The organism is Kitasatospora sp. NPDC023120 (assembly GCF_055560835.1).
The window spans coordinates 57,672-144,607 of record NZ_JBVHHY010000024.1; the positions used below are offsets into that span (position 1 = coordinate 57,672).

Here is an 86,936-nt window from a genome sequence, read left to right on the forward strand (position 1 = left end):
TGCGGTCACCGCGATCCGGGACGCCTCCCGCCAGGTGATCACCTCGCTGGGGGAGACCAGGGACAAGGGGCTCAGCGACGAGGACGCCGTCCGCAAGCAGGCGATGGCCTCCGTCGAGACGCTGCACGAGACCGCCGAGCGGCTGCTGGAGGACTCCGAGTACGACGTGGTCTGGATCGAGCGCAGCGACCGCTACGGGTTGGGCACCGCCTCGGTGCGGGTCGCCCCGCTGAGCGTCTCCGGGCTGCTGCGCGAGGGGCTGTACAAGGAGCGCTCGGTCGTCCTCACCTCGGCCACGCTGAAGCTCGGCGGGGACTTCAAGGGGGTCGCCGCCTCGGTCGGCCTGCCCGCCGAGACACGGCTGCCGGACATCCGCACGGCCGGGGACAACCCGGAGGGCGGTGCCGGGTTCGGCGAGGACGCCGTCCCGTTCTGGCGCGGGATCGACGTCGGCTCGCCGTTCAAGTACCCCAAGCAGGGGATCCTGTACGTCGCCAAGCACCTGGCCGATCCCGGGCGCGACCCCGAACGTCCTGACATGCTCGACGAGTTGGCCGAGCTGATCGACGCGGCGGGTGGGCGGACGCTGGGCCTGTTCTCCTCGATGCGCGGCGCCCAGACGGCGGCCGAGGCGATGCGCGAGCGGCTGGACCACCGGATCCTGCTCCAAGGGGAGGACACCCTGGGCGAGTTGATCCGGGAGTTCGCCTCGGACGCGTCCACCTGCCTGTTCGGCACGCTCTCGCTCTGGCAGGGCGTGGACGTGCCCGGATCGGCCTGCCAGCTGGTCGTGATGGACCGGATCCCGTTCCCGCGTCCGGACGACCCGCTGATGAGCGCCCGCCAGAAGGACGTCGAACAGCGCGGCGGGAACGGCTTCATGGCGGTCGCGGCGACGCACGCGGCACTGCTGATGGCGCAGGGGGCGGGCCGGCTGGTGCGCGCTGCGGACGACCGGGGCGTGGTGGCGGTGCTCGACCCGCGGGTGGAGACCAAGCGGTACGGGGGCTTCTTCCGCTCCTCGATGCCCGAGTTCTGGTACACCACCGACCGCAACCAGGTGCGCCGCTCGCTGGCGGCGATCGACGCCTCGGCGGCGCCGGTGCGTCCGGTGGTGAAGCGGGGCTGAGGCCCGGGCCCCGGGGGGTGACGGAACGCCGGAGGGGCTCCCCCGCGGATGCGGTGGAGCCCCTTCCCGGTGTCTGCGGTCCCCGTGTGCGGCCCCGCGGGGTGTCCCGCGGGGGTGGGGGCGGTCAGAGGCGGCGCAGGACCGCGACGACCTTGCCCAGGATGGTCGCGTTGTCGCCGTTGATCGGCTCGTACGCCGGGTTGTGCGGCATCAGCCAGATCCGGCCGTCCTCGCGCTTGAGCCGCTTGACGGTGGCCTCGCCGTCGATCATCGCGGCCACGATGTCGCCGTTCTCGGCGACCGGCTGGCGGCGCACGGTGACCCAGTCGCCGTCGCAGATCGCCGCCTCGATCATCGAGTCGCCGCGCACGGTGAGCGCGAACAGCTCGCCCTCGCCGACCAGTTGCCGGGGCAGCGGGAAGACGTCCTCGACCGTCTGCTCGGCCAGGATCGGCCCGCCGGCGGCGATCCGGCCCACCAGCGGCACGTAGGAGGTGGACGGGCGGCCGGCCGTCTCGGCGGTGTTGGGGCGGGCCACCTCGACGCCGCGGACCTCGTAGGCGCGGGGGCGGTGCGGGTCCCGGCGCAGGAAGCCCTTGCGCTCCAGGGCCATCAGCTGGTGGGCCACCGAGGAGGTGCTGGACAGGCCGACGGCCTGGCCGATCTCGCGCATGGACGGCGGGTAGCCCCGGCGCTGGACGGAGTCCCGGATGACCTCGATCACCCGGCGCTGGCGCTCGGTGAGGCCGGCCTCGTCGGTCCGGATGCCGGGGGGGCGGCCGGGCATCGCGCGGGCGGGCGAGGGGTGGGTGTCATCCATGGCGGGGGAGTGTTCGATCGGCTGGTCGGGCACCCGGTTCGAGCCGGAAAGGGCCGTACCGGAGAGATGGTGGTCTTCGCTGCGGTCCATGCTGATATCCACACTCTGCTGATTCGTGGTGCGCTGCCCCACCTTGAACTGGGAGTGTTCCTGCACCGGGATGGTGTTGGTTTCGATCGTGTTCACGGCGGCCCCTCTCGACGGCTGTCCTCTCCCTTTCCAGCCCAACGCACCTCCTATCGAAAGGTTGCGCCAAACACACGTTCGAGTGAATTATTCGGGAGTTGGCTGACTCGATCAAGGCTTTGTTGTACATCGAGTAAATGTTCGACCGGAATCCGACCCGGGCAGTCTAATCGGCGCCCCGATCCACACCGACACGCCAGGGGTGCCGCGTCCCCCTGGGACCTAGATGTAGTGGCTACAGTCCTCTCCGTGCCCAAGTGGTAGTGGTCACGGCGCATGATCAGCTTGCCGAGGCCGGGGGCGCATCGCATAGACTCAACTGGTCCGCACGATCTGCCAGGGAGGGATCCCGAGGTGCACTGCCCCTTCTGCCGGCACTCCGACAGCCGCGTTGTCGACAGCCGGACCACCGAGGACGGCAGCTGCATCCGCCGCCGTCGGCAGTGCCCGGACTGCGGCCGCCGCTTCACCACCGTGGAGACGGCCGCGCTGATGGTCATCAAGCGCAGCGGCGTCACCGAGCCGTTCTCCCGGCAGAAGGTCATCACCGGCGTCCGCAAGGCCTGCCAGGGCAGACCGGTCACCGAGGATGCGCTGGCCCAGCTCGGGCAGCGGGTCGAGGAGTGCGTGCGGGCCAGCGGCAACGCCGAGCTGACCACCCACGACGTGGGCCTGGCCATACTCGGCCCGCTCAAGGAACTCGACGTGGTCGCCTACCTGCGCTTCGCCAGCGTGTACCAGGCGTACGACGGACTGGAAGACTTCGAGGCCGCCATCGCGGAACTCCGCGCCGAGCAGCCCCTCACCCCGGAGACGGACGACGCCTGCGTGTCCGTCTCCGCCGCCGCGCCCTAGGAGGCGTCGGCCACCGGCCCCCAGGCGGGGGCCTAGCCGCACCACAAGGCCCCGCGGGGCCCCGGCGTGCCCGGAAACGGGGCGCAGAACACTACAAACCGTGCGAACACAGGCAGGGTCTCCGCCTGCCCGCACACCGGAAGAACGAACCAGCGGTGCCCGGACTTTTCAGGGCACTACGGGCGTTTGCCCAGGAGGAGGAGCGAGAAGTGACAGACACCACGAGCGGTTCCGCACGCGGGTCGAAGTCCGAGAAGGCCGCGGCCAAGGGCGCCAAGGCCCCGAAGGGCGGTCTGCGGATGGAGCGCATCCACACCACTCCTGGCGTGCACCCGTACGACGCGGTCCGCTGGGAGCGGCGCGACGTCGTGATGACCAACTGGCGTGACGGGTCGATCAACTTCGAGCAGCGCGGCGTCGAGTTCCCCGACTTCTGGTCGGTCAACGCCGTCAACATCGTCACGTCCAAGTACTTCCGCGGCGCCGTCGGCAGCCCGCAGCGCGAGTGGAGCCTCAAGCAGATCATCGACCGCGTGGTGCTCACCTACCGCGCCGCCGGCGAGAAGCACGGCTACTTCGCCACCAAGGACGACGCCGAGATCTTCGAGCACGAGCTGACCCACGCCCTCCTCCACCAGGTGTTCAGCTTCAACTCGCCGGTCTGGTTCAACGTCGGCACCAAGCAGCCCCAGCAGGTCAGCGCCTGCTTCATCCTGTCCGTCGACGACTCCATGGAGTCGATCCTCGACTGGTACAAGGAAGAGGGCATGATCTTCAAGGGCGGCTCCGGCGCCGGCCTCAACCTCTCCCGGATCCGCTCCTCCAAGGAGCTGCTCTCCTCCGGCGGCAACGCCTCCGGCCCGGTCTCCTTCATGCGCGGCGCCGACGCCTCGGCCGGCACCATCAAGTCGGGCGGCGCCACCCGCCGCGCGGCCAAGATGGTCGTGCTCGACGTCGACCACCCGGACGTCGAGGCCTTCATCGAGACCAAGGTGAAGGAGGAGGAGAAGATCCGCGCCCTGCGCGACGCGGGCTTCGACATGGACCTCGGCGGGGACGACATCACCTCCGTCCAGTACCAGAACGCCAACAACTCGGTCCGCGTCTCCGACGAATTCATGACCGCCGTCGAGAACGGCACCGAATTCGGCCTGCGCGCCCGGATGACCGGCGAGGTCATCGAGACCGTCGACGCGAAGAAGCTGTTCCGCAAGATGGCCGAGGCCGCCTGGGCCTGCGCCGACCCCGGCATCCAGTACGACTCCACCATCAACCACTGGCACACCTGCCCGGAGTCCGGCCGCATCAACGCGTCCAACCCCTGCTCCGAGTACATGCACCTGGACAACTCCAGCTGCAACCTCGCCTCGCTCAACCTGATGAAGTTCCTCCGCGACGACGACTCGTTCGACGCCGAGCGCTTCGCCAAGGTCGTCGAGCTGGTCATCACCGCGATGGACATCTCCATCTGCTTCGCCGACTTCCCGACCGAGAAGATCGGCGAGACCACCCGCGCCTACCGCCAGCTCGGCATCGGCTACGCCAACCTCGGCGCCCTGCTGATGGCCACCGGCCACGCCTACGACAGCGAGGGCGGCCGCGCCCTGGCCGGCGCCATCACCTCGCTGATGACCGGCACCGCCTACCGCCGCGGCGCCGAACTCGCCGGCGTGGTGGGCCCGTACGACGGCTACGCCCGCAACGCGGCCGCGCACCAGCAGGTCATGAAGCAGCACGCGGACGCCTCGCTGGACGCCGTCTCGGTCGACGAGCTGGACGCCCCGGTCTGGCTGGCGGCCAACAAGACCTGGCAGGACGTCGTGCGCATCGGTGCGCAGAACGGCTTCCGCAACGCCCAGGCCTCGGTGCTCGCCCCGACCGGCACCATCGGCCTGATGATGGACTGCGACACCACCGGCGTCGAGCCCGACCTGGCCCTGGTCAAGTTCAAGAAGCTCGTCGGCGGCGGCTCGATGCAGATCGTCAACGGCACCGTCCCGCGCGCCCTCAAGCGCCTCGGCTACCAGGACGAGCAGATCGAGGCGGTCGTCGCCCACATCGCCGAGCACGGCAACGTGGTGGACGCGCCGGGTCTGAAGCCCGAGCACTACGAGGTGTTCGACTGCGCGATGGGCGAGCGCTCCATCTCGCCGATGGGGCACGTGCGGATGATGGCCGCGATCCAGCCGTGGATCTCCGGCGCCATCTCCAAGACCGTCAACATGCCGGCCGCCGCGACCGTCGAGGACGTCGAGGAGATCTACTTCGAGGCGTGGAAGATGGGCGTCAAGGCGCTCGCCATCTACCGCGAAAACTCGAAGGTCGGCCAGCCGCTCTCGGCCAAGAAGAAGGACGAGAAGGCCGAGGAGGCCGAGGCCCCCGCCGCGGTCGAGAAGGTCGTCGAGTACCGCCCGGTCCGCAAGCGCCTGCCCAAGGGCCGCCCGGGCATCACCACCTCCTTCACGGTCGGTGGCGCCGAGGGCTACATGACCGCCAACTCCTACCCGGACGACGGCCTCGGCGAGGTCTTCCTGAAGATGTCCAAGCAGGGCTCGACCCTCGCGGGCATGATGGACGCCTTCTCCATCGCCGTCTCGGTCGGCTTGCAGTACGGCGTGCCGCTGGAGACCTACGTCTCGAAGTTCACCAACATGCGCTTCGAGCCGGCCGGTCTGACCGACGACCCGGACGTGCGGATGGCGCAGTCGATCGTCGACTACATCTTCCGCCGCCTGGCGCTGGACTTCCTGCCCTTCGAGACCCGCTCGGCGCTCGGCATCCACTCCGTCGAGGAGCGCCAGCGCCACCTGGAGACCGGCTCGTACGAGCCGCTGGAGGCCGAGGAGCTCGACACCGAGTCGCTCGCCCAGTCGGCCCCGGTGGTCTCCAAGCCCGCCCCGGCCGCCGAGACGCCCAAGGCGGCCCCGAAGCAGGCCCACAACTCCACGGAGCTGATGGAGATCCAGCTCGGCCTCAACGCCGACGCCCCGCTCTGCTTCTCCTGCGGCACCAAGATGCGCCGCGCCGGCAGCTGCTACCTCTGCGAGGGCTGCGGCTCCACCAGCGGCTGCAGCTGACCGTGTTCGACCCCGGTTTCACCCGATGAGGTGAATACCTGAGGCGGGGCGAGGACTTCACGTCCTCGCCCCGCCTTTCTGCGTTTCCGGATGCCGATGTCACGGATCGGGGCGGTGGTCGGTCCGTAGGGGTGAGAGGTACTCGACGGAAGGAATTGGCGTGGTGAACGGGACGGTGCTGGTGACCGGGGCGACGGGGACGTTGGGGCGGGAGGTGGTGCGGCTGCTGGTGGCGCGCGGGGTGGCGGTGCGGGGGTTGAGCCGGCGGGTGCGGGACGGGGGTGACGGGGTCGAGTGGGTGGTCGGGGACCTGGTGAGCGGAGCCGGGATCGCGGAGGCGATGGCCGGGGTCGAGGTGGTGGTGGATTGCGCGACCACGCAGAAGAAGGCGGACGTGTCGGGGGTGCGGACGCTGGTGGAGCGGGCGCGGGAGGCCGGGGTGCGGCACCTCGTGTACGTGTCGATCGTGGGGATCGACCGGGTGCCGCTCGCGTACTACCGGGCGAAGCTCGCCTGTGAACGGGTGGTGCGGGAGTCGGGTCTGGGGTGGACGGTGCTGCGGGCGACGCAGTTCCACGACCTGCTGCTGAAGATCTTCGACGCCTCGGCGAAGCTGCCGGTGTTCCCGGCGCCCGGTGGGGTCCGGTTCCAGCCGGTGGACGTCCGGGAGGTGGCCGCGGCGGTGGCCGGGCTGGTGGGGGAGGAGCCCGCCGGGTTCGCGCCGGAGGTGGCCGGGCCGCAGGTGCGGTCGTACCGGGAGCTGGCCGAGGCGTACCTGCGGGCGGCGGGCAAGCGGCGGTTGCTGCTGCCGCTGCGGATCCCGGGTGCGGTCGGCCGGGGGCTGCGCGAGGGCGGGAACCTGGCGCCGGAACGGGCGGTGGGCACGGGGACCTTCGAGGAGGCGCTGGACCGGCGGTTCGGGGGCCGCTGAGGGCGCCCCCCAAGATGTCAACTCTGGTTGACATCCGCGCGGGTGTCAACCAGAGTTGACAGCATGAGCGAGAGCGGAGAACTCGCGGCCGCGGCGAGCAGTCGTGACCCCGCCGTGGGGCTCCGGGCGGTCCGCGCCCTGCGTGATCTGGCGGACCGGCTGGAGGCCCTGCAGGTGGGCAGCGCCCGGTCGCAGGGCTGGTCCTGGCAGGACATCGCGGTCTGCCTCGGGGTGACCAGGCAAGCGGTGCACAAGAAGTACGCGAAGCGCGGTATCCGCGGTGACGAGGACGGAGGCTGAGCGATGTTCGAGCGTTTCACCCCTGTGGCGCGGCAGGTGGTGGTCGATGCGCAGCGGGAGGCGAGGGAGCTGCGGCACGGCTACCTCGGGACGGAGCACCTCCTGCTGGCGATCCTGAGGCGGCCGGAGGACCCGGCCGTCGGGGTGCTGACGGAGGCGGGGCTGGACCACGGAACGGCGCGGCAGGCGGTTCGCCGGCTGCTGGGGGAGGGGGGCCAGGCGCAGGCGCTGGCCTCGATCGGGGTCGACCTGGACGCGGTGCGGGAGGCGGTCGAATCGGTCTTCGGTGAGGGGGCGCTGGACGCCCCGCCCGAGGAGGAGCCGAAGCGCCGGGGCTGGTTCCGCTCCGGCGGCGGGTTCGGTGGGCACATCCCGTTCACGGCCCGGGCCAAGAAGGTGCTGGAGCTGTCGCTGCGGGAGTCGCTGCGGCTGAAGTCGGGGGAGATCGCGGTCGGGCACCTGCTGCTCGGGGTGCTGCGCGAGGGGGAGGGCCTCGGGGCGCGGGTGATCGCCGAGCACGGGCTGGATCCGAAGGCCGTCCGGGAGACGGTCGAGCGGAAGCTGGGCTGAGCCCCGGCGGTGAACCGGGCCACCCGGTGGTGCGGCGGTTGCGTCGCCAATCGGTGTACGGGACGTGGATGAAGGAGACTGCCCGTCAACTGGCCGCTTGAGGCCAATGTCTGAATCGATATGATCGGCCCAAAGCGTGAACCGATCAGCCGCCCGGAGACGTTTCGCGACGTCGCCGGGCGGTCTGGTATGCGCCCGACCAGCTGTCGGCGGTCGCGACCGTCGCCGACCCGCCGCCGCGCCGCCGCCCGCCGACGTTGCCGAGGACCGCACCGATGAGAGAAGCCACCAGCCCCGACGGCTGGCCGCGCCGACGGCCCGCGCCGCGCACCGTCGCCCTGACGGCGGCCGCCGTCCTGCTGGCGCTGGTCGCCGCACCGGTCGGGGTCGCCCGGGCCCTGGACGCGCACCAGCCGCTCACCGCCCTCGCCGTGGGCGCCGTCACCGTCCTGTGGCTGATCGCCGTCGGCCTCGCGGCCATCGGCGCCGAGCGCTCCCACAAGCTCGCCGAGGACGTGGAGGAGCAGCACCGGGAGGCGACGACGGCACTGGTCGTCGCCGGCTCCGCCCGGCAGGCCGAGGCGGCGGCCAAGGGCCGCGCCACCGCCGCCGAGGCCGAGCGGGACGCCGCCCGCGCCGAGAAGGCCCGGGCCGAGGCGGACGTCGCCGCCGCGCACGCCGAGCTGGCCCGGGTGCGGGCCGAGCTGGACGCCGAGCGGGCCGGCGCGGAGGCGGAGCGGGTACGGGTCGAGGCCGAGCGCGCCGAGTTGGACCGGATCGCCGAGGGTGTCCTGCCCGAGGTGGTGAAGAAGTTGCGTGGGGGCGCGGCGGTGGACAGCGCGCTGGCCGCCCATCGCAAGCACCCCCAGTACGCGCTGCTGCGCGCGGTCGGTGAGGAGATCGGCCGGGGCGAGCGGCTGCGGGCCGCCGCGCTCGCGGTCTGCGCGACCGCGGCCGGGCGGGTGCAGGCGCTGGCCACGAGCATGCACGCCGAGCTGCGCGAGATGCAGCACCGGCATGACGAGGAGGTCCTCGGGGACCTGCTGAGCCTGGACCACTCGACCGCCCAGGCGGGCCGGATGGCCGACAGCATCGCGGTGCTCACCGGCGCCCGCTCGGGGCGGCGCTGGGCCAAGCCGATCGCGGTGGAGTCGGTGCTGCGCGGCGCGCTCGGCCGGATCGGCGCCTACCAGCGGGTGCGGCTGCACAACGCCAGCACCGCCGCGGTCGCCGGGTACGCCGCCGAGGGTGTCATGCACGCGCTGGCCGAGCTGCTGGACAACGCCACCAACTTCTCCGCCCCGCCGTCCGAGGTGCACGTCTACGTCGAGGAGGTGCCGGCCGGGCTGGCGGTCACCGTCGAGGACAGTGGCCTGGGCCTGGGCGAGAGCTGGCTGCGCCGGGCCGAGCGGGCCGTCTCCGCCGAGCCGCTGGACCTCGCCACGCTCTCCGCCGGTACCCGGCTGGGGCTCGCGGTGGTCGGCGTGCTGGCGCGCAAGCACGGGCTGCAGATCTCCTTCCGGCCGTCGGCCCGCGGCGGTACGGGGGTGGTGATGCTGATCCCGCAGCAGCTGGTCACGCATCAGGCTCCGGCGCCCGCCCCGGTGTCGGCCCCGACGCAGGCGCCCGCCGCAGAGTCCGCGCGCCCCGCGCTCACCCCCGCCCGCCCAGCGCCCGCGCCCCTGCCTCCGGCGCCTGCCGCTCCGGCCACGCTCGCCACCCCCGTCTCTCCCACGCCCGTCGCCGCCGCCCCCCTGGCGCCCGCGCCCGCCTGGATGACCGACAGCGGCCTGCCGCAGCGGCGTCGCGGGCAGACCCTGACCACCGCCCCGGCGACCGACCGGCCCGCGAAGCCCGTACGCGCCGACGCGGCGAGCGCGGCCGCCCGGTTCGGCGCGTTCCGCCGGGCCGCGGCCCGTCCGGTGGAGGGCGAGCAGCACTCCACCGGGAACCCGACGCCGACGCCGGCCCCGACGGCGCTCCCGGCAGCGACGCCGGCTCCGGTGCTGATGCCGACGCCGGCCAAGGACCCCGACACCACGCCCGACGCTTCCCCCGTCACCGAGTAAGGACACCTGATGAGCAGCGCCCCCGATCGCGACCTCGACTGGCTGTTGGAAAACCTGCTGGCGGCAACCCCCGGCACCCGGCACGCCCTGGTTCTCTCCGCCGACGGCCTCAAGCTCTGCCACACCGCCGGGCTGAGCACCGACCAGGCCGACCAGCTGGCCGCGATCGCCTCCGGCCTGCAGAGCCTGGCGCACGGCGCCTCGATCGAGTTCGGCGACGGCAGCGGCGGCGTGCGGCAGTCGATGACCGAGTTCCACGGCGGCATCCTGTGCATCGTGGCGGCCGGCGAGGGCGCGCACCTCGCGGTGGTCACCGACGACGAGGCGGACGTCGGCGTGGTCGGCCACAACATGCACGGCCTGATCGAGCAGATCGGCGTCCACCTCAGCGCGCCGGCCCGCGACGCGGAGGCCGCCGAGGAGGCCGGAGCCGCAGCCGCGGCCGTGGACGGGAGCGCCACCACACAAGAGGGCGCGGGGATATGACCGACGGGCCGGTGCTGCCGGGCCGCGACGACGACCCGGACCGCCTCTACACCATCACCAAGGGCCGCAGCCGCGCCCCGGAGAACGCCTTCGACCTGGTCACCCTGATCGTCGCCGAACGGCAGCCGGCGCCCGGGATGCAGTCGGAGCACGTCCGGATCCTGCGGATGTGCGAGGCCCCGACCGCCGTCGTGGAGGTGGCGGCGGAGCTGGGGCTGCCCGTCTCGGTGGTGAAGATCCTGCTCGGCGACCTGCTGGAGTCCGGGGCGGTCACCGCCCGTCACCCCCGGTTCGCGCCGAACAAGGCCCGGCTGCCCGACCTCGACACGCTGAAGCAGGTGCTGCATGGCCTCCAACGGCTCTGACGTCCGGCCCGCCGCCCCGCGCACCCCGCTGCGGGCGACCGCCGACAACGCGCTGAAGATCGTCGTGGTCGGCGGCTTCGGCGTGGGCAAGACCACGCTGGTCGGCTCGGTCAGCGAGATCCGCCCGCTGAACACCGAGGAGGTGATGACCCGGGCGGGGGAGGGCATCGACCCGGACGGCGCCTGGGGCAAGCGCTCCACCACGGTCGCCTTCGACTTCGGCCGGATCACCCTCTCCGCGCGCCAGGTGCTGTACCTGTTCGGCGCGCCCGGGCAGGAGCGCTTCTGGTTCCTCTGGGACCGGCTGTTCAGCGGGGCCCTGGGCGCGGTCGTCCTGGTGGACACCCGGCGGCTGGAGGACTCCTGGTACGCGATCGACCGGCTGGAGCACCACGGCACCCCGTTCATCGTGGCCCGCAACAACTTCGGCGAGCAGACCCACACCCTGGAGCAGGTCCGCGAGGCGCTGGACCTGCCGGCCGAGGTGCCGCTGGTGGACTGTGACGCGCGCGACCGCGAGTCAGGCAAGCGGGTGCTGATCGAACTGGTCCACCACCTGGCCGCCCTGGCCGGGGCCGATCTCGCCGGGCTCGACGAGGCCGATCCGGTCGGGACCGACGAGGCCGATCCGGCCGGAGCCGACGAGGCCGCCCCGGCTGCGGCCCCCACCGCGATGTACGAGGAGAGCACCCCGTGACCGAGCCCGCCGTCACCCCGCCCCCGGGCTGCCCGGCGCACGCCGGCGCCACGCCGCTGTACGGGCCGCGCTTCCAGACCGACCCGGCCCAGCTCTACCGCGAGCTGCGCGCCGCGCACGGCCCGGTCGCCCCGGTCGAGCTGGCCGGCGGCGTGCCCGCCTGGCTGGTCATCGGCTACCGCGAGCTGCAGCTGGTGACCGGTCAGCCGCAGCTGTTCGGCCGCGACTCCAGCCGCTGGCACGCCTGGGAGACGCTGCCCGCCGACTGGCCGCTGAAGCCGATGATGGCGCCGGTGCCCTCGATCCTGTACGCCGAGGGGGAGGAGCACGGCCGGCGTTCGCGCGCGGTCACCGACGCGCTGGCCGGGATCGACCCGTACGAGCTGCGCAAGCACTCCGAGGAGATCGCCGACCGGCTGATCGACGAGTTCGCCGGGCGCGGCGAGGCCGACCTGGTCGCCGAGTACGCGCACCGGATGCCGCTGCTGGTGCTGTGCCGGGTGCTCGGCCTGGACGAGGAGCAGGCGCCGCAGCTGATCACGGCGCTGCTGGCGATGCTGGACGGCGGCCCTGACGCGCCGGCCGGCGCCCAGCGGCTGCTGGAGCTGATGCTCGCCCTGGTGGAGGAGAAGGCCGAGCACCCGGGTGCCGACGTGGCCTCGCGGATGCTGGAGCACGAGGTCGGGCTGACCCACGACGAGGTGATGCGCGACCTGCGGGTGCTGCTGATCGCCGGCCACCAGCCGTGCTCGTACTGGATCTCCAACGCGCTGCGGCTGATGCTCACCGACGAGCGGTTCGCCGCCTCGCTGGCGGGCGGTCGGCGCAGCATCAGCCAGGCGCTCAACGAGGCGCTCTGGGAGGACACCCCGACGCAGATCTTCGCCGGGCGCTGGGCCGTCCGGGACACCCAGCTGGGCGGCCAGCGGATCGGCGCGGGCGACATGGTGCTGCTGGGCTTCGCCGGGGCCAACGCGGACCCGTCGGTCCGGCAGGCCGACGGTCGCCCGGCCGAGGGCAACCGGGCGCACATGAGCTACTCGTACGGCGAGCACGGCTGCCCGTTCCCGGCGCAGGAGGCGGCCGAGGTGATCGCGACCACCGCGATCGAGGTGCTGCTGGACCGACTGCCGGACCTGCGGCTGGCGGTGGCCGAGCACGCGCTGGTGTGGCGGCCGTCGGCCTGGGTGCGCGGGCTGGTGGCGCTGCCGGTCTCGTTCACCCCGGGCCACGCGGCCTGATCCGTCCGTGTCCCTCGGTGCCCGCGCCGCCGGTACCCGTCGCCGCCGGTACCCGTCGCCGTCGTCCCGGGCGCCCGTCGTTCCGGTATGCCCGTCGCCGTCCGATTCCCGTCGTCCGAAAGAGAGTTGCCGATGACCGCCGCTCCGGCCCCGATCGTCCTCGACCCGCTGGCCCGTGACAACGCGGCCGAGGGCGCCCTGCTGCGGGCGGCCGGCCCGGTGGTGCCGGTCGAGCTGCCCGGCGGCGTGGCCGCCTGGGCGGTGACGCAGCACGCGGCGGCCCGCGAGCTGCTGACGGACGCCCGGCTGGTGAAGGACGCCGCGCACTGGGGCGCCTACCAGCGCGGCGAGGTGTCGAAGACCTGGCCGCTGATCGGTCTGGCGGTGCCCGGTCCGAGCATGGTGACCACGGACGGTGCCGAGCACCGCCGGCTGCGGGCGCTGGTCGCGCAGGCCTTCACCCCGCGCCGGGTGGAGCTGATGCGCCCGCGCGTCGAGGAGATCACCCACGCGCTGCTGGACGCCCTGGCGGCGGGGGAGCCGGAGGTCGACCTGAAGACGGCCTTCGCCTTCCCGCTGCCGATGACGGTGATCTGCTCGCTGCTGGGCGTGCCGGAGTCGGACCACGGCGTGCTGCGTGACCTGTACGAGCGGTTCTTCGGCATCAAGCCGGACCCGGCGGGCATCCAGGCGACCATCGCCGGGCTGAACGCCTTCGTCAACGAGCTGGTGGCGCAGCGCCGTTCGGCCCCGGGCGAGGACCTGGCGAGCGTGCTGCTGGCGGCGGACACCGAGGGCGGGGCGCTGACCGACGCGGAGGCGGCGGCCACCCTGCGGGTGATCATCGCGGCCGGCCACGAGACCACGGTGAACCTGATCGGCAACGCGGTGCGGGCGCTGCTGGCCCACCCGGACCAGCTGGAGCTGGTGCGCTCGGGCCAGGTGTCCTGGGACGCGGTGGTGGAGGAGTCGCTCCGCTGGACGCCGCCGACCAGCAACTTCCTGTTCCGCTTCACCGCCGCGCCAATACCGGTCGGCGACGTGGTGATCCCGGCGGGCGAGCCGGTGCTGGTCTCGTACAACGCGATCGGCCGTGACCCGCTGCAGCACGGGGTGACGGCTGAGCTGTTCGACATCACCCGGGACCCGAGCCGCCACCTGTCCTTCGGCCACGGCCCGCACGTGTGCCCGGGCTCGCCGCTGGCCCGGCTGGAGGCGGGGATCGCGCTGCCGGCGCTGTTCGACCGTTTCCCGGAGCTGTCGCTCGCGGTGCCGGACGCCGAGCTGCGGCCGAGCGGGTCGCTGGTGGTGAACAGTCTGCTGGAGCTGCCGATCCGGCTGTTCCGAGCCGGCGCGATCAGTGTCTGACGTATCGTCATGTGGTGGGCCCCGTCCGGATTCCGGTCGGGGCCTTCGACTTCTGGTGGTGGCGATCCGGGAATCGCCTGGTCGCGGAGCACGGTCGGGACACCGGCTTGTGAAAGTCGAACGCGGACCTTGGCGAAGGGCGGCTGCTGCGTTAACGTCTTCGATCAGTTCGGCCGCCGCCCGCTCGCGATCCCTGTAGGCCCATCTCCGGTACAGCGCAATGTCGTTCAGCCACCATCGGCAGCATGCCCTGGCGAGGAGGACCGCATTGACCCCCACCCCGACCGCGCCGCAACCGAGTCACCGCCGGCGACTGGCCGCCGTACCCGCCCTGCTGGCGGCACTGGCGCTGACCGCGGCCTGCTCCAACAGTTCCGGCGGTTCGGGTGACGGCGGAGGCGCCGCCGCCCAGTCGCTGTCCGGCGACTGCGCCAAGTACCAGCCGTACGCCGGGCATTCGGGCACGACCGTGACGGTGTTCGCCTCCATCCTGAGCCCGGAGTCGGACAACCTGGAGAAGTCCTGGTCCGAGTTCGCCAAGTGCACCGGGATCAAGATCAGTTACGAGGGATCGAACGACTTCGAGTCGCAGCTGCCGGTCCGGGTGGCCGGCGGCAACGCCCCGGACTTCGCGATCGTCCCGCAACCGGGCCTGCTGGCGCAGATGGTGAAGAGCGGCAAGGTGGTGAAACCACCCGCCCAGACCGTCGCCAACCAGGACAAGTGGAGCCCGATCTGGAAGACCTACGGCTCGGTCAACGGCACCTTCTACGCGGCTCCGATGAGCGCCAACATGAAGTCGCTGGTCTGGTACTCGCCGAAGGCCTTCAAGGCGGCCGGCTACGAGGCGCCGAAGACCTGGGCGGAGCTGATGGCGCTCAGTGACCGGATCGCCAAGGCCGGCGGCGCCAAGCCGTGGTGCGGCGGAATCGCCTCCGGTACGGCCACCGGCTGGCCGGCCACCGACTGGCTGGAGGAGGTGGTGCTGGGCAGCTACGGCGGCGACGTGTACGACCAGTGGGTCGGCCACCGGGTGAAGTTCTCCGACGAGAAGATCACCACGGCGATGAAGACGGTCGCCGACTGGATGCAGAACCCGGCCTGGGTCAACGCGGGCTTCGGCGACGTGAAGTCGATCGCCACCACCACCTTCCAGGACGCGGGCACGCCGGTCCTGAGCGGCAAGTGCATGATGCTGCAGCAGGCCTCCTTCTACGAGGCGCAGTGGCCCAAGGGCACCAAGGTCGGCCCGGACGGCGACGTCTTCGCCTTCCACCTGCCCGCGGTGAACCCGTCCGTCGCCAACCCGGTCGAGGGCGGTGGTGAGTTCCTGGCCGCCTTCGCGAGCCGGCCCGAGGTGCAGGCGGTGCAGAACTACCTGTCCAGCTCGGACTGGGCGAGCAGCCGGGTGAAGACCGCGAGCGGCTGGGTCTCGGCCAATCAGGGCGTGGACAAGAGCCTGTACACCGACCCGATCGACAAGCTGTCGGCCGAGGCGCTGACCGACCCCGCGGCCACCTTCCGCTTCGACGGCTCCGACCTGATGCCGGCCGCGGTCGGCGCCGGGCAGGAGTGGAAGTCGCTCACCGCCTGGTTCGCCGAGGGGCAGTCGATCCAGAAGACCGCCGCCGACATCGACGCCGCCTGGCCGCAGTAGCCGGGCGGCAGCGGCCGGACCGCGGCAGCCGGGTCGTCGACACCGGCACCGTCCGGCCGCTGCGGCCGGGTCGCGGCAGTCCGGCTCCGACGCGCTCCGGCGCGTCACCGGGACCACCTGTCGAGGGTGGTGCGGGGCCACCCACCCGCACCGCCCGCCCCCTTCCCACCGCACCCCAAGGCACCCGAAGGGACGTACAGTCATGTCCGTATCCGGATCCACGTCGCCCGCTGCGCTGGCCGCCGAGAGACTGGCGGCCGGCTCCTGGGGCGACGCGGCGGTCAAGTTCGGCAACACCTTCGGTGCCGTCGCGGGCTTCCTCGGCATCCTGCTGGTGGTCTTCCTGGTCGCCGGCCGGGCCCGCGGCAGGCTGGCCCGCCCGCTCGCCGTCGCGGTGTTCCTCGGGCCGGCGGTGCTGCTGCTGGCGGTGGGCCTGGTGGTGCCGCTGATCCGCACCGTCTACCTGAGCCTGCAGAACGACGACGGCAGCCGGTTCGTCGGCGGCGAGAACTTCGGCTGGGCGCTGACCACCGACTCGGTGCAGGACGTGCTGTTCAACACCCTGCTGTGGCTGGTGGTCGCACCGCTGGTGGCGACCGGGCTGGGGCTGGTGCTGGCGCTCCTGGTGGACCGGATGCGCGGCCAGTCCGTGTACAAGTCGCTGATCTTCATGCCGATGGCGATCTCGCTGGTCGGCGCCTCGATCATCTTCAAGTTCGTCTACGAGTCGCGCGGCCCCGGGCAGCCGCAGATCGGCCTGCTGAGCCGACTCGCCGTCGCGGTGGGCTGGGAGGACCCGCCGAACTGGATGCTCTCGCAGCCGCTGAACACCTTCCTGCTGATGGCGGTGCTGGTCTGGGTGCAGACCGGCTTCGCGATGGTGGTGCTCTCGGCGGCGATCAAGGCGATCCCGGACGAGGTCGTGGAGGCGGCCCGGCTGGACGGCGCGAGCGGGGTGCGGCTGTTCTGGTACGTCACCGTGCCGATGATCCGCACCACGGTGATGGTGGTGCTGACCACCGTCATGATCATCACGCTGAAGGCCTTCGACATCGTCCGCACCATGACCGGCGGCAACTTCGGCACCCAGGTGCTGGCCAACGAGATGTACTCGCAGTCCTTCGTGCAGTTCAACGCCGGGCGGGGCAGCGCCCTCGCGGTGATCCTCTTCCTCGCGGTGCTGCCGCTGGTGGCCTACAACATCGTCCAGCTGCGGAAGGAGCGTGAGGTGCGGTGACCTCGCTTCGGAAGACCTCCGTCCCGAAGGCGCTGACCGGAACAGCCGGAGGCCCGGGCAGGCCCGCGAGGGCTGCCGGCGGCCCCGGCGGTCCGGTCCGCAAGGCCTTCAGCAGCCCGCTGGCCTCGGTGTTCGTGATCGCGATGACGGTGCTCTGGACGATCCCGACACTGGGCCTGCTGGTGACCTCGCTGCGCCCCAAGCAGGACGTGACCTCCAGCGGCTGGTGGAGCGCCCTGCTCCACCCGGACTTCGGCCTCGGCAACTACCACTCGGTGCTGTTCGAGGGCGGCTCCGGCGCCTCCACCGGTCTGATGCCGTTCCTGGTGAACTCGCTGGCGATCAGCGTCCCGGCGACCGTCTTCCCACTGGTGCTCGCGGCGATGGCGGCCTACGCGCTGGCCTGGGTGCGGTTCCGGGGGAGCGACGCGGTCTTCTTCACGGTGTTCGCGCTGCAGGTGGTGCCGCTCCAGATGGCGCTGATCCCGCTGCTGCGGCTGTTCGCCGGCGGCGCGCACCTGGGATCGCTGACGCTGGTCCCGGCGGTGGACCTGAAGGGCAGCTACGCGCCGGTCTGGCTGGCGCACACCATGTTCGCGATGCCGCTGGCGGTGTTCCTGCTGCACAACTTCATCGCCCAGCTGCCGCGCGACCTGATGGAGGCGGCGGTGGTGGACGGCGCCTCGCACTTCAAGATCTTCCGCTCGATCGTGCTGCCGCTGAGCGCCCCGGCGCTGGCCTCGTTCGCGATCTTCCAGTTCCTGTGGGTCTGGAACGACCTGCTGGTCGCGCTGACATTCGCGGGCGGCACGCCGGAGGTGGCGCCGATGACGGTACGGCTGGCGCAGCTGTCGGGCTCCCTCGGCGGGCGCTGGGAGCTGCTGACGGCGGGGGCGTTCCTGTCGATCATCGTGCCGCTGGCCGTCTTCTTCAGCCTGCAGCGGTACTTCGTGCGGGGGCTGCTGGCCGGCTCGGTGAAGGGGTAACCGGCGGGATGACCGGAGGAGCACCGAGGGCACGGCCGGTGGTGGCTGGTGGCTGGCGGCGAGGGCGGTGGCGAGGCTGGCGGCGAGGGTGGTTCTGAACGCGTTCAGAATCAACTTTTGAACCTGTTCAGAATGGTCTACAGTCGGCAGTGACGGCGGCGCCGAGCGCGCCCGCCGGCGGACTGCCCCGAGGGCGGCTTCCGCATGCCCGTCGACCACTGAGGGGGACCCATGTCCGGTCTGTCCACGCCCGCCTCGGCCGATCCGCCGCCCCCGCCGGTGCGGCCGCGCTACGAGCCCTTCGGCGCGGGCGGTCCGTACGGTCCGTCCGGCCCCTACCGGGCAGCCGGCACACGCGCGCCCAGGAGCTGGTTGCGACAGAGCGAACCCGAACGCCGGGCGGCGGCCACGCCCCGGGTGCTCCTGGCAGCCCTGGTCACCGGCCTGCTGACGGCCTGGCTGCTGTACGACGGCCTAGGGGCGAACCTGCTGGTCTGTGGTGTCGCCGCCGCCGTCGGGGCCGGGTTCGCCGCCCGCGCGGCGGGCCGCCGGATCCGGCCCTGGACCGTCGTCTGGAGCCTGCTCGCCCTGGCCCTGCTCGCCGTCCCGGCGCTCTGGGAGGCCGGCTGGCCGACGCTGCTGGCCGTTCTCTGTGCGCTCGGCCTGGCGTCGCTCGCCCTGCACGGAGGGCGCCGGTGGTCCGGCGTCCTGCTCGCCCTCCCCGGCCTCCTGTGGCAGCTGGTGCCCGCCCTGGGGTGGGCCTGGACCAGCACCGAGGGGCGCCCGCTGCCCGGTCGCGGCCGGATCGTCCCGGTGCTCAAGGCGGTCGTGGTCGCCGCCGTCCTGCTGACCGTCTTCGGCCTGCTGTTCGCCAGCGCCGACGCCGCCATGGCGGACCTGCTGAGCAACCTCCGCCCGGACTTCGACCTCGACCAGTTCCCGGGGCGCGGTCTGCTGTTCGTGATCGGGACGCTCACCGCGCTGGGCTTCGCCCACATCGCGGCCGGCCCGCGCCGCTGGGACCGGACGGCGATCCGGCCGGGCCGGGAACGGCGGCGGCTGGAGTGGGCGCTGCCGCTGGTCGCGCTGAACCTGATGTTCGGCGTCTTCGCGGTGATCCAGGCCGTGGTGGTGCTCGGCGGCGCGGACGCCGTGCTCAGCAGCACCGGGATGAGCCGCTCCGCGTACGCCCGGCAGGGCTTCTGGCAGCTGAGCGTGATCACCGTGCTGACCCTGGTCGTGGTGGCGGTCGCCAAGCGCTGGGCGCCGCGCACCACCGCCGCCGACCGCCGGGTGGCGAGGATCCTGCTCGGGCTGCTCTGCGTGCTCGCACTGGCCGTGGTCGCCTCGGCTCTCGGCCGGATGTGGTTCTACGTGGACGCCTCCGGGCTCACCCAGCTGCGCCTCTGGGTGCTCGTGGTCGAGGTCTGGCTCGGCGTCGTCTTCCTGCTGCTGATCGCCTCCGGGCTGACCGGCCGCACCGGCTGGCTCCCGCGCACCGTCGTCCTCAGCGGGATGCTCACCGTCGCCGTGTACGGGCTGATGGGCCCCGACGCGATCATCGCCGAGCAGAACGTCGCCCGGTACGAGCAGGCGCTGCGGACCGACCCGCACACCGCGAGCATCGACCTGCGCAACGTCCGCACGCTCTCGGCGGACGCGGTGCCCGCCCTGGACCGGCTCCCCGAGCCGCAGCGGAGCTGTGCGCTGGAGCTGATCCGGGAGGACCTGGGCCAGGGGTCGACGCCCTGGTACGCGACCGCCGCCACCGTGGCACGGGCCCGGCAGATCCTGGCGGAGCGGCCGCCGGTCGACTCCTCGACGATCGGCCGCCGGGCCTGCGACCGCGCGGGGCTGGGGTACGAGGTCTGGTAGCCCCACCGGGGGTGGGGGTGTCCGGGACAGCGGCAGGGCCGGCCGGGAGCGTGCTGCTCCCGGCCGGCCCTGGGTGTCGTTGCGGCGTGCCCGCCGGTGCCGGTCGGTGTTCCGTCGGCGCCCGTAAGCGACCGTAAGCGACCGTAAGCGCCGGTCGGTGCCGGTCGGTGTCAGTGCAACGTCGGGGCGGCGTCAGTGCAACGTCAGTGCATCGCGACGGGAGCGGAGTCGCCGCTCGGCAGGTCGCTCGCCTTGGCCTTGATCACGACGACCGCGACCACCAGGGCGACCGCCGCGAGCGCGGCGCCCACGATGAAGCCGTGCGAAATGCCCTGGGTGAGCACGGTGTTGGCGGCGTCCGTCCCCGCCGGGAACTCGTGGTGCTGCTGGAGGTAGGCCAGCTGCTCCGGATTCGCGGTCTGCATGAACTTCGGCAGCTGCACGGTGGCCTCGGCCGTGGCGTAGTGCGCGAAGACCGTGGTCAGGATCGACAGGCCGAGCGAACCGCCGATCTGCTGCATCGAGTTGAGCAGACCGGAGGCGGCCCCGGTCTCCTCGCCCGGGACGCCCGCGACGGAGAGCAGCATCACCGGGACGAAGATCAGACCCATGCCGAAGCCGAAGACCACCGTGGGGCCGAGCACCCCGTCCAGGTAGCTGCTGTCCTTGTCCATCAGGGTCAGCCAGCTCAGGCCGACGGTGACCAGCAGCGCGCCGCCCGCCATGAACGGCTTCGGGCCGTACTTGGCCTGGAGGGTGGACGCGATCTGCGCGGCGATGATGATCGAGACGCTGATCGGCAGGAAGGACACGCCGGCCATGAGCGGGCTGTAGCCGAGCGGGCCCTGCACGAACAGCACCACGTAGAAGAAGATGCCGAACATGGCCGCGGCCAGGCAGAGCATCATCACCAGGCCGCCGGTGCGGTTGCGGTCTGCGAACAGGTGCATCGGGGTGATCGGCTGGTCGGTGCGGTTCTCGATCACGAGGAAGGCGGCCAGCAGGACCGCGCCGGCCGCGAACGACCCGAGCGTGATGCTGTCCGACCAGCCGTCCGAGGCGGCCCGGATGAACCCGTAGACCAGCCCGACCAGGCCGAGAGTCGAGGTGAGCGCGCCGGGCAGGTCGAAGCGGCCCGGGTGGCGCTCGGACTCGGCGATGTAGCGCGGCGCGGCGATCGCGATCAGCACCGCGATCGGCACGTTGACGAAGAACACCCAGCGCCAGTTCAGGTACTCGGTGAGCAGACCGCCGGCCAGCAGGCCGATCGCGGCGCCCGAGCCGGCCACCGCCGAGAACACGCCGAACGCCTTGTTGCGTTCCGGTCCCTCGTCGAAGTTGGTGGCGATCAGCGCGAAGGCCGTCGGGGAACAGATCGCGCCACCGATGCCCTGGAGCGCGCGGGCGGCCAGCAGCAGGGTGCTGTCCTGCGCGAAACCGCCGAGCAGCGAGGCCAGGCCGAACAGCAGGGTGCCGAAGATGAACACCCGGCGGCGGCCGAGGATGTCACCCGCGCGACCACCGAGCAGCAGCAGCCCGCCGAAGGTCAGCGTATAGGCGTTGATGACCCAGGACAGGTCGGTGGTGGAGAAGTTCAGGGCGTCCTTGATGTGCGGCAGCGCGATGTTCACGATGGTCGCGTCGAGCACCACCATGAGCTGGGTCGCCGCGATGACGGTCAGGGTGATGCCCTTGCCCCGCCCTTGCGAGGACGGCGGTGGTGAGTTCTTGCTGAGCGTGTCGGAGATAGCCACGAATGTGCCCCCTGCTGGCTACGTGCTCGGTGCTGTGGACCCGGCGGACCGCCGGTGTCCGGGTGTGGCGCTGCGCCCTTGCGCAGAGCGGGAAGGAACGGGATCGTTCACTAATCCGGACGATATCCTGGGCTTGATTGTGAACGCAAGCGTTCCTTAAGGGTGGTGGCGATGGAGCGGTTGGTGCGGCGCCTGGTGGCGGAGCGGTCCAGTCGGTCGTCGGGGCGGTCGTCGGGTCGATCGACCGGCAGGTCGGCGGAGGTCCCGGCGGTCTCCGGTGCCTCGGGTGCTTCCGGCCCTTCGGGTGCCTCGGGTCCTTCGGCTGCCTCGGAGGGCGTGGTCCCGGTCGGCGAGCCGGGTGCCTCGAGTGCCCGGTCGACTGCCGAGCCGGCCCTCTGTCCGGTGCGGGCCGCCCATCAGGCCCTGGCGCGGCCCGGGAGGCGTCGGGGGAAGGAGTTGGAGAACGCGATCTTCGAGGCCACGCTCGACCAGCTCACCTCCGGCGGATACGCGCGGCTGACGATGGAAGGGGTCGCCGGTGCGGCACGGACCGGGAAGGCCGCGCTCTACCGGCGCTGGGCATCCAAGGACGAACTCGTCATCGACGCCCTGGACGCCACTCTTCCACGCCCTTACGACACCCCCGACCTCGGGTCCGCCCGTGACGAACTCCTGCAGCTCATCGGGGCGTTCACGGCCGCGGTGACCTCCCGGGTCGGCGCCGCCCTCCAAGCGCTGATGGCCGAGATCGACCAGGAGCAGGCCGAGGTCTTCAAGGCCTTCATCGACGACCGGGTCATCGGCCCGACCACGGCCACCATCCTGGAGATCCTCCGCCGCGGCACCGAGCGCGGGGACGTACGGCCCGGCGCGGCCACCCCGCTGGTGGCCGATGTCATTCCGGCGATGCTGCTCTACCAGGCCAAGATCCGCGGATTCCAGGACCTGGGGCCGGACTTCGCCACCAGGCTGGTGGACGAGGTCCTGCAGCCGATGATCCGCGCCTGAAGACCTGAGGCGGGCTCGCGCGCGAACCCGGCGCGGCCTGACGGCGGTGGGCCCGGTACGGACCGGTGCGGACCCGGTACGGGCCTGGTGCGGACCCACTGCGGTCCCGGTGCGGCCCCGAGGGCGGCGGATCCGGCGGGTGTGGGGCGGGCTTAGGCTGGAGGCTGCCCCAGTTGAACGGAAGCCACACCATGCCCATCGTCCCGCCGACGCACTCCGTCGAACGCTCGCTCCGCCGGGCTGGCGCCAGGATCGTCGTCGGACTGGACGAGGTCGGGCGCGGCGCCTGGGCCGGACCGGTCACCGTCGGCGCTGCCGTCACCGGCCTGCGCAGGGCGCCGGAGGGGCTGACCGACTCCAAGCTGCTCACCGAACTGCGCCGCCGCGCGCTCGCCCCGGTCCTCGCCGACTGGGTCGCCGCGTACGCCCTCGGGCAGGCCTCGCCGCAGGAGTGCGACGAACTCGGCATGACGGCGGCGCTGCGACTTGCCGCGGTCCGCGCGCTGGAGGCGCTGCCGGTCGAGCCCGACGCGGTGATCCTGGACGGCAAGCACGACTACCTGGGCGGCCCCTGGCGGGTGCGCACGGTGATCAAGGGCGACCAGTCCTGCATCTGCGTCTCGGCGGCCTCGGTGCTCGCCAAGGTCCACCGTGACGGCCTGATGTCCGAACTGGGCGAGGGGTGCCCGGAGTACGGCTTCGCCGACAACGCCGGCTACCCGTCCCCGGTGCACCGCGCCGCGCTGGAGGAACTCGGTCCCACCGAGCACCACCGGATCTCCTGGGCGTACATGGACGGACTGCCGAAGTGGCGTCATCTGAAGCGCGTCCGGGAGGGTGTGGGCGACGGTCAGGGATCCGCCGACGAACAGTTGACGCTCGGTTTCTGACGGTCCGTCGCGAATTGCCCCGAGTGGGGGTGCAGGGAGTTCGGTGCCCAATGGGTGGGGCGCCCGTGCGCGTTCGACCGGCATTTGATAGATATCCGGGTATGCCTGTCTTCCCCGAGGAGCCGGAGATTCACGAGAGCCTCCCGGGCCCCGGCGTTCCCTTCCCCCGAGAGTCGGACGCACAAGCCCTCCGCGCGCCTGCCACCGGCGGCGCGCCCGCCACCGCACCCACCACCGTCGCCACTCCGGCCGCCGTGCCCGGCCCCCGCCCGGCGCCTCCGCGCCCGGCAGCGCCGCGCGCCGCCCGGCCCGGCCCGCCGCGGCTGATCCCCAAGCCCGGTCCGGCACCGCGCCGGCCGGCCGCCGCCCCGCCGCAGGTGGAGGTCCAGCGGATCGCCGCCACCCCGGCCGAGGCGGTGGAGCGTGCCGACGACGCCGTCGACCTGCTGCTGGACTCCGGCCGCAACCCGGGCGACATCCTGGTGCTGACGGTCGGCGAGACGCACCCCTGGCAGCAGCACGAGCTGTCCTTCGGCGAGGAGCGCTACTGGGCGCAACTCGCCGACGGCGGTGACGTGTTCTACGCGGACGCCGCGCTGACCCGCCCGGCCCGCCGCGAGGTGGTCGTCCTGGTGGTCAACGGCGGAACGCCCGCCCGGGCCGCCGAGGCGTACACCGAGGCACTCGGCCGCGCGACCGCCCTGCTGGTGGTCTGCGGCGACGCCGGCCCGGCGACCGCGGGGGTGGCCGGCGCCGCGCCCGGACGCCCGGTCAACGCCTGACCGCAGCCGTTCCCTCCGGGCCCGGTGCCGTACGGCGCCGGGCCCGAACTCCGTCCCGCCCCGGGCGGTCGGGGCGATGGCGGGGATTGCCGGGCCCGGGTGCTCGGTGCCCATGCCTGCGTCCGGAGGCTTCGGTGAGTTCGGCGACTCGGCAGGTTCTGCGGCTTCGGCGGTTCAGCCGGTGCCGGTACGGCGGGTCGGCTCGGCCGTCGCGATCCGCGCCGGGACCCACGGGGGCTCGGACTGCGGGGAGCGCTGCACCTCGCGGACGGGCTCGCCCTGCTCCACCGACTGCCGAAGGCCGCGCTGGCCGCGCGGCGCGTCGAGGGCCGAGCGCGGAGGCAGCTCCGTCACGGTGTGCACCGGACCGTCCGCCCACGAACCCGCGTGCGGATTGCGTCCGCTCCGGCCGTCCCCGAGCACCTGCCAGCCCGCCGGCGTCAGCCCGATGTACGCGCCGCAGCGCAGCCCGTGCAGCGCGGCCGCGTCCCGCAGCGCCCACATCCAGGCGCCGTCTTGCTCCGTCCAGCCGGGTGCGCCGTCGCGGCAGCGCAGCAGCACGGCCGTGCGGGTCGGCTCGGGCAGCCGCAGGTCGTGTGGGACGACCCGGCGCAGGTGTGCCAGCAGGGCGTTCCGGTGCTGCCAGCCGTCGGTGTCGTGCGGCCAGGGGGTGAAGGAGGCCGAGGCGGCGAGGCGGTGGAGCGCGTCCAGGACGCCGACCACGACCGTGCCCGGCTGGGGCAGGTGGCGCGGGTGCAGTTCCAGGACGAACTCGCGCGGGTCGCGCAGCAACGGGATCCCCGAGTCGGCCCAGGTCTCCTCGTCCAGCACCCGTCTGGGCGTCGAACTCCGGGAGAGGGGATTCTGACCTCGGTCGATACCGTTGACCACGATCCTCCTTCCTGGCCCGCGGGCAGGCGGGTGCCTGGGTACGCCGAAGGACGGGTCCGGCGGACCGAGTTTCGGGTACCTCCCAATTCTCGGGGCATCGGGGGCGGGGCGGCAATGATGAAATGACGAATGCCATCCGATAGCCCATGGTCTGCCGCATATGTTCCATCGCGGCCCGGGCGCCGCCGGAGCACCGCCGGTCCTTGATCCGCAACGGTCGAACCGCGAGGTGAACCGTCCTCGACACGGTGACCACTCCTTTCTCCGGACCGGATGACCGGTGTGATCCAAATCGCTCGGCCTGCTCCTCTCTGTTAGGCCATTCGAGTGACGGCCGGTGCTCTCTCGCCGACCGTCTCCCCATCCGTCACCCCTGGACCGCCAGCACCAGCGGCAACACCGCGCTCGCCCCGGCCCGGCGCAGCAGCCGGGCGGCCACGGTGACCGTCCAGCCCGAGTCCACCAGGTCGTCCACCAGCAGCACCGGCCCGCCGGCGGCCGCCACCGCCTGCTCCACCTCCGGCGGCAGGACCAGCGCCCCGGCCAGCGAGTGCAGCCGCTGGGCGCTGTTGCTTCGGGCCCCGTGCGGCGGAAGCCCGCCCGCGTACTCGATCCGGCCGAGCAGCGGCAGCCGTCCGACCTCGGCGATCCGTGCGCCGAGGCTGCCGACCAGCTGGGGGCGGGTCGAGGAGGCCATGGTCACCACGCCGACCGGCCGCTCCAGCCGGGCGCCCTCGGTCGTCGCGGGCCCTGCCCAGCCGCCCGGCCCGCGCGCCCAGTCGGCGAGCACCGCTACCAGCGCGTCCACCGCCTCGCCGGGCACCGGCACGTCCGGGGCCTGCTCGGCCAGCAGGGTGCGCAGCCGGTTGCCCCAGCCGATGTCGGACAGTCGGCCGAGCGCCCGGCCGGTCTCGGCCTGCTCGCCCGCCGGGATCCGGCCCTTGAGCGGCACCCCGAGCGCGTCCATCCCGGTCGGCCAGAGGCGGCGCGGCTCGAAGCTCACGCCCGGGCGGCCGAGCGCGGCCCGGGCGGCGGCCAGCGTCTCGGCGGAGACGTCCGGGGTGTGCAGCGGCCCCGCGCAGTTGTCGCACCGCCCGCACGGCGCGGCCTGCTCGTCGTCCAGCTGGCGGCGCAGGAACTCCATCCGGCAGCCGGTGCCCGCCGCATACTCGCGCATCGCCCGCTGTTCCGCCTCCCGGGAGGCGGCGACCTTGGCGTAGCGGGCGGTGTCGTACTCCCAGCTCTGCCCGGTGGCCGTCCAGCCGCCCTTGACCCGGCGGACGGCGCCGTCCACGTCGAGCACCTTGAGCATGGTCTCCAGCCGGGCCCGGCGCAGGTCTACCCGGGGCTCCAGGGCGGCGGTGGAGAGCGGGCGGCCTGCCTCGGCCAGCGCGTCGATCGTGCGGCGCACCTGCTCCTCCGGCGGGAAGGCCAGCGAGGCGAAGTAGCGCCAGATCGCCTCGTCCTCGCGGCCGGGCAGCAGCAGCACCTCGGCGCGGTCCACGCCGCGTCCGGCGCGGCCGACCTGCTGGTAGTAGGCGATCGGCGAGCTGGGCGAGCCGAGGTGCACGACGAAGCCGAGGTCGGGCTTGTCGAAGCCCATGCCGAGCGCGGAGGTGGCGACCAGTGCCTTGACCCGGTTGGCCAGCAGGTCGGCCTCGGCGGTGCGGCGCTCGGCGTCCTCGGTGCGGCCGGAGTAGGAGGCCACCGGGAAGCCCCGCTCGCGCAGGAAGGCCGTCACCTCCTCGGCCGCGGCCACCGTCAGGGTGTAGACGATGCCCGAGCCGGGGAGCCGGTCGAGGTGGTCGGCCAGCCAGGCGAGCCGGTGTGCCGGGTCGGGCAGGGCCAGCACGCCCAGGGTGAGGCTCTCCCGGTCGAGCGGCCCGCGCAGCACCAGCGCGTGCTCGTCGGAGGTGCCGGTGCCGAGCTGCTCGGCGACGTCCGCGGTGACCCGGGCGTTGGCGGTGGCGGTGGTGGCCAGCACCGGGACGCCGGGCGGCAGGTCCGACAGCATGGTGCGCAGCCGGCGGTAGTCGGGCCGGAAGTCGTGCCCCCAATCCGAGATGCAGTGGGCCTCGTCGACCACCAGCAGGCCGGTGGATGCGGCGAGCTTGGGCAGTACCTGGTCGCGGAAGTCCGGGTTGTTCAGCCGCTCGGGGCTGACCAGCAGGATGTCGACCTTCCCGGCGGCGACCTCGGCCTGGATCTCGTCCCACTCGTCGGTGTTGGCCGAGTTGATGGTGCGGGCGTGGATGCCGGCCCGGGCCGCCGACTCGACCTGGTTGCGCATCAGGGCGAGCAGCGGCGAGACGATCACCGTCGGCCCGGCGCCGCGGGCCCGGAGCAGGGCGGTGGAGATGAAGTAGACCGCGGACTTCCCCCAGCCGGTGCGTTGGACGACCAGGGCGCGGCGGTGGTCGACCACGAGGGCTTCGATGGCCGTCCACTGGTCCTCGCGCAGGACGGCGCCGGGGCCGGCGAGCTCGCGCAGGACGGCCTCGGCCCGCGCCCGGACCTCGGCGCGGTCGGCGGTGGCGGTGGTGTGGGTGTCGGGCTGCTGCATGGCGTCCATGTAACCCCGTGCCGCCGACAAGCGGCGAATGCCGGGGAGGCGGGGGAGGGGAAGACGGGGTGTATTTCATCCGCTGATCCGCTGAACGGAAGTCAAAAATCACTCTGTGGAGGGCGTGTCGCTTACGCCGAATGAGCTAAGGAAAATTCGGAGGCCGAGTTATCCACAGAAAAAAGTCGGTTTCGGCGCTGTTCGCGGATTGCGTCCACTCTTGCGGCCATGAACGCGATGAACAACGAACACGTCATTCTGTCCCTCGGCCCGGCCTCCGAGCACCGGCCGGTCGTCATGCGCGGTCCGGCCGACATGGCCGAGCTGCTGCCCTACCTCCTGGGGTTCCACCCCGACGACAGCATCGTCGCGGTCGGCCTGCAGGGCCCCGACCTGCGCCAGGGCGGGGTGATCCGGGCGGATCTGCCGGACTCGCCCGCGCAGTGGCCGGCCGCCGCGGAGGAGACGGCCGCCCTGCTGGTCGCCCTCTCCGAGCGGCACGGCGCCCGGCCGCTCCAGGTGCTCCTCTACCTCTGCCAGGATCCCGGCGCGCCGCACGCCCCGCCGGTGGTGGACGGCCTGCGGCCGCTCGCCGACGACCTCCGGGCCGCCTTCGGGCGCCGGGGCGTCGCGGTCAAGGAGTCGCTGTGCGTCTCGGACGGCCGCTGGTGGTCTTTCCTCTGTCGAGGCACCGGGTGCTGCGATCCGGCGGGAAACGCCGTGCGGCGGGGCCCCGATCCGGGCCCGGCGGCCGCCGCCGCGACGGTCGCCGGCCTGGTGCCGCGCGGCAGCCGGAAGGCGATCATCGGCGGGCTGACCCCGATCGGGCCGCCGGAGGATGCCGTCCAGGGCGAGGCGCTCGTCCGGGCCGAGGCGGCCGCGGGCTCCCTCTCCCGGGAGCAGGGCATCGGGCTGCTCGACCAGGCCGTCGCCGAGTTCGCCGCCGGCGCCCGGGAGCTCGACCCGGAGCGGACGGCCCGGCTGCTGCTCGCCCTGCGGGACCGGACCGTCCGGGACCGCGGCGTCGAGTACGTGCGGCCCGCCGAGCTGGCCCCGGCCGAGCGGCTCTGGCGCTTCCTCGCCCGGCGCGCCGTGCCGCCGTACGAGGGCTGCGCGGTGGCCCCGCTCACCCTGCTCGCCTGGGCCTCCTGGGTCGCGGGGGACACCGCGACGGCCCGGGTCGTGCTCGGGCACGTCCTGCGGCTCGCCCCGGACTACCTGCTGGCCGAGCTGCTCTACGAGTCCCTCAACGACGGCATGACGCCCGGGGCGCTGATGGCCGCCGTCGAGGCCCAGCGGCAGCGGCGCGAACAGCACGCGCCCGCGTCCACCCCGGCCGACGACCCGCCGCCTCCCGGCGACGGAGCGGCGCCCGCGGCCCCGGCGCCTGCGGGGCCGGCGGGCGAGGCCCCCACCGAGGTGACCGACCGGGCCTCCGGCGGCCGCCGACGCCGCCGGGGCAGCCGGCGGAAGGGCGCGACCGCGGCGCCGGCCCCGGCCGATCCGAACCCGGGCCGTAGCGGGCGTGCCGGCCGCGCCGGGGGCACCGGCGGGCCGGCGCCGGACGGGAGCGCCCCCGGTCCGGTCGCCCTGCTGCCCGCGCCGGGACGGGCCGCGGCGCCCGGGTGCGCCCGGCCGGCCGGGGAGCGGTCCGCCCGGGGCCTGCGGCTCGGCCGCGCGGCGGCGTGCGCTTCCGCCGCCGCCCGCTCCGGGAGCGGTCTGCACCGGTGCCGCGGGGTACGGCGCGCGGCGAGGGGAGGCCGCCGTGCCCACTGAGCCACCCGTCGCCGCACCGGCCCGCCGGTCGCTACGCCTCGCCGTGCGCCATCTTGATCAGGCGGTCCAGCACCTTGCCGCCGCTCACCCGCAGGCCGTCGTGCTCCCACTCGTTGGTGATCCAGGTCCGCAGGCCGCGCACCGCACGGGCGGTCTCCAACGAGTCGGCGGTGTCCACGTACATGTCATCGTGGTACACCGCCGCCACGACCGGCACGCTGTTGGTGGCCAGCCGCGCCCGGTCGTACAGGTCGGGCCAGTCGGTGCGGGAGGCGAGCAGCTCCGCGGTCTCCTTCAGCGGTCGCAGCGCCGGGTCGGTGTCGAACATCCAGGGGTAGATCATCTCCCCGGTGAACAGCACCGGCGCGTCGGACTCCAGCGCGGCCCGGGCGTCGAACTGCGGGAACTCCTTGCGGAGCCGCTCGGCCGACCAGGCGGTGCCGCCCTGGTCCACCGACCGCTGGCCGTAGATCGACTCGTGCAGCACCGCGTACAGCGGGCCGCCCGCGAAGGAGAGCTGGGACTGGGCGCCGGCCAGGAAGGTGTCGGAGAGCTCGGGCCCGGCCGAGCCCTCCACCCAGGCCTCCTCCAGCAGGTAGTGCAGGGTGCCGGAGCCGCTGCCGCCGCCGAGCAGCAGCCCGAGGGCCTGGAACGCCTCGACGGTGAGCACCCCGCCGTCCGGCAGGGTGGCGGGGGAGTCCGCGAGGTGGGCGGCGATCCGCCGCACCGCCTCGACGTCCTGCGGGAACCGGGCGTAGTGGTCCTCGTTCTTGCGGACCACGCGCGGGTAGGCGGCGCGGTAGACGTCGTCGGCCGAGCTGCCGAGGCCGGCCAGGCCGCCGGTGATGAAGGCCTCGGTCAGGCCTTCGGGAGCGATGGAGAGGTAGGTGAGGGTGCAGAAGCCGCCGAAGCTCTGGCCGAGCACGCTCCAGCGCCGGTCGGCACCGACCAGCCGGGTGCGGATCAGCTCGGAGTCCCGGACGATCGAGTCCGCGCGGAAGTGGGCCAGGTAGTCCGCCTGCTCCTGCGGGGTGCCGCGTCGGGCGAGGGTCTGCCGGGTCGCAGGCGTGGACCGCCCGGTGCCGCGCTGGTCGAGCAGGAGCACCCGGTAGTCGTCCAGGGCGCGTTCGAGCCAGGCGTCCCGGCCGAGCGGGCGGGCGGCCTTGCCGCCGGGCCCGCCCTGGAGGAAGAGCAGCCAGGGCAGGTCGTCCCGCTCGCGGCCGGCCGCCACCACCTCGCGGGCGTACACCTCGATCTGCTCGCCCTGCGGGGCGGCGTGGTCGAGGGGGACCTGGAAGACGTGGTCGGTCGTGACAATCCCGGGCAGCCGGCTGATGGTGGACATGCAACTCCTCGGTCTCTGCTGGTCACAGCGCTGGCGTCGCGGTTCACGGGGTCACCGGGTGCGGGCGCCGCGACCCCCGCACCGTATCCTGGCGGCGGTCGAGCGCCGGTTCGACCGTCCCCCCTCCGTCCGACCGGGCGGACGACCCAGGCCGGCGCCCGCTCCGAGCAGCTCGGACGACAGCCCGGCAAGCCCGCAACCGGGCCCCGGCCCCGGACGGCGACGGGCAGGTGGCGAGGCCCCGGCGACGCCCCGACGGCAGCGGCACCACCGCCCGGCGGGGGTCCCGACCGGCGGCCGTCGCGGCGGGGCGTGACCTGGCGGCGGTGCGCGGCGTTCACCCCGGGGGCCCTGTGCCCGGACGGAGACCGACCGGCGCCCGGCCCGGGCGGCCGACCCGGCGGGCACGGGCCAAGGGGGCGGGGCGGCACGGCAGTCCGGACTCCGGACCCGACGGCTTGCCGGGCACGGCGGCGGCCCGACGCGACGGCGCGGCGGCGTCGGCACCGGCCCGGTACCGGCACCGCATGGCACGACCCGGCACCGGGTACGGCCAGACACGGCACACCCGCCGACGGGGAGATCCCGCCGGCCCGGCACCATCAGCACGCGATCGAGCATGCTCGCGGCCCACCGGCCTGACCCGGCCACCGGACCGCCGAGGGGAGGAGAGTCCGGTGACCGCCATGAGGCCACCACAGGCCATGCCGGCCGAGAGCGTGCTCGGCGCGCCGAGATCGGTCGGTCGCCCCGACCAGGTCCCGCCGGCCGGCCCCGGGGGCGCCCCCGTCGGCCCGGGCCGCCCCGCCGCCTCACCGCGCCCGCAGCCCCCCGCTGTCCACCACGCGGTCATCTGCGTCAACGCCCCGGCGATGGCCGCCTCCGGCCCCGACGGCCAGCTGCGCGGCCACGGCCTGCACGGCTTCTACCGCAACGGCGTCCGGGCGCTCGCCCGGATGGAGCTGCGGCTGGGTGGCATGGAACCGCTGCCGCTCCAGGGCGCGCTGACCAGCACCGCCCAGGCCCGCTTCCTCGGTGCCGTCCGCCTGCCCGGCGACCTCGACCCGGACCCGGCGCTCACCGTCGAGCGGCTGCGCCACGCGGACGGCGTGGAGACCGTCGTCGTGCGCAACACCGGTCCGCGCCCCGCCCGGCTGCCGCTGGAGATCGCCGTCGGCACGGACCTCGGCCCGGTCGCCGAGATCGCCGCCGGGCACCGCCCGCCCGACCTGCCGGGCCAGGTGCAGTCCGCCGGCCTGCGCTGGACGGGCCCCGGGCACAGCGCCGTGGTCAGCGCCAAGCCCTCCCCGCACGCCGTCCTGGCCGGCGCCGGGGTGCTCCGCTGGGACCTGGAGGTGCAGCCCGGCGCCCGCTGGTCGGTCGAGCTGCGCACCGAACTGGAGAGCGCCGCCACCGGTCCCCGCCCGCCCGGCGGACGCGGCACCGGCGTCCCGCTGCCCTGGTCCGAGCCGGAGGTCCGCAGCGACGACTCCCGGGCCGCCGCGCTGGTCTCCCGCTCCCTGGACGCCCTCGGCGGGCTGCTGTTCGCCGACCCGGACCGCCCGACCGACCTCTACCCGGCCTCCGGCGCGCCCTGGCGCTTCGGCCTCGCCCCGGCCGACGCGCTCTGGGCCGCCCGGCTGACCCTGCCGCTCGGCACCCGGCTCGCCGCCGGCACCCTCCGCGCGCTGGCCCGCCGTCAGCAGCTCGCCCCGGCCCCGGGGCGCACCGAGGGCCTGCTGCCCGGCGGCCTGCGGCACGGCGGCCCGGAACTGCCGCCCACCTGCACCGCCACCGAGGCCACCCTGCTGTTCGTCACCGTGCTGGCCGAGGCCTGGCGCTGGGGCCTGCCCAGGGCGGAGGTCGCCGAGCTGCTCCCGGCCGCCGAGCGGGCCCTGGCCGCCCTGCGCGAGGGCCTGGTGGACGGCTTCGTCACCGACCTGAGCCGCCCCGTCGAGGAGCGCTCCGCCCACCCGGCCGCCGCCCGCGCCGAGGTCCAGGCGCAGGCCCACCGCGCCGCCCTGCACGGCGCCGAGCTGCTGGAGGCCTTCGGGCGCCCCGGCGCCGAGGGCTGGCGGAGCTGGGCCGCCGAGCTGCGCGGGCGGTTCCGCGAGCGGTTCTGGGTCGACGACCTCTCGGGCGGCCGCCCCGCTGCCGGGCTGGCCCCGAGCGGCCGGCCGCTGCCCGCCGTCGCCTCCTCCCTGGTGCACCTGCTGGACACCGGGCTCGCCGTCGACGGCGGCCGGCACGAGAGCCTGCTGGACCGCGAGCAGACCCGGCTGCTCGCCCAGCGCCTGGTCGCGCCGGAGCTGGACAGCGGCTGGGGCCTGCGCACCCTCAGTGCCAAGTCCCCCCGCTTCAACCCGCTGGGCCACCGCGGCGGGGCGGTGCGGGTCCACGAGACCGCCCTGGCGATCGCCGGGCTGGCCGAGGCCGGCCACGAGAACGAGGCCGGCACCCTGCTGGAGGGCCTGCTCGCCGCGGCCGCCCACTTCGAGGGGCGGCTGCCGGAGATGTACGCGGGGGAGCAGCGCGCCCCCGGCTGCCCGCCCGTGCCGCACCCGGCCGCCTGCCGACCGGCGGCGGTCTCCGCGGCCGGTGCCGTGCACGCGGTGTTCGCCCTCGCCGGGGTCCGGCCCGATGTCCCGGGCGGACGGGTCCTGGTCCGTCCCGCCAGTACCGCGCCGCTCGGCGAGCTGGAGCTGACCGGATTGCGGGTGGCGGGCGAGCCCTTCTCGGTCCGGGTGAGCCGGATCGGAGTGGCGATGGTCGAGGAGGCGTCCACGGACCTGCAGCTCGTCGCCCGCTGAGGCGGTCACTCCACCGGCACCGGGCCCGGCGGTTCCCGCCCGCCCGTGCGCGAACCGGCCGGGCGGGCGGGGCCACCGGCCGCGCGCGGGCTGGGTTGCAAGGCCTGTGCTTATCGTCAGAGAGACGACTATGATCGTCGCCATGTCGCGTTACGATCCGTCGGCCTTCCCCCCGTTCGCTGTCACGGTTGACCTGGTGGTGCTGACGGTGCGCGACCACGCGCTCTGCGCCCTGCTGGTCAGACGAGGCGAGCCGCCGTTCCAGGGGTACTGGGCGCTGCCCGGCGGCTTCGTCCGCCCGGACGAGGGCCTGGCCGAGGCCGCCTCCCGGGAGCTGGCCGAGGAGACCGGTCTGCGCGCGCACTCGGCCCCGGGCCACGAGGCGGTCGGCCCCGGTGCGGCCGGAGCCCACCTGGAGCAGCTCGCCACGTACGGGCACCCGCAGCGCGACCCCCGGATGCGGGTGGTCAGCGTCGCCTACCTGGTGCTCGCCCCCGACCTGCCGACGCCCCGGGCCGGCGGCGACGCCAGCAGCGCCCGCTGGGCCCCGGTCGGCGAACTCCTCGGCGACAACCCGGCCGACGGCGTCCCGCTCGCCTTCGACCACGGTCTGATCCTCGCCGACGGCGTGGAGCGCGCCCGTTCCAAGATCGAGTACTCCTCCCTCGCGACGGCCTTCTGCCCGACCGAGTTCACCGTCGGCGAGCTGCGCCGGGTCTACGAGGCGGTCTGGGGCGTGGTGCTGGACCCGCGGAACTTCCACCGCAAGGTCACCGGCACCCCCGGCTTCCTGCTGCCCTCCGGCGGCACGACGACCCGTCAGGGCGGCCGCCCGGCCCAGCTGTTCACCGCCGGCGGGGCGACCGTCCTCAACCCGCCCATGCTCCGCCCGGAGTCCTGAGCCCCGCCGGACGAGCTCGGACGGCGCACCGCCCGGCGTGCCCGGGCTCGGCCGGGCCGTGCGGCGGCCGTGCCCCCGGAGAGCCGAATGGCCCGGCCTGGCTGCGGCCGCGGAGGCCCCGGCGCAGAGTGTCGGTGGACGCTTCGGCCGCCGGGCCGGAGGCCTTCCGGACCCCAGGAGCCCCGTGATGGCCCTCAAGGACTGCGCGCACCAGCGATTCCTCATCGAGGGGTTGGCGTCCGACTACGAGAGCCTGGACGCGACCACCACCGCCACCGAGAAGGAGTTGGCCGCGCTGCGGGCCGGGCAGGCGGCGCCCGAGACGATCGCCGCCGTGCAGGAGCGGCTGGCCGCCGAGCGCGAGCAGCTGGGCCAGCTGGCCGTCGAGGGCCAGGCCGCCGTCGACGAGTTCCGGACGGTCTGCGGCGGCGAGAAGCTCCCGCCGCTGCCCTGGCCGCCCGCCTAGCCCCGGAGCGCCGCGACCGACCGCGGCCCGCACCCCCGACCGGCCCCGGCCCCCGACCGGCCCCGGCCCCCGACCGGCCCCGGCCCCCGACCGGCCCCGGCCCCCGACCGGCCCCGGCCCCCGGCCCGCACCCCGGCCGGCAGCCCCGTCCACGTCCCCGAGCGGTCGGTCCCGTGAATCGCAGGATCGGATTTTCCCCTGATCGGGTGAGGTGGGCAGTCGGCGGGCCCGTGCCGTTCCCGTAATGCCCGGAATAGCCGTCGCCGCCCCCTAGTGTGCTGGCGCGGAGCCGTGCGGGCGTATGCCGGCCCATCAGGGGGCGCTCCGCGCCGAGCAGGTCGGCCGACGGCATGGGAGCAGCCAGCGATGATCCAGATCACCGGACTGACCAAGGTCTACCGCAAGGGCGCCCCGCCCGCCGTGCTCGACCTGACCTTTGACGCCCGGCCCGGCATGGTGACCGCGCTGCTGGGCACCGAGGGCTCCGGCAAGTCCACCGCGCTGCGGCTGATGCTCGAGCTCGAACGGGGCCAGGGCGTCACGCTCTTCGACGGCCGCCCCTACCGTCGGCTGCGCCGGCCCGAGCGCGAGGTCGGCGTGCTGCTGCCCGGAGCGGGCGAGGGCGCGCCGGCCGGGCACCCGGGCCGCCGGGCGCACGGGCACCTGCGGATGCTCGCCGCGGCCGTCGGCGTCCCCGCCCGGCGGGTCGACGAACTGCTGGAGCAGACCCGGCTGGCCACCGTCGCCGGGCAGCGGCTGCGCACCTTCTCGCCCGGCATGCACCGTCGGCTGGCCCTCGCCGCGGCGCTGCTCGGCGACCCCGGCACGCTGCTGCTGGACGCGCCGACCGAGGGACTGTCGCCGCGCAACGCCGAGTGGTTCCACTCCTTCCTGCGCTCGTTCGCCGTCGCCGGCGGGACGGTCCTGGTGACCACCCGCACCCCGCAGGAGGCCTCGCAGCTCGCGGACCGGGTCGTCACCCTGGACCGTGGCCGCCTGGTGGCCGACCAGCCGGTCACGGAGTTCCGCCGCACCAGGCTCAGCCCCGAAGTGGCCGTCCGCGGGCCGCAGATGGCGCGACTGGCGGACCTGCTGATCAGTCAGGGCGCCGAGGTCCGCCGGGACGGCAGCGTGGGCCTCGCGGTGGCCGGCATCGACCGTACCGAGATCGGCGAACTCGCCTACCGCCACGGGATCCTGCTGCACGAGCTGGCCGACCGGGTGGTCGAGCAGCCCGCACCTCGGGTCGTACTGCCGGTCGCCTCGGGCCGCTCCGGCCACCTCCGGGTCCGCCCGGCACCGGCCACCGACCCGACCGCCGAACAGACCGACGACCCGACCGCCCGACCCACCTCCGACGCCCCGGCCGAGGCAGCCGTCACCGGGCCTCCCGCCGTCCGGGCCGGCGATCCCGACGCCGAGCCCACCATCCCGCAGCGCCGGGCGCAGCGCCCGCAGGACGAGGCATCCCTGCCCACCCGCGCCCTGCCCGTCGCGGTGGTGAGTGCCGCCCTCCCCGTCCTCGGCGCGCCCGCACCCCGGGCCGCGTCCGCCGAGCGGACCGCGTGCGGTGAGTCGGCTCCCACCGTCGCCGTCGGCCGGCTCTTCCGCGACGACCCCGTCCCGGCCGAGGAGACACCCCGGGCCAAGCCCCCGGCCCGCCGCGAGAACGCCGACCTGCTCACCGACGACACCGTCCGGCTCCGCCGCCTCACCTCGGGCGCCACCGCCGCCTCCGCCCCCGCCACCCCCGACGACCACCGGAGCGAGTGAACCGTGCGTGTCCTGGCCTACGAGCTGCGCCGTCTGCGCGGCCTGCGTTCCACCTGGCTGCTGCTCGCCGCCGTGCTGATCGGCGACACCGCCGTGGCCGCCGTCCTGGCGAGCCAGACCTCGGACGGTGCGCTGGCCGCCCCCGCCGGGGTGCGGCTGCTGACCGCCGCCGTCCCGCTGATCCCGCTCCCGTTCGCCGCCCTCGGCGCTGGCGTGCTGGGCGCGCTCTCGTACGGGCACGAGGTGCGCCACCCGGGGCTGCAGGCCTCGCTGGTGTCGTACCCGCGCCGGGTGCGGCTGCTGCTGGCGAAGCTGCTGGTGATCGGCCCGGTGGCGGCGCTGCTGGCGCTGGCCACCCTGCTGCTGGACACGGTGGCCGTGCACCTCGCGCTGCCGGACGGGGTGGCGGTGGCGGCCTGGTCGGAGCCCGCCGCGCTGTCGGCCCGGGTGTCGGAGGCGGTGAGTGGCGCCGGCCTGTCCGGGCTGTCCGATCTGCCGGGGGCCTTCGCCCCGCTGGCGCTGATGGCCGGTCACGGGATGCCCGCCGCGCTGCTGGCGTTCGTCCTGCTGACCGTCGTCGCCGCCTGGACCGGGGTGCTGACCGCGTCGCTGACCCGCAGCGCCGCCGCCGGGGTGGCGCTGCTGTGCGCGCTGCCGCCGCTGCTGGAGTCCGGTGTCGCCCTGCTGCTGCGCCGGACCGGCCGGCCGTGGCCGGCCCGCGCGGCCGAGCTGCTCCCGTTCCAGTCCGGCATCGAGTGGGCCTACGGCTGGGTCTACGGCGGGGCGCACGAGGCGGTGGTCGGGAGCGCGTCGCTGACCGACCCGGCGCTGCTCGCGGCGGTCGCGGCCCCCGCGGCCGTCCTGCTGCTCGCCGCCCTGCTCGTCCAGGCCCGCCGCCGCGCGCTGTAGCCGCCCGCTACCGCAAGCGCTGCCGCCCGTCATCGCAAGCGATCCGGTCTCGCCGGCCCCGAGTTACCAAGATCGACCAGCAGTGACCGTAATGAGCGGTTCTTCCTGATAAGAAGTCAATTATCCAGTCACGGTCGATCACCCTTTCGTGTGCTTTTCACGAGAATTCTCAAGCCGCGCCTGCCGATCGCCGACAAAGGAGGCGTGAGTACCCTTGCGCACCCCACCATGACCCCCGCCCGTTCCGCCGAAGGGCCCATCCATGGCTCCGGCGACCTGGACCGCTTCTCGTACGCCGACCGGCCGACCCCGCCGGCGCCCCGCTGGGAGGGCGCCGAGTCCGACATCGGCCGGGTCGGCCGCAAGACCACCAGCAGCCGCGGCCGCGGTCTGCACGGCCAGCTGGTCCAGCAGCTCGGCCAGATGATCGTCTCCGGCGACCTTGGCGCCGACCGCCCGCTGGTGCCCGAGGAGATCGGCCAGCGCTTCGAGGTCTCCCGGACCGTCGTCCGCGAGTCGCTGCGCGTGCTGGAGGCCAAGGGCCTGGTCAGCGCCCGGCCGAACGTGGGCACCCGGGTCCGCCCGGTCACCGACTGGAACCTGCTGGACCCGGACATCATCGAGTGGCGCGCCTTCGGCCCGCAGCGAGACGAGCAGCGCCGGGAGCTGTTCGAGCTCCGCTGGGCGATCGAGCCGCTGGCCGCCCGGCTGGCGGCCGGCCACGGCCGGGAGGACGTCCAGCAGCGGCTGGTCGAGCTGGTCGAGATCATGGGCCACGCCGCCGCCCAGGCCGACCTCTCCACCTACACCCGGGCGGACGCCGAGCTGCACGGCCTGGTCCTGCAGATGGCCGGCAACCGGATGCTGGAGCACCTGTCCGGGATCGTCGCCTGCGCCCTGCAGGTCTCGGGCGGCCCGGCGATCTCCTGCGAGCGGCCCTCCGAGTCCTCGGTGAGCCTGCACGCCCGGCTGGTGGACGCGCTGGGGGCTGGCGACGGCGCCGCGGGCGAGGTCGCGATGCGGGCGCTGCTCACCGTCCACCCCGAGGTCGAGCCGTCCGTCCCCGCGCCCCGGGAGCACTGAGCGGGCTGTTCTCCGACGAGCGGAGGCGCCGGGTTCCGGCGGTCCGCTACGCCCGGGCCCTCCGGCCGCACCGCGTGGCGCAGCCGGAGGGCCTGCCATGCCGACGGCCCGCAGGGGGGGCTGGCCGCCCGAGCCTCGCGATACGCCTTGTCCATGACAAAGGCTTGGGCGCGAGTGCGCGATGATGGAATCCGGCCCGGTGGCCGCGGACGCCAAGTGGTGTGACCCGCGACACGAAGGCCATGCGTAACACTTGACGAGTAGCAGCGATGTGTCCTGAGCGGAAGCAGCTCCGGAATACTCCAACATGTCAGAATGCTGTGTTGGTCCGCGGCGCTGCTGCCGTCCTGCAAACCCAGTCCTCAAGCCCGAGTCGGTCGGAATCGACACCGCGCGTCCGACGCGCGATCTCCTTCCCCGCCCGCTCGGGCGGCCGGTACGGGTTCGAGTCCACTCATCGTCCGAGAGGTTGTTCGTGTCGGCCAGCACATCCCGTTCGCTTCCCCCCGAGATCGCCGAGTCCGCGGCTCTGCTGGCGCTCATCGAGCGGGGCAAGGCCCAGGGGCAGATCGCCGGTGACGACGTGCGCCAGGCGTTCGAGGCGGACCAGATCCCGGTCACCAAGTGGAAGAACGTCATGCGCAGCCTCAACCAGGTGCTGATTGAGGAGGGGGTGGACCTCATGGTCAGCGCGGCCGAACCGGCCGGCGCCAAGCGCAAGAGCGTTGCTGCCAAGAGCCCCACCAAGCGCACCGCCACCAAGGCTGTCACCACCCGGACCCCGGCCGCTCCGTCGGCCCCGACCAAGCCCCCCGTGCGGATCGCCCCCGGCGCCCCCGTCGCGGCTCCGGCCGTCGCGGCCGCCGCCGCGGCCCCGGCCCCCACCGTCTCCGCCGAGATCACCGTGGAGGAGGCGACCACCGTCGTCACCGAGGTGAAGGCGGTCGCGGCGAAGAAGGCTGCGCCGGCCAAGAAGGCCGCGGCCAAGAAGACCGCCGCGCCGGCCAAGAAGGCTGCCGCCAAGAAGACCGCCGCCGGCAAGGCCGGCAAGGGTGACGAGGAGCTGCTCGGCGAAGAGGAGCTGCTCGAGGACGTCGCCCTGCCGGGCGACAAGGCCGAGGCCGAGGGCCCGGAGGAGGAGTCGGAGGGCTTCGTCCTCTCCGACGACGACGAGGACGACGCGCCGGCCCAGCAGGTCGCCGTCGCCGGTGCCACCGCCGACCCGGTCAAGGACTACCTGAAGCAGATCGGCAAGGTCCCGCTGCTCAACGCCGAGCAGGAGGTCGAGCTCGCCAAGCGCATCGAGGCCGGTCTGTTCGCCGAGGACAAGCTCTCGGCCGCCGACAAGCTCGCCCCCAAGCTCAAGCGCGAGCTGGAGATCATCGCCGAGGATGGCCGCCGGGCCAAGAACCACCTGCTGGAGGCCAACCTCCGCCTGGTGGTCTCGCTGGCCAAGCGCTACACCGGTCGCGGCATGCTCTTCCTGGACCTGATCCAGGAGGGCAACCTCGGTCTGATCCGTGCGGTCGAGAAGTTCGACTACACCAAGGGCTACAAGTTCTCGACCTACGCCACCTGGTGGATCCGCCAGGCGATCACCCGCGCCATGGCCGACCAGGCCCGCACCATCCGCATCCCGGTGCACATGGTCGAGGTCATCAACAAGCTGGCCCGCGTCCAGCGCCAGATGCTCCAGGACCTGGGCCGCGAGCCCACCCCGGAGGAGCTGGCCAAGGAGCTCGACATGACCCCCGAGAAGGTCATCGAGGTCCAGAAGTACGGCCGCGAGCCGATCTCGCTGCACACCCCGCTGGGCGAGGACGGCGACAGCGAGTTCGGTGACCTGATCGAGGACTCCGAGGCGGTCGTCCCGGCCGACGCGGTCTCCTTCACCCTGCTCCAGGAGCAGCTGCACTCGGTGCTGGACACCCTGTCCGAGCGCGAGGCGGGCGTGGTCTCGATGCGCTTCGGCCTGACCGACGGCCAGCCGAAGACCCTCGACGAGATCGGCAAGGTGTACGGGGTCACCCGTGAGCGCATCCGCCAGATCGAGTCGAAGACCATGTCGAAGCTGCGCCACCCGTCGCGTTCCCAGGTGCTGCGCGACTACCTGGACTGATCGGCGGCGATCGTCGAAGCGAAGGCCCGGAGCCGTAAGGCTCCGGGCCTTCGCGGCTGTTCGGACCCGCGTGCGTCAGCGTCCGGGTGGCGGTTGTCGCTCGTCCGGGTGGCGGCGCGGGAGGAAGCGGTCGCCCACCGTAGTCGGTCACCTACGCTGTGCCGGTTGCCTGCTGCCGACCTCCTGGAGTCACGGTGCCGACCGAGCCGGACCGCACTGACCTGCCGACGCCCGCCCAGCCCCGGACGGACCCGGCCGCCGCCCGGGCGAACCGCCGCCGCCGGACCGCCGCACTGGTGCTGCTCGCCGCCGTACCCGTCCCGCTGGTCGCCCTCGGGGCGGCGGCGCCGGCCGCGGCGCAGCGCCGGGTGGTCGGCGGCAACACCGCGAGCACCGCCGACCACCCGTGGATCGTGGCGCTGTCCAGCCGCCAGCAGTTCGGCAGCGGCCGCTCGGGCCAGTTCTGCGGGGGCGCGCTGGTCAGCCCGACCAAGGTGGTGACGGCCGCGCACTGCTTCTACGACGAGGGCAGGGGCCGGGTGGAGCGGCCGGGCCTCAAGGCGATCGTCGGCCGGGACGACATGCGCGGCACCTCCGGTCGCGAGGTCTCGGTGCGGTCGGTCTGGATCCATCCCGACTACAGCTTCACCGCCAACATGAACGACGTCGCGGTGCTCACCCTCGCCGAGTCCCAGGGCTCCCGGCCGGTGGTCGAGCTGGTCGGCCAGGGCGAGACCGAGCCGTACGCGGCCGGGACCAGGGCGCGGGTGTACGGCTGGGGCGACACCACCGGGCGCGGCGACTACTCGCCCATGCTGCGCGGGGTGGACGTGCCGATCGTCCCCGACCAGACCTGTGCGCACGCCTACCCGGGCGGGCAGGACGGCAAGTTCGACGCCCGGGGGATGGTCTGCGCGGGCGAGGAGAAGGGTGGCAAGGACGCCTGCCAGGGCGACAGCGGCGGTCCGCTGATCGTCGGCGGGCGGCTGGTCGGCCTGGTGTCCTGGGGGACGGGCTGTGCCGAGGCCGCCCACCCGGGCGTCTACACGCGGGTGTCGTCGGTCGTGGACGCGGTGCGCTCGGTGCTGTGACCGCCCGGGCACCCGCCGTGGCAATCGCGGCGCGTGATGCGGCGGTCACGTTCTGATGCCGCGTCGGGTCGCGGAGCCCGTGGCGGGTGGACGCGGGGAGGCCGCCTGAACGCGGAAGAGCCGTCCGGAGAACAGCAGAGCCGGGCGACCGGCCCCCGAGGGGATCGGTCGCCCGGCTCACCGGTCGCGCGTGGTGCGCGGCCGGACACAGCTCGACGCTGGCTGCTGGTGGCGCCCGGGATCAGCGCTCGTCGTCGGCGGCCGTTGCCGTCGTGGTGGTGGTGGTGAGACGGCCGCTCTCGTCCTGTATCTCCACGGCGATCTTCTTGAGCTCGGGCTCGAACTTCCGGCCGTGGTGGGCGCAGAAGAGCAGCTCTCCGCCGCTGGCGAGTACGACGCGCAGGTAGGCCTGGGCGCCGCAGCGGTCGCAGCGGTCAGCCGCGGTGAGCGGGCTCGCAGGTGTCAGAACAGTAGTCACGTCGCCTCTTCTCTAGCTCGACGAGCTGTCGTACCAGGGTCAACATCCAACCAGGCCGAAAACGTTCCCGCTCGTGGCTTTTCTTCTCTGAGGATTCTGCATGTGTTGATGAGGACGTGCCCCGGGCGCCGGTGGTTCATGCGTGCCGAATCCCGGGAGCCGCCCATGGCTCGAACGTCCGATCGGGATCGGGTTCGAGGTCCGCGTAGCATAATCCTCTGCCGGGTTGGAGCATAAGCCCCGTCCCGGGCCCCGGTAGCCTGCATAACGGCAGTTCCGGAGCCTGCGCCGGGCCCCACGATCCGCCAGGACCGGTGCTACCGGGAGGAGATGGCACCCCCGGGCCCGCACCCGGGTGCGGTCCTTGTTCGCGCAGCGCGTACAAGCTGCGCGGGGCCGGCCCGTCGTGCTGTGCACCCGGCGGAGGGGTGCGGGCACGCAGAGCGACGAATGTCGGTGCGGCGTGCTGCACTGGCGTTTGGTCCGGATCCGTCCGGATGTGACCGATGAGACAGAACTTCACCGAGGAGAGTGCCGCGTGAGTGCCGAAACGACCGTGCCGTCCGCGCTGCTGGCCGGCGACGACGGTTCCAACTACACCGCGCGGCACCTGCTCGTCCTGGAGGGGCTGGAGGCGGTCCGCAAGCGCCCCGGCATGTACATCGGCTCGACCGACAGCCGCGGCCTGATGCACTGCCTCTGGGAGATCATCGACAACTCCGTCGACGAGGCACTGGGCGGCTACTGTGACCGCATCGACGTCGTGCTGCACCCGGACTCCTCGGTCGAGGTCCGCGACAACGGGCGCGGCATCCCGGTGGACGTCGAGCCCAAGACCGGGCTGTCCGGCGTCGAGGTCGTGATGACCAAGCTGCACGCCGGCGGCAAGTTCGGCGGCGGCTCGTACGCGGCCTCCGGCGGTCTGCACGGTGTCGGCGCCTCGGTCGTCAACGCGCTGTCCGCCCGGCTGGACGTCGAGGTCGACCGCGGCGGCCACACCCACGCGATCAGCTTCCGCCGCGGCACCCCCGGCATCTTCACCGAGACCAGCCCGGACGCGCCCTTCGAGCCCGCCAACGGCCTGACCAAGGCCCGCAAGGTGCCGAAGACCCGCACCGGCACCCGGATCCGCTACTGGGCCGACCGGCAGATCTTCCTCAAGGACGCCAAGCTCTCCCTGGAGACGCTGCACAGCCGCGCCCGGCAGACCGCCTTCCTCGTCCCCGGTCTGACCATCGTCGTGCGTGACGAACGCCTCACCGAGAGCGAGCAGATCGAGGAGTCGGTCTTCCGCTACGACGGCGGCATCGCCGAGTTCTGCGAGTTCCTGGCCCCGGACAAGCCGGTCTGCGACGTGCTGCGGCTGCGCGGCGAGGGCACCTTCAAGGAGACCGTGCCGGTCCTGGACGAGCTCGGCCACATGACCCCGACCGAGGTCACCCGCACCCTCGGCGTGGACATCGCGCTGCGCTGGGGCGCCGGCTACGACACCACCCTGCGCTCGTTCGTCAACATCATCGCCACCCCCAAGGGCGGCACCCACGTCACCGGCTTCGAGCGCTCGCTGGCCAAGACCGTCAACGAGGCGCTGCGCGCGAGCAAGCTGCTGCGCGTCGCCGAGGACGACATCACCAAGGACGACGCCACCGAGGGCCTCACCGCTGTGGTCACCGTCCGGCTCGCCGAGCCGCAGTTCGAGGGGCAGACCAAGGAGGTGCTCGGCACCTCGGCGGCCAACCGGATCGTCGCCGCCGTCGTCGCCAAGGAGCTCAAGGCCTTCCTCACCTCGGCCAAGAAGGACCAGAAGCTCCAGGCCCGGGCCGTGCTGGACAAGATCGTCGCGGCCGCCCGCACCCGGGTCGCCGCCCGCCAGCACAAGGAGGCCCAGCGCCGCAAGACCGCGCTGGAGACAAGCTCGCTGCCCGCCAAGCTGGCCGACTGCCGCAGCGACGACGTCGACCGCAGCGAACTGTTCATCGTCGAGGGGGACTCCGCGCTCGGCACCGCCAAGCTCGCCCGCAACTCCGAGTTCCAGGCGCTGCTGCCGATCCGCGGCAAGATCCTCAACGTGCAGAAGGCCTCGGTGAGCGACATGCTCAAGAACGCCGAGTGCGCCGCGATCATCCAGGTGATAGGGGCCGGTTCGGGCCGCACCTTCGACATCGACCAGGCCCGCTACGGCCGGGTCATCTTCATGGCCGACGCCGACGTCGACGGCTCGCACATCCGCACCCTGCTGCTCACCCTCTTCCACCGCTACATGCGGCCGATGGTCGAGCAGGGCCGGGTCTTCGCCGCCGTGCCGCCGCTGCACCGGATCGAGCTGACCAGCCCCAAGCGCGGCCAGGAGAAGTACCACTACACCTACTCCGACGCCGAACTGCGCTCCACCCTGCTGGAGTTCCAGCGCAAGGGGCAGCGCTGGAAGGAGCCGGTGCAGCGCTACAAGGGTCTGGGCGAGATGGACGCCGACCAGCTGGCCGAGACCACCATGGACCCGCGCCACCGGACGCTGCGCCGGATCAACCTGGGCGACCTGGAGCAGGCCGAGCGGATCTTCGACCTGCTGATGGGCAACGACGTCGCCCCGCGCAAGGAGTTCATCGTGGACTCGGCGGCCACCCTGGACCGCTCCCGCATCGACGCCTGACGGCAGCCGTCCGCGCGGGCCCTCCACCCACGGGTGGAGGGCCCGCGCGTTCTGCGTTCCACCCGAGGTCCACCCCGGCTCCGATCAGCGGGAACGGCCCGGTCCGTAGCGTCGGAGAGGTCAGCAGAAGCCCTCCCGTCGGGACGGAGAAACTCCGATGCTTTCCCTCGCCAACCTCCTCGTGATCGTCGCGGTGGTGGTCCTGGTGGTCCAGCGCCAGATGCGCGTCCAGCGGCTGGACACCGGGCGCCGGTTCTGGCTGCTGCCGCTGATCCTGGGCGTGCTCGCGCTGCGCGACCCGCAGATCATCGACCATCAGCACACCGGGCTCTCGACCGCCCTGCTGGCCGCCGGCCTCGTCACGGTGCTCGCGATGGGTTCCGTCTGGGGCTGGACCGTCCGGCTCTGGCGGGACGCCGACGGCACCGTCCTGGCCAAGGGCACCAAGGCCACGCTGGCCGCCTGGGGTGGGATGATCGCCGTCCGGGTCGGCCTGTACGGGATCGGGTCGGCGCTGCACGTCCACCAGTCGGGCAGCTCGCTGATGCTCGGCCTGGCGGTCATGCTGCTGGTCCGCTCGCTCGTGGTGAACTGGCGCGCCCGGATGCTGGAGCCCGTGCGGACGACCGCCGGGCAGCAGCACTGACCGCCGTCGTGAGCACCGAGGAGGAAGCCGTGGCCGGGTGGTACTGGACCCGCTGGCCGTCCCGCGAGGGGCTGGAACGCGAGGCCGAGAGCCGGCCGCGGCGGATCCTCACGGTGCTCGGGCGGACCGTCCTGCTGGCGGTCGTCGGCTGGGGGACCTTCTCCGACGGGAAGTACACCGGCTGGGCGGCGGCTGCCGCCGCCGCCGGACTGGCCGCGGCCGTCGCACTCTGCGCGGTCTACCTGTGGGCCGGCCGGGAGCAGCGCCCGGTGGTGTCGTACCCGGTGACCGCCGCCCTGATCGGAGCCGCCTGGCTGGCGAACTGGGGGCTGGCCTTCACGCTGGCCGACTTCCTCTGGATCGGGCTGGCCGTGACGGCCGTGGTCCGGCTGCCGCCCGCGCCCGCGCTGCTCGCGGCGGCGGCCGCGCTGGGCTCGTACGCGGCGGCGTCCCCGACGAGCTGGCTCAGCATCGCCGCCACCGTCGGCGGTACCACCCTGCTCGGCTACCTGCTGCGGCTGGACGTGGAGGCGCGCGGCACCGCCCGTCGGCTGCTGGAACAGGAGCGCGCCGCCCGGGCCGCCGAGGCGGAGAGCGCGGCGCTCGCCGAACGGGCCAGGATCGCGCGGGAGATCCACGACGTGCTCGCCCACAGCCTCTCCGCGCAGCTCGTCCATCTGGAGGCGGCCCGGCTGATGCTGGAGGGCGACACCGCCCGCGAGCAGATCCGCGAACGGGTCGTCGCCGCCCGGCGGATGGCGCAGGACGGACTGGTCGAGACCCGGCAGGCGCTGTCCGCGCTGCGCGGCGAGTTCACCCCGGTCGGGGCCTTCCTGGTCGAACTGACGGACCGGGAGCGGGCCGCCCTCGTCGTCACCGGCACGCCCCGGCCGCTCGCCGCCGAGTCCGCCCTGGCGGTGCGGCGCACCGCGCAGGAGGCGCTGACCAACGTCCGCAAGCACGCCCCCGGCGCCCGCTGCTCCGTCGAACTGCGCTACCTGGAGGGGGCGGTGGAGCTCGAGGTGCGCAACGCCCGCCCGCCGCGCGGCCAAGCCGAGGGGGAGCCGTCGCCGCGGGAGCTGGCCGGCAGCGGCAGCGGGTACGGTCTGCTGGGAATGCGCGAACGCGCGGAACTGCTCGACGGCACCCTGCTGGCGGGCCCGGAGGACGGAGGGTGGCGCGTGCTGCTGCGGGTGCCGGCATGACGGCGGCGGTCATCAGGGTGCTGGTGGCGGACGACCAGACGGTGGTGCGCGAGGGCATCGTGATGCTGCTGGGGCTGCTGCCCGGCATCGAGGTGGTCGGCGCCGCGGGGGACGGGGAGGAGGCCGTCGCCCTGGTGGAGCGGCATCACCCGGACGTGGTGCTGATGGACCTGCGGATGCCGCGCTGCGACGGCGTCGAGGCGACCCGGCGGATCCGGGCGGCGCACCCGGAGACCGAGGTGGTGGTGCTCACCACCTACGCCGACGACGACTCGCTGTTCCCGGCGCTGCAGGCCGGGGCGCGCGGCTACCTCACCAAGGACGCCGGCGCCGATGAGATCGCCCGGGCCGTTACGGACGTCCGCTCGGGCGCGGCCGGACTCTCCCCGCAGGTCCAACTCCGGCTGCTGGAGCGGCTGTCTGAGCAGCGCGGCGGGTCCGCGCCGAGCGCCGAGGGGCCCGCCACCCGGCCGGGGGAGCTGCCCGACGGGCTGACCTCCCGGGAGGCCGAGGTGCTGGCGCTGATCGCGGAGGGGCTCTCCAACGCGGAGATCGCCCAGCGGCTGTTCGTCAGCCAGGCCACCGTGAAGACCCACATCAACAACCTGTTCGCCAAGACCGCGGTGCGGGACCGGGCGCAGGCGGTCGCATACGCGTTCCGACACGGAATCACCGGTATGCAGCAGTAGTCGGATGAGCGTCTGTCGGATGATCGCTCACCTCATCGAGTGAACGTATCTGCGATGGTCGGAGGCGCTGTCCGGAGGCCCCCATCATGGTTCGGGTCAGCACGTCCGGCCGTCCAGGAGCAGCAGTGCCACAACAGCAGACGAGCAGTCCCGGTCAGGGACAGCGATTCGACTGGTGGGCCGCTCCGGCTGCCGCCACCGCCTCCGACGCCCTCCCGGCCGGCCCGTCGTCCGGTGTTCCGGCGTCCGAGCCGCCGGCCGCGCGCCGCCGAACGGCCGTACCGGCGCAGCCCGCGCCTGCCGGTCCGGCTCCCGCTGAGGCTCCCGCTCGTACGGCTCCCGCTCATGCGGAGCTGCCGGCACCGGTCGAGCCCGTGGCCGTCGCCGTGCCGGTCCGTCAGGCCGCCCAGGCCGCACCGGCGGTCGAGGCCGCTCCCGGGGGTGCCGACAGCACCGAGGTCTACCGGGCCGTCCAGGCCGGCGCGGCCTTCCAGGACATCCGCCGCAGCTACCGGTTGTTCGTCTTCCCGGCCACTGGCGTCTTCTTCGGCTGGTACCTGATGTACGTCGCCGCCCAGGCCGCCGCCCCCGACCTGATGCGCACCCCGGTGGCCGGCCCGTTCAACGTGGCCTGGCTGCTCGGCCTGCTGCAGTTCGCCTCCACCTTCCTGCTCACCTGGCTCTACGCCCGCAACGCCCGGACCGAGCGCGACCGCGCCGCCCTCGGCCTGCGCTGGGACACCCAGGACCAACTGCGATGACGAGCGTGATGACCACTCTGATGACCGGCACGGTGAGGGACACGGTGACGACCGTGCTGACCACCGCCACCCCGCCCCCCGTCGCTCCCACCGGCGACCACCACTCGCTCGCGATCGTGCTGTTCGCCGTCGTCGTGCTGGTCACCCTGGGCATCACCCTCTGGGTCGGCCGGCAGGGCAACGCCGCCGAGGACTTCTACGCCGGCGGCCGCGACTTCACCCCGCTGCAGAACGGCTTCGCCCTCTCCGGCGACTACCTCTCCGCCGCCTCCTTCCTCGGCGTCGCCGGACTGATCGCCCTGTACGGCTACGACGGAGTGCTCTACAGCATCGGCTTCCTGGTCGCCTGGCTGGTGGTGCTGATGCTGGTCGCCGAACTCGTCCGCAACGCCGGCCGGTACACCCTCGCCGACGTGCTCGCGCTGCGCCTGCGCCGCCGCAAGGTGCGTGCCGCGGCCGGCGGTGCCAGCGTCGTCGTCACCCTGCTCTACCTGGTCGCCCAGATGGTCGGCGCCGGTTCGCTGGTCGCCCTGCTCCTCGGCACCGACAGCGCGCAGGCCCGGACCTGGACGATCATCGCGGTCGGCGCCCTGATGATCGTCTACGTGACGATCGGCGGGATGCGGGCCACCACCTGGATCCAGATCATCAAGGCCTTCCTGCTGGTCACCGGCTCGGTGCTGCTCACCGTGCTGCTGGTGGTCCGCTTCCACGGCGACCTCGGCGAGCTGATGCGCCAGGCCGCGCAGCACAGCGGCGCCGGGCACCGCTACCTGGAACCCGGGCTCAAGTACGGACACAGCTTCACCAGCCGGCTGGACTTCATCAGCCTCGGCCTCGCCCTGGTGCTCGGCACCGCGGGCCTGCCGCACATCCTGTCCCGCTTCTACACCGTGCCCACCGCGCGGGCCGCCCGCCGCTCCACGATGTGGGCGATCGGCCTGGTCGGCGGCTTCTACCTGATGGCCATCGTGCTCGGCCTCGGTGCCACCGCGCTCGTCGGCTCGGCCGAGGTGCGGCACGCCAACTCGGCCGGGAACACCGCCGTCCCGCTGCTCGCCCTGGTGCTCGGCGGCGGCAACGGCAGCACCGGCGGGGTGGTGCTGTTCGCGCTGATCTCGGCGATCGCCTTCGCCACCATTCTTGCCGTGGTCGCCGGGTTGACCCTGGCCTCCTCGGCGGCCTTCGCCCACGACATCTGGGCCGGCGCGTGGCGCAACCGGCCGCGGCGGGAAGGGACGCGGGCCCGGCGCGGCCTGGGACTTCTCGGGAGCCGGCGCCCGGCCGAGGGGGTCCCCGCCTCCCGGTCGGCGGAGGGCTCCGGCTCCGGAGCGGGCGAGCAGCAGGAGGTCGTCGTCGCCCGGTTCGCGGCCGGCGGGATCGGCGCGGCGGCGATCGTGATCAGCCTCTACGCCCAGCAGCTGAACGTGGCCTTCCTGGTCGGCCTGGCCTTCGCCGTCGCCGCCTCCGCCAATCTGCCCGTCCTGCTGTACACCCTGTTCTGGTCGCGGTTCACCGCCCGCGGCGCGGTCTGGTCGGTGTACGGCGGGCTGGTCCCCGCGATCGTGCTGGTGTTCTTCTCCCCGGTGGTCTCCGGCACCAAGGTGGCGCTGTTCCCCGGCGTCGACTTCCACTGGTTCCCGCTGGAGAACCCCGGCATCGTCTCCATCCCGCTCGGGTTCCTGGCGGGCTGGATCGGGACGCTCACCTCGCCCGAGCCGGCCGACGCGGACCGCTTCGCCGAGCTGGAGGTGCGTGCCCTCACCGGTGCGGGCGCGGCCTGAGCCGTCGCGCCCGGGGAACCCCGGCGGGCCTGGGGCCGCCGGGGTTCCCCCGTGTTCGCGGGCCCGGGTGTGGATGTGGACGCGGGCGCGAGGACTACGCCCGGGCCGCGAGTCCGTAGCGGTGCTCCGGGCGGCCGGTGTCGCCGTACCGCAGGGTCAGCCGCAGCCGGCTGTCCCGTTCGAGCTGCTTGAGGTAGCGCTGCGCCGTGGAGCGGCTCAGCCCCGTGGCATCGGCGACCTCCTGGGCGGACAGCGGCCGGCCCTCCCGGCGCAGCACGCCCAGCACCAGGTCGGTGGTCGGCGCCGAGTGCCCCTTGGGCAGCGGCCCGGCCGGGGCGGCGGCGCTGCGCAGGGTCGCGAACAGTCGGTCCACCTCGTCCTGGCCGGCCTCACGGGCGGGGGCGGCCAGCGCGTGCCGCAGCTGCGCGTAGGCCACCAGCTTCTCCCGCAGTCCGGCGAAGGTGAACGGCTTGACCAGGTACTGCAGCGCGCCGTGCTGCATGGCGGCGTGCACCGTCGACACGTCGCGGGCGGCGGTCACCATCATCACGTCGCAGGCCACCTGGCGGTCCCGGAGCCGGCGCACCAGGGCCAGGCCGGTCTCGTCGGGCAGGTGGTGGTCGAGCAGGAGCAGGTCCACCGGGCGGCGCTCCAGGAAGGCCAGTGCCTCCCCGGCCGAGTGCGCGGTGCCGGTCACCCGGAAGCCCGGCACCTTGGCCACGTACGCGGCGTGCACGTCGGCGACCCGGAAGTCGTCGTCCACCACGAGTACGTCGATCATCACGCCTCCACGAGCCGATCGGTGAGCAGGGCCTCGGGCAGCTCGACCGTGAACCGGGCGCCGCCCAGCGTCCCGGTGTCGAGCACGATCCGGCCGCCGCTCCGCTCGACCAGCCGCCGCACCATCGCCAGCCCCAGCCCGCGCGGACGGTGCGCGGGTGCGTCCTTGCTGCTCCACCCCTCCTCGAAGACCTGCTCGCGCAGCTCCTCCGGCACGCCCGGGCCGCTGTCCGCGACCTGCAGCAGGAGGGTGGAGCCGGACGCCGCCAGGCTCACCTCCACCCGGCCGTCCCCACTCGGCGCGACCGCGTCCACCGCGTTGTCGATCAGATTGCCCAGCACCGTGACCAGCGCCCGGGCGTCCACCACCGCGTCCGGCAGGTGCGCCGCCGGGGACAGCGCCAGCCGGACCCCGCGCTCGCCCGCCACCGCCGTCTTGCCCGCCAGCAGCGCCGCGACGTGCGGGTCCTGCACCTGCTCGGCGATCCGCGCGGTGACCACGGCGTGCGAGCCGGACTGCTCCGAGATGAACGCCACCGCCTGCTCGTGCCGGCCCAGCTCCAGCAGGCCCAGCAGGGTGTGCATGCGGTTGGCGTGCTCGTGGTCCTGGGCGCGCAGCGCCTCGGTCAGGCTGCGGGTGGTGTCCAGCTCGCGGACCAGCGACTCCAGCTCCGTGCGGTCGCGCAGCGTCACCACCGCTCCGCCGTCGGCGGTCGCCATCCGGTTCACCACCAGCACCCGTTCGTCCCGGACGGCGGGCAGGTCGGCGCCGGTGATCCGCCCGGTCAGCACGTCGGCCAGCCGGCCCGGCGGCAGCACCTCGGCGATCGGGCGGCCGGTGCAGTCCTCGGGCAGGCCGAGCAGCCGCACCGCCTCGTCGTTGGCCAGCCGGATCCGGCCGCGCTCGTCCAGCGCCACCATGCCCTCGCGGATCCCGTGCAGCATCGCCTCCCGCTCCACCAGCAGCGCGGAGATGTCGGCCAGCGCGATGTTGTGGGTGCGGCGCTTGAGCCGACGGGCCAGGGCCAGCGTGGCGACCGTACCGGCGGCCAGGCCCGCGCCCGCGCACAGCAGGATCCCGGTGAGCATCTTCAGCAGCCGGCGGCGGATCGAGTCGTCGCTGATGCCCACCGACACCTCGCCGACGATCCGGCCGTCCGCCATCCGCAGCGGCACCTTGCCGCGCGCGGTGCGGCCCAGGGTGCCCTGCTGGATCGCGGTGACGCTGCGGCCGCCCAGCGCCGGCTCCGGGTCGGTGCTGACTCGGTAGCCGATCCGGCCCGGGTCGGTGTGCGAGAGCCGGATCCCGTCCAGGTCGGTGACCACCACGAAGCTGGCGCCGGTGGCCAGGCGGATCTGCTCGGCGTTGCGCTGCGCGGCCACCACGTCGCGGGTGTCGGCGGCCCGGGCGATCGCCTCGTCGGTGGCGGTGGCCTGGGCGATCGACAGCGCCCGCTGCATCGCGTCGTGGTCCAGCTCGCTGCTGACCGGGGCGAGGAACAGCCCGGCGGTCACGGCGGTGACACCGACGGTGACGACGGTCTGGCTCAGCAGCAGCTGTGCGAAGACCCGGCGGGGCCAGTGGGGGAGCTTCATCCGGGCCTCCTCTCGGCGGCTTCGGGCGGTTCTGCGGGGGGGGGGGGGGAGTGTTCTCGGGTGGGCTTCGGGCCGCGGGGGTCGGGGTCGGGACACGGGGGTCGGGACACCCTACGTTTCCGGCGTGTTTCTGTCAGCCGCGTCCCCGCAGTTGTAGCGCAAGCAAAACGAGCAGAACACCCCTCAACGCGGAGAAGTCGCACTACGCGAAGAAGGCTCCCGCCGGGGCCGGGACCGCTCCTACCTTTCCGGGGCAAGCACTGACCCGGGAGGATCGAATGAGCAAAACCCCGGCGATCGAGCTGTCCGGCGCGACCAAACGGTTCCGCACCCCGTCCGGGGCCCTGCACACCGCCGTCCGTGATCTCGATCTGACCGTCGCCCAGGGCGAGTTCGTCGCCGTCGTCGGCCCCACCGGCTGCGGCAAGTCCACCACGCTGACCCTGGTCAGCGGCCTGGAGGAGCCCACCGAGGGCGAGGTCAAGGTGTACGGCGAGCCCGTCACCGGGATCGACCCGAAGGTCGGGTTCGTCTTCCAGCAGGACGCCGTCTTCCCCTGGCGCACGGTCCTGTCCAACGTCATGGCCGGCCCGCGCTTCCGCGGGGTGCCCGCCGCCGAGGCCAAGGAGCGGGCCCGGGACTGGCTGGGCCGGGTCGGCCTCGCCGCCTTCGAGGACCGCTACCCGCACCAGCTGTCCGGCGGCATGCGCAAGCGCGTCGCGCTCGCCCAGACCTTCGTCAACGACCCGACGATCCTGCTGATGGACGAGCCGTTCTCGGCGCTGGACGTGCAGACCCGCGCCCTCATGTCGGACCAGCTGCTGGAGCTGTGGGCCGGCACGGGCTCGTCGGTCGTCTTCGTCACCCACGACCTGGACGAGGCCATCGCGCTCGCCGACCGGGTCGTCGTGATGACCGCCGGACCGGCCACCGTCAAGGAGATCTTCACCGTCGACCTGCCACGACCGCGCACCGTGGAGGCCGTCCGGCTGGAACCGAGGTTCGTCGAGCTGTACCGCGAGATCTGGGCCTCGCTCGGCGAAGAGGTGCGCATCACCCGGGAGAGAGGAGCGGGTCGTGCCGCTTGAGACCGAGTCCGACACCGCGTCCGGTGCCGCAGCCGGCACCGCGTCGCCCGCCGCCGGGAAGCCCCCGGCCGTCACGACGAGAACCGAGGCCCGCGAACGGGCCGCCCGCAACCGGAAGTTGACCGTCTACGGAGCCCGGGTCGCGGTCCTGGTCGCCTTCCTCGGGCTGTGGGAGGTCTGCGCCCGGACGGACGTCATCGACCCGTTCAACTTCTCGCAGCCGTCGAAGATCTGGGACCAGATCTGGCAGTGGATCACCCACGGCACCGCGCAGGGCTCGCTCGGCGAGCAGATCGGCTACACCCTGTACGAGGCACTCACCGGCTGGGTGATCGGCGTCATCGGCGGCGTGCTGCTGGGCATCGCGCTCGGCCGGATCCGCTTCCTGGCCGACGTGTTCGGGCCGTACATCAAGGTGCTCAACGCGATCCCGCGGATCGTGCTCGCCCCGATCTTCCTGATCTGGTTCGGCCTCGGCCCGGCCTCCAAGGTCGCCTCCGCCGTGGTGCTGGTGTTCTTCCCGGTGTTCTTCAACGCCTTCCAGGGCGCCCGCGAGGTGGACCGCAACCTCGTCGCCAACGCCCGCATCCTGGGCGCCGACAACCGCAGGGTCACCCTCCAGGTGGTCATCCCCGCCGCCACCACCTGGATCTTCACCAGCCTGCACGTCAGCTTCGGCTTCGCGCTGATCGGCGCCATCGTCGGCGAGTACATCGGCGCCACCAAGGGCCTCGGCCTGCTCGTCGCGGCCGCCCAGGGCACCTTCAACGCGGCCGGCGTGTACGCCGCCATGACCATCCTCGCCGTCGTCGCGCTGCTCACCGAGGGGCTGCTGACCTTCGCCGAGAAGAAGCTGTTCCGCTGGAAGCCCGCCGACGCGGGCGACGGCCGCTGACTCCCCCTGCCGGAAAGAAGAGAGAGGCACCCCCACCCATGCGCCCCCACCCGACTGGCAGAGTCCTTGCCGCCGCCCTCGCCGCCGGCCTGCTCCTCCCGCTCTCCGCCTGCGCCAACGACGCCGCCACCGCCGGCCACGGCGCGGTCGCCGCCCCCGCCGGGCAGCAGGTCGACGGGCCCAAGGTCAAGATCATGGTCGGTGGCCTGGACAAGGTCATCTACCTGCCCGCGATGCTCACCCAGCGGCTCGGCTACTTCGCCGAGGCCGGCGTCAACGTCGAGCTGATGACCGAGCCCGCCGGCGTCAACGCCACCACCGCCCTGCTCGCCGGGGACGTCCAGGGCGCCGTCGGCTTCTACGACCACACCATCGACCTGCAGGCCAAGGGCAAGCACGTCGAGTCCGTGGTGCAGTTCTCCCAGGCCCCGGGCGAGGTGGAGATCGTCTCCACCAAGCAGGCCGACGCCGTCAAGTCCGGTGCCGACTTCAAGGGCAAGAAGCTCGGCGTCACCAGCATCGGCTCCTCGACCGACTTCCTCACCAAGTACCTCGCGGTCAAGAACGGCACCGCCGTCAGCGAGTTCAGCCCGATCGCGGTCGGCGCCGGCCAGACCTTCATCGCCGCGCTCCAGCAGGGCAGCATCGACGCCGGGATGACCACCGACCCGACCGTCGCCAACATCCTGGACAAGGGCCTCGGCAAGGTCCTCTACGACATGCGCACCCCCGAGGGCTCGCGCCAGGCGCTCGGCGGGCTGTACCCGTCGTCCTCGCTGTACATGAACGTCGACTGGGTGGAGAAGAACAAGGACACCACCCAGAAGCTCGCCAACGCCTTCGTGAAGACCCTCAAGTGGATGTCCACCCACACCCCCGAGGAGATCGCCGCGAAGATGCCCGCCGACTACGCGCAGGGCGGCGCCGAGCAGTACGCGGCGGCGATCAAGGCGACGCTGCCGATGTTCACCACGGACGGCGTGATGCCGGCCGACGGTCCGAAGACGGTGCTCGCGGTGCTCGCGGCCTTCCACCCGGACGTCAAGGGCAAGGAGGGGTCGATCGACCTGTCCAAGACCTACACCACGGAGTTCGTGGGCAAGGCCACCAGCTGATCCCCCTCCGCCGCGGTCCCGCGCTCACCCCCACGGGCGCGGGGCCGCCGTGCTGTTCAGGCCCCCCGACCCCCGGCCGCTCAGGCCCCGCGGGCGCCGCGGACCTCGCGGACCTCGCGGACCTCGCGTACTGGGGCCCGGACTCAGACCCCCCGGACGCTGAGCACGTCCATCCGCGACGGCGTCCCCGCCGCCTTGCCGCAGCTCTCCGGACGCGCCGGCTCGCTCGCGCCCTCGATCACGTCCACCTCCCAGGCCCGGCCGTCCTCGTGCAGCACCGCCACCAGCCAGCGGCCCTCGCCGTCCACCCGCTGGGTGAGCGTCAGCGCGTCCACCCTGGTCTCCCCGGTCGCCAGCCGCACCGCGTGCTCGGCCGCCTGGCCCGGACGCTCCCAGCCCGAGCAGCCCCGCGACCACTCCGGCACCATGTGCCCCGAGGCCGTCGCCGCCAGCACCTCCTTGGCCGTCTCCGCCGTCAGCCGCCCGTACGCGTAGCCGTACGGCAGCACCAGCATCGTGGGGGAGAAGCGGTGCCCGCCCAGGTGGGTGACCTCCCACACCTCGCTGTGCCCGGCCGCCGCCAGCTCCGCCGCGAGCGGACGCCCCAGCAACGCGCAGCACCGGTCCCGCCGCCCATTGGTGCACACCAGCGCCACCGGGCCGCCGACGTGCTCCGCACCGAAACCCGTGTGGTCGCCCACGCCCAGCGCCGCGAAGTCCAACCCCAGCAGCTCCGCCGGATCCGCCACCTGCGCCCGGCGCACCCAGCCGCGGCCCGGCACCGTGTGCGCCACGATCACCTCGTGCCGCGCCGTCGGCAGGCAGTCCGCGTGCCGCCCCGGCCGCCGGACCAGCGCCACCCGCACACCCGTCCCCGCGGTGGCCTCCTCCAGCGCCCGCCCGACCGCCGCGTCCAGATGGCTCTCGCGCAGCGCCTTCGCACCCCACGGCCCGTTCTGCTCCACCAGCAGCCAGGTGCTCGCCACCGCCGCCGTCGCGGCCAGCGGCTCCGAAAGTTCACGCGACAAGGTCGTACAGGTGCTCACCCGGGAAAGGCTACCCTCACCGGATCATCCGGCCGTCGAGCCTCGGAGACGACGGGGGAGGGACACCCGCGGGTGTCCCTCCCCCGTCCTCCACTCGGTACGGCCGTCGGTGCAAGCGGCTGCGCCCGGTCGTTACGCCGGGCCGTTACGCCGGACCGGCGACCACCGCGATCGGGGTGGTGACCGGGGTGCCGGAGCCGTCGCGGCGCGGGTCGCGCTCGGGGAGGTCGACCGGGGCGCCCTTGGCGGTGGCGGCGTGGGCCGGAGCGGCGCCGGCCCACGCGAAGGCGAGGGCGTCCTCGCCGCGCAGGAAGCGCTGGCAGCGGACACCGCCGGTGGCGCGGCCCTTGCGCGGGTACTGCTCGAACGGGGTGACCTTCCAGGTGGTCTGCTCGCCGCCGGCCAGCGTGCCCGAGGCCGTGGCCACCGAGACCACCACGGCGTCCGCGGCCGGGTCGACCGCGGTGAAGGAGAGCACCCGCGCGCCGTCGGACAGCTTGATGCCCGCCATGCCGCCGGCCGGACGGCCCTGCGGACGGACCTGGCCCGCCGGGTAGCGCAACAGCTGGGCGTCCGAGGTGATGAAGACCAAGTCCTCCTCACCGGTGCGCAGTTCGACCGCGCCGACCAGCTCGTCACCGTCCTTGAGGGCGATCACCTCGAACTCGTCCTTGTTCGCCGGCCACTCCGGCACCACCCGCTTCACCACGCCCTGCACGGTGCCGAGCGCCAGCCCCGGCGAGGACTCGTCCAGCGTGGTCAGCGCCAGCACCCGCTCGTCAGCCTCCAACCGCAGGAACTCGCCCACCGCGGCGCCGCCCGCCAGGTTCGGCGACGGGGTCGGCGGCAGCGCGGGCAGATCGATCACCGGCAGCCGCAGCACCCGGCCTGCGGACGTCACCACGCCCACGTCCGCGCGCGCCGTCGCGTGCACCGCCGACACGATCACGTCGTGCTTCGACCGCTTCTCCGACAGCTCGAACGGCTCGCCGTCCGACGTGCGCGCCAGCAGGCCCGTCGAGGACAGCAGCACCCGGCACGGGTCGTCCGCGACCTCCAGCGGAACCGCCAGCGCCGCCGACGGCGCCGCGCCCGCCTCCAGCAGGACCGTCCGCCGCTCCGTGCCGAACTGCTTCGCCACCGCGCCGAGTTCGGACGACACCACGCTGCGCAGCTTGGTGTCCGACTCCAGGATCTCGGTCAGGTCCGCGATCTCCGCGGTGAGCTTCGCCTTCTCCTGCTCCAGCTCCACCCGGTCGAACCGGGTCAGCCGGCGCAGCGGGGTGTCCAGGATGTACGCGGTCTGCGTCTCCGACAGCGAGAAGCGCTCCATCAGGCGCTCCTTCGCCTGCTGCGCGTTGTCACTCGACCGGATGATCGCGATGACCTCGTCGATGTCGACCAGCGCCACCAGCAGGCCCTCGACCAGGTGCAGCCGCTCCTCGCGCTTGCGGCGGCGGAAGTCGCTGCGCCGGCGCACCACGTTGAAGCGGTGGTCGACGTAGACCTCCAGCAGCTCCTTGAGGCCCAGCGTCAGCGGCTGCCCGTCCACCAGCGCGACGTTGTTGATGCCGAAGGTCTCCTCCATCGGCGTCAGCTTGTAGAGCTGCTCCAGCAGCGCCTCCGGCACGAAGCCGTTCTTCACCTCGATGACCAGCCGCAGCCCGTGCTCGCGGTCGGTCAGGTCCTTGACGTCCGCGATGCCCTGCAGCTTCTTCGCGTTGACCAGGTCCTTGATCTTCGAGATGACCTTCTCCGGGCCGACGTTGAACGGCAGCTCGGTGACCACGATGCCCTTGCGGCGGGCCGTCACCGCCTCCACCGTCGTCGTCGCCCGGATCTTGAAGGTGCCGCGGCCCGACTCGTACGCGTCCCGGATCCCCGACAGGCCCACGATCCGCCCGCCGGTCGGCAGGTCCGGACCGGGGACGAACCGCATCAGCGTGTCCAGGTCCGCGTTCGGGTGCTTGATCAGGTGCCGGGCGGCCGCGACCACCTCGGACAGGTTGTGCGGCGGCATGTTCGTGGCCATGCCCACCGCGATGCCCGTCGCGCCGTTCACCAGCAGGTTCGGGAACGCGGCCGGCAGCGCCAGCGGCTCCTGCTCGCTGCCGTCGTAGTTCGGGCCGAAGTCGACGGTGTCCTCGTGGATCGACTCCACCATCGCCATCGACGCCGCGGTGAGCCGCGACTCGGTGTAGCGCATCGCCGCCGGCGGATCGTCGTTGCCCAGCGAACCGAAGTTGCCGTGCCCGTCGATCAGCGGCAAGCGCATCGAGAACGGCTGCGCCATGCGCACCACGGAGTCGTAGATCGACTGGTCGCCGTGCGGGTGCAGCCGGCCCATCACCTCGCCCACCACGCGGGCGCACTTCACGTGCGCGCGGTCCGGGCGCAGGCCCATCTCGTTGGCCTGGTACAGGATCCGGCGGTGCACCGGCTTCAGGCCGTCCCGCGCGTCGGGCAGCGCACGCGAGTAGATCACCGAGTAGGCGTACTCCAGGAAGGAGCCCTGCATCTCGTCCACGACGTCGACGTCGAGGATCCGCTCCTCGAAGTCTCCGGGCGGCGGGGTCTGCGAACTGCGGCGGGCCATCGCGGCGGGGCTCCCTTACGTGTCGCTGGCTGTGTGTCTCGGTCGGCCGGTGCCGTCCTGTCGCCGGACCCGTCAACCGGGCGACGGTCGACAGGGCGCGGCGCCCCCATTGTGGACCCTCGCGCCGACACTCCCGCTCAGCGGCCCTCTTCCGCCCCTGGCGAACGACCCGGTCCGCGCGGACACGATTACGGCTCCCACGCGTTGCACCACAATGGGGGACGCCACACGAACCCCCGACATCGACGACGGGAAGGACCCGAGCGCATGGCCAACCCGGCCCCCGCCTCCAGCCGAGGCATCGCCATCACCGAGCACCGCCTGGCCAACGGCCTGCGCGTCGTCCTCTCAGAGGACCACCTCACCCCGGTCGCCGCCGTCTGCCTCTGGTACGACGTGGGCTCCCGCCACGAGGTCAAGGGCCGCACCGGCCTCGCCCACCTCTTCGAGCACCTGATGTTCCAGGGCTCCGCCAACGTCTCCAACAACGGCCACTTCGAGCTCGTCCAGGGCGCCGGCGGCTCGCTCAACGGCACCACCAGCTTCGAGCGCACCAACTACTTCGAGACCATGCCCGCCCACCAGCTGGAGCTCGCCCTCTGGCTGGAGGCCGACCGCATGGGCTCGCTGCTCGTCGCGCTCGACGAGACGTCCATGGAGAACCAGCGCGACGTCGTCAAGAACGAGCGCCGCCAGCGCTACGACAACGTCCCGTACGGCACCGCGTTCGAGAAGCTCACCGCGCTCTCCTTCCCCGACGGCCACCCGTACCACCACACGCCGATCGGCTCCATGGCCGACCTCGACGCGGCCACGCTGGAGGACGCCCGGACGTTCTTCCGCACCTACTACGCGCCCAACAACGCCGTCCTGTCCGTCGTCGGCGACATCGACCCCGAGCAGACCATCGCCTGGGTCGAGAAGTACTTCGGCTCCATCCCCGCCCACGACGGCAAGCAGCCGCCGCGCTCCGGCGAACTCCCGGACACCATCGGCCGGGAGATCCGCGAGGAGGTCCACGAGGACGTCCCCTCCCGCTCCCTGATGGCCGCCTACCGCCTCCCGCACGACGGCACCCGCGAGGCCGACGCCGCCGACCTCGCCCTCACCATCCTCGGCAGCGGCGAGTCCAGCCGCCTCTACAACCGGCTCGTCCGCCGCGACCGCACCGCCGTCGCCGCCGGGTTCGGCCTGCTGCGCCTGGCCGGCGCCCCCAGCCTCGGCTGGCTCGACGTCAAGACCTCCGGCGACGCCACCCTCGCGCAGATCGACGCAGCCGTCGACGAGGAGCTCGCCCGCTTCGCCGCCGAGGGCCCCACGCCCGAGGAGCTCGAGCGCGCCCAGGCCCAGATCGAGCGCGAATGGCTCGACCGGCTCACCACCGTCGCCGGCCGCGCCGACGAACTCTGCCGCTACGCCGTCCTGTTCGGCGACCCCAAGCTGCTGAACGACGCCCTCCCCAAGGTCCTCGACGTCACCGCCGAGGAGGTCCAGGCCGTCGCCAAGGCCCGGCTCCACCCCGACAACCGGGCCGTCCTCGCCTACGAGCCGACCGCCGCCGAGACCGACGCCGACTCCGCCGCCGCTTCCGAAGAGGAGGGTGCCGCCGCATGAGCACCGACTACGTCCCCGCCATGACCTTCCACCCCCAGCCGCAGCCCGGCACCCCCAGCCCGTGGGCCTTCCCCGCCCCCGAGCGGGCCGCGCTCGGCAACGGCATCACCGTCCTGCACTGCCACCGGCCCGGGCAGCAGCTGGTCGCCGTCGACGTCCTCCTCGACGCCCCGCTCGTCGCCGAGCCCGAGGGCCTCGACGGCGTCGCCGCCATCCTGGCCCGCGCCTTCAACGAGGGCACCGACACGCTCAGCGCCGAGGAGTTCGCCGGCGAGCTGGAGCGCGCCGGCGCCACCCTGGACGCGCATGCCGACCACCCGTGCATCCGGGTCGGCCTGGAGGTCCCCGCCTCCCGGCTGCAGCGCGGCCTCTCCCTGCTCGCCGACGCCCTGCGCGCCCCCGCGCTGCCCGAGGCCGAGATCGAGCGCCTGGTCGCCAACCGCCTGGACGAGATCGTCCACGAGCAGGCCAACCCCGCCCGGCGCGCCGCCAAGGCCCTCTACGCCGAGCTCTTCGACGCCGCCGACCGGCTCTCCCGGCCCCGCTCCGGCAGCGCCGACACCGTCAAGTCGATCGACCGCGCCGCCGTCAAGGCCTTCTACGACGCCCACGTGCGCCCCGCGACCACCACCGTCGTCGTGGTCGGCGACCTCACCGGCGTCGACCTGCCCGCCCTGCTGGAGAGCACCCTCGGCACCTGGACCGGCACGGCCGCCGAGGCCTCCGTGCACGCCCCGGTCACCGGCGACGACCGGGGCCGCGTGGTCATCGTGGACCGCCCCGGCTCCGTCCAGACCCAGCTGCTGATCGGCCGGATCGGCCCCGACCGCCACGACCCGGCCTGGGCCGCCCAGAGCCTCGGCACCTACTGCCTGGGCGGCACCCTCACCTCCCGCCTGGACCGCGTCCTGCGCGAGGAGAAGGGCTACACCTACGGCGTCCGCGCCTTCGCCCAGCCGCTGCGCTCCGCCGCCGACGGCAGCGGGCGCGCGCTGCTCGCCATCAGCGGCTCGGTGGACACCGCCTCCACCGCCCCGGCGCTCGCCGACACCTGGACCATCCTGCGCACCCTCGCCGCCGAGGGCCTCACCGACGCCGAGCGCGACGAGGCCGTGCAGTTCCTGGTCGGCGTCGCCCCGCTGAAGTACGAGACCGCGGGCTCGGTGGCCGGTACCCTGGCTGACCAGGTCGAGCAGAACCTGCCCGACGACTACCAGGCCGAGGTCTACCGGCAGCTCGCCGAACTGCCCACCGCCGCCGCCACCGAGGCGGTCGTCGCGGCCTTCCCGCCGGACCGCCTGGTCACCGTCCTGGTCGGCGACGCAGCCGCGATCGCCGACGACGTGCGGGCGCTCGGCATCGGCGAGGTCACCGTCGTCAGCTGACGCACCCCACGTCCGCGCGCGGCCCGGTGGAGCACCCGCTCCGCCGGGCCGTCGCCGTTTTTTAATCCCTTGCGGGCCGCTGACGTCCCGTGGATAGATATCCCCCGGCACGGCACACACGTACGAGATCGGACGAACGAAGGGAGGCGGTCACCATGCGGGTCGAGCGAGCCATACGACGACGCTCCCCAAGGCCGTACTCCCCCTGTGCCGCCCTGGGCCTCTGAGCCCCACCCCTGAACTTCCCCGAGCCGCACCGGGATCGCATGCGCGCGGCACCCCATTTCACCGAACCACCCGACCACTGGAGGTCGTTCACCCATGTCGTTCACCGAAGTACCCGGCGTCCGGGTCCCGATCCGGATGTGGACCGACCCGGCGACGGTCGAGAGTCAGGCCCTGCAGCAGCTGCGCAACATCAGCTCCCTGCCCTGGCTGCACGGCCTCGCCGTGATGCCCGACGTCCACCTGGGCAAGGGCGCGACGGTCGGCTCCGTCATCGCGATGAAGGACGCCGTCTGCCCGGCGGCGGTCGGGGTCGACATCGGCTGCGGGATGAGCGCGGTGAAGACCTCGCTCACCGCCGACGACCTCCCGGACGACCTCTCCGGTCTGCGCAACAAGATCGAGCAGGCCATCCCGGTCGGCCGCGGCCTGCACACCGACCCGGTCGACCCGGCCAAGCTGCGGGGCTTCCGCGCCACCGGCTGGGACGACTTCTGGCAGCGCTTCGACGGCATCGCGGAGGACGTCAAGTGGCGCCGCGAGCGGGCGATGCAGCAGATGGCGACGCTCGGCGGCGGAAATCACTTCATCGAACTGTGTGTCGATACGACTGGCGCGGTCTGGCTCATGCTGCACTCCGGCTCCCGCAACATCGGCAAGGAGCTGGCCGAGCACCACATGGGCGTTGCCCGCTCGCTGCCGCACAACCAGGGCCTGATCGACCAGGACCTCGCGGTCTTCCTCGCGAAGACCCCGGAGATGGCGGCCTACCGCCAGGACCTCTTCTGGGCGCAGGAGTACGCGAAGCACAACCGCGCAGTCATGATGGCGCTCTTCCAGGACGTCGTCCGGCGCGAGTTCGCCAAGGCCGAGGTGACCTTCGACGAGGTGATCAGCTGCCACCACAACTACGTGGCGGAGGAGCGGTACGACGGCGTCGACCTGCTGGTGACCCGCAAGGGCGCGATCCGGGCCGGCTCCGGCGACCTCGGGATCATCCCGGGGTCGATGGGGACGGGCTCCTACATCGTCCGCGGCCTGGGCAACGAGGCGGCGTTCAACTCCGCCTCGCACGGCGCCGGCCGCAAGATGAGCCGCAACGCCGCGAAGAAGCGGTTCACCACGCGGGACCTCGCCGAGCAGACCAAGGGCGTCGAGTGCCGCAAGGACAGCGGCGTGGTGGACGAGATCCCGGGCGCGTACAAGAACATCGAGAAGGTCATCGAGCAGCAGAAGGACCTCGTCGAGGTGGTCGCGCACCTCAAGCAGGTCGTCTGCGTCAAGGGCTGACCGTCAAGAGCCGACCGTCGACGGCTGACCGCCAGGGGCTGACCGTCAACAGCAGATCGGGGTGCCGCCGGAATCCGGCGGCACCTCGATCGGGCGTTCGCGAGGGCTCAGGCCGCGGTGGGGAGCTCGTCGAGGCCCTCCTGGACGAGCTTGGCGAGGCGGTCGAGCGCGTCGTCGGCGTTCTCGGCGTCGGAGGCCAGGATGACCTCGTCGCCGCCCTGGGCGCCCAGGGCGAGGAGGCCGAGCATGGAGGCGGCGTTGACCGGGTTGCCGCCGGGCTTGGCGATGGTGATCGGCACGCCGGTGGCCGTGACGGCCCGGACGAAGACGGAGGCGGGACGGGCGTGCAGGCCCTCGGCCCAACCGATGGTGACGCGGCGCTCAGCCATGAGACGTGCCTTTCCGGTGAAGCTGGTCACGGCCGTGCTCGGTGGGAGCGGGGGAACGGCCATGTTGTCTAGACCAGTGTTGCACGCGGGTGACCCTGCGAGCCGCCGCGTTCAGGAGTTGTGATTGTTTCTTTCGGGGCATAAACCCCGCCCGTGGCCCGGGCCGAAGGTCCCGTCCACCCTGCCGTGGGCACGACCCCGGCGCCATTCGGCTCGCCGCCGGATAACCTGACGAATGTGGACGACTCCGCGGCAGCGAACCCCGAGCAGCAACCGGACTATCCGCAGCACTGGGAGGCCGACATCCTGCTGCGCGACGGCGGTACGGCCCGGATCCGGCCGATCACGCCCGCCGACGCCGGACGCCTCGTGGAGTTCTACGAGCAGGTCTCGGAGCAGTCCAAGTACTTCCGTTTCTTCGCCCCTTATCCCCGGCTCTCCGACAAGGACGTCCGCCGCTTCACCCACCACGATTTCGTGAACCGGGTCGGCCTCGCGGTCGTCATCCGGGACCACTTCATCGCCACGGTCCGGTACGACCGGATCGACGCCGAGGGCCGCCCCTCCGACACCGGGACCGACGCCGAGGTGGCGTTCCTGGTACAGGACGCCCACCAGGGCCGCGGCGTGGCCTCCGCGCTGCTGGAGCACATTGCGGCCGTCGCCCAGGAGCGCGGCATCCGCCGCTTCCAGGCCGAGGTGCTGCCGGAGAACCGGAAGATGGTGAAGGTCTTCACCGACGCCGGCTACACCCAGCACCGCAGCTTCGCCGACGGTGTGGTGCACCTGGAGTTCGACCTCGAACAGACCGACCGCTCGCTCGCCGTGATGCGCGCCCGCGAGCACCGAGCCGAGGCGCGCTCGGTGCAGCGGCTGCTCACCCCGCGCTCGGTCGCGGTGATCGGTGCGTCCCGCACCCCGCAGACCGTCGGCCGGGCGATCCTGCGCGACCTGCTGGCCGGCGCCCCGGCCGGGTTCCCCGTCCACGCGGTGAACCGCAACGCCCGGCCCGGCACCGAACTGGACGGTGTCCCGGTCCACCGTTCGATTCTGGACATTCCCGGACCGGTGGACCTCGCGGTGATCGCCGTCCCCGAGGGCGCCGTCCCGGCCGCCGTCGCCGAGTGCGGCGCCCACGGCGTGCAGGGCCTGGTGGTGGTCACCGCCGGCTACGCGGAGACCGGTTCGGAAGGCCGGGACCGGCAACGCGCCCTGGTCCGCCAGGCCCGTGCGGCGGGGATGCGGGTGATCGGCCCGAACGCCTTCGGCCTGATCAACACCGACCCGGCGAACCCGCTGAACGCCTCGCTCGCACCGCGCCTGCCCGACCGCGGCGGCTTCGGGATCTTCTGCCAGTCCGGCGCGATCGGCGTGGCCCTGCTGGAGGCCGCCCACAAGCGCGGCCTCGGCGTCTCCTCCTTCGCCTCGGTGGGCAACCGCGCCGACGTCTCCGGCAACGACTTCCTGCAGTACTGGGCCGAGGACGAGGCCACCCAGGTCGTCCTGCTCTACCTGGAGTCCTTCGGCAACCCGCGCAAGTTCACCCGGATCGCCCGCCGGCTGGCCGCCGCCAAGCCGATCGTGGTGGTCAAGGGCGCCCGGCATACCGGCAGCCTGCCCCCCGGCCACGCCGTCCCCGCCACCGCCAGCGGCCTGCGCGACGCGACCGTCGACGCGCTGTTCGAACAGGCGGGCGTCATCAGGGTCTCGACCATCACCGAGCTGTACGACACCGGCGAGCTGCTGGCCCTGCAGCCGCTGCCCGCGGGGGAACGGGTCGCAGTGGTCGGCAACTCCGACTCGCTCGGCCTGCTCACCTACGACGCCCTGCTGAGCGCCGGGCTGCGCCCGCGCACGCCCGTCGACCTGACCACCGCCGCCACCGGCGAGAACTTCCGGATCGCGCTGGACGTCGCCCTCGCCGACCCCGCCGTGGACGCGGTGATCGCCGTCGCCATCCCGCCGATCGGCACCTCCGCGCACGCCTTCATGGGCGGCCGGCTGACCGGCGAGGACGACCCCGAGATGGGCTCCGACGACCCGGAGATCGCCGCCGCCCTGCTCGAGGCCGGTCAGCGCGCCCGGGAGCTGGGCAAGCCGCTGCTGCTCGCCCACCTGGCGCTCACCGACCTCCCGGCCCGGCTGCGCCCTGGCGGCATCCCCGCCTACCCGGCGCCCGAGCGGGCCGTGCACGCCCTCGCCCACGCCGTGCACTACGCGCAGTGGCGCCGCCGGACGGCCGAGGCGGAGGAGACGGCGCGCGTCCCCGAGCTGGACCGGATCGACGAGCCCGGCGCCCGCACCCTGGTGGCGGCGGCGCTGAGCGCCCGGACCGCGATCTCCCGCCCGTCGCCCACCACCACCCTTGACCGAGACGCTACGCGCCGCGCCTCCTGGTCGCGCACCCAGCCCGGCGGCGCCCGGATCACCCTGTCCGACGCCGAGGCCCGCGAGCTGCTGGCCCGCTACGGCATCGACGTCTCGCCGACGCTCCCGGCCCCGGACGAGGCGACGGCCGTCGCGGCGGCGGCCTCGCTCGGCTACCCGGTGGCCCTGAAGGCGACCGCCCCGCACCTGCGCCACCGCCCCGACCTGGGCAGCGTCCGGCTGGACCTGACCGGCGAGCCGGGCCTGCGCCGTGCCCACCGCGAGCTGGACGCGCTGCTCGGGGGCGCCGAGCAGGCCGAGCTGGTGGTGCAGCGGCTGGCGCCGCGCGGCGTGGACACCGTGATCGGCGCCACGGTCGATCCGGCGGTCGGCGCGATCCTCTCCTTCGGCCTGGCCGGCGCTCCGGCCGAACTGCTGGGCGACACCGCGCACCGACTGGTTCCGGCCACCGACCAGGACGTGGCAGGGCTGATCCGGGAGGTACGGGCGGCGCCGCTGCTGTTCGGCTGGCGCGGCGCCGAGGCGGTGGACACCGCAGCCCTGGAGGAACTGCTGCTCAGGGTGTCGCAGCTGGTGGACGACGTTCCGGAGATCGCCTCGGTGGACCTCGAACCCGTGGTCGTGGCCCCGCACGGGCTGGCGATCCTGGGGGCGCGGGTGCGGGTCGCACCCCTGCCGGTCCGCAGCGATCTGGGCCCGCGCGCGATGAGCACGCTGTAACCTTCCTTGGTTGCGCCCTGCCCGGGCGCTGTTGTCCGAAGCTCGGCGCCGCGCCGCCCGCTTCGTCGGCGGACCATGCCAGGATGGAGATATGGCGAAGACCGGTACCACCACCACTCAGGACCTGCGCTCGGCGATCGAGCGCAGCGGCTACTACCCGGCCCTGGTGTCCGAGGCGGTGGAGTCCGCGGTGGGTCCGGAGCCGATCAGCTCCTACCTGGTGCACCAGGAGACGACCTTCGACGCCAACGAGGTCCGCCGGCACGTGACGGTGCTGGTGCTGACCCCGACCAGGTTCGTGGTGAGCCACACCGACGAGCAGTCGGGGGCCGAGGGCAGCCCCTCGGTGCCGTTCGCGACGACCTCGACGGAGAGCGTCCGGCTGGACCGGATCGGCTCGGTCGTGCTGAGCCGGATGGTGGCGAACCCGGAGACGTACACGCCGGGGACGCTCCCGCGCGAGGTGGTGCTGACCATCGGCTGGGGCGCGGTGCAGCGCCTGGACCTGGAGCCGGCCGGCTGCTCGGACCCGAACTGCGAGGCCGACCACGGCTACACCGGCTCGGCGACGGCTGACGACCTCTCACTGCGGGTGAGCGAGGCCGGCGACGGCCCGGAGACGGTGGCCCAGGCCCTGCTGTTCGCCCGGGCGCTGTCCGACGCGACGATCGACAACGGCCCGCGCGCCTGATCGCCGCCGCCACCGACCGCTACGAATCCGGTTCCATGTCCTTCGTTCCTGCCGACGGCTACGACGCCTTCGAGATCCTTGACCCGGCCGCGGCCCCCGCGCCCCCGTACGGCAGCGGTTCGCTGTGCGACCTGCTGCCCTCCGTGGCGGCGGGGCTCGGCGTCCCCGGCTTCACCGCGACGCTGCCGATCGCCCCGGCGGACCGGGTGGTGGTGTTCCTGGTGGACGGCCTGGGCTGGGAGCTGCTGCTGCGCCACCCCGAGTACGCGCCGTTCCTGTCCTCGCTGGCCGGGAGCTCGCTGGGCGGCAGCGGCCGCCCGCTGACCGCGGGCTTCCCGTCCACCACGGCGACCTCGCTGGCCTCGGTCGGCACCGGGACGCCGCCGGGCCTGCACGGCCTGGCCGGGTACACGGTGGCGGTGCCGGGCGCCGGCTACCTGATGAACCAGCTGCGCTGGCAGCCGCCGACCGAGCCGCACGCCTGGCAGCCGTACCCGACGGTCTTCGAGCGGACCCACCAGGCCGGGGTGGCGACCGCGCAGATCTCCTCCCCGCTGTTCGCCCAGACCCCGCTGACCAGGGTGGCGCTGTCGGGCGGCACCTTCCTCGGCCGCACCACCGGCGAGGAGCGGATGGACCAGGCGGCCGCCTGGCTGGCGGAGCACGACCGGGCGCTGGTGTACACCTACGTCAGCGAGCTGGACGGTGCCGGCCACCGCTTCGGCGTGGACTCCGACGAGTGGCGGATGACCCTGGACGCGGTGGACCGGCTGGCCCGCAGGCTCGCCGAGCAGTTGCCGCCGCGCTCGGCGATGTACGTGACGGCCGACCACGGCATGATCGACATCGCGCCGGAGGACCGGATCGACTTCGACGAGGACTGGGAGCTGGGCGCCGGCGTGGCCCTGCTCGGCGGCGAGGGCCGGGCCCGGCACGTGTACGCGGTGCCGGGGGCCGCGGCCGACGTGCACACGGTCTGGAGCGAGGTGCTGGGCGACCGGATGTGGGTCGCCACCCGGGACCAGGCGATCGAGGCGGGCTGGTTCGGTCCGACCGTGGACGAGCGGGTGTACGGCCGGATCGGCGACGTGGTCGCCGCGGCGCGCGACGACATCGCGATCGTCGCCTCCCGCAACGAGCCCGGGGAATCCGCGATGATCGGCCTGCACGGCTCGATGACCCCGGTCGAGCAGTTCGTGCCGCTGCTCGAAGTCCGCGGCTGAGCCGCTCCCTTGACTCTTCTGTGCCCGAACTCCCTTGATTTGAAAGGCCTCCGCTCCACCCATGGCTGAACTGGTGTTCTTCTCGGGCACGATGGACTGCGGCAAGTCGACGCTGGCGCTGCAGATGGACCACAACCACTCCGCGCGCGGCCGGCAGGGAATCATCCTCACCCGCAACGACCGGGCGGGCGCCGCGACGATCTCCAGCCGACTGGGCCTGCAGGCCGAGGCGGTCGAGGTGACGGACGACTTCGACTTCCACGCGCACGTGGTGCACCGGCTCTCCGCGGGCGGCCGGGTGGACTACCTGATCTGCGACGAGGCGCAGTTCTTCTCCGCCGAGCAGGTCGACCAGCTCGCCCGGGTGGTGGACGAGCTGGACATCGACGTCTACACCTTCGGCATCACCACCGACTTCCGCACCCGGCTGTTCCCCGGCTCGCAGCGGCTGATCGAACTCGCCGACCGGGTGGAGGTGCTGCAGGTCGAGGCGCTCTGCTGGTGCGGGGCGCGGGCGACCCACAACGCCCGTACGGTCGGCGGGGTGATGGTGGTCGAGGGCGCCCAGGTGGTGATCGGCGACATCTCGGTGAGCGACGACGAGGTCGGCTACGAGGTGCTGTGCCGCCGCCACCACCGCCGCCGACTGACCTCGGCGACGGCCCGCGTCTCGGTGCTCTCCCCGGACGTGCTGCCCTTCGAGGAGCAGCAGGCGTAGGTCCTACGAGACCTGCAGGACCGAGAAGTGCCCGCCCTGCGGGTCGGCCAGCCTCGCGGCGCGGCCGTGGGCGGTCTCGTGCGGCTCGACCAGGATCCGGCCGCCGAGTTCCACCGCGTGACGGGCGGTCAGGGCGGCGTCCCGGACGGCGAAGTGGGTGCGCCAGCGCGGCGGGTGGTCGCGCAGGTCGGCGCGGTGCCGGATGCCGGCGACCGGACGACCGCGCACGAGCAGTGAGCTCTCGTCCGCGTCGGGCCGTACCGTGCGGTCGAGCACGGCGGCGTAGAAGACGGCGGCGCCCTCCGTGTCGGGGGTGAGCAGTTCGGCCCAGGCCGGCTCGCCGGGCTCGGTGCCGGCCTCCCGGCCGAGGTGCTCCTCGCCCTGCCAGAGGCCGAAGACGGCGCCGGAGACGTCGGAGGCGATGGCCATCCGTCCGGCGCGCTCGGCCTGCAGCGGCCCGACGGCGACGGTGCCGCCGCACTCGCGGACCAGCTGGGTGGTGCGGTCGGCGTCGTCCACGGCGAAGTAGGTGGTCCACTGCACCGGGAAGCCGGTGGCGGTGGAGACGCCGAGGCCGGCCACCGGCGCCCCGTCGAGTTCGGCCCGGACGTAGTCGCCGAGCTGGCCGGGCCCCGGGGTGTACGTCCAGCCGAGCAGTTCGCCGTAGAAGGCGCGGGCGCCGGCCAGGTCGTCGGTCAGCAGGCTGACCCAGCAGGGCGTGCCCTGGGCCAGTCGGAGTTCCACCGCGGGCAATGCGGGCCTCCTCGTGGGTGGTTGGCGCACGGAACCCCGGGCGCGAGGGTGATGCTTCCACCCTGACGGGCGCCCAACCCTCGGGCCGCGCGGAAAGTCCGGCAAAGTCAGCACAAAGAGCGGCGGGTCGGGCGTGCTGCGCGACAATGGCGGCCATGACCACCTACAACGAGGGTTCCCCGCTGATCTCCGCGGCCGAGCTGCGGGAGGCGCTCGCCTCCGCGCGCCCGCCGGTGCTGCTGGATGTCCGCTACCAGCTGGTCGGCGCCGCGCCGGGCGGCCCGACCGCGGCCGAGGAGTACCGGGCCGGGCACCTGCCCGGTGCCCGCTTCGTCGAGCTGGACCGGGACCTCGCGGCCCCGCCCGGCGCCCCCGGCCGGGGTGGGCGCCACCCGCTGCCCGACCCGAAGGAGTTCGGCGCGGCGATGCGCGGCTTCGGGGTGAGCACCGAGCGCCCGGTCGTGGTGTACGACGGCGCGGCGTCGATGGCGGCCGCCCGCGCCTGGTGGCTGCTGCGCTGGGCCGGGCACCGGGACGTCCGGGTGCTGGACGGCGGGTTCGCGGCCTGGCAGGCGGCCGGGCTGCCGGTGACGGCCGAGGTGCCGGAGCCCGCGGAGGGCGACTTCGAGCCGGTGCCGGGGCAGCTGCCGACGGTGGACGCGGACGGTGCCGCGGCGTGGGCCCGGAACGCGCTGCTGCTGGACGCCCGGTCGGGGGAGCGCTACCGGGGCGAGACCGAGCCGGTGGACCCGCGGGCCGGGCACATCCCGGGCGCGGTGTCGGCGCCGACGACCGAGAACGTGGGCCCGGACGGGCGCTTCCGCCCGTCCGCCGAGCTGGCGGCCCGCTTCCGGGAGCTGGGCGCGGGGGAGCGGGAGACCGCGGTGTACTGCGGGTCGGGGGTGACGGCGGCGCACCAGATCCTGGCGCTGGAGGTGGCGGGCCTGTCGGCCACGCTGTACCCGGGATCGTGGAGCGAGTGGTCGAGCGACGGCGGCCGCCCGGTGGCGGTCACCGACCAGCCGGGCTGAGACGCGGCGTCGAGACAGGGTGAAGGGGCGGGAGGCCCGGCCTCCCGCCCCTTCACCCTGTGCTGTCCGCTACTCCTGCTTCTTGCGCCGACTGCCGAAGACGATCTCGTCCCAGCTGGGAACGGTGGCCCGGCGCCCGGGCCGGACGCCGTCCGCCTCGGCCTGGCGGTCGGTGGTGCCGACCAGGCGCTCCCGGTGCGGGGCGACGGCGCGCGGCATCAGGATGTCGGCGTAGGCCGAGCCCGCGCCGACGGCCGGCGCGGCGGCCGCGGCCGGCTCCTCGCTCTCCTCGGCGACCTCGGCGGGCACCGGCTCGATCGGGGTGGGGCTGCCCACGGCGAGGTCGCCGCGGAAGGCGGGGACCACGTCGAGCAGGCTGGTCAGCGAGTCCCGGGACTCGGCGGTGGCCTCCCGCGACTCGCGGACCTCGCGGGCCGACATGATGCGGTCGGCGGAGGGCCGGTCGATCATCGGGCGGGGCGGCCGGTCCTGGGGGAGCCGGGCGATCCGCGGGATGAACGGGAAGACCGACTCCTCCTCGCGCTCGACGTTCTCGCCGATCAGCGCGCGGGCCTCGTCGTCGTTGGGCTGGACCAGGCGCCGCGGCGGGTCGTACGTCCAGGAGGCGCTGCGCCCCTCGCCGTCGGCCCGGTAGGAGAGGATGACCTCCCAGGTGCCGTCGTCGCGGCGCCAGGAGTCCCAGCGCTCGGTGTCCTTCTCGGCACCGCGCAGCGCGAGCCGCTCGGCGACGGCCTCGCCGAGCTGCGGGCCGGTGGACTCCCCGTTGCGGCGGATGGCGGTCTTGCGGGCGCGCTCGGCCATGAAGGCGCGCTCGGCGAGGACCGGGCCCTCGAAGCGGCGGACGCGGTCGACGGAGATCCCGGCGGCCTGGGCGACCTCCTCGGCGGAGGCACCGGCTCGTATCCGGGCCTGGATGTCCCGGGGGCGGAGGTGGCTCTCGACCTCGATCTCGATCTGGCCGAGGCGCGGCCGGTCGCCGCGGATGGCGGCGCGCAGCCGCTCGTCGATGGGGAGGGTGTACTCCGTGCTGTCGGCAGCCTTGAGCACCAGCCGTGTGCCGTCGTTGCTGACGGCCACAACCCGCAGTTCGGGCACGGTTACCTCCCGGGTGGTGCCTGCCGACGTCACCTGCGTCGCTGCTCCCGTACTGAGTGTGGCCTGCCCGCTCGCGACTGGCCACAACCTTGCTGAGTTCCCCGGCGTGTCGGGCTTACGCCCGGGCACGCCGCTGTGGCACGGTTGCCTTTTTGCCACGTCATCGGTCGACGTCGCGCCTGGGTGTCCCGGCCGTCCTCGCACGCGGAGTGTTCGCGACGATCCGGGACCGGCGTCGCCGTGCGTGCCCGTTCCGTGGCTCCTCGTCAAGCTGCCGGTGTAGGCACAGTCGACAAGTCGACCCAAGGCTCAGGCTTTACGAACAGTACTCCATTCGTGGCACCCAAAGGGGCGGCTCGCCGCTCAAGTCTCCCGCGATTCACGGGAATCTCAAGAGCGCGCGCCCCGGATGGCGGATCACGGGCGAGTGAACGGTGATCATCTTCACACAATCCGGGCGCGCAGAACCGCATTTTCGCCCCTTGTGTCCTTCTTCGGGCAAGATGGGGTGTCTTGTTCGAAGAACAGTCGTACGGACCGAGGGATGTTGATGCCGGAACGGAGCCCCGCCGAGGAGGGCGGCAAGGAGGAGCGCAAGCGGATCGATCTGAGTGTGGCTCAGGTCGTGGCGAGCGCGCTGGCCGCCGTGGTCGGCGCGCTGTTGGCCTCCGAACTGGGCGTGTACGGAACGATCATGGGCGCCGCGGTGGTGAGCGTCGGGGCCACCACGGGTGGCGCGGTGTTCCAGCACCTCTTCAAGCGGACCGGCGAACAGCTGCGCGAGGCGGTGGACCGGGGGCCCAACCAGACGGCGAACGCGCTGCGCCAGGTGCCGGTGGAGGCGGACCGGTCCGAGCGGCCCGACGTGTCCGAACTGCCCGCGCAGCAGTCGGTGGTCACCGCGGAGTGGAACGAGCCGCAGGTGGTGCGGGCGCGCCGGCGGTGGACCTGGAAGTCCTACGCGGTGGTGTCCGGGCTGGTGTTCGTGCTGGCGATGACGCCGATCGTGGCCTTCGAACTGGCCACCGGGCAGCCGGTGTCGGCGACGGTGAAGGGCGAGTCCGGCAACGGCACCTCCTTCGGCGGTTCGGTGGCGCCGAAATCCTCCCGGCCGCAGGACGCCCCGCCGGAGGGGCCGGGCCCGGGCGGCGGACAGGGCTCGGACGCCACGCCGTCGGGCGGCGCCTCGGCCCCGGCGACGACGAGGCCGAGCCGGGAGCCGACCGCCACCCCGAGTACCGGTACCGGCGCGGGGACGGCCTCGCCCTCGGCGAGCCCGAGCGCGAGCCCGTCGGCCGGCGCCTCCCCGTCGGCGGGCGGCGGGAAGCCCACCGGTGAGGCCACGACCCCGCCGCCGGTGCCCGGAGACGAGCCGGCCGGCGCGACGGCGACCCCGCCGCCGGCCGCCGGTACCCCGGCGAACTGACGGGACGGCTGCGAACGGCTGCGCACTAGGCGCCCAGCACCCGGCGCAGGTAGTCGTTGCCGAAGACCCGCTGCGGGTCGACCTCGTCGCGCAGGGCGGTGAAGTCGCCGAAGTGCGGGTAGACGCCGGCCAGGTACTCGGCGTCGCGGGTGTGCAGCTTGCCCCAGTGGGGGCGGCCCTGATGGGCGGTCATGAGCTGTTCGACGCCGGTGAAGTAGCCCTGGTCGGCGGTGCCCCGGTAGAGGTGGACGGCGATGTAGGCGCTGTCCCGGCCGGAGGCGGTGGAGAGCCAGAGGTCGTCGGCGGGGGCGAAGCGCACCTCGACCGGGAAGCTGACCTTCCAGTCGGAGCGTTCGACCATGGCCTTCAGCTCGCGCAGCACCCCGCCGACGGCCTCGCGCGGCACCGCGTACTCCATCTCGACGAAGCGGACCCTGCGCGGGCTGGTGAACACCCGGTACGCGGTGTCGGTGAAGCTGCGCTCGGACCAGGCGCGGCTGGCCAGCGAGGCGATCGAAGGGATCGAGCCGGGGAAGCGCCGGCCGACCCGGCAGACGCCCTCCCAGACCGTGTTCGAGAGGAAGTCGTCCTCCAGCCACTCCTTGAACCGGGGCAGTGGAGCGGCCGGGCCCTGGCTGCGGTTGTTGCGCTTGGTGGAGCAGCGGTCGGTGTGCGGGAACCAGTAGAACTCGAAGTGCTCGTTGACGGCGGTGAGGTCGTCGAGGCGCTCCAGCACTTCGTCGAAGGCCATCGGCTGCTCGTGCGCGGTGAGCAGGAAGGCCGGCTCGACGCCGAAGGTGAGCGCGGTGATCACGCCGAGGGCGCCGAGGCCGAGCCGGGCGCCCTGGAAGAGCCGGGGGTTCTCGGTGGGGGAGCAGCGCCGGACGGAACCGTCGGCGAGGACGATCTCCAGGGCGCGGATCTGGGCGGCGAGCGAGCCGGAGTCGCGGCCGGTGCCGTGGGTGCCGGTGCTGGTGGCGCCGGCGACGGTCTGGACCTCGATGTCGCCCATGTTGGTGAGCGAGAGGCCATCGGCGGCGAGGACCCGGTTGAGGCGGTGCAGCGGGAGGCCGGACTCGACGGTGACGGTGCCGGCCTCGCGGTCGATCCCGCGGACGGCGGTCAGTGCGTGCGGGCGGATCTGGACGCCGTCGCCGGCGGAGGCGATCGAGGTGAAGGAGTGGCCGGAGCCGACGGCCTTGACGGTGCGGCCCTGCTCGGCGGCGCGCAGGATCTCCTTGGCCAGTTCCTCCGCGGTACCGGGGGCGGCGGCCCGGGCGGGCTCGGCGCTCTGGTTGCCGGCCCAGTTGGTCCACCGGGTGCGGGTCGCGGTACTGGCCTGGGGCATTGCGCTGCCTCCTGCTCGGTGGCCGAACGGGGTCGGCGCGGTCCGGACAGGGCTCTCGCCCTACCCGTGGGTAGGGCGAGAGATTAGTCAGTTCACCGTTCGACGTCTATGGGTCGATCGACCGCCTCGGCGGGCTCGTTCGCCGCGACTCCGGCGCGCAGGCGGCGGAGTCCGGTCAGGGCGACGAGCACCCCGAGTGCGCCGGCGGTCAGCGGGACCCAGTAGCCTGCCGCGGCGCCGGAGGCGTCGACCACCCAGCCGCCCGCCGAGGAGCCGAAGGCCACGCCGAGGGCGAGCCCGGTGGTGGTCCAGGCCATGCCCTCGGTGAGCTTGGCGGCCGGGACGAGCCGTTCGACCAGGGCCATCGCGGAGATCAGGGTGGGGGAGATGGCGACGCCGGCGACCAGCAGGGCGACGCCGGCCGCGACCAGCCCGCCGATGCCGTGCACGGTGGAGGCGACGAGCAGGATGGGGATCATGCTGAGCGCCATCATCACCACGCCGACGAAGAAGCGGGTGGACAGCGGACTCCGGAGCTTGAGCGCTCCGTAGACGACGCCGGCCAGGCCGGAGCCGAACGCCCAGACCGCGAGGACGACGCTGGAGAGCCCCTTGTGCCCCTGGGCGTCGGCGAAGGCGACGGTGACGATCTCGACCGAGCCGAAGATCGCGCCGGTGGCGACGAAGGTCAGCACCAGTACGACCAGGCCGCCGTTGAGGATGGCGCTGCCGCCGCCGTGGGCCGAGGCCGGGTGGACCGGCGGCTCGGTGCGGCGCTGGGCGGTGAACAGGACGATGCCGACGGCGAGCGCGATCACGGCCACCAGCACGCCGGACTCGGGGAAGGCGTTGGTGGCGAGGCCGATGGAGAGGATCGGACCGACGATGAAGCAGACCTCGTCGACGACGGCCTCGAAGGAGTACGCGGTGTGCAGCTTGACGGCGTCGTCGCGGTAGAGGTGGGCCCAGCGGGCGCGGACCATGGCGCCGGCGCTGGGCATGACGCCGAGGCCGATGGCGAACAGGAAGAGCGTCCAGGACGGCGCGTGGAAGTGGGCGCAGAGCAGGAGCCCGATCGCGGCGGCGACGGCGAGCGCGGTGGCCGGCAGGGCGACGCGGCGCTGCCCGCGGCGGTCGACCAGCCAGGAGACCGCCGGGCCCAGTGCCGCGGCGGCGATGGCCATCGTCGCGGAGACCGCGCCCGCCAGCCCGTACGACCCGGTCAGCTGGGAGAGCATCGTCACGATGCCGATGCCGGCCATGGAGATCGGCAGGCGGGCTATGAACCCGGCGGAGGAGAAGGCCAGAGTGCCGGGGGCGGCGAATATCCGGCGGTAGCTGGACAGCACGGGGGATCTCCGTGGGGTAAGGAATGAGGCTGGCCAACACAGCTTACGTAGGTTGGCAAACGGTATTTTCCGGACACCGGCGCGGCCCCGGCGACGGCATCGGACCCCTCAGTGGCAGGATCGGTGCCATGTCCGACGCGCGCAAACCCTCCCCCTCCGGCGCCGCTCCGTACGACGCCCTGCTGCTCCTGTCCTTCGGCGGGCCCGAGGGCCCCGAGGAGGTCGTCCCGTTCCTGGAGAACGTCACCCGCGGCCGCGGGATCCCCAAGGAGCGGCTGAAGGAGGTCGGCAAGCACTACTTCATGTTCGGCGGGGTCAGCCCGATCAACGAGCAGAACCGCGAGCTGCTCGCCGCGCTGCGCAAGGACTTCGCCGAGCACGGTCTGGACTTGCCGGTCTACTGGGGCAACCGGAACTGGGCGCCCTACCTGGTGGACACCCTGCGGGAACTGGCCGCCGACGGACACCGCCGGATCGCCGTGCTCGCCACCAGCGCGTACGCCGGCTACTCGGGCTGTCGCCAGTACCGGGAGAACCTCGCCGACGCCCTGGCCGCCCTGGCCGAGGAGGGCCTGCCCGCCCTGCGGGTCGACAAGCTGCGGCACTTCTACAACCACCCCGGCTTCGTCGAGCCGATGATCGACGCCACCGTGGCCGCGCTGGCGGAGCTGCCCGAGGACGTCCGGGACGGCGCCCGGCTGGCGTTCACCACCCACTCCATCCCGGACACCATGGCCGAGACCTCCGGCGCCCCGGACGACCCGGCCCGCGGCACACCGGGCGGCGCCTACGTCGCCCAGCACCTGGACGTGGCCCGGCTGATCGTCGCGGCCCTCGCCGAGCGCACCGGCGTCGCCGACCGGCCCTGGGAGCTGGTGTTCCAGAGCCGCAGCGGAGCCCCGCACACGCCGTGGCTGGAACCCGACATCTGCGACCACCTGGAGTCGCAGCACGCCGAGGGCGCGCCCGCCGTGGTGATGGTCCCGATCGGCTTCGTCTCCGACCACATGGAGGTCAAGTACGACCTCGACACCGAGGCCGTCGCCAAGGCCGCCGAGCTCGGCCTGCCGGTGGCCCGTGCCGCCACCGTCGGCGCCGACCCCCGGTTCACCGCCGCCGTGCGCGAGCTGGTCCTGGAGCGGGCCGCCACCGAGCGCGGCGAGCAGGTGACCCGCTGCGCCCTCGGCGCCCTCGGCCCCAGCCACGACGTGTGCGCGGTGGCCTGCTGCCCCAACCCGCGCGCCCCGCGCCCGGCCGCCGCCGAGCGCTGACCGTCCACCGACCACGTCCGGAGGAGATTTCCGTGACCGCCCCCGCCCAGCCCGACGACCGGCTCCTCGACGACCTCCTGGAGGTCGCCCTGGACGCGGCCCGGCAGGCCGGCGCCCTGCTGCGCGACGGCCGCCCCGCCGAGCTCGGCGTGGCCGGCACCAAGAGCAGCCCGGTCGACGTGGTCACCGAGATGGACCTCGCCTCCGAGAAGCTCGTGCTGGAGCTGATCACCGACCGCCGCCCGGCGGACGGCTACCTCGGCGAGGAGGGCACCGAGCGGCCCGGCACCAGCGGGGTCCGCTGGGTCGTGGACCCGCTCGACGGCACGGTCAACTACCTGTACGGGCTGCCCTCCTGGGCGGTCAGCGTGGCCGCCGAGGTGGACGGCCGGGCGGTCGTCGGAGTGGTGTACGCCCCGGCGCGCGACGAGCTGTTCCACGCCGTGCTGGGCTGCGGTGCCCGGCTGAACGGGCGGCCGATCTCGGCCCGCCCGGCGCCGCCCTGGGGTCAGGCGCTGATCGCCACCGGCTTCAACTACGTCCAGTCGGTGCGGGTGCGCCAGGCGGAGGTGCTGCTGGCGCTGATGCCCGAGGTGCGGGACATCCGCCGGGGCGGGGCGGCCGCGGTCGACCTGTGCGACGTCGCCGCCGGGCGGCTGGACGGCTACTACGAGCGCGGCCTCGCCCCCTGGGACCGCGCGGCCGGCTGCCTGGTCGCCGCCGAGGCCGGCGCCCTGACCGGCGGCCGCCCCGGGCACGGCCCGGACCGCGAGCTGACCGTGGCCGCGGCCCCGGGCGTGTACGAGCCGCTGCAGGAGCGCCTGGCCGCACTGCGGGCCTGGGCGGACTGACCGGCTGCGGCTGCCCGGAGCCGACCGCAACCGACCGGAACCGGAAGGCCCGGAGCGCTCTGCTCCGGACCACCCGGTTCCGGACGTGCGAAGAGCCCTGGCATACAGGGGATGCCAGGGCTTGGGGTTTCGCACGGCCCCCGCAGGGCCGCAGGTGCCGGAGTTCCGGCGACGGGTCGGAAGTGCCGAACGGGTTAGGCAGCGGTGCGGTGGCGCTCCAGCACCGTGTCCACGCCGTGTTCGGCGGCGAGTCGGCGGAGGTCGTCCAGCTCGGACTGCTCCACCTCGGCGAGGAACTCGTCCCCGGCCTCGATCGCGCGGTGCAGGTCCTGCTCGGCGTTGGCTATGCGCTGCAGGATTCCGGCCTTGAAGGCGTCCATACGGGCCCCCTTACTGTGTCGGACGTGCACGGTCGTGCGTCTCCGCCCCGAGGAGGTCCAGCCGGTGAAAGCGCCCCGGCCGGCAGTCGGTGAAGATCCGGTCGGGCGCGGAGACGGCCTTCGGCCGCTCCCGGTGATGTCCCAGCCCCAGGGCCGGCGCGGATGAACGCACGGCGGGTGGGTGCGACCGGCCAAGAGCCAGATCGCGGGTGTGCAGCTGTCCTCCCCGCAGAGGGGGCGGGGAAACCTCCCGGCGGAAGAAAGTTGCCGGTGTCACAGTCCAAGCGGAGTGCTACCGACACGAACGGTCACCGCCGCGGACCCGGGGCCCGTGCCCGAGGGGCAGCTTATCGCTGCTTTACCGCAGGACCAGGCAGGATGGAGGCACCGTCGGAGCCGTGCGTCCGCTTCCGGGGCCGGCCTGGAGAAGGGACAACGACCGTGCGGGTTCTCGTCGTCGAGGACGAGCAGCTGCTTGCCGAGGCCGTCGCGACCGGCCTGCGCCGCGAGGCGATGGCCGTCGACGTGGTGTACGACGGGGAGGCCGCGCTCCAGCGCATCGCGGTCAACGACTACGACGTGGTGGTCCTGGACCGCGACCTCCCGCTGGTCCACGGCGACGACGTCTGCCGCAAGGTGGTCGAGCAGGGCCTGGCGACCAGGGTGATCATGCTGACCGCCTCCGGCGACATCAGCGACCGGGTCGAGGGCCTGGAGATCGGCGCGGACGACTACCTTCCGAAGCCGTTCGCCTTCAGCGAACTCGTCGCCCGGGTAAGGGCGCTGGGCCGCCGCGCGACCATCCCGCTGCCCCCGGTGCTGGAGCGCGCCGGCATCTCGCTCGACCCCGGCCGGCGCGAGGTGATCCGCGACGGACGCACCGTCCAGCTCGCCCCCAAGGAGTTCGCCGTCCTGGAGGTGCTGATGCGGGCCGGCGGCGCCGTCGTCTCCGCCGAGCAGCTCCTCGAGAAGGCCTGGGACGAGCACACCGACCCGTTCACCAACGTCGTGCGCGTCACCGTGATGACGCTGCGCCGCAAGCTCGGCGACCCGCCGGTGATCGTCACCGTGCCGGGCTCCGGCTACCGGATCTGACCACCGGGACCCGCTGAGAGGGACCCGCCCGCGGACTCCCCGCCCCGAAGCGGCCCGGCCCCCGGGAATCCACCACCCCGCGCCCGCCCCCGGCGGACGCCCCGAGAGGACGATCATGACCACCCCGCCCCCGGCCGGCGGGCCCTCCGGCGCGCCCGCCGGCGGCCCGCGCGCCGTACCGCCCAAGCCCCTGCACCCCCCGCGCTCGGCCCGCTCGAACCAGACCTACGTCCCCGGCGACGGCGTCCTCGCCTGGCTGCCGTTCCGCCCCACCATCCGGATGCGGCTCACCCTGCTCTACGGCGGGATGTTCCTGATGGCCGGCGTGGTGCTGCTGCTGGTCATGTACTTCTTCGTCCAGCAGGCCCTCCAGGAGGTCGGCCAGCCGCACCTGCTGCTCAACGGCTCCGGCATCTCGGTGCGGACCCCGGACAACCTCACCCTGACCAGCCAGTCCGCGCTCGACCAGTGGCTGAACGACTACAAGGCCTACCAGGCCGGCCAGGCGCTCAACACCCTGCTGCGCAAGCTGCTCACCGTGCTCGTCTGCCTCGCCGTGATCGCCTTCGCGGCCGGCTACGCGATGGCCGGCCGGGTGCTGCGCCCGCTCGGCCGGATCACCCGCACCGCCCGCGACGTCGCCTCCTCCGACCTGCACCGCCGGATCGAGCTGGACGGGCCGGACGACGAGCTCAAGGAGCTCGCCGACACCTTCGACGACATGCTGGACCGGCTGGACCGCTCCTTCGACTCCCAGCGCCGCTTCGTCGCCAACGCCTCGCACGAGCTGCGCACCCCGCTGGCGATCAACCGCACCCTCCTGGAGGTCCAGCTCTCCGACCCGGCCGCCTCGCCGGACCTGCAGCAGCTGGGCAAGACCCTGCTGGCCACCAACGAGCGCAGCGAGCAGCTGGTCGAGGGCCTGCTGCTGCTCGCCCGCAGCGAGAACGAGCTGACCGACCGCCGCCCGGTGGAGCTGTCCGAGGTGGCCACCCGGGCGCTGGAGCAGACCAGGACCGAGGCGGACAAGCGCGAGGTCGAGCTGCGCTCGAAGCTGGATCCGGCCGTGGTCGCGGGCAACGGCGTGCTGCTGGAGCGGCTCGCGCTCAACCTGCTGCAGAACGCCGTCCGGTACAACACCGCGGGCGGCTGGGTCGAGCTGGCCACCGCGGAGGTGCCGGGCGGCGGCGAGCTGGTGGTCTCGAACACCGGCCCGGTGGTGCCGGGGTACGAGCTGGAGCACATCTTCGAGCCGTTCCGCCGGGTCAAGGGCGCCGACCGCACCCGCAGCGACAAGGGGGTCGGGCTCGGCCTGTCCATCGTCCGCTCGGTGGTGCGCGCCCACGGCGGCACCATCGAGGCCACCCCGCGCGCCGGAGGGGGCCTCACCATGCGGGTCCGCATCCCCTCGCCGTAGGGCGCACCCCCGCGCTGACCGCCCGTTCCGTGGGCGACCGTTTCCAGCCGCCCCCGTCAGGCCCGTCAAGACGACATAAGGCCTGGCGGGGGCGGCTTGTCTTTTCCGGCCCGGGCAACTTACGGTGTCGTAACCTACGCAACCGTAAGTGGGATCCGTCGGCGCGCCCGCCGGCGGGTCCGCACGGTGCGTGCCCGCCCAACGCGCCCGTCCCCGCGCGTGCCGTCCCCCGGGAGCAAGACCGTGACCATCGCCCCTGTGCAGAGCAGCACCGTGCAGAGCAGCCCCTCGCTCGGATCGAGCGGCTGGACCGACACGCGGCTGATCCTGGCCCTCGAAGAGGTCGTGGAGAAGGAGCTCAACCGCCACCTGGGCGTGGCCAAGGAGTGGATGCCGCACGAGTTCGTCCCGTGGAGCCAGGGGCGCGACTTCGACGGCGTCCTGGGCGGCGAGGCCTGGTCGGTCGAGCAGTCGCAGGTGACCCCGCTGGGCCGGGTGTCGCTGGTGGTGAACCTGCTGACCGAGGACAACCTCCCCAGCTACCACCACGAGATCGCGACCATGTTCGGCCGCGAGGGCGCCTGGGGCACCTGGGTGCACCGCTGGACGGCCGAGGAGGGGCGCCACGGCATAGCCATCCGCGACTACCTGCTCGCCACCCGGGCCGTCGACCCGGTGGAGCTGGAGCGGGCCCGGATGAACCACATGTCCGAGGGCTTCGAGTCCGACAACGCGCACAGCATGCTGCACTCGGTCGCGTACGTGGCCTTCCAGGAGCTCGCGACCCGCATCGCGCACCGCAACACCGGCAAGTACGCCGGCGACCCGCTCTGCGAGCAGCTCCTGGCGAAGATCGCCAACGACGAGAACCTGCACATGGTCTTCTACCGGAACCTGCTGAGGGCCGCGCTGGAGATCGCCCCGGACCAGGCCATGCGCGCCATCGCCGACGTGGTGACCGACTTCCGCATGCCCGGCCACGGGATCCCCGGCTTCGAGCGCGCCGCCGCCCAGATCGCCCTCGGCGGGGTGTACAACCTGCGCATCCACCACGACGACGTGCTGCAGCCGGTGCTGCGCAACCTCAAGGTGATGGAGATCAGCGGCCTCGGCCCCGAGGGTGTGCTGGCGCAGAACGAGCTGGGCGTGTTCCTGGACGGGCTGGACGCCCAGGCGCGGAAGTTCGAGGAGCGCCAGGCCGCGCTGCTGGCTCGCCGGGCGGCCCGGCGCAGCGCCGAGTAGGGCGCTTCACCGGGCGGTCGGAGTGGGTGGATTTTCCGTGGTTTGCCCCGGAAGATTCTTAACGTGACCAAGCTCACACCGTGTCGCTCCACGATTTCGGGCAACCCCGGAGAGTGATCACCCGTTCGGAGGTATCGATCGCCGTCCGTGACCGGATTCCGCCCTCGGGCGGATCCGCCGGATCGGTCAGCGTCCCTGATGGGCAAGGGATTCGGCGGGACTCCCCGCCGTTGGTGCTTACTGTGCGTGTCCGGATCGCCGGGCGCGGAGAGGGTCAGCGATGGCCTAGCGTGAGGCCTTCGGCAGCCCCGAGGATCACCCCGATGGAGCCCCGGCTGAGTGTCGATTGAGTAACAGGGCTTGAAGTAAGGCAAAATCTCCGCCTCGGGTCGGGCACAAGACCGACCCCCCATGCGTTACGTGCGCTGGAGATACCGCACACGCCGCACAACCCGGAGGGGGAGAGCGAAAAATGGCAACCGACTACGACACCCCACGCAAGACCGACGACGAGCTCAACGAGGACAGCATCGAGGAGCTCAAGGCTCGTCGGAACGACAAGGGCGGCAGCTCTGTCGACGTCGACGAGTTCGAGGCTGCCGAGGGCATGGAGCTCCCCGGCGCCGACCTCTCGAACGAGGAGCTCGCCGTCCGCGTGCTGCCGAAGCAGGCGGACGAGTTCACCTGCATGAGCTGCTTCCTGGTGCACCACCGCAGCCAGCTCTACAGCGAGAAGAACGGCAACCCGATCTGCCGGGACTGCGGCGCCTGAGCACCGCGGCGGACAGGGCCCGGTGCCCGCGGCTACCGCGGGACCGGCACACCGCTCCTTCCGGCCCCGGGCAGCGGGGCCGGACGGCAGTTCCGAGGGCCGTCCGTCCGGACGGCCCCGGCAGGACGGAGCCGGCCGACTCGTCGGCCGGCGCAAAGTCGTAGGGACGGTCCCGCAGCAGCGGAACCGTCCCTCTCCGTTTTCCCGTCCTCCGGGGCCCTCCGGGCCCGCGCGCCCGCTCCCTCAGGTGCGGGCGCCGCGCCGGGCCTCCTCCAGCGCCTCCGCCAGCCTCATCGGCGAGCGGGTCGACAGATAGAGGTACGGCGTCGGGTCGGCCGGGTCGCTCACCTCGACCCGCAGCGCCGTCGGGACATAGCTGCGCAGCAGCATGAACGCGCGGGGATCGGCCTTCGGGCCGCGCCAGGCCGCCGCCTCGGCGGGGCTCAGCGCCTGCGCGGTGCCGAGCGCGTCCACCGGGATCCGGGCAGGGCCGGCCACCAGCGAGCCCTGGACCACGCGGATCCGGGCCGAGCCGTAGCTGCTGATCGCGAGCGCGCCGGCGGCGACCCCGACCACCAGCCCGACCAGCGCGGCCGGGCCGCTGACCCGGATCAGGATCAGCGCGAGCGTGAGGCCCACCGCGGCCGGGAGCAGCCACCAGGAGCGCGGCACCGTGAGGCGTTCGTCGTACATGCCCTCCATTGTGGGCGCCCTGACGCCCGGCGCGGGACGCCACCCCCACCGGGGGCCTACCTACCCCTGGGTAGGGTTGGGCGCCGTGACCGGTACGACAGCCCCCAGCACCCCCACCGACCGGCCGGCGCCCGCGATGCCGCCGACCCCGACCACCCCGCCGCCGGACGCCGTCCTGCCGCCGCGCGCCCCCGAGGCACCGGCTCCCGGGACCCGGCTCGGCTCCCACTACGAGCACTGCTTCGGCTGCGGCCCGCAGCACCCCGGCGGCCTGCGGATCGACGCGATCGCCGGCGAGGGACTCGACGTCACCGCCGAGTTCACCGTCCGCGAGGTCCACCAGGGCGGCCCGGGCCTGGCCCACGGCGGCGTGCTGACGACAGCCATGGACGAAACCCTCGGGACGCTCAACTGGCTGCTGCACGCCCCCGCCGTGACCGGCCGGCTGGAGACCGACTTCCTCTCCCCGGTCCCCGTCGGCACGGTGCTGCACCTGCGTGCCTGGGTCACCGGCGTGCACGGCCGGAAGATCTACAGCGCCGCCGAGGCGCGGATCGGCGGCCCGGACGGACCGGTCGCCGTGCGGGCAACGGCGCTCTTCATCCAGGTGAAGCTGGAACACTTCACCACGCACGGTCGTGCCGAGGACATCGAGAAGGTCCTCGACGACCCGGACCTGATGAAGCGCGCACGAGCCTTTGAGGTGAACCCTTGAGTGACAGCCCCCGCCCGCAGCTGGACGTCCTGATCAAGCGCATCGACCCCGAGCTGCCGCTGCCCGCCTACGCGCAGCCCGGGGACGCCGGCGCCGATCTGCGCACCACCGTCGACGCCGAGCTGGCGCCCGGAGAGCGGGTGGTCCTGCCCACCGGCATCGCCATCGCCCTGCCGGACGGCTACGCGGCCTTCGTCCACCCCCGGTCCGGGCTGGCAGCTCGTTGCGGAGTTGCTCTCGTGAACGCCCCGGGGACGGTCGATGCCGGGTACCGTGGAGAGATCAAGGTGATCGTCGTCAATCTGGACCCGCGCGAGGGAGTCAGCTTCCGCCGAGGGGACCGGATCGCCCAGCTGGTCGTCCAGCAGGTCGAGAAGGCCCGCTTCCACGAGGTGGAGGAGCTGCCCGGGTCGGCACGCGCCGAGGGCGGGTTCGGGTCGACCGGCGGCCATGCCGCGGTCTAGCATTCCCGCGGCCTCGCAGGAAGCCGAGCAGGTATTCGCATCGGTCTTGGACCGGGAAGGACAGTGACCGTGTTCCGTCGTCGCCAGAAGAGCGAGGACGCTGTCGAGCAGCTCGCCGACGACGCCATCAGCGCCGACGAGACGGCCGATGACGTCGAAGGTTCCGCCGAGAGCGAGAACGTGACCGAGCTGGACCCGGCCGACAGGGTCGGCCTGCCGCCGGCCCCCAGGCCGGACGGTCCGTGGGACCACTCGGAGCTGGAGAACCCCGAGGAGGGACGAGTCGACCTCGGGGGTCTGCTGGTCCCCGGTGTCGAGGGCATGGAGCTGCGCGTCGAGGTCGCCGGTGACGCGATCGTCGCCGCCACCCTCGTGCTTGGCAACAGCGCCATCCAGCTCCAGGCCTTCGCGGCCCCGAAGTCCGAGGGCATCTGGGGCGAGGTCCGCGAGGAGATCGCCAACGGCATCACCTCGCAGGGCGGCCTCATCGAGGAGGAGGAGGGCCCGCTCGGCTGGCACCTCCGCGCCCAGGTCCCGGTGCAGCTGCCGGACGGCACCCAGGGTGTCCAGCTGGTGCGGTTCGTCGGCTGCGACGGCCCGCGCTGGTTCCTCCGCGGTGTGATCTCGGGCCAGGCTGCGGTGCAGCCCGAGATGGCCGGGATCCTGGAGCAGGTCTTCCGCCAGACCGTCGTCGTGCGCGGCGAGGCCCCGATGGCCCCCCGCGACCCGATCGTGCTGAAGCTCCCCGAGGACGCCCAGATGGTGGCCGACGGTGGCGGGGCGGCCGCTACCGCCGGCGAGGGCGACAGCCGCTTCGGCGGCGCCTCGCTCGACCCGTTCGCGCGCGGCCCGGAGATCACTGAGGTGCGCTGACCGACCCCGATCGCCTCTGCCCGGGATCCCGGGCAGAGGCGATTTGCATGTGGCGGGTCGGTCCCCGTACAGTTCCGGAGTCGCCGCGGGAGACCGGGGCGGCAAAGCGGAAAGCGAATCCGATGAATGAAGTTCCGGAAAACGGAGCGGAAAACGTC

General features: G+C 73.3%; 72 protein-coding genes (1 of these 72 only partly in view). 55 read left to right on the forward strand and 17 right to left on the reverse strand.

Annotated features, from left to right (window positions below; all coding sequences use genetic code 11):
- On the forward strand, positions 1-1,129 hold the 3' portion of the coding sequence (locus ACZ3TI_RS30335) for an ATP-dependent DNA helicase (protein WP_465731785.1). It extends 1,016 nt beyond the left edge of the window; only the last 1,129 of its 2,145 coding nucleotides appear in the window; the start codon falls outside the window, past its left edge; it ends in the stop codon at positions 1,127-1,129.
- A 124-nt stretch (positions 1,130-1,253) separates the two neighbouring features.
- Here ACZ3TI_RS30335 and lexA read toward each other — a convergent pair whose 3' ends face one another.
- Positions 1,254-1,949: a transcriptional repressor LexA gene (lexA, locus tag ACZ3TI_RS30340; RefSeq protein ID WP_188299320.1), complete on the reverse strand. Its 696-nt coding sequence runs from the start codon at positions 1,947-1,949 to the stop codon at positions 1,254-1,256.
- A 540-nt stretch (positions 1,950-2,489) separates the two neighbouring features.
- On the opposite strand from lexA, the gene nrdR reads away from it, so the two are divergent.
- From nrdR to ACZ3TI_RS30415, 15 genes are all read left to right on the forward strand, one after another.
- Positions 2,490-2,990 carry a transcriptional regulator NrdR gene (nrdR, locus tag ACZ3TI_RS30345; protein WP_465731787.1) on the forward strand — a complete coding sequence of 167 codons (501 nt, stop codon included), beginning with the start codon at positions 2,490-2,492 and terminating at the stop codon, positions 2,988-2,990.
- 209 nt (positions 2,991-3,199) lie between these two features.
- Complete coding sequence (locus ACZ3TI_RS30350) at positions 3,200-6,067, forward strand: vitamin B12-dependent ribonucleotide reductase (protein ID WP_465731789.1); 2,868 nt, start codon at positions 3,200-3,202, stop codon at positions 6,065-6,067.
- Between the two features lie 160 nt (positions 6,068-6,227).
- Positions 6,228-6,998, forward strand: a complete 771-nt coding sequence (locus ACZ3TI_RS30355) for an SDR family oxidoreductase (protein ID WP_465731791.1) — start codon at positions 6,228-6,230, stop codon at positions 6,996-6,998.
- Between the two features lie 63 nt (positions 6,999-7,061).
- A complete protein-coding gene (locus ACZ3TI_RS30360) occupies positions 7,062-7,298 on the forward strand; it encodes an RNA polymerase subunit sigma-70 (protein WP_465731793.1) in 237 nt (78 codons plus the stop codon).
- A 3-nt stretch (positions 7,299-7,301) separates the two neighbouring features.
- Positions 7,302-7,868, forward strand: coding sequence for a Clp protease N-terminal domain-containing protein (locus tag ACZ3TI_RS30365; RefSeq protein ID WP_465731795.1), 567 nt, complete (start codon positions 7,302-7,304; stop codon positions 7,866-7,868).
- Between the two features lie 275 nt (positions 7,869-8,143).
- Positions 8,144-9,937: a sensor histidine kinase gene (locus ACZ3TI_RS30370; RefSeq protein ID WP_465731797.1), complete on the forward strand. Its 1,794-nt coding sequence runs from the start codon at positions 8,144-8,146 to the stop codon at positions 9,935-9,937.
- Between the two features lie 9 nt (positions 9,938-9,946).
- On the forward strand, positions 9,947-10,423 hold the full coding sequence (locus tag ACZ3TI_RS30375) for a roadblock/LC7 domain-containing protein (RefSeq protein ID WP_465731799.1): 477 nt from the start codon (positions 9,947-9,949) through the stop codon (positions 10,421-10,423).
- Positions 10,420-10,788 (forward strand): DUF742 domain-containing protein, encoded by a 369-nt coding sequence (locus tag ACZ3TI_RS30380; RefSeq protein ID WP_465731800.1) that lies wholly within the window; start codon positions 10,420-10,422, stop codon positions 10,786-10,788. The genes ACZ3TI_RS30375 and ACZ3TI_RS30380 overlap by 4 nt, the downstream gene beginning before the upstream one ends.
- Complete coding sequence (locus ACZ3TI_RS30385; RefSeq protein ID WP_465731802.1) at positions 10,769-11,485, forward strand: GTP-binding protein; 717 nt, start codon at positions 10,769-10,771, stop codon at positions 11,483-11,485. The genes ACZ3TI_RS30380 and ACZ3TI_RS30385 overlap by 20 nt, the downstream gene beginning before the upstream one ends.
- Positions 11,482-12,726: a cytochrome P450 gene (locus ACZ3TI_RS30390; protein ID WP_465731804.1), complete on the forward strand. Its 1,245-nt coding sequence runs from the start codon at positions 11,482-11,484 to the stop codon at positions 12,724-12,726. The genes ACZ3TI_RS30385 and ACZ3TI_RS30390 overlap by 4 nt, the downstream gene beginning before the upstream one ends.
- Before the next feature lie 132 nt (positions 12,727-12,858).
- Entirely contained in the window at positions 12,859-14,094 is a 1,236-nt protein-coding gene (locus tag ACZ3TI_RS30395) for a cytochrome P450 family protein (RefSeq protein WP_465731806.1), read from the forward strand.
- Between the two features lie 268 nt (positions 14,095-14,362).
- Positions 14,363-15,751 (forward strand): ABC transporter substrate-binding protein, encoded by a 1,389-nt coding sequence (locus ACZ3TI_RS30400; protein ID WP_465731808.1) that lies wholly within the window; start codon positions 14,363-14,365, stop codon positions 15,749-15,751.
- Positions 15,752-15,953: 202 nt separating this feature from the next.
- Positions 15,954-16,988: a carbohydrate ABC transporter permease gene (locus tag ACZ3TI_RS30405; protein WP_465731810.1), complete on the forward strand. Its 1,035-nt coding sequence runs from the start codon at positions 15,954-15,956 to the stop codon at positions 16,986-16,988.
- Complete coding sequence (locus tag ACZ3TI_RS30410; RefSeq protein ID WP_465731812.1) at positions 16,985-17,974, forward strand: carbohydrate ABC transporter permease; 990 nt, start codon at positions 16,985-16,987, stop codon at positions 17,972-17,974. Before ACZ3TI_RS30405 ends, ACZ3TI_RS30410 begins: the two co-directional genes overlap by 4 nt.
- Positions 17,975-18,346: 372 nt before the next feature.
- The gene (locus tag ACZ3TI_RS30415; RefSeq protein ID WP_465731814.1) at positions 18,347-19,849 is read left to right on the forward strand and encodes a DUF4153 domain-containing protein; all 1,503 of its coding nucleotides are present in this window, start codon (positions 18,347-18,349) and stop codon (positions 19,847-19,849) included.
- Between the two features lie 203 nt (positions 19,850-20,052).
- Here ACZ3TI_RS30415 and ACZ3TI_RS30420 read toward each other — a convergent pair whose 3' ends face one another.
- Entirely contained in the window at positions 20,053-21,603 is a 1,551-nt protein-coding gene (locus ACZ3TI_RS30420; RefSeq protein ID WP_465731816.1) for an MFS transporter, read from the reverse strand.
- A gap of 456 nt (positions 21,604-22,059) precedes the next feature.
- On the opposite strand from ACZ3TI_RS30420, the gene ACZ3TI_RS30425 reads away from it, so the two are divergent.
- From ACZ3TI_RS30425 to ACZ3TI_RS30435, 3 genes are all read left to right on the forward strand, one after another.
- A complete protein-coding gene (locus tag ACZ3TI_RS30425) occupies positions 22,060-22,611 on the forward strand; it encodes a TetR/AcrR family transcriptional regulator (protein WP_465731818.1) in 552 nt (183 codons plus the stop codon).
- Positions 22,612-22,802: 191 nt separating this feature from the next.
- The gene (locus tag ACZ3TI_RS30430; protein ID WP_465731820.1) at positions 22,803-23,501 is read left to right on the forward strand and encodes a ribonuclease HII; all 699 of its coding nucleotides are present in this window, start codon (positions 22,803-22,805) and stop codon (positions 23,499-23,501) included.
- Between the two features lie 101 nt (positions 23,502-23,602).
- Complete coding sequence (locus ACZ3TI_RS30435; protein WP_465731822.1) at positions 23,603-24,283, forward strand: hypothetical protein; 681 nt, start codon at positions 23,603-23,605, stop codon at positions 24,281-24,283.
- 174 nt (positions 24,284-24,457) lie between these two features.
- Here the strand turns inward: ACZ3TI_RS30435 and ACZ3TI_RS30440 are convergent, their stop codons facing one another.
- Together ACZ3TI_RS30440 and ACZ3TI_RS30445 are read right to left on the reverse strand one after the other, a co-directional pair.
- Positions 24,458-25,114: a hypothetical protein gene (locus tag ACZ3TI_RS30440; RefSeq protein ID WP_465731913.1), complete on the reverse strand. Its 657-nt coding sequence runs from the start codon at positions 25,112-25,114 to the stop codon at positions 24,458-24,460.
- 427 nt (positions 25,115-25,541) lie between these two features.
- Entirely contained in the window at positions 25,542-27,737 is a 2,196-nt protein-coding gene (locus tag ACZ3TI_RS30445) for a RecQ family ATP-dependent DNA helicase (RefSeq protein ID WP_465731824.1), read from the reverse strand.
- Positions 27,738-27,965: 228 nt separating this feature from the next.
- On the opposite strand from ACZ3TI_RS30445, the gene ACZ3TI_RS30450 reads away from it, so the two are divergent.
- The gene (locus tag ACZ3TI_RS30450) at positions 27,966-29,513 is read left to right on the forward strand and encodes a DUF4192 domain-containing protein (RefSeq protein WP_465731826.1); all 1,548 of its coding nucleotides are present in this window, start codon (positions 27,966-27,968) and stop codon (positions 29,511-29,513) included.
- Between the two features lie 31 nt (positions 29,514-29,544).
- Here the strand turns inward: ACZ3TI_RS30450 and ACZ3TI_RS30455 are convergent, their stop codons facing one another.
- The gene (locus tag ACZ3TI_RS30455) at positions 29,545-30,858 is read right to left on the reverse strand and encodes an alpha/beta fold hydrolase (protein ID WP_465731828.1); all 1,314 of its coding nucleotides are present in this window, start codon (positions 30,856-30,858) and stop codon (positions 29,545-29,547) included.
- A 686-nt stretch (positions 30,859-31,544) separates the two neighbouring features.
- On the opposite strand from ACZ3TI_RS30455, the gene ACZ3TI_RS30460 reads away from it, so the two are divergent.
- The 8 genes from ACZ3TI_RS30460 to ACZ3TI_RS30495 all read left to right on the forward strand — a co-directional run bounded on the left by ACZ3TI_RS30460 (position 31,545) and on the right by ACZ3TI_RS30495 (position 42,010).
- Positions 31,545-33,668, forward strand: a complete 2,124-nt coding sequence (locus ACZ3TI_RS30460) for an amylo-alpha-1,6-glucosidase (protein ID WP_465731915.1) — start codon at positions 31,545-31,547, stop codon at positions 33,666-33,668.
- 142 nt (positions 33,669-33,810) lie between these two features.
- Positions 33,811-34,569: an NUDIX hydrolase gene (locus ACZ3TI_RS30465; protein WP_465731830.1), complete on the forward strand. Its 759-nt coding sequence runs from the start codon at positions 33,811-33,813 to the stop codon at positions 34,567-34,569.
- Positions 34,570-34,756: 187 nt separating this feature from the next.
- Positions 34,757-35,035 (forward strand): hypothetical protein, encoded by a 279-nt coding sequence (locus ACZ3TI_RS30470; RefSeq protein WP_465731832.1) that lies wholly within the window; start codon positions 34,757-34,759, stop codon positions 35,033-35,035.
- 366 nt (positions 35,036-35,401) lie between these two features.
- A complete protein-coding gene (locus tag ACZ3TI_RS30475; RefSeq protein WP_465731834.1) occupies positions 35,402-36,808 on the forward strand; it encodes an ATP-binding cassette domain-containing protein in 1,407 nt (468 codons plus the stop codon).
- A 3-nt stretch (positions 36,809-36,811) separates the two neighbouring features.
- Positions 36,812-37,717 (forward strand): hypothetical protein, encoded by a 906-nt coding sequence (locus tag ACZ3TI_RS30480; RefSeq protein ID WP_465731836.1) that lies wholly within the window; start codon positions 36,812-36,814, stop codon positions 37,715-37,717.
- Between the two features lie 150 nt (positions 37,718-37,867).
- Positions 37,868-38,800 (forward strand): FadR/GntR family transcriptional regulator, encoded by a 933-nt coding sequence (locus tag ACZ3TI_RS30485; RefSeq protein WP_465731838.1) that lies wholly within the window; start codon positions 37,868-37,870, stop codon positions 38,798-38,800.
- Between the two features lie 475 nt (positions 38,801-39,275).
- Complete coding sequence (locus ACZ3TI_RS30490; protein WP_465731840.1) at positions 39,276-40,919, forward strand: RNA polymerase sigma factor; 1,644 nt, start codon at positions 39,276-39,278, stop codon at positions 40,917-40,919.
- Between the two features lie 293 nt (positions 40,920-41,212).
- On the forward strand, positions 41,213-42,010 hold the full coding sequence (locus ACZ3TI_RS30495; RefSeq protein ID WP_465731917.1) for a S1 family peptidase: 798 nt from the start codon (positions 41,213-41,215) through the stop codon (positions 42,008-42,010).
- 241 nt (positions 42,011-42,251) lie between these two features.
- Here ACZ3TI_RS30495 and ACZ3TI_RS30500 read toward each other — a convergent pair whose 3' ends face one another.
- Positions 42,252-42,488 carry a DUF7455 domain-containing protein gene (locus ACZ3TI_RS30500; protein ID WP_465731842.1) on the reverse strand — a complete coding sequence of 79 codons (237 nt, stop codon included), beginning with the start codon at positions 42,486-42,488 and terminating at the stop codon, positions 42,252-42,254.
- 538 nt (positions 42,489-43,026) lie between these two features.
- Between ACZ3TI_RS30500 and ACZ3TI_RS30505 the strand changes: the two genes are divergently transcribed.
- The 6 genes from ACZ3TI_RS30505 (at position 43,027) to ACZ3TI_RS30530 (ending at position 50,223) form a co-directional block, all read left to right on the forward strand.
- Positions 43,027-45,138, forward strand: coding sequence for a DNA gyrase/topoisomerase IV subunit B (locus tag ACZ3TI_RS30505; protein ID WP_465731844.1), 2,112 nt, complete (start codon positions 43,027-43,029; stop codon positions 45,136-45,138).
- A 157-nt stretch (positions 45,139-45,295) separates the two neighbouring features.
- Positions 45,296-45,784, forward strand: a complete 489-nt coding sequence (locus ACZ3TI_RS30510) for a DUF1453 domain-containing protein (RefSeq protein WP_465731846.1) — start codon at positions 45,296-45,298, stop codon at positions 45,782-45,784.
- Positions 45,785-45,792: 8 nt separating this feature from the next.
- Positions 45,793-46,989: a sensor histidine kinase gene (locus ACZ3TI_RS30515; protein WP_465731848.1), complete on the forward strand. Its 1,197-nt coding sequence runs from the start codon at positions 45,793-45,795 to the stop codon at positions 46,987-46,989.
- Positions 46,986-47,678 (forward strand): response regulator transcription factor, encoded by a 693-nt coding sequence (locus ACZ3TI_RS30520; RefSeq protein ID WP_465731850.1) that lies wholly within the window; start codon positions 46,986-46,988, stop codon positions 47,676-47,678. The genes ACZ3TI_RS30515 and ACZ3TI_RS30520 overlap by 4 nt, the downstream gene beginning before the upstream one ends.
- A gap of 374 nt (positions 47,679-48,052) precedes the next feature.
- On the forward strand, positions 48,053-48,439 hold the full coding sequence (locus ACZ3TI_RS30525) for a DUF485 domain-containing protein (RefSeq protein WP_465731852.1): 387 nt from the start codon (positions 48,053-48,055) through the stop codon (positions 48,437-48,439).
- Positions 48,440-48,447: 8 nt separating this feature from the next.
- Positions 48,448-50,223, forward strand: a complete 1,776-nt coding sequence (locus tag ACZ3TI_RS30530; protein WP_465731854.1) for a solute symporter family protein — start codon at positions 48,448-48,450, stop codon at positions 50,221-50,223.
- A 94-nt stretch (positions 50,224-50,317) separates the two neighbouring features.
- On the opposite strand, the gene ACZ3TI_RS30535 is transcribed toward ACZ3TI_RS30530, so the two are convergent.
- Complete coding sequence (locus ACZ3TI_RS30535; RefSeq protein ID WP_465731856.1) at positions 50,318-51,004, reverse strand: response regulator; 687 nt, start codon at positions 51,002-51,004, stop codon at positions 50,318-50,320.
- Positions 51,004-52,599: a sensor histidine kinase gene (locus ACZ3TI_RS30540; RefSeq protein WP_465731858.1), complete on the reverse strand. Its 1,596-nt coding sequence runs from the start codon at positions 52,597-52,599 to the stop codon at positions 51,004-51,006. The genes ACZ3TI_RS30535 and ACZ3TI_RS30540 overlap by 1 nt, the downstream gene beginning before the upstream one ends.
- A 278-nt stretch (positions 52,600-52,877) precedes the next feature.
- Here ACZ3TI_RS30540 and ACZ3TI_RS30545 point away from each other — a divergent pair, with 278 nt between their 5' ends.
- The 3 genes from ACZ3TI_RS30545 to ACZ3TI_RS30555 are packed head-to-tail and all read left to right on the forward strand — an operon-like array spanning position 52,878 to position 55,697.
- A complete protein-coding gene (locus ACZ3TI_RS30545) occupies positions 52,878-53,687 on the forward strand; it encodes an ABC transporter ATP-binding protein (protein WP_465731860.1) in 810 nt (269 codons plus the stop codon).
- Positions 53,677-54,582, forward strand: a complete 906-nt coding sequence (locus ACZ3TI_RS30550) for an ABC transporter permease (protein ID WP_465731862.1) — start codon at positions 53,677-53,679, stop codon at positions 54,580-54,582. The genes ACZ3TI_RS30545 and ACZ3TI_RS30550 overlap by 11 nt, the downstream gene beginning before the upstream one ends.
- 38 nt (positions 54,583-54,620) lie before the next feature.
- The gene (locus ACZ3TI_RS30555) at positions 54,621-55,697 is read left to right on the forward strand and encodes an ABC transporter substrate-binding protein (protein WP_465731864.1); all 1,077 of its coding nucleotides are present in this window, start codon (positions 54,621-54,623) and stop codon (positions 55,695-55,697) included.
- Between the two features lie 143 nt (positions 55,698-55,840).
- Here ACZ3TI_RS30555 and ACZ3TI_RS30560 read toward each other — a convergent pair whose 3' ends face one another.
- Positions 55,841-56,743 carry a sucrase ferredoxin gene (locus ACZ3TI_RS30560; RefSeq protein WP_465731866.1) on the reverse strand — a complete coding sequence of 301 codons (903 nt, stop codon included), beginning with the start codon at positions 56,741-56,743 and terminating at the stop codon, positions 55,841-55,843.
- Positions 56,744-56,888: 145 nt separating this feature from the next.
- Entirely contained in the window at positions 56,889-59,339 is a 2,451-nt protein-coding gene (locus ACZ3TI_RS30565; protein WP_465731868.1) for a DNA gyrase/topoisomerase IV subunit A, read from the reverse strand.
- A gap of 267 nt (positions 59,340-59,606) precedes the next feature.
- Here ACZ3TI_RS30565 and ACZ3TI_RS30570 point away from each other — a divergent pair, with 267 nt between their 5' ends.
- The 3 genes from ACZ3TI_RS30570 (at position 59,607) to ACZ3TI_RS30580 (ending at position 63,853) form a co-directional block, all read left to right on the forward strand.
- Entirely contained in the window at positions 59,607-60,953 is a 1,347-nt protein-coding gene (locus tag ACZ3TI_RS30570; RefSeq protein WP_465731870.1) for a M16 family metallopeptidase, read from the forward strand.
- Between the two features lie 20 nt (positions 60,954-60,973).
- The gene (locus ACZ3TI_RS30575; protein WP_465731919.1) at positions 60,974-62,338 is read left to right on the forward strand and encodes a M16 family metallopeptidase; all 1,365 of its coding nucleotides are present in this window, start codon (positions 60,974-60,976) and stop codon (positions 62,336-62,338) included.
- Between the two features lie 321 nt (positions 62,339-62,659).
- Positions 62,660-63,853: an RtcB family protein gene (locus tag ACZ3TI_RS30580; RefSeq protein WP_465731872.1), complete on the forward strand. Its 1,194-nt coding sequence runs from the start codon at positions 62,660-62,662 to the stop codon at positions 63,851-63,853.
- Positions 63,854-63,960: 107 nt separating this feature from the next.
- Here ACZ3TI_RS30580 and ACZ3TI_RS30585 read toward each other — a convergent pair whose 3' ends face one another.
- Complete coding sequence (locus ACZ3TI_RS30585) at positions 63,961-64,242, reverse strand: HPr family phosphocarrier protein (protein WP_465731874.1); 282 nt, start codon at positions 64,240-64,242, stop codon at positions 63,961-63,963.
- Between the two features lie 237 nt (positions 64,243-64,479).
- Between ACZ3TI_RS30585 and ACZ3TI_RS30590 the strand changes: the two genes are divergently transcribed.
- The 4 genes from ACZ3TI_RS30590 (at position 64,480) to ACZ3TI_RS30605 (ending at position 69,982) form a co-directional block, all read left to right on the forward strand.
- On the forward strand, positions 64,480-67,350 hold the full coding sequence (locus ACZ3TI_RS30590; protein WP_465731876.1) for a bifunctional acetate--CoA ligase family protein/GNAT family N-acetyltransferase: 2,871 nt from the start codon (positions 64,480-64,482) through the stop codon (positions 67,348-67,350).
- 91 nt (positions 67,351-67,441) lie between these two features.
- Entirely contained in the window at positions 67,442-68,041 is a 600-nt protein-coding gene (locus ACZ3TI_RS30595) for a DUF5998 family protein (RefSeq protein ID WP_465731878.1), read from the forward strand.
- A 35-nt stretch (positions 68,042-68,076) separates the two neighbouring features.
- Entirely contained in the window at positions 68,077-69,264 is a 1,188-nt protein-coding gene (locus ACZ3TI_RS30600; RefSeq protein WP_465731880.1) for an alkaline phosphatase family protein, read from the forward strand.
- A gap of 61 nt (positions 69,265-69,325) precedes the next feature.
- Entirely contained in the window at positions 69,326-69,982 is a 657-nt protein-coding gene (locus ACZ3TI_RS30605; protein WP_465731882.1) for a thymidine kinase, read from the forward strand.
- Positions 69,983-69,985: 3 nt separating this feature from the next.
- On the opposite strand, the gene ACZ3TI_RS30610 is transcribed toward ACZ3TI_RS30605, so the two are convergent.
- A complete protein-coding gene (locus tag ACZ3TI_RS30610) occupies positions 69,986-70,726 on the reverse strand; it encodes a VOC family protein (RefSeq protein ID WP_465731921.1) in 741 nt (246 codons plus the stop codon).
- A 164-nt stretch (positions 70,727-70,890) separates the two neighbouring features.
- Between ACZ3TI_RS30610 and ACZ3TI_RS30615 the strand changes: the two genes are divergently transcribed.
- Positions 70,891-71,766 (forward strand): sulfurtransferase, encoded by an 876-nt coding sequence (locus tag ACZ3TI_RS30615; protein WP_465731884.1) that lies wholly within the window; start codon positions 70,891-70,893, stop codon positions 71,764-71,766.
- Positions 71,767-71,835: 69 nt separating this feature from the next.
- Here ACZ3TI_RS30615 and sepH read toward each other — a convergent pair whose 3' ends face one another.
- Positions 71,836-72,915, reverse strand: a complete 1,080-nt coding sequence (sepH, locus tag ACZ3TI_RS30620; RefSeq protein ID WP_465731886.1) for a septation protein SepH — start codon at positions 72,913-72,915, stop codon at positions 71,836-71,838.
- Between the two features lie 517 nt (positions 72,916-73,432).
- On the opposite strand from sepH, the gene ACZ3TI_RS30625 reads away from it, so the two are divergent.
- Positions 73,433-74,308 carry a hypothetical protein gene (locus ACZ3TI_RS30625; RefSeq protein ID WP_465731888.1) on the forward strand — a complete coding sequence of 292 codons (876 nt, stop codon included), beginning with the start codon at positions 73,433-73,435 and terminating at the stop codon, positions 74,306-74,308.
- A 25-nt stretch (positions 74,309-74,333) separates the two neighbouring features.
- Here the strand turns inward: ACZ3TI_RS30625 and ACZ3TI_RS30630 are convergent, their stop codons facing one another.
- Together ACZ3TI_RS30630 and ACZ3TI_RS30635 are read right to left on the reverse strand one after the other, a co-directional pair.
- Positions 74,334-75,656, reverse strand: coding sequence for a D-arabinono-1,4-lactone oxidase (locus ACZ3TI_RS30630; protein ID WP_465731889.1), 1,323 nt, complete (start codon positions 75,654-75,656; stop codon positions 74,334-74,336).
- A gap of 92 nt (positions 75,657-75,748) precedes the next feature.
- Positions 75,749-77,005, reverse strand: a complete 1,257-nt coding sequence (locus ACZ3TI_RS30635) for an MFS transporter (protein WP_465731891.1) — start codon at positions 77,003-77,005, stop codon at positions 75,749-75,751.
- Positions 77,006-77,133: 128 nt separating this feature from the next.
- Here ACZ3TI_RS30635 and ACZ3TI_RS30640 point away from each other — a divergent pair, with 128 nt between their 5' ends.
- Positions 77,134-78,276 (forward strand): ferrochelatase, encoded by a 1,143-nt coding sequence (locus ACZ3TI_RS30640; RefSeq protein WP_465731893.1) that lies wholly within the window; start codon positions 77,134-77,136, stop codon positions 78,274-78,276.
- Between the two features lie 32 nt (positions 78,277-78,308).
- On the forward strand, positions 78,309-79,127 hold the full coding sequence (locus tag ACZ3TI_RS30645) for an inositol monophosphatase family protein (protein ID WP_465731895.1): 819 nt from the start codon (positions 78,309-78,311) through the stop codon (positions 79,125-79,127).
- 194 nt (positions 79,128-79,321) lie between these two features.
- On the opposite strand, the gene ACZ3TI_RS30650 is transcribed toward ACZ3TI_RS30645, so the two are convergent.
- Positions 79,322-79,507 (reverse strand): hypothetical protein, encoded by a 186-nt coding sequence (locus tag ACZ3TI_RS30650; RefSeq protein ID WP_030057688.1) that lies wholly within the window; start codon positions 79,505-79,507, stop codon positions 79,322-79,324.
- Positions 79,508-79,948: 441 nt separating this feature from the next.
- On the opposite strand from ACZ3TI_RS30650, the gene ACZ3TI_RS30655 reads away from it, so the two are divergent.
- From ACZ3TI_RS30655 to ACZ3TI_RS30670, 4 genes are all read left to right on the forward strand, one after another.
- Positions 79,949-80,602, forward strand: coding sequence for a response regulator transcription factor (locus ACZ3TI_RS30655; RefSeq protein WP_030057689.1), 654 nt, complete (start codon positions 79,949-79,951; stop codon positions 80,600-80,602).
- Positions 80,603-80,717: 115 nt separating this feature from the next.
- Positions 80,718-82,019, forward strand: a complete 1,302-nt coding sequence (locus ACZ3TI_RS30660) for a sensor histidine kinase (protein ID WP_465731898.1) — start codon at positions 80,718-80,720, stop codon at positions 82,017-82,019.
- Positions 82,020-82,262: 243 nt separating this feature from the next.
- Positions 82,263-83,261 carry an acyl-ACP desaturase gene (locus ACZ3TI_RS30665; protein ID WP_465731900.1) on the forward strand — a complete coding sequence of 333 codons (999 nt, stop codon included), beginning with the start codon at positions 82,263-82,265 and terminating at the stop codon, positions 83,259-83,261.
- A 472-nt stretch (positions 83,262-83,733) separates the two neighbouring features.
- Positions 83,734-84,033: a DUF4193 domain-containing protein gene (locus ACZ3TI_RS30670; protein WP_189922429.1), complete on the forward strand. Its 300-nt coding sequence runs from the start codon at positions 83,734-83,736 to the stop codon at positions 84,031-84,033.
- 243 nt (positions 84,034-84,276) lie between these two features.
- Here ACZ3TI_RS30670 and ACZ3TI_RS30675 read toward each other — a convergent pair whose 3' ends face one another.
- On the reverse strand, positions 84,277-84,726 hold the full coding sequence (locus tag ACZ3TI_RS30675; RefSeq protein WP_465731902.1) for a DUF3093 domain-containing protein: 450 nt from the start codon (positions 84,724-84,726) through the stop codon (positions 84,277-84,279).
- Between the two features lie 136 nt (positions 84,727-84,862).
- Here ACZ3TI_RS30675 and ACZ3TI_RS30680 point away from each other — a divergent pair, with 136 nt between their 5' ends.
- The 3 genes from ACZ3TI_RS30680 to ACZ3TI_RS30690 all read left to right on the forward strand — a co-directional run bounded on the left by ACZ3TI_RS30680 (position 84,863) and on the right by ACZ3TI_RS30690 (position 86,778).
- Positions 84,863-85,441 carry a PaaI family thioesterase gene (locus tag ACZ3TI_RS30680; protein ID WP_465731923.1) on the forward strand — a complete coding sequence of 193 codons (579 nt, stop codon included), beginning with the start codon at positions 84,863-84,865 and terminating at the stop codon, positions 85,439-85,441.
- On the forward strand, positions 85,438-85,905 hold the full coding sequence (gene dut / locus ACZ3TI_RS30685) for a dUTP diphosphatase (RefSeq protein WP_465731904.1): 468 nt from the start codon (positions 85,438-85,440) through the stop codon (positions 85,903-85,905). Before ACZ3TI_RS30680 ends, dut begins: the two co-directional genes overlap by 4 nt.
- A gap of 69 nt (positions 85,906-85,974) precedes the next feature.
- Complete coding sequence (locus ACZ3TI_RS30690) at positions 85,975-86,778, forward strand: DUF3710 domain-containing protein (protein ID WP_402223221.1); 804 nt, start codon at positions 85,975-85,977, stop codon at positions 86,776-86,778.
- Positions 86,779-86,936 lie beyond the last annotated feature (158 nt).

Bases quoted from the DNA above. Each gene is read 5' to 3' on its own strand.
- ACZ3TI_RS30430 (WP_465731820.1), top strand. From the start codon at position 22,803: ATGCCCATCGTCCCGCCGACGCACTCCGTCGAACGCTCGCTCCGCCGG.
- ACZ3TI_RS30640 (WP_465731893.1), top strand. From the start codon at position 77,134: ATGTCCGACGCGCGCAAACCCTCCCCCTCCGGCGCCGCTCCGTACGAC.
- ACZ3TI_RS30385 (WP_465731802.1), top strand. From the start codon at position 10,769: ATGGCCTCCAACGGCTCTGACGTCCGGCCCGCCGCCCCGCGCACCCCG.
- ACZ3TI_RS30625 (WP_465731888.1), top strand. From the start codon at position 73,433: ATGCCGGAACGGAGCCCCGCCGAGGAGGGCGGCAAGGAGGAGCGCAAG.
- ACZ3TI_RS30600 (WP_465731880.1), top strand. From the start codon at position 68,077: ATGTCCTTCGTTCCTGCCGACGGCTACGACGCCTTCGAGATCCTTGAC.
- ACZ3TI_RS30465 (WP_465731830.1), top strand. From the start codon at position 33,811: ATGTCGCGTTACGATCCGTCGGCCTTCCCCCCGTTCGCTGTCACGGTT.
- ACZ3TI_RS30675 (WP_465731902.1), bottom strand. From the start codon at position 84,726: ATGTACGACGAACGCCTCACGGTGCCGCGCTCCTGGTGGCTGCTCCCG.
- ACZ3TI_RS30530 (WP_465731854.1), top strand. From the start codon at position 48,448: ATGACCACTCTGATGACCGGCACGGTGAGGGACACGGTGACGACCGTG.
- ACZ3TI_RS30630 (WP_465731889.1), bottom strand. From the start codon at position 75,656: ATGCCCCAGGCCAGTACCGCGACCCGCACCCGGTGGACCAACTGGGCC.
- ACZ3TI_RS30460 (WP_465731915.1), top strand. From the start codon at position 31,545: ATGAGGCCACCACAGGCCATGCCGGCCGAGAGCGTGCTCGGCGCGCCG.
- lexA (WP_188299320.1), bottom strand. From the start codon at position 1,949: ATGGATGACACCCACCCCTCGCCCGCCCGCGCGATGCCCGGCCGCCCC.
- ACZ3TI_RS30595 (WP_465731878.1), top strand. From the start codon at position 67,442: ATGGCGAAGACCGGTACCACCACCACTCAGGACCTGCGCTCGGCGATC.
- ACZ3TI_RS30570 (WP_465731870.1), top strand. From the start codon at position 59,607: ATGGCCAACCCGGCCCCCGCCTCCAGCCGAGGCATCGCCATCACCGAG.
- ACZ3TI_RS30450 (WP_465731826.1), top strand. From the start codon at position 27,966: ATGAACGCGATGAACAACGAACACGTCATTCTGTCCCTCGGCCCGGCC.
- ACZ3TI_RS30405 (WP_465731810.1), top strand. From the start codon at position 15,954: ATGTCCGTATCCGGATCCACGTCGCCCGCTGCGCTGGCCGCCGAGAGA.
- ACZ3TI_RS30380 (WP_465731800.1), top strand. From the start codon at position 10,420: ATGACCGACGGGCCGGTGCTGCCGGGCCGCGACGACGACCCGGACCGC.
- ACZ3TI_RS30475 (WP_465731834.1), top strand. From the start codon at position 35,402: ATGATCCAGATCACCGGACTGACCAAGGTCTACCGCAAGGGCGCCCCG.
- ACZ3TI_RS30580 (WP_465731872.1), top strand. From the start codon at position 62,660: ATGTCGTTCACCGAAGTACCCGGCGTCCGGGTCCCGATCCGGATGTGG.
- ACZ3TI_RS30535 (WP_465731856.1), bottom strand. From the start codon at position 51,004: ATGATCGACGTACTCGTGGTGGACGACGACTTCCGGGTCGCCGACGTG.
- ACZ3TI_RS30435 (WP_465731822.1), top strand. From the start codon at position 23,603: ATGCCTGTCTTCCCCGAGGAGCCGGAGATTCACGAGAGCCTCCCGGGC.
- ACZ3TI_RS30650 (WP_030057688.1), bottom strand. From the start codon at position 79,507: ATGGACGCCTTCAAGGCCGGAATCCTGCAGCGCATAGCCAACGCCGAG.
- ACZ3TI_RS30360 (WP_465731793.1), top strand. From the start codon at position 7,062: ATGAGCGAGAGCGGAGAACTCGCGGCCGCGGCGAGCAGTCGTGACCCC.
- ACZ3TI_RS30670 (WP_189922429.1), top strand. From the start codon at position 83,734: ATGGCAACCGACTACGACACCCCACGCAAGACCGACGACGAGCTCAAC.
- ACZ3TI_RS30365 (WP_465731795.1), top strand. From the start codon at position 7,302: ATGTTCGAGCGTTTCACCCCTGTGGCGCGGCAGGTGGTGGTCGATGCG.
- ACZ3TI_RS30445 (WP_465731824.1), bottom strand. From the start codon at position 27,737: ATGCAGCAGCCCGACACCCACACCACCGCCACCGCCGACCGCGCCGAG.
- ACZ3TI_RS30565 (WP_465731868.1), bottom strand. From the start codon at position 59,339: ATGGCCCGCCGCAGTTCGCAGACCCCGCCGCCCGGAGACTTCGAGGAG.
- ACZ3TI_RS30660 (WP_465731898.1), top strand. From the start codon at position 80,718: ATGACCACCCCGCCCCCGGCCGGCGGGCCCTCCGGCGCGCCCGCCGGC.
- ACZ3TI_RS30585 (WP_465731874.1), bottom strand. From the start codon at position 64,242: ATGGCTGAGCGCCGCGTCACCATCGGTTGGGCCGAGGGCCTGCACGCC.
- ACZ3TI_RS30575 (WP_465731919.1), top strand. From the start codon at position 60,974: ATGACCTTCCACCCCCAGCCGCAGCCCGGCACCCCCAGCCCGTGGGCC.
- ACZ3TI_RS30370 (WP_465731797.1), top strand. From the start codon at position 8,144: ATGAGAGAAGCCACCAGCCCCGACGGCTGGCCGCGCCGACGGCCCGCG.
- ACZ3TI_RS30520 (WP_465731850.1), top strand. From the start codon at position 46,986: ATGACGGCGGCGGTCATCAGGGTGCTGGTGGCGGACGACCAGACGGTG.
- ACZ3TI_RS30555 (WP_465731864.1), top strand. From the start codon at position 54,621: ATGCGCCCCCACCCGACTGGCAGAGTCCTTGCCGCCGCCCTCGCCGCC.
- ACZ3TI_RS30615 (WP_465731884.1), top strand. From the start codon at position 70,891: ATGACCACCTACAACGAGGGTTCCCCGCTGATCTCCGCGGCCGAGCTG.
- ACZ3TI_RS30540 (WP_465731858.1), bottom strand. From the start codon at position 52,599: ATGAAGCTCCCCCACTGGCCCCGCCGGGTCTTCGCACAGCTGCTGCTG.
- ACZ3TI_RS30375 (WP_465731799.1), top strand. From the start codon at position 9,947: ATGAGCAGCGCCCCCGATCGCGACCTCGACTGGCTGTTGGAAAACCTG.
- ACZ3TI_RS30545 (WP_465731860.1), top strand. From the start codon at position 52,878: ATGAGCAAAACCCCGGCGATCGAGCTGTCCGGCGCGACCAAACGGTTC.
- ACZ3TI_RS30395 (WP_465731806.1), top strand. From the start codon at position 12,859: ATGACCGCCGCTCCGGCCCCGATCGTCCTCGACCCGCTGGCCCGTGAC.
- ACZ3TI_RS30680 (WP_465731923.1), top strand. From the start codon at position 84,863: ATGCCGCCGACCCCGACCACCCCGCCGCCGGACGCCGTCCTGCCGCCG.
- ACZ3TI_RS30605 (WP_465731882.1), top strand. From the start codon at position 69,326: ATGGCTGAACTGGTGTTCTTCTCGGGCACGATGGACTGCGGCAAGTCG.
- ACZ3TI_RS30510 (WP_465731846.1), top strand. From the start codon at position 45,296: ATGCTTTCCCTCGCCAACCTCCTCGTGATCGTCGCGGTGGTGGTCCTG.
- ACZ3TI_RS30455 (WP_465731828.1), bottom strand. From the start codon at position 30,858: ATGTCCACCATCAGCCGGCTGCCCGGGATTGTCACGACCGACCACGTC.
- ACZ3TI_RS30470 (WP_465731832.1), top strand. From the start codon at position 34,757: ATGGCCCTCAAGGACTGCGCGCACCAGCGATTCCTCATCGAGGGGTTG.